Source organism: Burkholderia sp. A9, assembly GCF_000801975.1.
The window spans coordinates 1-98,536 of sequence record NZ_JSZN01000018.1 but is presented as its reverse complement, the minus strand read 5'-3'; the positions used below and the strand labels follow the sequence as shown (position 1 = coordinate 98,536).

The window sequence follows — 98,536 nt, the reverse complement described above, 5'->3', positions numbered from 1 at the left end:
GTTCTGCCCGGAACCGGCCGTCAGCACCTGGCCCATGATCACTTCGCTGACCTGCTCGGGCTTCACGCCCGCACGCTCCAGCACTGCGCGGATCACCGTCGCGCCCAGCTCCGGTGCTGCAACCTTCGCGAGCGAGCCGCCGAATTTGCCAACCGCGGTCCGCGCGGCCGATACGATCACTACGTCCGTCATGTTCAGTTCCTGCATTGAAATCAGTGGGTCGATCCGTATTGCGTTCCGGTGCCGGCACGGCGCGGCGGCCGACGGTGGCGCTCATGGGTCACGCGGCCCCGAATGCGGCTGCACGTTCGCGCGCTCAGGCGCGCCGTGCATCCGCACGGTCCAGCCAGGCACCGGCACGGTGCGGCAAACCGGAGGTTCGCCGGCCGCCACGCGGCACACGCGGCGGCCGGCGCCATCCGGCGCCGGTCAATCGTGTCGCGCCGACGCGCGACACGCGGTCATGCTGCCGATTCGCGCGACGCGGCTTCCTTGCGTGCTGCGGCGGCCGTCTGCTTGGCACCGCGCGTCGCCGTTTCGGTGACTGCGTCGAAACCGCTTTGTGCGGCTTCGATCGCCTGCCCCGCCGCTGCGCGCACGGAGTCGGCCGCGGCAGTTGCCGCGGACAGCGCCGAATTCAGCGCGGCGACCACGGGGGCCGAACCAGCCGGCGCATGCTTCGTCAGCTCGCCGAACACGTCCTTCACGCGCTTGTCGGTCTGCTCGTACTGAGCCTGCGCGACCTTCGCCCACTCGGCCTGCGTCGACACCGCGATGTCGAACAGATGGCGGCCGTACGCGACCGCCTTGCCGGCTGCTTCCTGCGGTGCGGCGACCTGCTGCGCGAAACCCGCGGCCGGGTTGCTGGCGTTGAACGCGTTCTTCAGCTTGTCTTCGTACTCTTCGAGCGCCGTCTTGGTCGCTTGCAGGTTGAGTTCGACGACGGCCTCGAAACCGCTGATCGCCGGACGGGCGATCGCGAACCAGGCGGCAATACCGGACTGATAATCGGCAGCGAATTTTTCGGGGGCAAATACGGACATCGGACACGCTCCTGTTAGCAATGCGAGAGACGACGTAAAGAGAATGGGAGCCAGATTGACGGCCTGCCCCCTAATTCACAACCCGCAAACGCCATTGAATGCGAGAAGTTGAGAGTGGCCATTCTAGAGGCATTAATTGTCAATTAAGTTGCATTAATGCTAGGTGAAAACCCTTAGCAGTCAGGTTGACCGTGTGACCCGGGACAGGCTTGCACCGTGGGGCCATGTTGCAACACCTTGTCCGATAATGATTTTTACATTTTTACAGCATAGCGCATCGTGCCTGACCGCAACATTTACCCCGTCATTATTCCCGTTATTAGAAAAGAGGTCCCCATTGAAAACGGATCGGCTACCGATGTAATCGTTTTTGCAGATTTATTTTGAAATCGTTTTCGGGATTATTAATGACGACTTCAACGATCGCGCGTACCACCGCACGCGACGGCGACGACCTCAGCCGACCAGCTCGCGATGCAGCGCGAGAAACTCCTGCGCGAGCTTGTGGGTCGGTTCGAGATGGATCACCGGCGTCGACTGCTGATGCGACTCGCGGATCTTCACCGACGCCGACAGCTTCGACGCCAGCACCGGCAGCCCTTCGCCGACGAGTTCGTCGACCAGCCGCTGCGGCAGGCTCGCGCGTGGCTGGAACTGGTTGATGACGATTCCCTCGACCTCGAGCGCCGCGTTATGGTCCTGCTGGATTTCCTTCACGTTCTCGAGCAGCGTGTACAGCGCGCGGCGCGAGAAGTCGTCGCAGTCGAACGGGATCAGGCAGCGCTCGACCGCGATCAGCGCCGAGCGCGTGTAGAAATTCAGCGCGGGCGGCGTGTCGATGTAGACGGCATCGTAGGTGTCGAGCTCGTTCAGCGCATCGCGCAGCTTGTAGATCTTGTAGCGCGACTCGAGCTTGCCGTGCAGCGTGTCGAGATCCGGATGCGCGGGCATCACGTCGAGCCCTTCGAACGGGGTCGGATGGATGAACGATGCGACGTCGACCGGCCGGAAGTTGAACGTCAATGCGGTCTCGAAGAATTCGGCGACGCCGGGATGGGCGTCGGTCGCGCCGTCGCCGAGCAGGTAGCGCGTCGAATTCGCCTGCGCGTCGAGGTCGATGACAAGCGTGCGCAGCCCTTCGCTCGCGCTGATCGCCGCCAGGTTGCAGACGATCGTCGACTTGCCCACGCCGCCCTTCTGGTTGAATACGACCCGCCGCATTGTGTCCCCTTCGATTGCAACGTCGAAGGAACGAGCTTAACCGGTCAATAATGGCGCGCGCGTGACATCCGTCAGATCCGCGGCAAGGGGCCCGATACATAGCGGTTGCCGGGCGCGCTCCAGCGCCAGGGCAACGCCTGGCCGACGCGAATGCCGATGCGCGGCCCACCCGCCAGATTCGCGGGCGGCGCCATGCCGTCGTCCACGATCGCGAAGCCTGCGCGCGCGGCGACCAGATCGACGCCGTCCTGCGCGCCGCCGATGCCGAGCGCCTGCGTCAGCCGCGCCGGCCCGCGACACAGATCGCGATCGCGCGTCAGCGGCGGCCGTGCGGCGCGCATCCGTTCGAGCCCGTGAAGCGGCTCCAGCGCACGGATCAGCACCCCCGTGCCGGCGCCGTCCGGGCCGCACACGCAGTTGCAGCACCAGTGCATGCCGTAGGTGAAATAGACGTACAGATGCCCAGGCGGCCCGAACATCGTCGCGTTGCGCGGCGTCTTGCCGCGGTAGGTATGCGCGGCCGGGTCGATCGCGCCGGCATACGCTTCCACTTCGACGATCCGGCCCGCTCGGCCGTCCGCTGCCGCAAGGATCTTGTTCAGCAGTTGCGGCGCGACTTCGGTGGCGGCGCGATCGAAGAACGCGCGCGGCAACGGTGCGCCCGGCCAGTCCGGCACGCGCTTATTGCGCGTCATCCGGCGCCTCGTGCCGGTGGCGGCCCGCCACGGCGCGCGCCGCGATACGAAGCTGACGGTACGCATCGACCAGTTCGTCGCTGCCGAATGCACGGTTTCTTCCGCTCGGGTTCGGCAGGACCCAGACGGCCGCGCGCTGCATGCGCGCCGGTTGCAGCCCCCACGCGATCTCGCGTTGCCCGGAGAGCGCGGCGTAAGCGGCCTTGCCGAGAAACGCGACGAAGCGTGGCGCATGACGCGCGATCTTCTGCTCGAAGACGGCCGCGGCCGCGATGAATTCCGCGTGCGACAGCTGATCGGCACTTGCGGTCGGTCGCGGCACGACCGCGGTCAGCCCGCATCCGTATTGCAGAATCGTCCGGTCGTCGTGCGGCTCGATTTCGTCCGGCGTAAAGCCTGCGAGATGCAGCACGCGCCAGAAGCGGTTGTTCCTTCCGGCGAAGTGATGGCCGGTCGCGGCCGCGGTCAGGCCGGGGTTGATTCCGCAGAACAGCACGTCGAGCTGCGGGGCGATGATGTCGGGGAGTGCGTCTGCCACGGTCGGCCTCGGGCGCGCGGGACGTAAACGAAAAAAGACCCGAAGGTCCGGGCCAGGCGACTGGCTTGACTCGGACATTCGGGCCCATTCCGGTGCGGGATGCCGGCGTTCCGTCAGAACGGAATATCGTCGTCCATCTCGTCGAAGCCGCCGCCTGCCGGCGCGCTCGGACGGCTCGGTGCGCCGCCGCCTGCACCGCCACGCGCCGCGCCGCCGGCACGACCGCCGCCACCGCCGCGTTCCATCTGCTCGCCGCCACGACCGCCGCCGCCACCACCGTAGCCGCCGCCGTAACCGCCTTCGTCACCACCACCGCCGCCGCCGCCCGCACCGCCGCGGCCGCCGAGCATCTGCATCTGGTCGGCGACAATTTCGGTCGAGTAGCGATCCTGGCCGTCCTGGCCCTGCCACTTGCGCGTGCGGATGCGGCCTTCGATATAGACCGACGAGCCCTTCTTCAGGTATTCGCTGACGATTTCGGCGAGACGGCCGAAGAACGCGACGCGGTGCCACTCGGTCATTTCCTTGAAATCGCCGCTCGCCTTGTCCTTGTAGCGATCGGTCGTCGCGAGACGGATGTTCGCAACCGCGTCGCCGCTCGGCAGGTAACGGACTTCAGGATCGGCGCCGAGATTGCCGACGAGGATGACCTTGTTGACGGATGCCATGTGTTTCTCCAGTAAATTCGATGCCGGGCCGCCCGCGAAAGTCGTCGGAGCGGCCCGCCGGGCTAGCCGGCAAGCGTCGCCGCTGCCTGCCCGGAAATTAGGTTCAGGCCTTGCGCGGCGGCGCTTTCATGCTGGCCGCGATTATAAGCCACGCTGCCACGAGCCCCGAGCACGCATAGAAGACGGTGTTCGCGCCGCCGTGCTTCAGCAGCCACCCGCCTACGATGCCGCCGAGCGCGAGCCCGATCGACTGCGTGGTGTTGTAGACGCCCGTGGCCGCGCCCTTGCGCGAACCCGGCGCGAGCTTCGACACGAGTGACGGCTGCGACGCTTCCAGGATGTTGAAACCAAGGAAGTACACGAACAGGATCGCCGCCACAATCAGAATGGTATGCGGCGCGCTGCCGAGCAACAATTGACCGATCAGGATAGCCAGAATGCCGCCGAGCAGCACCGGCTTCATCTTGCCCCGTTTTTCCGCGACGATGATCGCCGGGACCATCATCACGAACGCGAGCCCCATCACCGGCAGGTAGACCTTCCAGTGCGACGCGACCGGCAGCCCGCCGTCGACCAGCAGGCGCGGCACGACGAGGAACAGCGCCGTCTGCGTCGCATGCAGCACGAGCACGCCGAAGTTCAGGCGCAGCAGCTCGACGTTGTGCAGCACCTCGCCGAACGGCGCCGGCACGTGCACGGGCTTCGCCGCGTCGGGCACGACCCACACCACGACACCGATCGCGAGGATCGACAGCACGCCGACGATCGCGAACAGCCCGCTCATCCCGACCCAATGGAACACGATCGGCGCACCGACGATCGCGACCGCGAACGAGACGCCGATCGAGCCGCCGACCATCGCCATCGCCTTCGTGCGGTTCTGCTCGGAGGTCAGGTCGGCGATGAACGCGAGCACCGCGGACGACACCGCGCCCATCCCCTGGATCACGCGGCCGACGATGATCCACGTGATGTCGTGCGCGAACGCGGCGACGAAGCTGCCGAGCGCGAAGATCACGAGGCCCGTGGCGATCACCGGCTTGCGGCCGAACTTGTCGGATGCCCAGCCGTAGAAGATGTAGAACAGCGACTGCGTGACGCCGTAGGCCCCGAGCGCGATGCCGACGAGCAGCACGTTGTCGCCGCCCGGAATGGTTTTCGCGTAGACCGAGAACACCGGCATGATCATGAACAGGCCGAGCATGCGCAGCGCGAAGATCGCCGCGAGCGATGTGGTCGCGCGCAGTTCGGGCGCGCTCATGCGGGAAGACGTGGCGGACGGATTGGACATCGGGAATGAATTTCGAATGATCGGAATGTCCGCCCGGCGGCGGGCGGCGGAAGATCAGGGCCACTGGCCCGGCAGGCCTGGCTGGCGTATTCCGGGGCCGCTTTCCGGGACGTCGTGCAGGCAGTCCGCGGGCCGCCCGAAGCCGTGCGGCGCGGCCGCTTTTCCGGCGTGGGCACCGCCTTGCTGCCAGTTGCTGCAATGGCTGGGTGCCCCCAACGACGGCCTCGAAAAGCCGTTATAGTAGCAGGTTTGGTTCCCTCCATTTTGGCCAGGTTCATGGAACAGATCCGTATCCGTGGGGCACGCACCCACAACCTGAAAAACGTCAATCTCGACCTGCCGCGCCACAAGCTGGTCGTGATTACCGGGTTGTCCGGGTCGGGCAAGTCGTCGCTCGCGTTCGATACCCTTTATGCCGAGGGCCAGCGCCGCTACGTCGAAAGCCTGTCCGCGTATGCCCGCCAGTTCCTGCAGCTGATGGAGAAGCCCGACGTCGACCTGATCGAGGGCCTGTCGCCCGCGATCTCGATCGAGCAGAAGGCGACGTCCCACAACCCGCGTTCGACCGTCGGCACGGTCACCGAAATCCACGACTACCTGCGACTTTTGTTCGCACGTGTCGGCACGCCTTACTGCCCCGACCACGACATCCCGCTCGAGGCGCAGAGCGTGTCGCAAATGGTCGACGCGGCGCTCGCGCTGCCCGAGGAAACCAAGCTGATGATCCTCGCGCCGGTCGTCGCGAACCGCAAGGGCGAGCACGCCGAGCTGTTCGAGGACATGCAGGCGCAGGGCTTCGTGCGCTTTCGCGTGCGCTCGGGCGGCGGCACCGCCAACGAAGGCGTCGCGAAGATCTACGAGGTCGAGTCGCTGCCGAAGCTCAAGAAGAACGACAAGCACACGATCGACGTCGTCGTCGATCGCCTGAAGGTGCGCCCGGACATGAAGCAGCGCCTCGCGGAATCGTTCGAGACCGCGCTGCGCCTCGCCGACGGCCGCGCGATCGCGCTCGAGATGGATACCGACCACGAGCACCTGTTCAGCTCGAAGTTCGCGTGCCCGATCTGCTCGTACTCGCTGCAGGAACTCGAGCCGCGCCTGTTCTCGTTCAACAACCCGATGGGCGCGTGCCCGGAATGCGACGGCCTCGGCCAGATCACGTTCTTCGACCCGAAGCGGGTCGTCGCTCACCCGTCACTGTCGCTCGCCGCCGGCGCCGTGAAGGGCTGGGACCGGCGCAACCAGTTCTACTTCCAGATGCTGCAGAGCCTCGCGGCGTTCTACGAGTTCGACATCGACGCCGCGTTCGAGGACCTGCCGGAAAAGATCCGCAAGGTGCTGCTGTTCGGTTCCGGCAAGCAGACGATCCCGTTCTCGTACATCAACGAACGCGGCCGCACGACGATCCGCGAGCACGTGTTCGAGGGGATCATCCCGAACCTGGAGCGCCGCTACCGCGAGACCGATTCGGTCGCGGTGCGCGAAGAGCTGTCGAAATACCAGAACAACCAGCCGTGCCCGTCGTGCGACGGCACGCGGCTGCGCCGCGAAGCGCGCCACGTGCGGGTCGGCAGCGGCGATTACGCGCGCGGCATCTATGAAATCAGCGGCTGGCCGCTGCGCGACGCGCTCGGCTATTTCGACGGCCTGTCGCTCGACGGCGCGAAGCGCGAGATCGCCGACAAGGTGATCAAGGAAATCGTCGCGCGCCTGACCTTCCTGAACAACGTCGGCCTCGACTACCTGTCGCTCGAGCGCAGCGCCGAGACCTTGTCCGGCGGCGAGGCGCAGCGCATCCGGCTCGCGTCACAGATCGGCTCGGGCCTGACCGGCGTGATGTACGTGCTCGACGAGCCGTCGATCGGCCTGCACCAGCGCGACAACGACCGCCTGATCTCGACGCTCAAGCACCTGCGCGACCTCGGTAATTCGGTGATCGTCGTCGAGCACGACGAGGACATGATCCGCACCGCCGACTACGTCGTCGACATGGGCCCCGGCGCCGGCGAGCACGGCGGCGTGGTGGTCGCCGAAGGCACGCCGAAGCAGGTGCAGTCGAATCCGCAGTCGCTGACGGGCCAGTATCTCGTCGGCAAGCGCACGATCGAGTATCCGGACGAGCGGCTCGCGCCCGATCCCGAACGCATGCTGCGCATCGTCGACGCGCACGGCAACAACCTGAAGCACGTCGATCTCGAGTTGCCGGTCGGCCTGCTGACCTGCATCACCGGCGTGTCGGGTTCCGGCAAGTCGACGCTGATCAACGACACGCTGTATCACGCGGTCGCGCGCCACCTGTACGGCTCGTCGGCCGAACCGGCGCCGCATGAGGCAATCGAAGGGCTCGAGCACTTCGACAAGGTGATCAACGTCGACCAGTCGCCGATCGGCCGCACGCCGCGTTCGAACCCGGCCACGTACACGGGCCTGTTCACGCCGATCCGCGAACTGTTCTCGGGCGTGCCGACCGCGAAGGAGCGCGGCTACGATCCGGGCCGCTTCTCGTTCAACGTGAAGGGCGGCCGCTGCGAGTCGTGCCAGGGCGACGGCGTGCTGAAGGTCGAGATGCACTTCCTGCCGGACGTCTACGTGCCGTGCGACGTGTGCCACGGCAAGCGCTACAACCGCGAAACGCTCGAGGTGCAGTACAAGGGCAAGAACATCAGCGAAGTGCTCGACATGACGGTCGAACACGCGTACGAATTCTTCAGCGCGGTGCCGGTCATCGCCCGCAAGCTGAAGACGCTGCTCGACGTCGGCCTTGGCTACATCCGCCTCGGCCAGTCGGCCACGACGCTGTCAGGCGGCGAGGCGCAGCGCGTGAAGCTGTCGTTGGAGCTGTCGAAGCGCGACACCGGCCGCACGCTGTACATCCTCGACGAGCCGACCACCGGCCTGCACTTCCACGACATCGCACTGCTGCTGGAGGTGATCCACCGGTTGCGCGACCAGGGCAACACGGTCGTGATCATCGAGCACAACCTCGACGTGATCAAGACGGCCGACTGGGTGATCGACCTCGGCCCCGAAGGCGGCGCCGGCGGCGGCCAGATCATCGCGCAGGGCACGCCCGAGCAGGTCGCGAAGACCAAGGCGAGCTTCACCGGCAAGTACCTCGCGCCGCTGCTCAAGCGCCCGACCCGCAAGGTGGCGGCCGGCTGACGGCCGCCGTTCCCGCGCGCGGCCACCCGGCCGCGCGTGCCGGGCGCCCGCGGCGGCGCCCGCCTCCTCGTTTGCCCTTCCGCGGTTTTTCCCCTCTGCGTTTACACCACGAGCCAAACTGCCCCGTTGCGGCCCATAATGGCAGCTATACTTTACGGTCGTAAGGTTCGCCATCCGCACCAATCCGGCGCGGCGCCGCGGCGACCGCCGTCCTGCCGCCCACCGCGCGGCGCGACACACGAACGACAGGAATCCACGATGGAGAAGCAACAAGAGTCGCGCGACGCGCAGAACCGCGAGCCGCACCTGCGCAGCGTGCGGCTGACGAGCGACTTCAGCCTGCCGAAGCTGTCGGCGATCGAGACCGGCAGCTACCTGTTCGCCCTCGTCGCGATGGTGCTCGTCATCGAACTCAAGCTGCTCGGCGGGCTGCTGGCCGGCCTGTTGGTCTATCAGCTGATCCACACGATCGCCCCCGTGATCGAGCGCCACACGACCAGCATGCGCGCGCGCTGGGTCGCCGTCGTGCTGCTGTCGATCGCGATCGTCGGCGGACTCACCGGCCTGACGATCGGCATCATCGAGCACTTCGAGCGCACGGTGCCGAACCTGCAGAGCCTGCTCGACCAGCTGATGCAGATCGTCGAGCAAACGCGCGCGCGCACGCCGGCCTGGATCGCGAACCTGCTGCCGGTCGACGTCGAACAGATGAAGACCAAGGCGGCGCTGCTGATGCACTCGCACATGGACCAGCTCCAGCAAGGCGGCAAGAGCGTCGCGCGCGGCTTCGGCCACGTGCTGTTCGGGATGATCATCGGCGCGATGATCGCGATCGGGGTCGAGCACGGCAAGGTGCGCCGGCCGCTGTCGACCGCGCTCGTCACGCGCGTGTCGCGCTTCGCCGAATCGTTCCGCCGGATCGTGTTCGCACAGATCAAGATCTCGGCAATCAACGCGGTCTTCACCGGCATCTACCTGCTCGTCGCGCTGCCGATCTTCCACCAGCGGCTGCCGCTGTCGAAAACGCTGGTGCTCGTCACGTTCATCGTCGGGCTGCTGCCGGTAATCGGCAACCTGATCTCGAACACGCTGATCGTCGCGGTGTCGCTGTCGGTCAGCATGGGCACCGCGATCGCGTCGCTCGCGTTCCTCGTCGTGATCCACAAGCTCGAATACTTCCTGAACGCGAAGATCATCGGCGGCCAGATCGAGTCGCGCGCGTGGGAGCTGCTGCTCGCGATGCTGATCATGGAGGCCGCGTTCGGGCTGCCGGGCGTGATCGCCGCGCCGATCTTCTATGCGTACCTGAAGCGCGAGCTGTACATGCTGCGCCTGATCTGACGCCCTGCCCGTCACGCGATAAAAAAACGCCGCGCCCCGTAAAGGGCGCGGCGTTTTCATTAGCGGGCCGGCGGCCGACCGCCGGCAGGCGCGAACCGCCGATCAGCGGAACACGACCGTCTTCGTCCCGTTCAGCACGATCCGGTGCTCGACGTGCCACTTCACCGCACGCGCGAGCGTCACGCACTCGACGTCGCGACCGATCGCGGTGAGCTGGTCGGGCGTCATGCTGTGGTCGACGCGCTCGACTTCCTGCTCGATGATCGGGCCTTCGTCGAGATCGGTCGTCACGTAGTGCGCGGTCGCGCCGATCAGCTTCACGCCGCGGTCGAACGCCTGGTAGTACGGCTTCGCGCCCTTGAAGCTCGGCAGGAACGAATGGTGGATGTTGATCGCGCGGCCGGCGAGCTGCTGGCACATGTTCGGCGACAGGATCTGCATGTAGCGCGCGAGCACGACGAGATCGGCCTGGTGTTCGTCGATCACCTCCAGCACGCGCGCTTCCTGCGCGGCCTTCGCCGCATCGGACGAACCGCCGATCAGCGGGAAGTGATGGAACGGGATGTTGTAGCTCGCGGCGAGCTGGTAGAACTCCTTGTGGTTCGACACGATCGCCGGGATCTCGATCGGCAGCTGGCCGGTGCGATAGCGGAACAGCAGGTCGTTCAGGCAATGGCCGATCTTCGACACCATGATCACGACACGCGGCTTCACGGCCGCGTCGTGCAGTTCCCAGCGCATCGCGAACTGCTCGGCGAGCGGCGCGAATTCGTTGCGAAGCGTGTCGAGCGCCGACGCGGCATCCGCGCCGTCGGCATCCTGCTCGAAGTGCACGCGCATGAAGAACTCGCCGGTGCGGCTGTCGCCGAACTGCGCCGAGTCGAGGATGTTGTTGCTGCGCTCGAACAGGAAGCCCGAGACCGCGTGAACGATGCCGTGCCGGTCGGGGCACGACAGTTTCAAGATAAAGCTGTGATCGGTCGACATGACCGCTACTCCCTTCGTTTCCGTATTCGTCAAATGGGCCGTTCGTGCGACCTCGACCGCGCCGGGACCGGCGCGCGCATTACGCGGCCGGCGCGAACAGCGCGTCGATGCCCGCCGCGTCGGCCGCCGCGAGCCAGCGGTGGCGCAGCAGCGTGTCGAGCATCGCGAGGCTCGCATCCATCGTCGCACGGCCCTCGCGCAGCCAGCCGATCACCTCGGGCACGCCGGCCAGCAGGTGCTCGGCCACTTCGCCGTCCTGGTTGTGCGGCGCGAAGTCGCGCGGCAGCGGCAGGTCGTACACGAAGATCAGTTCGGACTGAGTGCCTTCGGGCAGCGAGCACAGCACCTGCACTGCGCGGCCCGCGATCGCGCGCGACGCGAGTTCGGCCGGCATGCCGGCCTCTTCCCAGCATTCCTTCGTGAGCGTCTCGTGAACACCCAGCCCCCAGCCGATACCGCCCGCGACGACGTTGTCGAGCATGCCGGGGTCGGTGGCCTTGGTCTCGCTGCGGCGGCCGAGCCACATCTGCGGCACGGCCGGCGAACCCGGTGCAGCCGCATATTCTACGATGCCGTTCAGGTGCACCGCATAGGTCTGCGTGCCGAAAAAGCGCGACGCCGCGCGCTCGATATACGCGAGCGGCGGATCGTCGAAGCGGTTGCGGACCGCATAGATCTCGTCGCGCCAGCCGGGAATCGCACCTTCCGCCGCGAGCGCGCCGATCGCGCTCGCGAGCGCCATGCTGCGCGCGTCGACCGAGTCGTAACGCGCCGACAGCACGACGCGCGCGTCCGTCAGCTCGAACACGTCGGGCCAGCGGGCAAGCTTCGCGACGTCCTGGCGGCGCACCCAGCCGACCTGCTCGCCGGCGATCTCGAAGCGCAGGTGCGCGGCCGGATCGAAGCGGCGCGCGGCCGCAATGCACGGAAACGTCATCGGGCTCAGTCCTTCAGCGCGACGCGAATGCCGATCGCGATGAAGGTCGCGCCGGCAATCCGGTCGAGCCACACGCCGGCCTTCGGGCGGCGCTTCAGCCATGTGCCGATCGCGCCCGCGCCGACGCCGAACAGCGAGAAGATCGCGGCCGTCTGCAGCATGAACAGCGCGCCGAGCTCGAACATCTGCAGCGTCACGCTCTGCACGCCGTGCGGATCGACGAACTGCGGCAGGAACACGACGAAGAACAGCGTGACCTTCGGGTTCATCAGGTTGCCGATCACGCTCTGCCGGAAGATCGCGCGCAGCGGCTGCGGCGCACGCTCATGCGCATTCGCGAGGCCCTGGCTGCGCAGCGCCTTGATGCCGATCCACACGAGGTACGCGGCGCCCGCGAGCTTCAGTGCCTGGAACGCGACCGGCGACGAACGCAGCACGGCCGCGACGCCGAGCGCCGCGAGCGTCGTATGGAACAGGATCCCGGCCGTGAAGCCGAGCGCCGCGACGAAGCCGGCCGCGCGGCCCTGCGAGATGCCGCGCGCAAGCACCTGCAGGTTGTCGGGACCCGGCGCGAACGTGATCGCGATCGACGTGGCGAGAAACAGCATGAAGTTGGGCATCGTGACCTCGCGGCGTGGGCCGGCGTTCAGGGGTTCAGTGGCCGGCGAATTCGGTGACGGTGTAGACGGGCAGGCCCGCGTTGCGCAGCAGCGTCGAGCCGCCGAGATCGGGCAGGTCGATGATCGCCGCGCCCTCGACCACGACCGCGCCGAGCCGCTGCAGCAGGTTGCGCCCCGCCATCATCGTGCCGCCGGTCGCAATCAGGTCGTCCATGATGATCACGCGATCGCCGGGGCGGCACGCGTCTTCATGGATCTCGACCGTCGCGCTGCCGTATTCGAGGTCGTACGATTCCGAGCACGTCTTGTACGGCAGCTTGCCGACCTTGCGGATCGGCACGAAGCCGACGCTCAGCTCGTACGCGACGATCGGCGCGATGATGAAGCCGCGCGCATCGAGCCCCGCGACGTAGTCGAGCTTCGCATCGACATAGCGTTCGACGAACAGGTCGACGAGGATGCGCAGCGCCTTCGGGCTCTGCAGCAGCGTCGTTATGTCGCGGAACATCACGCCCGGCTGGGGCCAGTCGGGGACCGTGCGGATCTGGCTGTGAATGAAGGCGACCGGATCGAGCGGTGCGCCCGACGACGAATGCGGCATGAAACTCTCCGAAAAAAACGGTGCTCGAAGATCGGGCACCGTTTTGAATAAATACGGGTCAGGTTATCGAATCGCGACTCAGGCGACCGCGGTCGGCGGCTCGCGCCGATGGCGCGACAGCCGCTCCTCCGCGAGTGCAAGCGCCTCGGGCAGCCCGCGCAGCACGACGATGTCGCTGGCGCGCAGCTTGGTCTGCGGATCGGGTTCGACGCCGCGGATCCCGTGCCGGCGGATCGCCGTGACTTCCAGCCCGAGCGCATACAGCCCGAGCTCTTCCAGCGAGCGCCCGACCGCGTCCGCGCGCGTATCGACCGGCACCGATTGTAGCCGCACCTGCTCGCGCGCGTCGTCGTCCGCGTCGTCCGCGCCGTGGAAATAGCCGCGCAGCAGGCTGTAGCGCTCGTCGCGCATCTCCTCGACGCGCCGCACGACCTTGCGCATCGGCACGCCGACCAGCACCAGCGTGTGCGACGCGAGCATCAGGCTGCCCTCGACGATCTCCGGAATCACCTCGGTCGCGCCGGCCGCGAGCAGTTTCTCGAGATCGGCGTCATCTACCGTGCGCACGATCGCCGGCAGCGTCGGCTCGAGTTCGTGCACATGGTGCAGCACGCGCAGCGCGGACGGCGTGTTCGCATACGTGATCGCGACCGCCGCCGCGCGATGGATACCGGCCGCGAGCAGCGACTCGCGGCGCGCCGCGTCGCCGAACACGACCGATTCGCCGGCCGTCGCGGCCGCGCTCACGCGATCGGGATCGAGGTCGAGCGCGACGTACGAAATGCCTTCCTGCTCGAGCATCCGCGCCAGGTTCTGGCCCGCGCGGCCGTAGCCGCAGATGATCACGTGGCCGCGCTGCTTGAGGCTTTGCGTCGCGATCCGCGTCATCTGCAGCGACTGCTGCATCCATTCGGTCGACGACAGCCGCATCACGATCCGGTCGGCATTCTGGATCAGGAACGGCGCGGCCAGCATCGACAGCAGCATCGATGCGAGGATCGCCTGCAGCAGCGTCGAATCGACGAGATGCCGGTCGAGGATCAGGTTCAGCAGCACGAAGCCGAATTCGCCGGCTTGCGCGAGACCGATGCCGGTGCGCATCGCGACGCCCGGCGTCGCGCCGAACAGGCGCGCGAGCCCCGCGATCATGGTCGCCTTGAACAGGATCTGCCCGACGAAGAAGCCGAGCACGAGGAGCGGGTGCTCCCAGATCACGCGCGGATCGAGCAGCATCCCGGTCGTCACGAAGAACAGGCCGAGCAGCACGTCGCGGAACGGCTTGATGTCCTCTTCCACCTGATGGCGGAACGGCGTCTCGGAGATCAGCATCCCCGCGATGAACGCGCCGAGCGCGAGCGACAGGCCGAAGCGGTCGGTGATGAACGCGGCGCCGAGCGTGACGAGCAGCAGGTTCAGCACGAACAGTTCCTGCGAGCGACGACGCGCGACGACGTTGAGCCAGCGCGTCATGAAGCGCTGGCCGACGATCAGCAGCAGCGCGAGCGCGATCACGATCTTCACCGCCGCGAAGCCGAGCGTGAGCGCGAGATCCTTCGACGACTCGGCGCCGAACGCGGCGATCACGATCAGCAGCGGCACCACCGCGAGATCCTGGAACAGCAGCACGCCGAAGATGTTGCGGCCGTGCGCGGTCTCGATCTCGAGCCGCTCGGCGAGCATCTTCGACACGATCGCCGTCGACGACATCGCGAGCGCGCCGCCGAGCGCGACGCTGCCCTGCCACGTGATGTGCACCCAGTGCTCGAACAGCGCGCCGAGCACGACCGCGAGCACGAGGGTCGCGACGACCTGCAGCAGCCCGAGCCCGAACACGAGCCGCTGCATCGCCCTCAGCTTCGCGAGCGAGAATTCGAGGCCGATCGAGAACATCAGGAACACCACGCCGAACTCCGCGAGGTGCTCGGCCCGTTCGAGGTCCGCGGCGATGCCGAACGCGTGCGGGCCGACCAGGATGCCGACGGTCAGGTAGCCGAGCATCGGCGGCAGGTTCAACGAGCGAAATACGACGACGCCCACCACCGAGGCCAGCAGCAACAGCAGGGTCATTTCGAGCGGGGAAATCACGGGCAAAGCGTCCTCGTTCGTCGGGGCCACGGCAATGCGGGCGCGGGTGGTGGCGGTGGGCTGGCGACATCGGACGAGTCCGAAGGCGCGGCGCGGCGAACAAACGCCTTTGCTATACTCCGCGCATGATAGCGAAAATCAATGATGATCGGGCGCTCGCGCTCGCCCGCGACGTGCTCGACATCGAGGCGGACGCCGTACGCGCGCTGCGCGACCAGCTTGACGGCGACTTCGTCCAGGCCGTCGCGTTGCTGCTCGGCTGCCGCGGCCGCGTCGTGGTGTCCGGCATCGGCAAATCGGGGCACATCGCCCGCAAGATCGCGGCAACGCTGGCGAGCACCGGCACGCCGGCCTTCTTCGTCCATCCGGCCGAGGCCAGCCACGGCGACCTCGGCATGGTCACGTCGGACGACGTCTTCATCGGCATCTCCTATTCAGGCGAGTCGGAAGAACTCGTCGCGATCCTGCCGCTCGTCAAGCGGATCGGCGCGAAGCTGATCGCGATCACGGGCCGTGCGGAATCGAGCCTCGGCACGCTCGCCGACGTGAACCTGAACGCCGCGGTCTCGAAGGAAGCGTGCCCGCTGAACCTCGCGCCCACCGCGAGCACGACCGCCGCGCTCGCGCTCGGCGATGCGCTCGCCGTCGCGGTGCTCGACGCGCGCGGCTTCGGCTCCGAGGATTTCGCGCGCTCGCATCCGGGCGGCGCGCTCGGCCGGCGCCTGCTCACCCATGTGCGCGACGTGATGCGCTCGGGCGACGACGTGCCGCGCGTCGGGCTCGACGCGACGCTGTCGGACGCGCTGTTCCAGATCACCGCGAAGCGCTTGGGCATGACGGCCGTGGTCGACGCCAATGGCCATGTCGCCGGCATCTTCACGGACGGCGACCTGCGTCGCGTACTGGCGCGCGACGGCGATTTCCGCACCTTGCCGATCGTCGAAGTGATGACGCGCGAGCCGCGCACGATCGGCCCCGAACATCTCGCGGTCGAGGCCGTGGAACTGATGGAGCGCCACCGGATCAACCAGATGCTGGTGGTCGATGCCGACGGCGCGCTGATCGGCGCGCTGAACATGCACGACCTGTTTTCGAAGAAGGTGATCTGATGAGCGCAGCGCTGACTGCGGCCGAACGCGCGAGCCGCGTGAAGCTGATGATTTTCGACGTCGACGGCGTGCTGACCGACGGCGGCCTGCTGTTTACCGCGGCCGGCGACGCGATGAAGTCGTTCAATTCGCTCGACGGCCACGGCGTGAAACTGCTTGGCGAAGCCGGCATCGCAACCGCGATCATCACCGGCCGCCGCTCGGAGATCGTCGCGGCGCGCGCGAAGGAAATGAAGATCGCGCACCTGTTCCAGGGCGTCGAGAACAAGCTCACCGTGTTCGCCGACCTGATCGCGTCGCTCGGCATCACCGCCGACGCGTGCGGCTACATGGGCGACGACTGGCCCGACCTGCCGGTGCTGCTGCGCTGCGGCTTCGCGACCGCGCCGGCCAATGCGCACCCCGAGGTGATCGCCCGCGCGCACTGGGTCGCCGAGGCCCGCGGCGGCCAGGGCGCGGTGCGCGAAGTCTGCGACGCGATCCTGCGCGCGCAGCGCCGCTACGACGCGCTGCTCGCGGCCGCCTGCGGAGCCTGACGGATGAACACGCATTTCCGCTGGACCCAGTTGCTGCCGCTCGTCGCGGTGGCCGCGCTCGCGGGCATCACGTGGTGGCTGCTGCAGGCGACGCTGCCGCCGCCCGGCGAGGGCACCGTGCAGCCGAAGCGCCATACGCCCGACTATTTCGCGGACAACTTCTCGGTCACCGAGCTCGACCAGTCCGGCTCGACCCAGTACCGGCTGACGGCCGCGAAGCTGATCCATTACGAAGACACCGAAACCAGCGACCTGACCGATCCGGCCATGCGCGCATTCCAGCCCGGCAAGCCGGTCGTGACGACCACCGCGAAGCGCGGCACCGTCAATGGCGACGTGTCGATCGTCGATTTGTACGACGACGCGCGCATCCTGCGCGTGGCCGGCGGCGGCGATCCGCAGATGCAGGCCGATTCCCAGCATTTCCGGATCTTCGTCAATGACGATGTGATCCAGACCGAAAAGCCGGTTAAACTTCAGCGCGGCCTGTCGCTCGTCAACGCGACCGACGGCATGAAGTACAACAACGTCACCCGGGTCATCGAGCTTTACGGCAACGTGCGCGGCACGATCGCCGCCGCGGACACGTCCGGCGGCTCGAAAGGTCAATCCAGGTGACGCATCCCTCACGTGACTGCATGAACGAACCGTTCCCTCGACAGAATTCCGGCGGCGCTGCGCGCGCCGTCCGCGCCGCGCTCGCCGCGACGCTCGTGGCGCTCCCGCTCATCGGGCTGGCGCCGCTCGCCCATGCCGAGAAGGCTGACCAGAACAAGCCGATCAACGTCGAGGCGGACAACCTGACCTATGACGACCTGAAGCAGGTCACGGTCGCGACCGGCAACGTCGTGATCACGAAGGGCACGATCATCATCAAGGGCGATCGCGTCGAAGTGCGCCAGGATCCGGAAGGCTATCAGTACGCCACGTCGTTCGGCAGCGGCAAGAAGCACGCGACGTTCCGCCAGAAGCGCGAAGGTCTCGACGAGTACATCGACGGCGACGCCGAGCGCATCGACTACGACGGCAAGCAGGACCTGACGACGCTGACGACCGCCGCGACCGTGCGCCGCCTGCAGGGCACGTCGACGATCGCCGACACCGTGCACGGCAGCGTGATCACGTACGACGGCCAGCGCGACTTCTACACCGCGAAGGGCGGCAAGGACGTCGCGGCGCCGGGCAACCCGAACGGCCGCGTGCGCGCGATGCTGTCGCCGAAGAACGGCGGCCCCGGGCCGCTGAACGGCGCGCCGGCGAAGCTGTCGCCGTCGACCACGATCCAGGGAGCGCCGGGCCAATGAACGCACTCCCGAACCGCCAGCCGGCCGGCACCACGAGTTCGCTCGTCGTCCGGAACCTGAAGAAGCGCTATGGCTCGCGCACGGTCGTCAAGGACGTGTCGCTCGACGTGAAGAGCGGCGAGGTCGTCGGCCTGCTCGGCCCGAACGGCGCCGGCAAGACCACATCGTTCTACATGATCGTCGGCCTGGTGCCGCTCGACGCGGGCGAGATCTCGCTGAACGGCAGCTCGATCAGCCTGCTGCCGATCCACAAGCGCGCATCGCTCGGCCTGTCGTACCTGCCGCAGGAAGCGTCGGTGTTCCGCAAGCTGACCGTCGAGGAGAACATCCGCGCGGTGCTCGAGCTGCAGCACGGCGAAGACGGCAAGCGGCTGTCGAAGGACGCGATCGCGTCGCGCACCGAGGCGCTGCTCGACGAGTTGCAGATCGGCCACCTGCGCGAGAACCCGGCGCTGTCGCTGTCGGGCGGCGAACGCCGTCGCGTCGAGATCGCGCGTGCGCTCGCGACCAATCCGAACTTCATCCTGCTCGACGAGCCGTTCGCCGGCGTCGATCCGATCGCGGTGCTCGAGATCCAGAAGATCGTCAAGTTCCTGAAGCAGCGCAACATCGGCGTGCTGATTACCGATCACAACGTCCGCGAAACGCTCGGCATCTGCGACCACGCTTACATCATCAGCGACGGTTCGGTGCTCGCCGCCGGCGCGCCGAGCGACATCATCGAAAACGAAAGCGTGCGCCGCGTGTACCTCGGCGAACACTTCCGCATGTAAATCCCCCCGTGGCTGGCTGCACCCCGCCCGGCGTCGCCGCGCGGGGCCGCTCCCCGCTTTGCGGCCATGCCTGCGGCCGGGCGGCGCGCCGCGCGTAATCGCGGATGGCTCAAGGCGCCTGGGTCGTGGCAAACTGCCGGTATGACTCCCTCTCTGCCATGAAAGCCAGCCTTCAACTCCGCCTGTCGCAACACCTGGCGCTGACGCCGCAACTGCAGCAGTCGATCCGGCTTCTGCAGCTGTCGACGCTCGAACTGCAGCAGGAAGTCGCGATGGCCGTCGCGCAGAATCCGCTGCTCGAGAACGACGACGAATGGATCGCGAGTCCGCTGCGTGTCGCGGCAGACGGATCGCTGATCGCGCAGACGCCTCCCGCACAGAACACCGAATCGTCCGTCGGGAACAGCAGCAGCCAGTCGAGCGATCGCGCCGAGCGCGACGAACCGGCCGCCGCCGACGAATACGACGGATACGCATCGAGCGATGCCGGCGACGGCCCGCAGTGGAATCTCGACGAATTCGGCCGCTCGAGCGGCGCGTCGGACGACGACGACCTCCCGCCGCTGCAGGTGCAGGAAGCCGCGACGTCGCTGCGCGACCACCTGTCCGCGCAACTGCGCGTCACGCAGGCCAGCCCGCGCGATCGCGCGCTCGTGATGTTCCTGATCGAATCGCTCGACGACGACGGCTACCTGACCGCCACGCTCGACGAAGTGCTCGCCGATTTGCCGTCGGAACTGGAAATCGACTGCGACGAGATGAACGCGGCGCTCGCGCTGCTGCACAGTTTCGATCCGGCCGGGGTCGGGGCCCGCTCGGCATCCGAATGCCTGAAGCTGCAGTTGCTGCGCCTCGATCCGTCCCCCACCCGCACGCTCGCGCTCGAGATCGTGTCGCAGCATCTCGAACTGCTCGCCGCGCGGGACTTCACGCGGCTGCGCAAGCAGCTGAAGGCGAGCGACGACGCGCTGCGCGACGCGCATGCGCTGATCCGCTCGCTGGAGCCGTTCCCCGGCGCCGCCTACGGCAAGGCCGAGGCCGACTACGTCGTGCCCGACATCATCGTGAAGAAAGCCGGCCAGGGCTGGCTCGCGGAACTCAATCCGGAAGTCATGCCGCGCCTGCGGATCAACAACCTGTACGCGAACATCCTGCGCAACAGCCGCGGCGATCCGGCGGCCGGATCGTTGAAACAGCAGCTCCAGGAAGCACGCTGGCTGATCAAGAACATCCAGCAGCGATTCGACACGATCCTGCGCGTCGCGCAGGCTATTGTCGAACGTCAGAAGAATTTCTTTGCGCACGGTGAAATTGCCATGCGCCCCTTGGTTTTGCGGGAAATAGCTGATACGCTGGGCCTACACGAGTCAACTGTCAGCCGTGTGACAACTGGCAAGTACATGCTGACCCCGTTCGGGACGCTTGAATTTAAGTACTTCTTCGGATCACACGTTTCGACCGACACCGGAGGCGCCGCATCGTCGACCGCCATCCGAGCCCTGATCAAGCAACTGATAGGAGCTGAAGACCCAAAATCGCCACTTTCGGACAGCCGCATTGCCGAGCTGCTGGCAGAACAGGGATTCGTGGTTGCGCGCCGCACGGTTGCCAAGTATCGCGAAGCCCTCAAGATCCCGGCAGTGAATCTGCGCAAGTCTCTTTAAGCCTGCTGCCTGCCCGGCGGCAGGCGTGTTCCGGCCACCGCGCATACGGGGAACAGGCCGGGCGACCTGTCCGCAATTCGGCCGCCTCGTGCGGCTGGGGCAAGTCGACCGGAGCGCCGCCTCGATGCGGCCGGGTGGTCACTCGCTTGGAGAAGCACTATGAACCTGAAGATCAGTGGACATCATCTCGAAGTCACGCCTGCAATTCGCGAATACGTGATCACCAAGCTGGACCGGGTGCTACGCCATAGCGATCAGGTAATCGATGGCACTGTGATCCTCTCGGTCGACAACCACAAAGAAAAGGACAAGCAGCAGCGCGCGGAAATCAACCTGCACCTGAAGGGCAAGGACATCTTCGTCGAAAGCGCGAACGGCAACCTCTACGCAGCGATCGATCTGCTGATCGACAAGCTGGATCGCCAGGTCGTCAAGCACATGGAGCGTCTGCAGACGCATGCGCACGACCCGATCAAGCTTCAGCCGTCGATCGACCAGATCGAACTGCCGCCGCAATAACGGTCACCGCAACACGCACGCCGCCCGGTTCGCCGGGCGTTTTTTTTGTGACTCCGCGGCAGCGGTGCGACCGGTCCGTCCATCCCGCGCCACGCGCGCGGCTGTGCTCTATAATGTTCCGGTTATCGCCGGGGGGCGTTGGGTGCGGTAGCTGCCTTGAGGGTGCCGATGCCGAACGCCTTGATATCGCCGAACATGGAAGATCAGTCTGCCGCAGCAAGGAGACCCCAGGCCGCCCAATCGCCTGCCAACATGAATCGCCTAGCCAAAATCCTGCCCATAGAGAACGTCGTCATCGACCTCTCCGTCACCAGCAAGAAACGCGTCTTCGAACAAGCCGGGCTGATCTTCGAGAATCAGAACGGCATCGCCCGCAGCACCGTCACGGACAACCTGTTCGCGCGCGAGCGCCTCGGCTCGACCGGGCTCGGCGAAGGCGTCGCGATTCCGCACGGGCGCATCAAGGGGCTCAAGCACCCGCTCGCCGCGTTCGTGCGACTCGCCGACGCGATCCCGTTCGAAGCGCCCGACGGCCAGCCGGTCGGCCTCCTGATTTTCCTGCTCGTGCCCGAGCAAGCCACCCAGCAACACCTCGAGATCCTGTCGGAAATCGCGCAACTGCTGTCCGACCGCGACGCGCGTGAGCGTCTGCACAACGAAACGGATATCGCCGAGTTGCATCGCCTGCTCACTCAGTGGCAACCTTGAGTTGATCCGGGCGGAATATTTTCCCGAACGAAGCGGCACGCGCCGCTGTCCCGGGCTGCCCGGCGCCGGTCCGGCATGGCGACGCCCGTCGCCGCGCGCATGCACCGGCTCATTGGAGTGACGAGAGTCATGGATACGTCCAGCATCAACGCCCAGAGCATCTTCGACGACAACGCAGCCATGCTGAAGCTGAGCTGGCTGACGGGGCATGAAGGCTGGGAGCGCGGCTTTTCGGCCGACACCGTCGGCAATGCGACGTCCAGCGCCGACCTCGTCGGCCACCTGAACCTGATCCACCCGAACCGGATCCAGGTGCTCGGCGAAGCCGAAATCGACTACTACCAGCGGCAGACCGACGAAGACCGCTCGCGCCACATGGCCGAACTGATCGCGCTCGAGCCGCCGTTCCTCGTCGTCGCCGGCGGCGCCGCCGCACCGCCCGAACTCGTACTGCGCTGCACGCGCTCGTCCACGCCGCTGTTCACGACGCCGATGTCGGCCGCCGCGGTGATCGACAGCCTGCGACTCTACATGTCGCGCATCCTCGCGCCGCGTGCGACGCTGCACGGCGTGTTCCTCGACATCCTCGGGATGGGCGTGCTGCTCACCGGCGACTCCGGGCTCGGCAAGAGCGAACTCGGCCTCGAACTCATCAGCCGCGGCCACGGCCTCGTCGCCGACGACGCGGTCGACTTCGTCCGACTTGGCCCCGATTTCGTCGAAGGCCGCTGCCCGCCGCTGCTGCAGAACCTGCTCGAAGTGCGCGGCCTCGGCCTGCTCGACATCAAGACGATCTTCGGTGAAACCGCCGTGCGCCGGAAAATGAAGCTGAAGCTGATCGTCCAGCTGGTGCGTCGGCCGGACGGCGAATTCCAGCGGCTGCCGCTGGAAAGCCAGACCGTCGACGTGCTCGGCTTGCCGATCAGCAAGGTCACGATCCAGGTGGCGGCCGGCCGCAACCTCGCGGTGCTCGTCGAGGCGGCCGTGCGCAACACGATCCTGCAGTTGCGCGGAATCGACACGTTGCGCGACTTCATGGATCGGCAACGACTCGCCATGCAGGATCCCGACAGTCAGTTCCCCGGCAAGCTCGTGTAACTCCGCCGCGCCGGCCGCGCAGCGCCGACGACGCGTCGAGCCGGTGCTATGATGAAATGTCCGGATTCTCTGCTTCCCATGCGCATCGTCCTCATCACCGGCATCTCCGGCTCAGGCAAGTCCGTCGCGCTGAACGCGCTTGAAGACGCAGGCTATTACTGCGTCGACAACCTGCCGCCGCATGTGCTCCCCGAACTCGCCCGCTACCTCGCCGAGGGCGGCCAACACCGGCTCGCGGTTGCGATCGATGCGCGCTCCAGCGCATCGCTCGACGAAATGCCCGGCCTGATCCGCGCACTGTCGCTCAAGCACGACGTTCGCGTGCTGTTCCTCAACGCGAGCACGCAGGCGCTGATCCAGCGCTTCTCCGAAACGCGCCGGCGCCACCCGCTGTCCGGCTCGCCGTCGCACGACGCGAACGTCGGGCTGCTGTCGTCGCTCGAGGAAGCGATCGAACGCGAGCGCGAGCTCGTCGCGCCGCTCGCCGAATTCGGCCACCAGATCGATACCAGCACGCTGCGCGCGAACGCGCTGCGCACGTGGGTCAAGCGCTTCATCGAGCAGAAGAACAATGACCTGATGGTGATGTTCGAATCGTTCGGCTTCAAGCGCGGCGTGCCGCTCGACGCCGACCTGATGTTCGACGTGCGCGCGCTGCCGAATCCGTACTACGACCATGAGTTGCGCCCGCTCACTGGGCTCGACCAGCCGGTCATCGCCTTTCTCGACGCACTGCCGATCGTCCACCAGATGATCGACGACATCCATGCGTTCCTGATGAAATGGCTGCCGCACTTTCGCGAAGACAACCGCAGCTACCTGACCGTCGCCATCGGCTGCACGGGCGGCCAGCATCGCTCGGTGTTCATCGCGGAAACGCTCGCCGCGCGCCTCGCGCACGATGCGAACGTGATCGTGCGGCATCGTGACGCGCCCGTGGATGTCGACGCGTCGTCGCGGCTCGTCACCGAGGTCGCCCGACCTTAGCGACACCGCCCTCTCACCGACGCGCCATGTCCACTCTATCGACCACCCTGATCGACCTGCCGCTGTTTCCGCTGCACACGGTGCTGTTCCCCGGTGGCTGGCTGCCGCTCAAGGTGTTCGAGGCGCGCTATCTCGACATGTGTCGCGCCTGCCTGCGCGACGACGCGCCGTTCGGCGTGTGCCTGCTGAAGAGCGGCCCCGAAGTTGCGCAGGACGGTGCCGTGTCGGTGCCGGAGACCATCGGCTGCATGGCGCGCATCACCGAGTGCGATACCGGCGACTTCGGGATGCTGTACCTGCAGGCAGTCGGCACGCAGCGTTTCGAGCTGCTGTCGTATCGCGTCGAAGGCAACGGGCTGCTGGTCGGCATCGCGGAGCCGCTGCCCGACGACATCCCGCTCGAAGGCGAGCAGGCGCTCGCGCAATTCGGCTCGTGCGCGGAGGTGCTCGAGCGCATCATCGAAGCGCTGAAGAAATCGGAACAGGGCAAGCTGCCGTTCGGCGAACCGTTCCGCCTCGACGATCCGAGCTGGGTAGCGAACCGCCTCGCGGAACTGCTGCCGCTCGACCTGCGCGCGCGGCAAAAGCTGATGGAGTTCCCGGACGTCGGCGCGCGCATCGACGCCGTTCACCACGTGCTCGACCGGCACGGGTGGCTGTAAGCGCGGCCGTGCCTGTCGCTGCACACCGGCTCCCGACCGGACTTCCCGCGAAACGGAAAACCCGCCGGTAGCCAGGCGCTTTCCCGAGCGCGTGCCCTTCCCCTTTCGTTACAGCAGCGGCCCGCTCAGCGCATCGAGCAGCTTGCGCACGGGCGCCGGCACGCCGTACGCATCGAGCCCGCTCAGCGGCACCCACGCCGTCTCGGCATCCTGCGCGTGCGCGAGCGCTGGCCCGCCGTTCGTCATGTCACTCAGCCGCGGCTCGATCTCGAGCCGGAAATGCGTGAACGTGTGCGTAAATGCCGCGAGCGGCATCGGGACATCACCGCCGAAGCCGTGTGCGAGTTCCGCCAGCGCGGCATCGCCGTCGGCCTGCGGCAGGCACCACAGGCCGCCCCAGATGCCGGCCGGAGGACGCCGCTCGAGCAGCACGGCGTCGCCGTCGCGCAGCACGAGCATCCAGGTCTTGCGCGTCGGCACCGCCTTCTTCGGTCGCGCGGCCGGCAGTTCGCGCTGCCGGCCCGTCGATTGCGCGACGCAGTCGCCTGCGAACGGGCAACGCTCACAGTCCGGCTTGCCGCGCACGCACAGCGTCGCGCCGAGATCCATCAGCCCCTGCGTATATGCGCTGACGTCGGCCGCGTTCGCGGCGTCCGGCAGCAGCGATTCGGCGAGCGCCCACATGTCGTTCTCGACACGCTTCTCGCCCGGAAAACCTTCGACGCCGAACACCCGCGCGAGCACGCGCTTCACGTTTCCGTCGAGGATCGTCGCGCGCGCACCGTATGCGAACGATGCAATCGCCGCCGCCGTCGAGCGGCCGATGCCCGGCAGTTCGGCCAGCGCGTCGGGCGTCGACGGAAATGCGCCGCCATGTTCGGCGACGACGACCTGCGCGCAGCGGTGCAGGTTGCGCGCGCGCGAGTAGTAGCCCAGGCCGGCCCACAACGCCATCACGTCGTCGGCCGGCGCGGCCGCGAGCGCGGCGACATCGGGGAAGCGTTCGAGAAAGCGTGCGTAATACGGGACGACGGTCGAGACCTGCGTCTGCTGCAACATGATTTCCGACAGCCAGATCCGGTACGGATCGCGGGTGTTCTGCCACGGCAGGTCGTGGCGGCCGTGCACGCGCTGCCAGGCGACCAGGCGCGTGGCGAAGGTGCGGTGCAGCGGCGTGACGGGGAACGGAGCGGGAGCGGTGCGAGGCGGCTTCAAGTGTTCGAATCAGTGGAAAAAGGTTTCAACGCGCGGTTCAACGCTGGCAGGTCGGGCAGAAATAGGTCGAGCGCTGGCCCTGCACGATCTGCCGGATCGGCGTGCCGCATACGCGGCAAGGCAAACCCGCACGGTCGTAGACGAAGCAGTCGAGCTGGAAATAGCCGCTTTCGCCGTTGCTGCCGACAAAATCCCGCAGCGTGCTGCCGCCGCGCTCGATCGCGTCGGCGAGCGTGGCGCGCACTGCGTCGGCGAGCCGCTCGTAGCGCGGCAGCGACACCTTGCCGGCCGCGGTCGTCGGCCGGATACCGGCGCGAAACAGGCTCTCCGACGCATAGATGTTGCCGACGCCGACGACCATGTCGCCCGCGAGCAGCGCCTGCTTGACCGAGACCGTGCGACCGCGCGTGCGCGCATGCAGCAGCGCGCCGGTAAAGGCCGGCGAGAACGGCTCGACGCCGAGGCTTGCGAGCAGCGGATGCGCATGCACGTCACCCGCTTCGCGCGGGTGCCACAGTACGGCGCCGAAACGGCGCGGATCGCGGAACCGCAGCACGAACTCGTCGAAGATCCAGTCGATGTGATCGTGTTTCGCGGCGACTGGCACGTCGGCCGCGGGCAGCACGCGCAGCGTGCCCGTCATCCCGAGATGGACGATGAACCAGCCCGCGTCGACCTCGAACAGCAGGTACTTGCCGCGCCGCTCGACGGCGATCACCTCGCGCGCGCACAATTGCTCGGCGAGCCCCGCCGGCACGGGCCAGCGCAGCATCGCGGTACGGACGTCGACACGCTCGACGCGGCGGCCCGCGACAAAGGGCTCGATGCCCCGGCGCGTGACTTCGACTTCTGGCAACTCTGGCATGTTTGGCGGGTCTGAGACTGGATTCACGATCGTGCGTGTATTGTAGCGAGCGCGTTACAATCGGTTGAAACGTGCGACACGACACTCTTCGTGTAGAGGCGGAGCCGGACTCTTAACAAGCCGGCAACAGTTGTAAATACAAGGCTCTCGGGCAACTCTGACCGGATGTTTCGGGGGATTTTTGCCTGAGTTGCCAAGTGCCAAATACGTGCCGGTTCGGCTGCAAATGAACCACACGGGCACCCGCATGAACCGGAAAAGCGTTGTATTTCTGCGACATTTCGCATGTCAGAGATGTTAGCAGCAGTACGCGCCGAAGAACTACAACAGCGCATCCCTGCCACCGATCTCTCTCGGGAGAATGGTGCTCGGCCACGCGCATAAATCCGTGAATGCACCGCCTCAATGAAGAAACTCCAACTGCCATTGTTCCACCGCAGATCGATCGCGGTAGGGAACCGTTTGTACGGCCAAATGTAGCCTAGGAAGATGTGCGTCGCTGGTAACGGCGGGGTTCAAAGCTCTTCTGACAAAGTAACCCCCGCAGTAAGGGCGGACTGACATCGCGAGGTGTTCGTTCGGAGGTCCCTAGCAGCATGGGATCGAGGTGCAAGGCTGGCTGGCATGGTCAACACACGTGAATCGCTGATAAACCCCGTGACGATTGAAGAGCCAAACGCTGCTGGGCTCTAACCAAAAAGGTATGTGGCCGGTTGATCCGCTGTTTTATCGGGTCACGCCGTCGTACGGCCATCGGGGAATAGGCGGGACCTAAACCAGTCGTGTGGCAGTTGGGGAACGTGGTAAGCCCGTATCTCCGCCAGCGGAAGCTTGCTGGCAGGTGAACCGCAAGGGGATCTGACGGGGGTGCGGGTATGGGAACGAGGAAAAAGCGAACGTCGTCCTGTAATGGGACGGATAGGAGTTGAGACATTACTCCACGCGAAAGCGGGCAGACTTCCTCATGGTCTACCGTCGCAAGACGGCTGTGGGACCCTTGTAACTGGTTGCGGCACGGCCTTGTCCGTGTCGCGCTGAAACCTTCCCCGCGGGGGGCGCTATCGCTCCCCGTCGGGGGAAAGATGCGCCTCCTCGTCCGGGAAATTTCTATCACCGGAAAGGAGAGCAGCATGAGAGAACTTGTCCGAAAGGACGAGTCTGCGCTTTCCCATGCTCCGGACGACTGGCACGCTATTGACTGGCGCCGGGTCGAACGGAACGTGAGGGGGATGCAGATTCGAATTGCGAAGGCGACGCGGGAAAATGACTGGCGTAGGGTGAAAGCCCTGCAACGGATGCTGACCCGCACGTTGTCCGCGAAGCTGTATGCGGTACGACGTGTTACGCAAAACACTGGCGCGCGAACGGCGGGAGTCGATCGTGAACTGTGGGAAACGCCTGCAAGCCGGCTGGCAGCAGCCGGCGGGTTGAAGCGGCGCGGATATAGGCCCCTGCCACTACGGAGGGTTTACATCCCGAAGGCCAATGGAACGAAGCGCCCTCTGGGTATTCCGACCATGCGAGACAGGGCGATGCAAGCCCTGTATCTGCTGGCTCTCGAGCCCGTGGCAGAAACCATCAGCGACCCGAACTCGTATGGGTTCAGGCAAAACCGCTCGACGGCCGACGCCATGTCCCAGATTTTCGTCACCATGTCCAAACGGGCCTCAGCTCAATGGGTGCTGGAGGCGGACATCAAGGGATGCTTCGACCACATCAGTCATGACTGGCTGATTGCCAATGTCCCGATGGACAGGGGCATTCTCCGGAAATGGCTGAAGTCCGGCCTGCTGTATCGGGGCCGGTATGAGGCAACAGAAGCCGGTACGCCGCAGGGGGGCATCATTTCCCCGACCTTGGCGAACGTTGCACTGAACGGGCTGGAACGGGATCTGGAAAAGTATCTGGCTGCAAAGTTCCGGACGCGGGAAAACCGGAAGCTGAAAGTGAACGTGGTGCGGTACGCGGATGACTTCGTGATCACCGGTGTCTCGAAAGAGGTGCTGGAAGAAGTGATCAAACCTTGGGTAGAAGCATTCCTTGCCGTACGAGGTCTGCGACTGTCGGAGGAGAAAACGCGGATCACCCACATCGAGGACGGCTTCGATTTCCTAGGGTGGAATTTCCGGAAGTACTCGGGAAAACTGCTCATCAAACCAAGCAAGAAAAACGCGCAAGCGTTCTATCGCAAGGTGGCGGAAACGATCAGTCGCAACAAAACGGCAAAGCAGGAGAGCCTGATCCAACTGCTGAACCCGATGCTGCGTGGCTGGGCGCAATACCATCAGCCCGTGGTAGCCAAGGAAGCGTACAGCCGCATGGGGTCTCTGATTTTCCGGAGGCTCTGGTGGTGGTCGAAGCGGCGGCATCCGAACAAGAACGCCGAATGGGTGCGGACGAAATACTTCCACACAGTCGGTGAACGGAATTGGGTGTTCGCCACTCCCATAGTGCATGACGACGGTAGCAAGGAGTTGTCTGCTCTGTATCACCTCAGTGGTACGGTAATCAGGCGACATAAAAAGATCGAGGGAAAGTACAACCCCTTTAATCTGAGTATGGAGCAATACGGTGAAGAACTGCGGCAGAAGCGCATGGAGCAATCCAGAGGCTATCTGAGGACGTGGTTCCAGCTGTATTCATCGCAGGGCGGGCTGTGTGCGCACTGCGGATGTGCCCTGACGGAGGAAACGGGCTGGCACGATCATCATCTGGTGTATCGGATGAATGGCGGGTCAGACGCGCTCTCCAACCGGGTACTCCTCCATCCTGTCTGCCACCGAAAGGTGCACGCTGGTAACATTGACGTAGCGAAGCCGGTCCGGCCTACAGGTCGGGCTTCGAAATAGCTGTATATGTAGGCTTGAGCCGTATGCGGGGAAACTCGCACGTACGGTTCTTAGGGGGCTCCTTTTCCGCAAGGGAAAGGGGCTACCCTCCATCGAACGGATTTCCATGACCCTGCCCTCGAAGCTGCTTCTGAAGCGCCCCGCCGCCGAGCGCGGCGCGCGTGCCTTCCCGGTCCGCCGTGCGCTCGGCGCCGCGCTGTTCGCCGCCTGGACCCTCACCGCCCTCCCGGCTCACGCGCAGGATCCGGCATCGGACGACGCGGAGCCGCAGGGCGCGTTCGAGCACGTGATGCCGGACGAGCAAAAGAATCTCCCGGGCGTCCCGCTGACGAGCCAGATCGTCTATCAGGTACTGGCTGCCGAGGTCGCGCTCCAGCGCAACCAGCCCGCGCCGGCCTACCAGACCTACCTCGCGCTCGCCCGCGACACGCGCGATCCGCGCATGGCGCAGCGTGCGACCGAGATCGCGCTCGGCGCGCAAAGCCCGGCCGACGCCCTGTCCGCGGCCAACCTGTGGCTCCAGTACGCACCCGACTCGAACCGCGCGTCGCAAGTCGACGCAGCGTTGCTCGTGCTCGCCGGCAAGCCGGCCGACGCGCAGCCGATGCTCGCGCGCGAGCTGGCCCGCGCGAACGGCGAGACGCGCGGCCCCGCGATCCTCGCGCTGCAGGCGCTGCTGGTGCGCGGCGCCGATCGCGTCGGCGGCCTCGCGGTGCTGAAGGACATGCTGAAGAACGACATGAACCGTCCGGAGGCGCAGCTCGCGATCGCGCGGCAACAGCTCGCGGTCGACGACAAGGACGGTGCAGCGCAATCGCTGAAGCAGGCGCTGCAGATCCGCCCCGACTACCTGCCGGCGGCGCTGATGCTGTCGCAGATGGGCCCCGCGGAACGCGCAGCCGGCATCGCGTCGTTCGAGAAATATGTTCAGCAGAATCCCAAGTCGCGCGACGCGCGGCTCGCGCTGTCGCAGCTGTATCTCGCCGACGATCGCATCGAAGACGCGCAGAAGCAGTTCGAGACGATGCGCAAGCTCGACTCGAAGGATCCGACACCGCTGATGGCGCTCGCGCTGATCAAAATCCAGCAGAAGAAGCTCGACGACGCGAGCGCGTACCTGAAACAGTACGTTCAGCTCGGCGTCAAGCAGCCGAACCTCGACGTCGGCCAGGGCTACATCTACCTCGCGCAAATCTCGATCGAGCAGGGCAACGACGCGCAGGCGTCGCAATGGCTCGACAAGGTCGACCAGACGAGCCAGCACTACCTCCCCGCGCAGATCACCCGCGCGCAGCTGCTGCAGAAACAGGGCAAGACCGACGAGGCGCGCAAGGTGCTCGACGACCTGCCGATCAGCGATCCGCGCGATGCGGCCGTGGTTGCGCGCACCGATGCGTCGATCCTGTTCACCGCGAAGCGCTATCCGGAAGCCGAGGCACGGCTCGGGCAGGCGGTCCAGGACTTCCCGGACGATCCCGACCTGCGCTACGACTACGCGATGGCGGCCGAGAAGACCGGCCACTACACGACGATGGAAAAGCAGCTGCGCGAGCTGATCCGCACACAGCCCGACAACCCGCAGGCGTACAACGCGCTCGGCTATTCGCTGGCCGATCGCAACCAGCGCCTGCCCGAGGCCAGCAAGCTGATCGACAAGGCACTGTCGCTCGCGCCGAACGACGCGTACATCATGGACAGCCTCGGCTGGGTGAAGTACCGGATGGGCGACACGGCCGGCGCGGCGAAGGTGCTGCAGCACGCGTACGAACTGCAGCCGAACGCCGAGATCGGCGCGCACCTCGGCGAAGTGCTGTGGAAAAGCGGCGCGCAGGACGACGCGCGTTCCGCGTGGCGTGCCGCGCAGAAGCTCGAGCCGGACAACGAAACGCTCGTGCAGACGTTGAAGCGCCTCCAGATCAACGGCCTCTGATGCAGATGTTTCCGATGCTTTCCCGGTCTTCCCGCGCGCTGCGCACGCTGGCCGCGGCCGGCGCGGCGCTCGCGCTCGCCGGCTGCGCGAGCACGCCGCCGTCCGCAAATGCGCCGGCGGGTGCCGTGCTGCAAACGGCCGCAACGCATGAATACCACGGCCGCTTCGCGGTGCAGTACAACGACCGCCTCGGCAGGCAGCAAAACGTGTACGGCAACTTCGACTGGCAGGAACACGGCGACGACGTGTCGCTCGAACTGCGCAGCCCGCTCGGCCAGACCCTCGCGGTCGTGAAATCGACGCCGCAGGCTGCCTCGCTCGAGCTGCCGAACCGCCAGCCGCAATACGCGACCGACGTCGGCGAGCTGATGCAGAACACGCTCGGCTTCGCGCTGCCGCTCGCCGGCCTGCGCTACTGGCTGCTGCCGACGCCCGCGCCGGCGACACCCGCGCAAACCGTGCGCGACCCGGCCGACGGCACGCGCGTCAAGCAGATCCGCCAGGACGGCTGGACGATCGACTACCTCGCCTACGCGGACGCACCGGCCACCGGCGTCAAACGCGTCAACCTCGTGCGCGCGACGCCGCCGCTCGACATCAAGCTCGTGCTCGACCAGTAACCTAGCCCCGACATACGCATGACCGATTCGACCCGCTCGCTGCGCAACTGCCTTGCGCCCGCGAAACTCAACCTGTTCCTGCACATCACCGGCCGCCGCCCGAACGGCTATCACGATCTGCAGAGCGTGTTCCAGCTGCTGAACTGGGGCGATACGCTGCACTTCACGCTGCGCGACGACGGTCGCGTCGCACGCGTCACCGACGTGCCGGGCGTGCCCGAGGAAAGCGATCTCGTCGTGCGCGCGGCCAACCTGCTGAAGACGCACACCGGCACCGCGGCCGGCGTCGACATCGAGATCGACAAGTGCCTGCCGATGGGCGCGGGCCTCGGCGGCGGCAGCTCCGACGCGGCGACGACGCTGCTCGCGCTGAACCGCCTGTGGCAACTCGACCTGCCGCGTGCGGAACTGCAATCGCTCGCGGTGAAACTCGGCGCAGACGTCCCGTTTTTTGTTTTTGGAAAAAATGCGTTCGCAGAGGGTATCGGAGAAGAATTAGCTGAGGTACAATTGCCGACTCGCTGGTTCTTGGTTGTAACGCCGCGAGTTCATGTCCCAACCGCTGAAATTTTTTCAGATAAGTTGTTGACAAGAGATACGAAGCGAGTCACAATTACAGACTTTCTTGCACAGCAAAACAGCGATGCGGGATGGCCAGACAGCTTCGGCCGGAACGATATGCAGCAAGTTGTGACAAGTAAGTACGCGGAAGTTGCGCAGGTGGTCAAATGGTTGTATGATGTGACCCCCGCGAGGATGACCGGCTCCGGAGCAAGCGTGTTTGCAGCGTTTCATAGCAAGCACGAGGCAGAAGCGGCGAAAGCCAAGCTGCCCATCGGTTGGAACGGTGCAGTTGCCGAGAGCTTGAACGAGCATCCGCTCTTCACTTTCGCGTCATGAAGTTTTGCTTTGCCGGATGGCCTACAAGTCCGGTGAAGTTATCAGTTGAGTGTAGGGGAGTCGCCAAGTTGGTCAAGGCACCGGATTTTGATTCCGGCATGCGAGGGTTCGAGTCCTTCCTCCCCTGCCAAAAATTTTCCCGCATTTCCCGCCTAAGCCTGAAGCAGGTGCACGATGAGCAGCCACAGCCATGATGGCTTGATGGTCTTTACTGGCAACGCGAATCCCGCGCTCGCCCAGGAAGTCGTCAATATCCTTGGAATCCCCCTCGGCAAAGCAATGGTCAGCCGTTTCTCCGACGGCGAGATCCAGGTCGAGATCCAGGAAAACGTGCGCGGCAAGGACGTCTTCGTCCTGCAATCCACGTGCGCGCCGACGAACGACAACCTGATGGAACTGATGATCATGGTCGACGCGCTCAAGCGTGCGTCTGCCGGCCGGATCACTGCAGCCATCCCCTACTTCGGCTATGCCCGCCAGGACCGTCGCCCGCGCTCGGCGCGTGTCGCGATCTCGGCGAAGGTCATCGCGAACATGCTGGAAATCGCCGGCGTCGAGCGGATCATCACGATGGATCTGCACGCCGACCAGATTCAAGGCTTCTTCGACATTCCGGTCGACAACATCTACGCAACGCCGATCCTGCTGGGTGACCTGCGCAAGCAGAACTACTCGGATCTGCTCGTCGTGTCGCCGGACGTCGGCGGCGTGGTGCGTGCCCGGGCACTCGCCAAGCAGCTCAACTGCGATCTCGCGATCATCGACAAGCGTCGCCCGAAGGCGAACGTCGCCGAAGTGATGAACATCATCGGTGAAGTCGAAGGTCGCACCTGCGTGATCATGGACGACATGGTCGATACGGCCGGCACGCTCTGCAAGGCCGCGCAAGTGCTGAAGGATCGCGGTGCGAAGCAGGTGTTCGCGTACGCGACGCACCCGGTGCTGTCCGGTGGCGCCGCCGAGCGTATCGCCGCATCGTCACTCGACGAGCTGGTCGTCACCGATACGATCCCGCTGTCGGCCGAATCGCTGTCCTGCTCGAAGATCCGCTCGCTGACCAGCGCAAGCCTGCTGGCCGAAACGTTCTCGCGAATCCGTCGCGGCGACTCGGTGATGTCGCTGTTCGCGGAATCCTGATCGCGTCACGACACGACAAAGCATGCGCAGAAAGCGAAGCGGCAACGCTTCGCTTTTTGCACAATCGGACGGGATAGACGAAACCCCGTCCGTTTCATCAGGGGCCGCCATTTCGCCGGCCCCGTTTTACTGCCTGGTCGCGGGCAGCTATTGGAGAATTACATGAAAGTCGTCGCTTTCGAGCGCCAAGAGCAAGGTACGGGTGCGAGCCGCCGCCTGCGCAACGCTGGTAAGACCACGGGTATCGTTTACGGTGGCGAAGCAGCCCCGCAAAAGATCGAACTCGATCACAACGCGCTGTGGCACGCCCTGAAGAAGGAAGCTTTCCACTCGTCGATCCTCGACCTCGAAGTGGCTGGCCAGTCGCAACAGGTCCTGCTGCGCGACGTGCAATACCACCCGTTCAAGCAACTGGTGCTGCACGTGGACTTCCAGCGCGTTGACGCGAAGAAGAAGCTGCACACGAAGGCACCGCTGCACTTCCTGAACGCTGAAGTCAGCCCGGCCGTGAAGCTGTCGAGCGCGATCGTTTCGCACGTCGCGACGGAAATCGAAATCGAGTGCCTGCCGGCTGACCTGCCGGAGTTCCTCGAAGTCGACCTGTCGAAGCTCGAAGCTGGTCAATCGCTGCACGCGAAGGACATCGCGCTGCCGAAGGGCGTCGCGCTGGTCGCGCACGTCGACGCGGAAAACCCGGTTGTCGCATCGGCGACGGTCCCGGCTGGCGCCGTGTCGGACGCAGCAGAAGGCGAAACGCCGGCTGCCTAAGCGGGCTGCCCACGCGCCCGTTCGATCCGTTTCGCGAAACGGTCGACGCAACCCGCCGCGGCTTGCCCGGCGGGTTTTTCTTTTTCTGCGCCCAGGCGGCCGCTGCCGCCTACGAAACGTCATGATCAAACTGATCGTCGGCCTCGGCAATCCCGGGGCGGAATACACCGCGACGCGCCACAACGCCGGCTTCTGGCTGATCGACCAGCTCGCCCGCGAAGCAGGCACGACGCTGCGCGACGAGCGCCGCTTCCACGGCTTCTATGCGAAAGCGCGCCTGCACGGCGAGGAAGTCCACCTGCTCGAGCCGCAAACCTACATGAACCGCTCCGGCCAGTCGGTCGTCGCGCTCGCGAGTTTCTTCAAGATCCTGCCGGACCAGATCCTCGTCGCACACGACGAGCTCGACCTGCCGCCCGGCACCGTCAAGCTGAAGCTCGGCGGCGGCAGCGGCGGCCACAACGGCCTGAAGGACATCTCCGCGCACCTGTCGTCGCAACAGTACTGGCGCCTGCGGATCGGCATCGGCCATCCGCGCGACCTGATTCCGGAGGGGGCACGCGCCGGCGCGAAGCCCGACGTCGCGAACTTCGTGCTGAAGCCGCCGCGCCGCGAAGAGCAGGAAGTGATCGATGTATCGATCGAACGCGCGCTCGCCGTGATGCCGATGGTCGTCAAGGGCGAACTCGACCGCGCGACGATGCAACTGCATCGCAACTAAGCGCACACCGCACCCACACCGCACCGGTAGGGTGCATCGTGCTGTCCGGCTGCGCCGGGCGGCATCTCCCTCCTTCGCAATTGCGCACCGCGACGCCCACATGCGGTAATCTGGTCGTTTTGCCCGTCAGGAGCCAAGCGGTGAGCCGTTACTGGAGCGACGTCGTTCAGCAACTCGTGCCTTACGTGCCGGGCGAACAGCCCGCACTCGCACACCCCGTCAAGCTGAACACCAACGAGAATCCCTATCCGCCTTCGCCGCGCGTCGTCGCGGCGATCGCACGCGAACTCGGCGAAACCGGCGACACGCTGCGCCGCTATCCCGACCCGCTCGCGCGCGCGCTACGCGAGACGGTCGCGGCCCATCACCGCATCAAGCCCGAGCAGGTCTTCGTCGGCAACGGCTCCGACGAGGTGCTCGCGCACGCGTTCCAGGCGCTGCTCAAGCACGACCGGCCGCTGCGCTTTCCCGACATCTCGTACAGCTTCTACCCGACCTACGCACGCCTGTACGGCGTGGAAACCACGGTCGTGCCGCTCGCGGACGACTTCTCGATCCGCGTCGACGACTATCTCGACGACGCCGGTGGCGTGCTGTTTCCGAACCCGAATGCGCCGACCGGGCGCGCGCTGCCGCTCGCGGACATCGAACGGATCGCAGCCGCGAATCCGTCATCGGTCGTGCTGATCGACGAGGCGTATGTCGATTTCGGCGCGCAGTCCGCGATCACGCTGATCGACCGCCATCCGAACCTGCTCGTCGTGCACACGACCTCGAAGGCGCGCTCGCTCGCGGGCATGCGCGTCGGCTTCGCATTCGGCGATGCGGCATTGATCGACGCGCTGAATCGCGTGAAGGACAGCTTCAACTCCTATCCGCTCGACCGGCTCGCGCAGGTCGCCGCGCAGGCAGCCTACGAAGACACCGACTATTTCGACGCGACCTGCCGGCGTGTGATCGACAGCCGTGCGCGGCTCACGCACGGGCTCGCCGCACTCGGCTTCGACGTCGTGCCGTCGGCCGCGAATTTCGTGTTCGCGCGCCATCCCGCGCACGATGCGGGCGCGATCGCGGCCAAGCTGAAGGATCGGGAAATTTTCGTGCGGCACTTCCGCTCGCCGCGCATCGACCAGCACCTGCGCATCACCGTCGGCACCGACGCCGAATGCGACGCGCTCGTCGCGGCATTGCGCGACTTGCTCGGCTGAAACGTAAGCGGAAGCGGATCCGGCGCCAGGCGGCGCCGGCCGGAACACGTGACACGTGACACGTGCGCGGCAACGCCGGCGCGCGCGTCACCGCATGATCACTGCGCGTCGTCGCCCTTCGCGGCGATCAGCGCGTGGTACTTCTCCATCAATTGCGCGTGCGATTCGTCATGCTGCGGATCGCGCGGAATGCATTCGACCGGACACACCTGCTGGCACTGCGGTTCGTCGAAATGGCCGACGCACTCGGTGCACTTGTTCGGGTCGATCACGTAGATGTCCGGGCCCATCGAAATCGCACCGTTCGGGCACTCGGGCTCGCACACGTCGCAATTGATGCACTCGTCGGTAATCATCAAAGACATACTGATCTCACTTCTTCAGGCCAACGGCCGGCTTCGCGATGAAACCGGCCGGCGCCGCGTCACGCGGCCGGGCCTCCCATCGCAGCGACTTTCTCGGTCAGCCACTTCTCGACGGACGGAAACACGAACTTGCTGACATCGCCGCCCAACTGCGCGATTTCGCGCACGATCGTCCCCGAGATGAACTGGTACTGATCGGACGGCGTCATGAACATCGTCTCGACGTCAGGCAGCAGATAGCGGTTCATCCCTGCCATCTGGAACTCATATTCGAAATCGGACACGGCACGCAGGCCGCGCACGATCACGCGCGCGTTGTTGACGCGGACGAAGTCCTTCAGCAGGCCGGTGAAACTCATCACCTTCACGTTCGGATAATGACCGAGCACCTCGTTCGCAATCGTCAGACGTTCTTCCAGCGAGAAGAACGGCTTCTTCGCGCGGCTGTCGGCCACACCGACCACCAGCGTATCAAAAATACTCGACGCACGCCGCACGAGGTCTTCGTGCCCGCGCGTCAGCGGATCGAACGTACCGGGATACACGGCGACTACCATGTCGCTCCTCCTGTCATCACGCAAACGGGGGGGCAGCCGTGCCACGCGCACGCCACTGCCGAGATGGGCAATGCGTCGCCTTTACGGCGCGCCGCCTCGTATGGAACGCGCATTATTCATCATTTTCGCGCCGCAGCAAATGATAGTGAACTGCACCGGCCTGGCCGCGCTTCACCACCTGCCAGCCGGCGAGCGCTTCGTGCGCGGCCGGGTCGAGCTCCGCCCCCGTCTCGACGTACAGCGCGCCGTCCTGCGCGACGAGCGGCACCGCCAGCGCGATCGAGCGATCGAGCACGGCCGGCTCGCCGAACGGCGGATCGAGGAACACGACGTCGAACGCGCCGGGCGTAAGCCCGGCTGCGAGCCGCAGCGCGTCGGCTTCCGCGACCTCGACCGAGCGTGCGCCGAGCTTGTCCTTGATTGCGCGCAGCTGCTGCGCCGCGCGCGGGTGGCGCTCGACCATCACGACGCTCGTCGCGCCGCGCGACGCGGCCTCGAAACCGAGCGCGCCGGTACCCGCGAACAGGTCGAGGCAGCGCCGGCCTTCGAGATCCTGGCCGAGCCAGTTGAACAGCGTCTCGCGCACGCGATCGGGGGTCGGCCGCAGGCCGTCGAGATCGAGCACGGCGAGCGGCGTGCGTTTCCAGTCGCCGCCGATGATGCGGATCGTGTGCGGCTTGCCGCGGCCAGGGGTGGCCGCCGGGCGGCCGGAAGAGGAACGGGACATACGGAATATCGACAACGGAGGGACCGGGCGCGCACGAGGGCGCACCGCCAAACAGGCGCACGTTACCACAGCAGCGGCACCGGCTGACGCGAGTGACCCGCCGCACTGATAAAATGCACGGTTTCGGCCGCCGGGCGCACGCGCGACGGCCCCTCCGGCGCTCCGCCCTGGCGGCACCCGCCCTCTTCCCGACGTCAGACCATGTTCAGCTTCTTCAAACGATTCAAGAAAACGCAGGAGCCCGACTCCGCGGAATCGCAATCGGCCGACGCGCCGCTCCAGGACGAGCCGTCCGACGCGCCCGCCCCCGCCGCGCGCCAGGCGATCGAAGCGCCGCGAGCGCCCGCGCAACCGGCCGCGCCGGCCGTCGTGATGACCGTCACGCCGACCAACGACGGCAGCGACGAAGTCGTCGAAACGGTCGAGATCGTGCCGCCGCCGACGCAGGACGCATCCGCGAAGAAATCGTGGCTCGCGCGCCTGAAAACGGGGCTCGCGAAGACGGGCTCGAGCATCACCGGCGTGTTCGTCAATACGAAGATCGACGAGGATCTGTATGAAGAGCTCGAAGCTGCGCTGCTGATGTCGGACGCCGGCGTCGACGCGACCGAGTACCTGCTCGGCGCGCTGCGCGAGAAGGTGCGCGCAGGCCGGCTGACCGACCCACAGCAGGTGAAGGGCGCGCTGCACGACCTGCTCGTCGAACTGCTGAAGCCGCTCGAGAAATCGCTGATGCTCGGCCGCGCGCAGCCGCTCGTGATGATGATCACGGGCGTGAACGGCGCGGGCAAGACGACCAGCATCGGCAAGCTCGCGAAGCATCTGCAGAGCTTCGACCAGTCGGTGCTGCTGGCCGCGGGCGACACGTTCCGCGCGGCCGCGCGCGAACAGCTGGCGGTCTGGGGTGAGCGCAACAACGTGACGGTCGTGCAGCAGGAAAGCGGCGACCCGGCCGCGGTGATCTTCGACGCGGTCAGCGCCGCACGCGCGCGCAAGATCGACGTGATGATGGCAGACACGGCCGGCCGCCTGCCGACGCAGCTCCACCTGATGGAAGAGCTGAAGAAGGTGAAGCGCGTGATCTCGAAGGCGCACGACGGCGCCCCTCACGAGGTGCTGCTCGTGATCGACGCGAACACGGGCCAGAACGGGCTCACGCAGGTGAAGGCATTCGACGACGCGCTCGGTCTCACGGGCCTGATCGTCACGAAGCTCGACGGCACCGCGAAGGGCGGGATTCTCGCCGCGATCGCGCGGCAGCGCCCGGTGCCGGTCTACTTCATCGGCGTCGGCGAGAAGGTCGAGGACCTGCAGCCGTTCAGCGCGGTGGAATTCGCGGACGCGCTGCTCGGCTGAACGCCGCCGGCCCGCACCGCACAGGGCGCCTTCGGGCGCCCTTTTTCATGCGCGACCTGAATCCGGCGGCCGCTGCGTCATTCCGCGTCGGGTTGCACGCCGGGTTCGGCGGCCTTGAACGCGTCGAGCGTCGATGCATGGTCGGCGATCCGCTGGATCGTCGGGAAGCGCGTCGTGTCGATCGAGAAACGGTTCGCGTTGAACACCTGCGGCACGATGCAGATATCGGCGAGCGTCGGCGTGTCGCCGAAGCACAGCTTGCCGGTGCGCGGATCGTTCGCGAGGCGCGCCTCGAGCGACGCGAAACCCGCCTCGATCCAGTGCCGGTACCACGCGTTCTTCGCGTCCTCGGGCACCTTCAGCGTGTGCTTCAGGTACTTCAGCACGCGCAGGTTGTTGAGCGGATGGATCTCGCACGCGACCTGCAGTGCGATCGCCCGCACATACGCGCGGTCGACCGGCTGCTTCGGCAGCAGCGCGGGTTCGGGATGCGTTTCCTCGAGGTATTCGATGATCGCGAGCGATTGCTGCAGCGTCGCATCGCCGTCGACCAGCGTCGGCACGACCGCATCCGGATTCACTGCCCGGTATGCGTCCTTCAGTTGCTCGCCGCCGTCGCGCAGCATGTGAACGGGGACGGTGTCGTACGGCAGCTGCTTCAGGTTCAGGGCGATCCGCACGCGGTACGACGCGGAACTGCGGAAATAGCTGTAGAGCTTCATGGGATGTCTCTCGTAGTCGTATGCGGCCGGCAACGAGGCACGCCGCGCACGCGCGGCACCGCCGGGAACCAGAGTTTAGCGCGCCACGTGGCGTCGACGCGCACCGCCGCGCGCTTTGGCGGGCCGCGCCCGTGCGATACTCGGGGCATTCCTTACCGCTCACCGCGCGGCCCGATGCGGGCCGCCCGCCCCACGCCCCGATGACCGCACCCCACGACTCCGCAGCCTCGCCGTTCCCTTGCGCCCGCTTCATCAAGGAAATCGGCCGCGGCCCGCACGGCGCGCGCGCGCTGTCCGCCGAAGACACGTTCGAGCTCTATCGCGCGATGCTCGATGCGCGCGTGTCGGACGTCGAACTCGGCGCGATCCTGATCGCCTATCGCCTGAAGGGTGAAAGCGCCGACGAGCTGGCCGCGATGCTCGCCGCCGCGCAGGCGTCGTTCGAGCCCGTGCACGTGCAGGATGCCGCGTTCCGCCCGGTGTCGATCCCGAGCTACAACGGCGCGCGCAAGCAGCCGAACCTGGTGCCGCTGCTCGCGCTGCTGCTCGCGCGCGAAGGCGTGCCGGTGCTCGTGCACGGCGTCGAGCGCGATCCGGGCCGGGTGACCAGCGCGGAGATCTTCTCGGCGCTGTCGATCGCGCCGTCGACGTCGCACGATGCGATCGAAGACACGCTCGCCGAGCGCCGCGTCGCGTTCGCACCGATCGACGCGCTGGCGCCGCGCATCGCGCGCCTGCTGTCGCTGCGCCGCGTGCTCGGCGTGCGCAATTCGACGCACACGCTCGTGAAGATCCTGCAACCGTTCGCGCCGGCCGGCCTGCGGCTCGTGAACTACACGCATCCGCCGTACCGCGACAGCCTCGCGCAGCTGTTCCGTGATCATCCGGACGCCGCGCTCGGCGGCGCGCTGCTCGCGCGCGGCACCGAAGGCGAGGCCGTCGCCGATACGCGGCGCCAGGTGCAGGTCGACTGGCTGCACGACGGTGTGTGCGATACGCTGATCGAGCCCGAACGCTCGTCGACCGACGCGCCGCCCGTCGAACTGCCCGAATCGCGCGACGCGGCGACGACGGCCACGTGGACGGACGCCGTGCTGCGCGGCGAGATTCCGGTGCCCGACACGCTCGCGCGGCAGGTCGAGACGATCGTACAGATCACCCGGATCGCGCCGTGATCGCCCCCTGGCCGGCCCCCTGTAGTGCCGGTCTTTCCACCGACCATTTGACACGCGCACGCATCCTGGCATAGAGTTGCCCTCATGCGTTCCTTTCCGAACACCCTCCGAATTACCTCCGGCCGCCTAGCGCGGCCGCTATCGCTACGACTAGCCTAAGGCTTTCGTAGCGCCGTGTGCTGTCCGCACGGTCCCTCCCAGCAGTTCCTCGCAGCACCCTTCTCGCAGTTTTTACAACCCGAAGTCGTCAGCATTCGTCCGTCTATCCGTCGGTCGATTCGCGAAGATCATCCGCATCCGCAGCGCGATCCGGCGCCACGGTGCGAGGCAGCGCCAACCGTCGCCCATGCCGCCCGTCTTCGCTCGCGACTTGAGACCCGAGGTCCAGAAGATGAAGCGCAATCCGCAAGACAAGTACCGTCCGTTCGAGCCCGTCCGCATCAATGGCCGCCGCTGGCCGACCCGCACCATCGAGCGTGCGCCGGTCTGGATGAGCACCGACCTGCGCGACGGCAACCAGTCGCTGATCGAGCCGATGAGCATCGAACAGAAGCTCGAGTTCTTCGAGATGCTGGTCGCGATCGGTTTCAAGGAGATCGAAGTCGGTTTTCCGTCGGCGTCGCAAACCGACTTCGATTTCGTCCGCAAGCTGATCGACGAGCAGCGCATCCCCGACGACGTGACGATCGAAGTGCTCGTGCAGTCGCGCGAAGACCTGATCGCCCGCACCTTCGACGCGCTCGACGGCGTGCCGCGCGCGATCGTGCACCTGTACAACGCGGTCTGCCCGTCGTTCCGGCGCATCGTGTTCGGGATGTCGAAGGACGACGTGAAGGCGCTCGCGGTCGAGGGCACGCGACTCATCAAGGAACACGCCGCCGCGCGCCCCGGCACGCACTGGACCTACCAGTACTCGCCGGAAACCTTCAGCATGACCGAGTTGACGTTCGCGCGCGAGATCTGCGACGCAGTCGCGCAGGCCTGGCGGCCGACCCGCGATCACAAGATGATCGTCAACCTGCCGGCGACCGTCGAGGCGGCGAGCCCGAACGTGTTCGCCGACCAGATCGAGTGGATGGACCGCAACCTCGCGTATCGCGACAGCATCGTGCTGTCCGTGCATCCGCACAACGACCGCGGCACCGCCGTTGCGGCCGCCGAGCTCGCGCTGCTTGCGGGCGCCGACCGCATCGAAGGCTGCCTGTTCGGCAACGGCGAGCGTACGGGCAACGTCGATCTCGTCACGCTCGCGCTGAACCTTTATACGCAGGGCATCGACCCGGGCCTCGACTTTTCCGACATCGACGCGGTGCGCCGCGTGGTCGAGCGCTGCAACCAGATTCCGGTGCATCCGCGCCATCCGTACGCGGGCGACCTCGTGTTCACCGCATTCTCGGGCTCGCACCAGGACGCGATCCGCAAGGGCTTCGCGCAGCAGCGCCCCGACGCGGTGTGGGAAGTGCCGTACCTGCCGATCGACCCGGCCGACCTCGGCCGCAGCTACGACGCGGTGATCCGTGTGAACAGCCAGTCCGGCAAGGGCGGCGCGACGTTCCTGCTCGAACGCGGGATGGGCTTCACGCCGACGCGCCGCGTGCAGATCGAATTCAGCCACGCGGTGCAGACGCTCGCCGACGCATCCGGCGAGGAAGTGACCGGCGACGCGATCTGCGCGCTGTTCGCCCGCGAATTCTTCGAGACCGACGGCCCGGCCACGCGCCATGGCGACGGCGCGCGCTGGCAGAACCGCGAGATCGCCGGTGCGCAGCCGGCCGACGCGACGCCCGAGGACGCGGTGCAACGCGCGGCGGCAGCCTTCGCGACGGTGGCCGGCGCGACGATCGACGTCGCGTCGTGCGAACACGCGCGCACGACGGACGGACGGATCGCGGTATCGGTCGGCTGCCGGGTCGGCGATGCGCCGCTGCGGCATGGCGTCGGGCTGCACGCCGATACGGCGAGCGCCGCGCTCGACGCGGTCGTCAGCGCGATCAACCGCTCGGCCTGGCACTGCGCCGACCGCCGCGCGGCGGCCTGAGCGTCGGGCTTCGATTCAGGGTTTGAACGTCAGCGAGCGGAGCGTGACCGCCCGTGCGCCGCGCGATCCGCGCGGCACGGGCCAACAAAAAGCGGCCCAGAAGGCCGCTTCGGTCGGGACATGAAAAGGAGCGCCACGCGCGCTCATGTCTCGGTTGCGCACCGCGTCGCCTGCCATGCCAGCAGGCGCCAGCGGCCCTGCTCATGGGTATGGACCGCGGTATAGGCGATCGGGAAGACCAGCCCGCCGTTGTTCGTTTCCATCTCGATCAACGCGCGCCCGGTGACGACGCAGGTTGCGTCGCCGACCGGCAGCAGATCCTGCGACTGGATCTCGATCTGGCGATAGCGCCGGCGACCGGCGACGATGGCGTCGATGAACTGCTGCTTGGATTCGCGTTTGCCGTTGGTGTGCACGAAGAACACCTTGTCCGACAATTGCGCGTCGAGCGCCTCGCCGTCCCCGTCCACCATCGCCCGGAACCGATCGCGCTCGAGCGCGCGGATCGCATCGATCACCTTCGCCATCGCCTGACTCCTCGGCAACGCGCCCGCCGTGCGCGGGCGTGCGGATCAGAAGTTGTACTGCACGTAGAACTGGTGGAAATTTATACCAGGATTCGGCTCTTTGATACCCGCGTTAGACACATGTTCAAAACGGTAGCCGACCTGATACTGTTGCCGTTGGCCGAACTGCACGCCCACGCCCGCAGTAGGCGCGAACTGGAATGCGGTCGACAGCGAGAAGTTGTCCGAGATCGTCGGATGCGTCAGAACCCGGACGCCGCCGCCGGCCTCGATGAACGGGCGAATCTGCCCCGCGCTCTTGATGAAGCGGAACATCGGCGTCACCCCGAATTCGCCGATGCTGCTGTGAACGTTGCCGCTCGTGTGCCAGTAGCCTGCGTGCCCTTCCACCACGAACGCAAAGTGCCAGCCGCCGATTTCCCACCAGTTCCAGCCCGGATCCCACACCACGCCGAGATCGCCCTTGTCGATCCCGTGCCGATCGGAAAACCCGCCGCCCGCCTGGATCCCCCACCGATCCGCGAACGCGGCACCCGATCCGCCCAGCAGCGACGCCGCCAGCATCGCGTGCAACGCAAACCGGCTACGAGGCCGGCGATTCTTCTTATTGTTCATCTGACACTCCAACTTTGTGGGTTGAATGGAGCCTGCCGCAGCGGCCTGGCCCGAGCGAACTGAATGGTATGGTAAAGGACTTTTCGGATCGGCATCACGAAACGAAATTGTTTGCTTCCAAAACTACAAAAATCGAAATCGTCTACTGATTACTATCAGAAACAATAACTTACGGAACTTCATCACGCCATCCCGGTCGCAAATTAGACTATCGACTCGACAAGTTCGATAGAAAATCGGGAACTCCGATGCCCCCGCACCCTCTAAGGAATTAGCACTCGGATTGCGGGAGTGCTAAGATGGCCCTCGGAATCTCATCCGAGACCAAGGGTTTGTCCCTGATTCCAAAGGAGTTTTTTAGTGAGCCACGCTCTGACCCTTCCGAACACCCTGAGCCCGACGCCGGCCAAGGCCGAATCGGCAGGCTCGCTGGCGCTCGCAACTCAATCGATGTTGCCGGGCCAGCTTGGCAACATCGACGCGTATATCCAGGCCGTCAACCGGATTCCCCTGCTGACCGCCGAAGAGGAACGCCAGTACGCGACCGAATTCCGCGACGACAACAACCTCGACTCGGCACGCCGTCTCGTGCTGTCGCACCTGCGGCTCGTCGTGTCGATCGCGCGCAACTATCTCGGCTACGGCCTGCCGCACGGCGACCTGATCCAGGAAGGCAACATCGGCCTGATGAAGGCCGTGAAGCGCTTCGATCCGGCGCAGAACGTGCGTCTCGTGTCGTACGCGATCCACTGGATCAAGGCCGAGATCCACGAGTACATCCTGCGCAACTGGCGGATGGTGAAGGTCGCGACGACGAAGGCGCAGCGCAAGCTGTTCTTCAACCTGCGCAGCCACAAGAAGAGCATGCAGGCGATGACGCCCGAGGAAATCGACGGCCTCGCGCAGGAGCTCAACGTCAAGCGCGAAGACGTGACCGAGATGGAAACGCGCCTGTCGGGCGGCGACATCGCGCTCGAAGGGCAGGTCGAGGACGGCGAGGAGTCGTATGCGCCGATCGCCTACCTGGCCGATTCGCACAACGAGCCGACCGCCGTGCTGGCCGCGCGTCAGCGCGACATGCTGCAGACGGACGGTATCGCACAGGCGCTGGAAGCGCTCGACGCACGCAGCCGCCGGATCATCGAGGCGCGCTGGCTGCACGTCGACGACGACGGCTCGGGCGGCTCGACGCTGCACGATCTCGCCGCCGAATTCGGCGTGTCGGCGGAACGCATCCGCCAGATCGAAGCGAGCGCAATGAAAAAGATGCGCACCGCCCTCGCCGAATACGCGTAAATCCCTGGCGATTTAGAGCGCCTCATCGAAAACCGCTGCCCGACCGGCAGCGGTTTTTTTTCGCCCGTCTGTTTCGCTGCTTTCACGCGCTTCTGCACGCGCTTCTCCGCCCGTTTCTCTACCGATTAATTGACCTGATTCATCAGGTATTAGGCCGTTTGCGCGCCCCTTCCGCATAACCTTGATCTGCCTCAACTTTTGCCCCCCGTTTCGCGACGGTCTGCCGCAGCGCAGCACTCGGCATCGGAAAGCCGTCCTTTTAAAATTGGCATGTAAGGCGCAAAAGGATTAACACAGCTTCACGGCCGTCATAAATCCGACGTAAAGTCGCCCCAAATCCGACGTAAATCGATTCAGGATAATCGCCTTGATCTCGATCAATAAAGAGCCTGCGCCGCCTCCCCCGCGGCCGGCCGGCACGATCGGCTGGCGCGCGCGCGTCGCCGCGTGGGCACGCGGCCCAACCCTCGCCCGCGACATCACCCTGGTGCTGATCGTCAAGCTGATCCTCCTGATGTCGCTCAAATACGCATTCTTCAATCATCCGCAGGCCGAGCACATGTCGCTGCCGCCTGCCGCCGTCGCCGAGAAGCTGCTCTCGGTGCCGGCGCCAGCATCTACCGAGGGAGACCACCATGATAAGTAGTGAAGTCGTCGATCTGTCGCGTCTGCAGTTCGGCATCACGGCGCTCTACCACTTCCTGTTCGTGCCGTTGACGCTCGGCCTGTCCTGGCTGCTCGTCATCATGGAAGCCGTCTACGTGATGACCGGCAAGCAGGTCTACAAGGACATGACCCAGTTCTGGGGCAAGCTGTTCGGGATCAACTTCGCGATGGGCGTGACGACCGGCATCACGCTCGAATTCCAGTTCGGCACGAACTGGTCGTATTACTCGCACTACGTCGGCGACATCTTCGGCGTACCGCTCGCGGTCGAAGGCCTGATGGCGTTCTTCCTCGAATCGACCTTCGTCGGCCTGTTCTTCTTCGGCTGGAACCGCCTGTCGAAGGTCAAGCACCTGATGGTCACGTTCCTCGTCGCGCTGGGCTCGAACCTGTCCGCGCTGTGGATCCTCGTCGCGAACGGCTGGATGAACAACCCGGTCGGCGCCGAGTTCAACTACCAGACGATGCGCATGGAGATGACGAGCCTGTTCGACGTGCTGTTCAACCCCGTCGCGCAGGTGAAGTTCGTGCATACGGTGTCGGCCGGCTACGTGTCGGCGGCGATGTTCGTGCTCGGCGTGTCGTCGTGGTACCTGCTGAAGAAGCGCGACGTCGACTTCGCGCTGCGCTCGTTCGCGGTCGCGGCCGGCTTCGGCCTCGCGGCGACGCTCTGCGTGATCGTGCTCGGCGACGAATCGGGCTATACGACCGGCGAAGTGCAGAAGATGAAGCTCGCCGCGATCGAATCCGAATGGGAAACGCAGTCGGCACCCGCGTCGTTCACGCTGATCGGGATTCCGAACCAGGAAGAACAGCGCACCGACTACGCGATCAAGATCCCGTACGCGCTCGGCCTGATCGCGACGCGCTCGATCGACGAACCGGTGATCGGCCTGCGCGAGCTCGCGAAGCACAGCGAGGAGCACATCCAGAGCGGGATGATTGCGTACGGCGCGCTGCAGAAGATCAAGCAGGGCGACACGAGCGACGCGACCCGCGCGCTGTTCGACCAGCACAAGCAGTACCTCGGCTACGGGCTGATGCTCAAGCAGTTCACGCCGAACGTGGTCGATGCGACGCCCGAGCAGATCAAGGCCGCCGCGAAGAAGACGATCCCGCCAGTCGCGCCCGTGTTCTTCTCGTTCCGGATCATGGTGGCTCTCGGCTTCCTGTTCGTCGCGACGTTCATTGCCGCGTTCTGGTTCTGCGCGCGCCGCGAACTGCTGCAGGACAACCGCCGCTGGTTCCTGCGCTATGCGGTGTGGGCGATCCCGCTGCCGTGGATCGCGATCGAATTCGGCTGGATCGTCGCCGAGCTCGGCCGCCAGCCGTGGACGATCGCCGGCGTGCTGCCGACGCACCTGTCCGCGTCCAGCCTGAAGCCGAGCGACCTGTACCTGAGTCTCGCGGGCTTTGTCCTGTTCTATACCGTGCTGTTCGTCATCGAGATCAAGCTGATGTTCAAGTACGCGCGTCTCGGCCCGTCGTCGCTGCACACCGGCCGCTATCACCACGAACTCGCCGCTGCCGGCGAGCGCGCCGCGGTTTGAGCACGCCCCTGCAACGGAACAAGGAATCGCTATGGACTATGCAACTCTCAAGCTGATCTGGTGGCTGCTCGTCGGCGTACTGCTGATCGGCTTCGCCGTCACCGACGGCTTCGACATGGGCGCGACCGCGCTGCTGCCGTTCCTCGGCAAGACCGACGACGAGCGGCGCATCATCGTCAACACCGTCGGCGCGACGTGGGAAGGCAACCAGGTGTGGCTGATCACGGCCGGCGGCGCGATGTTCGCCGCGTGGCCGCTCGTCTACGCCGCGTCGTTCTCCGGCTTCTACTTCGCGATGCTGCTCGTGCTGTTCGCGCTGTTCTTCCGGCCGGTCGGCTTCGACTACCGCAGCAAGCGGCCTGACCCGCGCTGGCGCGCGGGTTGGGACTGGGGCCTGTTCGTCGGCGGCTTCGTGCCGGCGCTGGTGTTCGGCGTCGCGTTCGGCAACCTGCTGCAGGGCGTGCCGTTCCAGTTCGACAGCGACCTGCGCGTGACCTACTACGGCAGCTTCTGGGCGCTGCTGAACCCGTTCGCGCTGCTCTGCGGGCTCGTCAGCCTCACGATGCTCGTCGCGCACGGCGCCGCGTTCATCAAGATGAAGACCGACGGCGTGATCGCGCGCCGCGCGTCGATCGCGCTGCGCGTGTCGGCGTTCCTCGCGGTCGTGCTGTTCGTACTGGCCGGCGTGCTGGTCGCATCGTATATCGGCGGCTTCCACATCACGCATGCCGCGCCCACCAACACGGTCGCGAACCCGCTGCTGAAGGACGTCGCCGCCGGCTCGGGCCTGTGGCTCGCGAACTACAGCGAATTCCCGTGGATGATCGCGGCGCCCGTCGTCGGCATCGCGGGCGGCCTGCTCGCGATGCTGCTCGCCGGCTCGAAGCAGGAGAAGACGGCCTTCTTCTGCACCGGGCTGATGATCGCCGGCGTGATCCTGACCGCGGGCTTCTCGATGTTCCCGTTCATCATGCCGTCGTCGCTCGACCCACGCAGCAGCCTGACCGTATGGGATTCGACGTCGAGCCACATGACGCTGCAGGTCATGCTGTTCGCGGTGATCGTGTTCCTGCCGATCGTGCTGCTCTACACGAGCTGGGTGTATCGCGTGATGCGCGGCAAGGTCACGCGCCAGACACTCGAAGAGAACACGCACTCGATGTATTGAACCCGGCCGGGGCGCGCACGCGCCCTTGCCCACCGTTTCAAAAGGAGTCGGACCATGTGGTATTTCAGCTGGATTCTCGGTATCGGCGTCGCGCTTTCGTTCGGCATCGTCAACGCGATGTGGCTCGAAGCGCGGCAGAAGTCGCCGGAAGCGCCGGTGCGCGCACGCCGCGACTGATACTTGACGCATGCGCGGCGGGCGAATGATCGCCCCGCCGCCCGCCGTCGGGAACGAACCTCGCTACATGCGAGGTTTTTTTTCGTCCGGGCAGTCCGGGGCAACCGATTGCCGTGTCGACACGGCATCCCCCGAGCCGGATCGCCGCCCCAAAGATGAAAACGGCTTGCGACACACGCAAGCCGTTTTCGCTTTACCGACCGGCGGTCCGGATCCGCTGCGCGGATCGGACCGGCCTCATCGGATCAGGCCGGTTGTACGGCCGCGTCGCCGCCCGTCGGCGGCAGCCTCGTGCCGAGCTGTTCCGCATAACGTGCCGCCACGTTGCCGCAGACGATGTGGAACGTGTCCGGCGACACCCATGCAACGTCGAGCGCGCCAAGGCGATCGCGATCGACCGCCGAGGCGTCGCGCACGACGACGCGCAGTCGCGTGGTCGCGATCGCGTCGAGCGATGCGACGTTGGTCGCCCCGCCGAACACCGCGAGCCAGCGCAGCGGATCGGGATCGAGCGGGCCGGCTACCGCGCCCGCGACCGGCTGCGCAGCCGCGGCCGTGGCCGTCTGCGCGGCGCCGGTCGCGCCGCTGCCGATGGCCGAACGCATCTCGTCGGCAATGATGTCGGCCTCGGGCCCGATGATCACCTGCACGCTGTTGCCGCCGCGCTTGAGCACGCCGCGCGCGCCGATCGACTTCAGCTCCGGCTCCGACACCTTCGCCGCATCGACGACGGTCAGGCGCAGGCGCGTCGTACACGCGTCGACGACCGTCAGGTTGCCCGCACCGCCGAGCGCGGCGATGTAGCGCTGCGCGCGCGGAGCGGCCGCAGCGACACCGCCAGCCGGCGCGACGAAGCCGCCCGATGCGTACGAATCGGTCGCCGCATCGGCCGACGCCGGTTCGCGGCCCGGCGTCGCCATGTTGAACTTGCGGATGAAGAAGCGGAACAGCCCGTAGTACGCGGCGCCGTACGCGATGCCGAGCGGAATCGCGAGCCAGCCCTTCGTCGACAGGCCGTAGTTCAGCCCGTAGTCGATCGCGCCGGCCGAGAACGTGAAGCCGAGCTTCAAGCCGAGCATCTGGCAGATCGCGAGCGACAGCCCGGTGAGCACCGCGTGGATCACGTACAGCACCGGCGCGAGGAACATGAAGCTGAATTCGATCGGCTCGGTCACGCCGGTCAGGAACGACGTGAGCGCCATCGAGAACAGCAGGCCGCCGACCATCGCGCGGCGCTCCTTCGGCGCTTCGTGCAGCATTGCGAGACACGCGGCCGGCAGGCCGAACATCATGATCGGGAAGAAGCCGGCCATGAAGGTGCCCGCAGTCGGATCGCCCGCGAAGAAGCGGTGCAGGTCGCCGTGCACGATCTCGCCGCCGGCCGGCGGCGTGAAGTTGCCGAACACGAACCACGCGAGCGAGTTGATGATGTGGTGCAGGCCCGTGACGAGCAGCAGGCGGTTCAGGAAGCCGAACACGAACGCACCGATCGCGCCTGCCGTCGTCAGCCACTGGCCGGCCGCGTCGATCGCATGCTGGACCGGCTGCCACACGTAGCCGAATACGATGCCGAGTATCACGCACACCAGCCCGGTGATGATCGGCACGAACCGCTTGCCGCCGAAGAACGCGAGGTAGTCGGGCAGCTTGATGTCCTTGTAGCGGTTGTACAGCAAGCCCGCGACCACGCCCGCAATGATCCCGGACAGCACGCCCATGTTCAGCTTGGGATCGATGTCCTTCATGATCGCGGTTTCGATCAGGTAGCCGATCGCGCCCGCGAGTGCCGCCACGCCGTTATTGTCCTTCGCGAAACCGACTGCCACGCCGATCGCGAACAGCAGCGGCAGGTTGTCGAAGATCGCCCCGCCGGCGTCGGCAATCATCTTGATGTTGAATACATCCGCCTGCCCGAGTCGCAGCAGGATGCCGGCAACCGGCAACACCGCGATCGGCAGCATCAGCGCCCGGCCCAGGCCCTGTATCTTCAGAAACGGATTCCCGTCCATTCAGTCCTCCAATCCATGTCTCGTCATTAAGCGTCGTTGACCTAATTGCTTTCGTAGTGAAACGAGTCGCGCGCCCGCCGTCGACGTTCAGTCGAGCGGCCAGACCTCGCGGCTTGCTGCCCTTACCGCCTGTGCCGAGTCGAGTGCGAGCAGATCCTGCGCACGCTGGCGACACAGCTGGTAATCGAGACGGCGCACGCGCGCCTTGATGCCCGGCACCGAGACCGGGTCGACCGACAGTTCGGTCACGCCGAGGCCGACGAGGATCGGCACCGCGAGCGGATCGCCGCCCAGCGCGCCGCACACGCCGACCCACTTGCCGTGTCTTGCCGCGCCGCGCACCGCGATGTCGATCAGGCGCAGCACGGCCGGATGCAGTCCGTCGGACTGCGCTGCCAGGTCGGCCTGGCAGCGGTCCATCGCCAGCGTGTACTGCGTCAGGTCGTTGGTGCCGATCGACAGGAAATCCGCGTGCTGCGCGAGCTGGTCGGCCAGCAGCGCCGCGGACGGCACCTCGATCATCGCGCCGACCTCGATCGGCTCGGTGCGCCCCTGCGCGCGCGCGAATTCGTCGATGCGCTTGCGCAGCCGCACGAGCTCGCCCGCATCGGTCACCATCGGCAGCAGGATGCGCACGGCGCCGAACGGCTTCACCGCGAGCAGGCCCTGCAACTGATCGTCGAGCAGGTCCGGGCGCACCTGCGCGAGGCGGATGCCGCGCAGGCCGAGCGCCGGGTTCGGTTCGGGCGGCAGCGTCAAGTAGTCGACTTCCTTGTCGGCGCCGACGTCGAGCGTGCGGATGATCGCGGTGCGGCCCTGCAGCGCGTCGATGATCGACTGGTAGCTTTGCTGGTGTTCGACGACAGTCGGCGCGGCCTGGCGATGGATGAACATCAGCTCGGTGCGCAGCAGGCCGATCGCGTCCGCGCCGTTGTCGACCGCGGTGTGCGCGTCGTCGAGCGTCGCGATGTTCGCGGCGATCTCGATCGCGCGGCCGTCGGTGGTCGCGGCGGCGGCGCCGGCCGTCTGCCGGTTCGCTTCGCGCACGCCATCGAGGCGCTCGCGTTCGTGGCGCGCGCGTTCGACGTCGAGTGCGCTCGGCGCGTGTTCGAGACGGCCCGCGCTCGCATCGACGACGACCTGCGTGCCGTCCGGAATCGCGTACAGCGCATCGCCGACCGCAACGAGCGCCGGAATGCCGAGCTGGCGCGCGATGATCGCCGCGTGCGACGTCGCGCCGCCGCGCGCCATCACGAGCGCGGTCACGCGCTGGCGATCGAGCGACGACAGGTCCGACGGCGTGAATTCCTCGGCGGCGAGCACGGCCTCGTCGGGCAGCGCGCGCGTCGCGCCGCTCGTGTGGCCGAGCGCGCGCAGCACGCGCTTCTCGATGTCGCGCAGGTCGGCCGCGCGCTCGGCGAGCAGCGCGTCGTCGAGCTTCGACAGCGTGTCGATCTGCGCGCGGATCGTCGCGCGCCATGCGAAGCCCGCGCTCTTGCCGAGGCTGATCTGGTCGCGCGCCGCGTCGACCAGCGTCGGATCTTCGAGCAGCACGCGATGCACCGCGAAGATGCCCGCCTCGCCGACCGCGCCGCGCGCCGACGCGTTGCGCACCGTTTCGTCGAGTTCGGCGTCGACGGCCTTCAGCGCCTGGTCGAGGTGGCGGCTTTCCGATGCGGGCGTGCCGGTCGCCTGTTCGGGCGGCACGAGGTCCGCATCGTCGAGCCGCACCAGCGTGCCGACCGCGATGCCGGGCGCCGCGCACACGCCTGCGAGCGTGTTCGGGTCGAGGGATGCGCCGGTGTGGTGCACGGCCGCCTGCGGCGCAGGCGAATGCAGCCGCGCCGGCTTCTCCTCGACTTCGCCGTGCGCTTCGCGCAGCAGCTCGTGCTCGACCGCGTCGACGGCTTGCTGCGCGTGCGCGCCGCGGCCGACCAGTTCGATCGTCGCACCCTCGCCCGCGCCGAGGCCGAGCAGGCCCACGACGCTCGCGATCGACGCCTTGCGGCCGTCGAACTGCACGTCGACCGTCGCGTCGAAGCCGCGCACGGATTCACGCGCCCGTGCGGCGGGGCGTGCATGCAGGCCGCCCGGCTGCGTCAGCACGATCTCGCGGCGCACTTCGTTCATCGCCGCGGCGCCGGCCTGCGCCGCCTGCACGGCGGCTTCGCCCTTGCCGCGCAGCGTCAGGAGCGGTGTCTCGCCGGCCGTCGCGAATCCGCTCGCGCGCTCGACGACGTCGAACGCGTCGGAGTTCGCGATCGCGATCACCGACACCAGCGAATGCGCGCTGCGCGCGACCGCGTCCTGGTCGAACTCGATCAGCAGATCGCCCGCCTCGATACGCGCGCCGGCTTCGACGTGCGCGGTGAAGCCCTGCCCGTTCAGCTCGACGGTGTCGATGCCGATATGCAGCAACACTTCGGCACCGTGCGGCGTCGTGATCGTCACCGCGTGGCCGGTGCGCGCGAGATGCGACACGACGCCGGCGCACGGCGCGACGAGCTTGCCCGCGAGCGGGTCGATGCCGATGCCGTCGCCGAACATCCCGCCGGAGAACACCGGATCGGGCACATCGGCCAGCGCGACGATCGGCCCGGTCAACGGGGCAAGCAGGACGATCTGATCATGGGTGGAACTCTTCAACTGGGACTCCTCGGCGCGTCTCATCGGCTGTCTCGGCTATCAGTGCGTTTCGGTGACTTTGTTCAGATGGCGCGGCGTGTCGGGATTGCGGCCGCGCGCGACGGCGAGATCCGCCGCCATCACGTAGAACGAAAGAATGGCGGCGATCGGGTCGAGCGCCGAATGGGCGGACTGCGCGAGCGGCAAGGTCGCGCCGGGCGTGCCGGCGGGCGCTGCGAGCAGCACCGCTGCGCCACGTGCGCGCATGTCCTGCGCGAGCTGCAGCAGCCCGGCCTGCTCGGGCCCCGGCGGCGCGAACACGAGCAGCGGATAGTCGCGGTCGATCAGCTCCATCGGGCCGTGACGGACTTCGGCACTCGAGAACGCCTCGGCCTGGATGCCGGAGGTTTCCTTCAGTTTCAGCGCGGCTTCCTGCGCAATCGCGAGGCCGAGGCCACGACCGATCACGATCATCCGCTCGACGCCGGCGAGCGCGGCGACGGCTGGCGACCAGTCGAGCCGGCCGGCCTGCGCGAGCGTGTCGGGCAACCCGCGCAACGCGGTCATCAGCGCGGCGTCGCGCTGCCAGTACGCGACGATTTGCGCGGACAGCGACAGCATCGCGATATAGCTCTTGGTCGCGGCGACCGACAGTTCGGGGCCGGCCAGCAGCGGCAGCTGGTGCTCGCACGCGTCGGCGAGCGGCGACGGCAGCACGTTCACGGCGGCAACGGTGCGCGCGCCGGCTTCGCGCAGCGCGGCCATCGTGTTGACGAGGTCGGGACTCTTGCCCGACTGGGAGAATGCGATCGCGAGCTGGTCCTGCACCTTCAGCGGTGCCTGCTGCAGTGTCGCGACCGACATCGGCAGCGACGCGACGGGCACGCCGAGGCGGCTCATCGTCAGGCTCGCGAAATAGCTGGCGGCGTGATCCGAACTGCCGCGCGCGACCGTCAGCGCGACGGCCGGCGGGTGATCGAGCAGCTGGCCGGCGAGCGCTTCGACGCGCGTGGTGTCGGCGAGTTGCGCGGCGACGACCTGGGCGGACTCGCGCGCTTCCTTAAGCATATTCGACAATCGATTCTCCTTCGACGTAGGTCGCAGTGAGGTTCAGGTCGCGATCGAACACGACGAGGTCGGCCCATGCGCCGCGCACGAGGCGGCCGCGATCAGTGACGCCGAGGTAGTCGGCCGCGTAGCGCGACATCCGGTTCGACACGTCGGCGATCGGCAAACCGAGCGATACGAGGTTGCGCAGCGCCTGGTCCATCGTCAGCGTGCTGCCGGCGAGCGTGCCGTCGGCGAGCCGCACGCCGCCGAGGCACTTGGTCACGTGCTGGCTGCCGAGCCGGTATTCGCCGTCGGGCATGCCGGTGGCGGACGTGCTGTCGGTCACGACGTACAGGCGCGGGATCGCGCGCAGCGCAGCACGAATCGCGCCCGGGTGTACGTGCAGCAGATCCGGAATGATTTCCGCGTATTCGGCATGAGCAAGCGCCGCGCCCACCAGGCCCGGGTTGCGGTGATGCAGCGGCGACATCGCGTTGAACAGGTGCGTGAAGCCGCACGCGCCGTGCTTGAGCGCGGCAACGGCGTCGTCGTAGGTCGCGAGCGAGTGGCCGAGCTGCACGCGCACGCCGCGCGCGGCCATCTCGCCGATGATCTCGATGTGGCCGGCGATTTCCGGCGCAAGCGTGACCACGCGGATCGGCGCGATCGACAGGTACTCCAGCACTTCGTCGAGCACGGCCGACACGGCCGCGTCGGGCTGCGCGCCGAGCTTGCCGGGATTGATGTACGGCCCTTCGAGGTGCACGCCGAGCACGCGCGCGCCGCCCGCCGTGCGGGTGCGGGCGACGGTGCCGAGGTTCGCGACGACCTGCATCAGTTCGTCGCGCGGCGCGGTCATCGTCGTCGCGAGCAGGCTCGTCGTGCCGAACTGCGCGTGCGTGCGGGCGATCGTCTCGATCGCGTCGCCGCCTTCCATCACGTCGGCGCCGCCGCCGCCATGCACGTGCAGGTCGATGAAGCCGGGCAGGATGTACGGCGCGTCGTTCTTCGCCGGATCAGCGGGCGTGCCGTCGAGGGTGGTGATGCGGCCGTTCGCGCTATCGAGCGAACCGTGAATCCAGCCGTCGGGGGTCAGGATGTTGCCAGTCAGCATGACGTTTCTCTTGATGATCTGGTGACGCGAGCATCCGCGTCGTGATTTGCAAAATCCGTTGCGTTTCGTTGCGCGTGGCGCGCGGGCAGTCTCGCGCGTCAGCGTTTCAGTTCGGCGACGAAGTCGTAATAGTCGTCGCGGCAATACGTTTCGGTCACTTCGATCGCGCGCTGGTCGGCACCGTAGCCGATGCGCGTGATCACGAGCAGTGCCGAGCCCGGCGTCACCGCCATCCATTTCGCGATCTCGTGCGTCGCGTTCGCCGCGCGAAAGTGCTGCAGCGCGCGCACGACGGTCATCCCGCGCGCGTCGAGGTATTCGTACAGCGACGCACCGAGCGCCTGCGGATCCGGCACCACCGCGGCCGGCAGCGTCGAATGCTCGACGGCCATCACGATGCCGTCCGCCCGGCGCAGCCGTTCGAGCCGCGCGACCGTCGCGCCCGGCGCGAGGCCGAGACGCGTGATCTCGTCGCGGCGCGCGGCGCGCAGCTTGCGCGACAGCCACACCGAATCGGGCATGAAGCCGCGCTGCTGCATCTTCGCGGTGAAGCCGACGAGACGCGACAGCGGATCGGCGACCCGCGGCGTGATGAAGCCGCCCGCGCCACGCGCCCGCTTGATCAGCCCCTGCTCGACCAGCAGCGCGAGCGCACGGCGGGCCGTGATCCGCGACACACCGACCGACCCCGACAGCAGCCGCTCCGACGGCAACGCCTCCCCGGCCCGCCATGCGCCGGCGTGAATCGCGCTCGCCAGGTTGCGGGCGAGCTGCAGATACAACGGCGTGTCGTCGAGGGGATCGGGCGCCAGTTCGGACCAGCCGGTTTCCATGTGCCTCCGGGTGTCGGACGACGATCGCGGACCGTCGAAAGTGAACGCATTATATAACCACCATAATACCAGTCAACGAACTGGTATTAGCGGTGCAAAAATCGCCGGAAGCCTTGCCCGGCAAGCGTTTTAGTAACGGGAAATCCTTTGTTTACAACGCGATGCGGGATAGGGATTTACCCGAGGTGGGTTGCAGGGGGACAGTTCCGGCGCCGGATTTGCCGGGCTTTGGGTGTCGAAAATGAGCCCAGGATAGAACCAGTTAGGCCGACTGGTATGCATCCGATGGCAGCCGATGGGCTGCGTCAGTGGAATTCGCGGCTCGATGTGCGCAGGCCGCCGAGCAGCGGCGTCAGATCCTCGAAATGCTGCGCGACGAGGTGCCTCACGTCGCTCACGACCTGCCACACGCCCGACGCCGCGAGCAGCCGCGAGTCGAGGGTTTCGCGGCGCTGCCGCGCGAGCAGCTCGGGCCGCACGATCACGTTCACGCAACCCGTTTCGTCCTCGAGCGTCATGAACATCACGCCTTTCGCGGTGCCCGGCATCTGCCGCGCGGTCACGAGCCCGCACGCGCGCGCGAGCCTGCCGTCGGGACGGTCGCGCAGTTCGGCCGCGGACGACAGCCGCCGTGCGCGCAGCACGGGCCGCAGCAGCGCGACCGGGTGACGGTTCAGCGTGAGGCCGGTGGTGTGATAGTCGGCGAGGATGTCGTCGGCTTCCGACGGCGCGCCGAGCGCGGGCTGCTCCACTTCGTCGATCGGCGCGGCGGCGAGCAGGTCGCGCTCCGGCGCCGCGGCGACGGCCTGCCACAGCGCGTCGCGGCGATGGCCGGCGAGCGTCGCGAGCGCGTTCGCGGCGGCGAGCGCTTCGAGGTCGCGGCGTTCGAGCTGCGCGCGGCGTGCGAGGGTGTCGACGTTGTCGAACGGGCCGGCGGTGCGCGCGGTTTCGATGCGGCGCGCGGCGGCTTCGCCGAGGCCGCGGACGAGCGACAGGCCAAGTCGCACCGCAGGCTGGCCGTGGGGAGGCGGCTGGTCGGGCAGTGCTTCGAGGGATGCTTCCCAGTTGCTTTGCGTCACGTCGATCGGCAGGACCTGCACGCCGTGACGCTTGGCGTCCTGCACGAGTTGCGACGGCGGGTAGAAACCCATCGGCTGGCTGTTCAGCAGCGCCGCGACGAAGATCGCGGGCTCGTGGCATTTGAGCCAGCTGCTCGCATAGGCCAGTTTCGCGAAGCTGGCCGCGTGGCTCTCGGGGAAGCCGTATTCGCCGAAGCCCTTGATCTGCTCGAAGATCTGCTCGGCGAACTCGCGCGTGTAGTCGCGTTCGAGCATGCCGCCGACGATCTTGTCGTGATACTTCTCGAGATTGCCCTTGCGCTTCCACGCGGCCATCGCGCGGCGCAGCTCGTCGGCCTCACCGGGCGTGAAGCCCGCCGCGACGATCGCGATCTGCATCACCTGCTCCTGGAAGATCGGCACCCCGAGCGTGCGAACGAGCACTTCCTTGAGCGCCTCGCTCGGATACGTGACTTCGCCCTCCTCTTCACCGGCCACGATCCTGCGCCGCTTCAGATACGGATGCACGGCACCGCCCTGGATCGGCCCGGGCCGCACGATCGAGACCTGGACGACGAGGTCGTAGTAGTTGCGCGGCCTCAGGCGCGGCAGCATCGACATCTGCGCGCGCGACTCGATCTGGAACACGCCGACCGTATCGGCGCGACAGATCATGTCGTAGGTTGCTTCGTCATCCTGCGGAATGTGCTTCAGCGTGAACGGCTGGCCGTCCTCCGGCGGCCCGCGCCACGCGGTGCGCAGGTCGAAGGCGCGATGCAGCGCCGACAGCATGCCGAGCGCGAGCACGTCGACCTTCATCAGCTTGAGCGATTCAAGATCGTCCTTGTCCCACTGGATCACGCGCCGCCCGTCCATCGCCGCGTTCTCGACCGGCACGAGCCGCGTGAGCTTGCCGCGGCTGATCACGAAGCCGCCCGAGTGCTGCGACAGGTGACGCGGAAAGTTGAGCAAGCGCCCTGCCAGTTCGGCCCACGCGCGAATCAGCGGCGTGTCGGGATCGAGTCCGGTCGTCGCGAATTGCTGCAGCAGGTCGCGGCTGCCGTCGAACCAGCGATGCCCCTTCGCGACGCGATCGACCAGCATCGGATCGACGCCGAGCGCCTTGCCGGTTTCGCGCAGCACGCCGCGCGGGCGGTATGTCGATACGGCCGCTGCGAGGGCGGCGCGATCCTTGCCGTATTTTTCGTAGATATGCTGGATCACCTCTTCCCGGCGCTGATGCTCGAAGTCAACGTCGATGTCCGGCGGCTCGCCACGCTCCTCGCTGATGAAGCGCTCGAACAGCATCGTGCTCTGTTCGGGATTCACCTCGGTGATGCCGAGGCAATAGCAGACGACCGAGTTCGCGGCCGAGCCGCGGCCCTGGCACAGGATGTTCCGGCTGCGCGCGTATTTGACGATGTCGTAGACAGTCAGGAAGAACGGTTCGTAGCTGAGCTTCGCGATCAGCTCGAGTTCATACTTGATCTGCTTCTCGACCTTTTCCGGAATGCCGTGCGGATAACGCCCGGCCGCCCCGGCGAAGGTTTCCTGTTCCAGATAGCGGGTCGGCGTCAGCCCCTGCGGCACGATCTCGTCGGGATACTCGTAGCGCAGCGAGCTCAGTTCGAAATCGCATGCGTCGAGAATCGCGCACGTCTCCGCGATCTCGTCCGACGCGTACAACTGCCCGATACGCTGCCGCGAACGCAGGTGCTGCTCCGCATTCGGCGCCAGCGCATACCCGCACTCTGCAACCGGCATGCCGACCCGGATCGCCGTCATCACGTCCTGCAATGCCTTGCACGAGCGCCGGTGCATCGTCACGTCGCCGAGCGCGACGATGCGCACACCGCGCCGCTCGCCGGCCGCGCGAATCTCCTCGCGCTGCGCGCCATCGAGCGCGCGCTGCAACTGCACGAGCCCGAGCCGCGCACGCTCGCCGAAGGTCGTGCGAAACCATGCGACCTGCGCATCGAGCACGTCCGCACGCACCGGATACGCGGGTACGAGAATCGCGAAGCAGTCGGGCATGCCGCGCAGATGCGCAAACGCCGCGGGCGGTGCCGACAGCATCCGCGACGTCAACGTGTAGGTGCCCTTCGGCGCTGCCATCCGCCGCCACGAAATCAGCTCGGAAAGATTGCCGTAACCCTCGCGGTTCTGCGCGAGCAGCACGAGCCCGAACGCACCGGGGCCCGGATCGTGGCCCGGTGCGACTTCATCCGGCGTGACGTCGAAATACGAACCGATGACGAGCGGCAGCCCTTTCGCCTTCGCCGCGACATGCATCCGCGGTGCGCCTGCGAGCGAGCATTCGTCGGTGATCGCGATCCCGCGATAGCCGAGTTCCACCGCACGCTCGACCAGCTCTTCCGCATGCGACGCGCCATGCAGAAACGAAAAGTTCGAACGGCAGAACAACTCCGCGTAATCGGGCAGCCAGCTGAATTCCGCAACCATCTCCGCTCACCCGAACAAGCCGTGCAGGAACCAGCGCGGCGCGGCCTGGCTTCCCGACCGCTCCAGGAACACCCAGTAGCACGCACCGACCTCGTCCTGGGCGACGTAGTAATCGCGTGCGGCCAGTTGCCCGTCGAACCACCCGGCTTCGATCCGCTCGGCCGACGACATCATCCTGAGCGGCGTATGGAACACCGGCCGGTTCTCGCGCATCAGGAGCGGCTGCGGCTCGGCCAGCAGCCATGCGGGACGCGGCGGCACGGCGGGCGGCCCGCCGGCCGGCTTGCCCGCTTGCGCAGCGAGCGGCAGCCAGCGGTTCGCGGCCTCGGGACGGTGATCGGCGACGGGCGCCGCGCGCAATACGTTCTCCGCGCCGAGCCGCGCGACCAGCAGTTCGAACAGCCGCGCGCGCGTCTCGCGCGTACCGCCCGGCTCGGGGAACAGATCGTCGGCCGGCGGCGCGACCGATTCGACGCGCGTGGCCTTCAGCCGCACCGCGATCACCGCAGCCGGCAGCTCGACGCGTGCGAGCCGCTCGCCGAGCAGCCGCATGAAGTGCGTCTCGTCGCGCACCGGCGTGGCGAACGCGAGTTCGAGCGGCGTCGGCGGCACAGCCTGGCGGCCACGTTCGTGCTCGAGATCGAACGTCATCGCGGCCAGCGACAACTGCCGCGCAGCCAGCCACCCGCACAACTGCACGACGAGCCGCCGCGCGGCGAACAGCACGGCTTCCGCGTATTCGACGCGCTCCGGCAATTCGAGCCGCACGTCGAACACGGGCGGTACCGCCATCCACGCGAGCGGCTCGACCGCGTCGCCATACGCGCGATCGAGCGCGGCGAGCAGCGCCGGACCGCAGCGGCGCTGCAGCCCCGCGCGCGGCAGGCCGCGCAGATCGGCGAGCGTGCGGCAGCCGAGGCCGTCGAACCAGCCCGCATACGGGCGCGCATCGGGCAGCAGCACGCACGGCAAACGATCGAGCGCACGAACGAGCGAGGCCGGCCTGGCCACGCGGCGCCGGATCCGGGCACGCGCCGACGTGCGCGCGAGCAGCCACGCGCCGCGCCCGGTCGGCGCGGCCGACAGGCGCGCCGCATAGCCGAGCGCCGCGAGCGTCGCGCGCACCTGGCGGCACAGAGACGGCAGGCCGCCGAACAGGCGCAGGCTCGGACCGACGTCGACGATCAGCGTGGCTTCGTCGTCGAGCACGACGCACGGCGAGAAGCGCAGCAATGCGAGCGCGACCGCGCGCAGCGCATCGGCCTCGCGGGCGGGATCGCGTTCGACCAGCCGGGTGTCGGGTGCGAGCGTCAGCACGCCGCCGCGCTTCATGCCCGCGCGCACGCCCTGCCGGCGCGCGGGCGCGTCGGCAATCAGCACGACGCCCTGCTCGAGCACCGCGCAGCCTGCGTCGTCTGCGTCGTCCGCCGCGCCGTCAGACGGCGGCGGGGCGCACACGTCGAGCGGCAGGCGCGGCAGATGGATGCCGAGCAAGACGCGCATAGCGGCTCTCCACGATGGGCGACGGCAAATCGAGCGCGAGCGGCTCGCTGCGCGCGGGCCCGCGACGCTTGACGATATCGAGCGACACACCGCCCGGCACCGGATGCAGCGCGATGCGCAGCACGGCCGGCGACGGCTGCCGCACGGCCGACAGCGGGCGCAGCATCACGAACAGCGTGTCGCCGGTGCGCGCGGCCGCGAGATGCAGGCGCCGCAGCGCATCGGGCCGCGCGTCCTGCCAGAGCAGCAGCGCACTGCAGCAGCCCGTCCTGAGCGCCTGCTCGGCGGCCCACAACGCGTCGGTGCGGCTGCCGGCGCGCAGCCACAGCAGCGCGTCGGACGGCACGCCGAGACCGGCCAGCGCGGTCGCATGCGGCGACTGCGGCGGCGCGACGAGCGCGAGCGGACGCCGCACGCTGACGGTACGCGCGAGCGCGGGCGCGAGCAGCCGCATCTCGCCGCAGCCCGGCTGCGCGGCCAGCAGTTCGACGAGCCCGCCGACCGGCCAGCCGCCGCCCGGCAGCTCGGCGGACAGCGGCGCAAAGCCCGTGTCGATCGTGCGTGGACCGCCGCGTGCGAGCTGCGAGCCGCGCCAGAGCGATGGATGAAGGGATTCGGGAGAAATGGAGGATGCGAGCATGACGCCACCCACAACTGTATGGATATACAGTATATGGCAATGCGCTCGCGTCGCACAGTACTGGTACGAAACCGGTATTTTCGTCAGAGGAAAAACAAGGGGAAAGCCGGCGCACCCGTCATGTTACGGCGCGCCGCCCCGGGGCGTGGCCGGCTCACACCGTCCGAACGCCCGAACGCCCGAACGCCCGCCGCAACCATCCGGCTCCGAGGCGACGCCGGCGAACCGGATCGCGCGGCCGGACCGGCAAGCAAGCCGGCACGATGCCACGCACCGCACCCCGCGCCGGTCCGCCCGCCGCGCGTCAGCCGAGCAGCAACGCGTCGTCGTCGAGCTGCTCGTGCCGCACCTTCTCGAACATCTGCAGCAGATCCGGCACGTCGAGCCCCTTGCGCTGGTCGCCCGACACGTCGAGCACGACCTGCCCCTGGTGCAGCATCACCGTGCGGTCGCCATAGTCGAGCGCCTGTCGCATGCTGTGCGTGACCATCATCGTCGTCAGCTTGCTCTCGGCGACGATGCGCGCGGTCAGTTCCAGCACGAACGCGGCCGTCTTCGGGTCGAGCGCGGCCGTGTGCTCGTCGAGCAGCAGGATCCGCGACGGCCGCAGCGACGCCATCAGCAGGCTCACCGCCTGCCGCTGGCCGCCCGACAGCAGCCCGATCCGGTCAGTCAGCCGGTTTTCCAGGCCGAGGTTCAGGAGCCGCAGCTTGTCGCGAAACAGCTCGCGCGACGGCCGGTCGAGCGCGGCCCTGAAGCCGCGCCGCCCGCCGCGCGCCATCGCGAGCGCCATGTTCTCCTCGATCGTCAGCGCCTCGCAGGTGCCGGCCATCGGGTCCTGGAACACGCGCGCGACGAGGTGCGCGCGGTCCCACGCGGGCTGGCGCGTGACATCCGTGCCGTCGATCGCGATGCGCCCGGCATCGACGCGCTGGTCGCCGCTGACCGCATTCAGGAAAGTCGACTTGCCGGCGCCGTTCGAGCCGATCACCGCGACGAACTGGCCGTCGGGAATCTCGAGCGACAGCCCGCGCAGCGCGCGCGTCTCGATCGGCGTGCCGGGGTTGAACGTGAGTTTCAGGTCTTGTGCGGACAGCATGTCATGCCCCTCCGTTCTTGCGCGCGAACAGCTTCTTGCGCGTCGCCGGCAGCACCAGCGCGATCGTGACGAGCGCGGCCGTCACGAGGTTCAGGTCCTGCGCCTTCAGGCCGATGAATTCGCTGTTCAGCGCGAGCGCGATGAAGAAGCGGTAGACGATCGCGCCGAGCACGACGGCGAGCGTCGTCAGCACCAGCCGGCGCGCGGGCAGCAGCGTCTCGCCGATGATCACGGCGGCCAGCCCGATCACGATCGTGCCGATCCCCATCGAGATGTCGGCGCCGCCCTGCGTCTGCGCGAACAGCGCACCGGCAAGCGCGACGAGCGCGTTCGACAAGGCCATCCCGGCGAGCGTCGCGCGGCCCGTCGCGATGCCCTGCGCGCGCGCCATCCGCGGGTTCGCGCCGGTCGCGCGCATCGCGAGGCCGAGCTGCGACGAGAAGAACCAGTCGAGGCCGAGCTTCGCGACCACCACGACGATCGCGAGCAGCGCCGGGCGCAGCACGTAGTCGGGCATCCAGTCGGGCTGCAGCACGGTGAAGATCGTCGGCTCGGTGATCAGCGGCACGTTCGGCCGTCCCATGATCCGCAGGTTCACCGAGTAGAGCGCGATCATCATCAGGATACTGGCGAGCAGATCCATGATCTTCAGGCGCACGTTGAGCCAGCCCGTGATGAAGCCGGCCAGCGCGCCCGCGACGATCGCGAACACGGTCGACGTGAACGGGTCATGGCCGGCGGAGATCAGCGTCGCGGCGACGGCGCCGCCGAGCGGAAAGCTGCCGTCGACGGTGAGGTCGGGGAAGTTGAGGATGCGAAACGAAATCAGCACCCCGAGGGCGACGAGGCTGAAGATCAGGCCGATCTCCAGCGCGCCCAGAAACGAGAACAAAGACATGATGGGGAAATCCTGTTGCTTCCCGGCCGGACGTGTACGGCCGGGCGAAGCGAACGGGCGGCCCCGGGTCGGAGCCGCCCGTCCGGCGGTTTCGTTCAGGCCCGGATCGGGCCTGCCAGCGCGGCGGTGGCCCGCCGCGGCTTACTTGATGACCGTCTTCGCTTCCTTCACGAGATCCGGCGCCAGCGTCACGCCCTGCTTCGCCGCCGCACCCGTGTTCGCGAACAGTTCGAGGTTGCTGCTCGTCTCGGACGCGATCGCGCCCGGCTTCTCGCCCTTCAGGATGCGCGCGACGACCTTGCCGGTCTGCCGGCCGAGGTCGCCGTAGTTGATGCCGAGCGCCGCGATGCCGCCGCGCTTCACGCTGTCGGTGTCGCCGGCGACGAGCGGGATCTTCGCTTCGTTCGCGACCTTCACGAGCGCTTCGTACGCGGACACGACGTTGTTGTCGGTGTTCGTGTAGATCACGTCGACCTTGCCGATCAGGCTCTTCGCGGCCGGGCCGATGTCGACGGTGCGCGGTGCGGCCGCTTCCTTCAGCGTCATCCCCTGCTTCGCGAGGATTTCCTTGAGTTCCTTCACGACCACGACCGAGTTCGCCTCGCCCGGGTTGTAGACCATGCCGACCGTCTTCGCCTTCGGCACGACGCGCTTGATCAGCGCGACCTGGCGATCGAGCGGCAGCTTGTCGGAGACGCCCGTCACGTTGGTGCCCGACGGGCCCCAGCCCTTCACGAGCTGTGCGGCGACCGGATCGGTCACGCCCGAGTAGACGACCGGCACGTTCTTGGTCGCCGCGACGACCGCCTGCGCGGCCGGCGTCGCGATCGCGACGATCACGTCGGGCTGGTCGCCGACGAACTTGCGCGCAATCTGCGCGGCCGTACCCGTGTTGCCCTGCGCGCTCTGGTATTCCCACTTGAGCTTGTCGTCGCCGTAGCCTTCCGCCTTCAGTTCGGCGCGCACGCCGTCGCGGATCGCGTCGAGTGCCGGGTGGTCGACGATCGACAGCACCTTGACTGTCTGTGCGTGCGCGGCGCCTGCCAGCGCGAGTGCGGCGACGCCGGCCGTGATCGAACGGATCGCGAAAGTCCTGTAACGCTTCATGGGTGAGTCTCCCCCGTATATTTGTGTCGGTTCTGGATGATGGATTCCCGCCGCCGTCATGCAGGTGCCGAGGCGCGCGCAACCGGGCGGCAACGGCCCCGCGCGGCCCCGGGAAGGCGCGCGGCGGCGAACGCACGAGGATACCATTTCCGCAGACCACCGCCTGACTCAACGCTTTCACCCTGAGCGCCCACAGCCCGCCCGGCGCGCGGCCACGAAGCGCGCGCGAGGCCCGGCCGGTGGCGCTCCGCGCCGATCCCGGCGCAACGCGTCAGCCACCCTTGCCGCTTTACGTTATGCTGTCCGCCGACCCAATCCACATCATCGGAGGGTGCATGAAACGAGGGATCCGTGCGATCGCGTGCGCGGCCATCGCGCTGGCGCTGCCGGGCGCGGCATTCGCGCTGACCGACGGCAGCGCGCAATACGACGACTGCATGCTCAATGCGCTGCGCGAGAGCCGCAACGGCGCGGCCGCCCAGTTGATCCAGCGCTCGTGCGACGCGCTGTACCGCAACAACGCGATGCTGCTGCCGCGCGAGCGGCGCGTTCACGAGTGCATCGTGCAGTCGCTGCCGGGCGTGCGCGACAACTACGCGATCCAGCAGATCATGGCGATCTGCTCGCGGCGCGGCGAGATGTGAGCCGGCGGCGCGGGCCAGGCGCCGCGCGGCCGGCTGCCCCCAAACGGCCCGCGCGACGCAGCCGTCAGGACGCAAACAAACACGACCCGGTGATCAGTCAGCTGTAGAGCCAGCGCCCTGCCTTGGCCGATTCGATCAACATTCGGACGTTCAGGTCCGGAACGTGATGAACGACTCTTTTCCTGAACGGATTGATCAGGTCAAGAAGCGAAATATCGTCTTCCGGGTAGTATTTTTTAATGTCGAACCCGCTCACATCGACATTAAACTCTTCCGAATACTCCCTCATTACCTCTTCGACTTCAGCCGCATCGAATCCCAGGTCGACATTCTCGCGCGCGATTTTTAAAGCTACCTTTTCAGTCTAACGAAGATATACGACTGCCACGCAGACGAATTCTTGCCGATCCGTTGGCTGTTCGCTCCGTAACGATAGTGGAATATCCCGCAACCTTTTGTTATTTGGCTCAGCGTGAACAATGACGGGGCACAACGGGATGCCGGAGAGAAAACGCGCATACCGATTCTGCATTCGAGCGGCGGCGCGCAGGCTCGATGCACCGTAACGAACCGTTGCCAAACGGTGTTTATCGGTGAACACAAATGCAATTGCGATGTGTGATCTTCGCGTCGCGCCCGGATCTCGAAAGCACGTCAAAGCGGGCAGGCAACGCATGCGCAGCGGCAACGGGACGCCGCCCATCGCACATAAAAAAGGCCTGCACACGTGCAGGCCTTCGTTCGGTCAACCGATCGCGTTCAGAACGACGCGACCATCGAGCCCTTGAACTGCTTCTTGATGAATTCCTTCACTTCCGGCGACTGGTACGCCTTGACCAGCTTCTTCACCCACGGCTGATCCTTGTCCTTCGCACGCACGGCGATCAGGTTCGCGTACGGGCTCGTCAGCGATTCGAGCGCGATCGCGTCCTTGGTCGGCTGGAGGTTCGCGGCCAGCGCATAGTTCGTGTTGATCACGGCTGCGTCGACGTCCGACAGCACGCGCGGCAGTTGCGCGGCGTCGAGTTCGGAGATCTTCAGCTTCTTCGGGTTCTCGGCGATGTCGAGCACCGTCGCGTTGTTGCCGCCCGTGCCGGCGCCCGCCTTCAGCTTGATCACGCCCTGCGTCTGCAGCAGCAGCAGCGCGCGGTTCTCGTTCGACGGATCGTTCGGCACCGCCAGCTTCGCGCCTTGCGGCAGGTCCTTCAGCGCCTTGAACTTCTTCGAGTACACGCCGATCGGCGAGATGTAGGTCAGGCCCGCGCTGACGATCTTGTAGCCGCGCTGCTTCACCTGGCTGTCGAGGTAGGGCTGGTGCTGGAAGCTGTTCGCGTCGAGGTCGCCCGAGTCGAGCGCCGCGTTCGGCTGCACGTAGTCGTTGAACTCGATGACCTTCACGGTCAGGCCTTCCTTCTCCTTCGCGACCTTCTGCACGACCTGCCACACTTCCGAATCCGGGCCGGCCACCGTGCCGACCTTGATCACCTTGTCTTCGGCGTGCGCGCCCGCCGACAGCGTCAGCGCGGCACCGGTGGCCAGCACGGAAAATACCTTCAGGAGACTGCGACGCTTCATCTGTTTCTCGCTTTCTTGCAAACTGAAAATGGGGCGCGATACGGGTATGCCCCGACTCGCAGGAAGGGGCAAATGGTGTCACAGGATCGGCCGGAAGTGAAATACATCCCACTCATATGGGTATGCCCCGCGAGCGTGCTGGCGGAACGCGCGCGGCTCGGCCGTTAGTTGCATTTCAATGAACGCGACCGCCGACCCGGAACGCGCCGACCGCATCGCGCAACCGCCCGGCCTGCTCCTGCAGCGACGCGGCCGCCGCGGTGGCCTCCTCGACGAGCGCCGCGTTCTGCTGCGTGACCTGGTCCATTTGCGTGACCGCGCGCCCGACCTGCGTGATGCCGCTCGCCTGCTCTTCGGACGCGGCCGCAATCTCGCCCATGATGTCGGTCACGCGCGCCACCGCCTGCAGGATCTCGCCCATCGTCGTGCCGGCCTGGCCGACCAGCGTCGAGCCGTTGCGCACGCGCTCGACCGAATCGACGATCAGCTCGCGGATCTCCTTCGCGGCCGTCGCGCTGCGCTGTGCGAGCGAACGCACCTCGCCCGCGACCACCGCGAAGCCGCGCCCCTGCTCGCCGGCGCGCGCGGCCTCGACTGCCGCGTTCAGCGCGAGGATGTTGGTCTGGAACGCAATGCCCTCGATCACGCCGATGATGTCGGCGATCTTGTGTGAGCTGTCGTCGATCTCGCCCATCGTGCCGATCACGCGGTTCACGACGTCGTTGCCCGCCCGCGCGATCTCCGACGCGTTGTTCGCCAGCCCGCTCGCCTGCCGCGCGTTGTCCGCGTTCTGCTTCACCGTCGCGGTCAGCTGCTCCATGCTCGCGGCCGTTTCTTCCAGCGATGCGGCCTGCTCCTCGGTGCGCTGCGACAGGTCGCTGTTGCCGGACGCGATCTCGCGGCTCGCCGACGCGATCGACTCCGCCGACTGGCGGATCCCGCCGATCGTCGCCTGCAGGCGTGCCTGCATGTCGCGCATCGCAGCCATCATGCTCGTGCTGTCGCTCGCGCGCACGGGCACCGGCTGCGTCAGGTCGCCCTGCGCGATGCGGGCCGCCAGCGCGGCCGCCTCGTCCGGCTCGCCGCCGAGGCTGCCGCGCACGTTGCGGATGATCACGAGCATGGCCGCGCTGATCATGAAGCCGATCACGAACACGACCGCGAGGTGACCGAACAGCGTCCGGTAGTAGACGGTATCGATGTCCTTCAGGAACACGCCGCTCGAGATGTTCCAGTCCCACGGTGCGAAGCGCGTGACGTAACTGATCTTCGGCGCCGCGGTTTCGCTGTGGGGCAGCCGCCCGCGATACTCGGCGAAGCCACTGCCGGTCGCCTTCGCGGCGTTCAGGATCGTGACGAACAGCGGCTTGCCGTCCGGATCGAGATAGTCGCCAACCTGCGTGCCGACCAGCTTCGGCAGCGTCGGGTGCATCAGCACGACGGGCTTCGAATCCATCACGAACACATAGCCCGAATCGCCGTAGCGCATCGCGGCCAGGCTCGCGAGCGCGTCGCGCTTCGCGTCGGCCTCGGGCAGCGCACCGCTCTGCGCGAGCGCGTGATAGGCACGCACGATGCCGGCCGCCGAATCGACGAGGTTCGCGATGCCTTCCTTGCGTTCGGCGAGCATCGTCGCGCGCGTCTCGTATGCGCTCCATGCGCCGACGCCGAGTAGACCGATCCATACCAGCGCAAGCGCGAGCCATAGCTTGCGGTTCAACGTCATTCTGCTCATCTGCGTGCCTTGTTGTCGAAGTCGATGCCCGTGATGCGCGCGAACGGCCGGTCGCGCGCAAACGGTTGCTCTCGTATTTACGGCAGTGAGACTTACAACTTGAATACACGCAGCCGGCGCACGCCGCACGGCACGACACGCAACGGGCGCTGTGCTACAAAGACCGGCTGACCGGCGCGCAAGGCGTCGGCGACATTCCGGGGCCATCCATGTACGTCATCGACATCCACTACACCGCGTCGCTCGAGCGCATCGACGACGCGCTCGAACGCCATCGCGCGTATCTGCAGCCGCTGCTCGAGCGCGGCATCTTCATCGCGGCGGGGCCGAAGGTGCCGCGCGAAGGCGGCGTGATCCTCGCGGCCCGCATCGACCGCGACGAACTGGATGCGATCCTGAAGACCGATCCGTTCGTGACCGAAGGGCTCGCGACCTATCGCGTGACGGAATTCCGGATCACGCGCGCCGCGCAGGGCTTCAACGTGCCCGCGCTGCCATGACGCACGCAATCGCGCATGTGCGCACGCACGCCGCCCGGTGAGGCGGAGCATGTCAATCGAGGGGAACCGGGAGGAATGCGTGACGGCGCGTTGCGGCCGTCACGCGTTTCGCCGGGCAGAACGCCCGGGCGATCATGCGGCGCGCGCCGCTCAGTCGACCAGCAGTTTCAGGTCGTGAACCCACGGGCCGGGGCCCTGGCCGTCGCGCACGAACAGGCGCAGCTTGCCGTCGCGATCGAACACGTAGCTCGCGGCGGTGTGATCCATCGTGTAGCTGCCGGGCGTCTTGCCGGGCACCTTCGCGTAGTACACACGGAAATCCTTCGTGACCTTCTTCAGCGCCGCTTCGTCGGCCGGCCGCAGCCCGATGAACGACGAATCGAACGCGGGCACGTACTGGCCGAGCAGCGCGGGCGTGTCACGCTCCGGATCGACGGTGACGAACAGCACCTGCACGCGCTTCGCGGCGTCGGGGCCGAGCTGCTTCAGCGCTTCCGACAATTCGGCCATCGTCGTCGGGCATACGTCCGGGCAATGCGTATAGCCGAAGAACATCACGACAGCCTTGCCCTTGAAGTCGCCGAGCGTGCGTACCTTGCCGGCCGTGTCGGGCAGCGAGAAATCGCTGCCGAACTGCGTGTTGCCGGTGATGTCGAGATTCTGGAATTTCGGCGCGTTGTCGCAGCCCGCGAGCAGCGTGGCTGCCGCGAATGCGCATGCGAGCATCCAGCCTTGGCGCGCGCGGCGCCCGAACCGTGAATGGAGCATTGCGTTCAAACCGTGCGGTTACACGCCGAGCAGCGGGCGTGCGTAGTGATCGACGAGCAGCGCGGCGAACAGCAGCGACAGGTAGACGATCGAATAGCGGAAGGCCTTGCGGGCGAGTTCGTCCGAATAGTCGCGGTAGATCTTCCATGCATACGCGAGGAACACCGCACCGAGCAGCACCGCGCTCGTCAGGTAGACGGCCCCGCTCATCCCGGAGATGAACGGCATCAGCGTGACCGCGAACAGGATCACCGTGTACAGCAGGATGTGCAGCCGCGTGAACTTCTCGCCGTGCGTGACGGGCAGCATCGGCAGCCCCGCGCTCTCGTAATCCTTGCGGCGGTAAAGCGCGAGCACCCAGAAATGCGGCGGCGTCCACACGAAGATGATCAGCACGAGGATCCACGCGTCGCCGGGCACCGCGCCGGTGACGGCGGCCCAGCCGAGCGCCGGCGGCATCGCGCCCGACGCGCCGCCGATCACGATGTTCTGCGGCGTCATCGGCTTGAGCAGCAGCGTGTAGATCACCGCGTAGCCGACGAACGTCGCGATCGTCAGCCACATCGTCAGCGGGTTCGTGAACGTATAGAGCGTCCATGCGCCGACGCTGCCGAGCACGGCCGAGAACAGCAGGATCTGCGGGGTCGTGATCTCGCCGCGCGCGGACGGGCGCCACGCGGTGCGGCGCATCATCGCGTCGATCTTCTGTTCGACGAGGCAGTTGATCGCGAACGCGGCGCCGGCCAGCAGCCAGATGCCGACCGTGCCGCCGATCAGCACATGCCACGGCACCATGCCCGGCGTCGCGAGAAACATGCCGATCACCGCGCAGAACACCGCGAGCTGCGTGACACGCGGCTTCGTCAGCGCCATGTACTGCGAAAACCGGCTACCGGGCGATTGGGAAAGGGTGCTTTGCATGGGGACGGTCACGCCGGGGCGGCGTCGCGCGCAGGCTGCACGACACGGCCGGGGCGGCTTGAAAGGATGCGAAAGTTTAACATGACGACGAGCAGCAGCAGGATCGCGGCGCCGCCGTTGTGCGCGACGGCGACCGGCAGCGGCCACTGCAGCACGATGTTGGTCAGGCCCGTCACGAACTGCAGCAGGACGACCAGCAGCACGCCGTCCGCGGGCCGCCGCAGCGACTCGAAGCGGCGCATCTTCAGCGCGAACGCGACCAGATATGCGACGACGACGAACGCGAACGTGCGGTGGGTCCAGTGGATCGCGACCAGCGCGTCCTGCGTGATCGCCTCGCCGTCCTTCGTCATCCCGAGCGCGCGCCACAGATGGAAGCCCTGGCCGAAGTTCATCGGCGGAATCCACTGGCCGTTGCAGGTCGGGAAATCGGTACACGCGAGCACCGCGTAGTTGGTGCTCACCCAGCCGCCGAGCGCGATCTGCACGACCAGCAGCACCAGCGCGGCGAGCGCGGCCGCGCGGTAGCGGCCCGCCTCCGGGTCATGCGACGGCAGCGGCGTCTGCCGCGCCGCGAGCCAGCCGAGCGTGCCGAGCAGCGTGAGGCCGAGCAGCAGGTGGGTCGTGACGATCACCGGCTGCAGCTTCATGGTGACCGTCCATGCGCCGAACACGCCCTGCACGACGATCAGCAGCAGCAGGCTCGTCGGCCACCACGGCGACACGTGCAGCGGGCGGCGGCGCAGCCGCGCAGCCCATGCGATCACGACCTGCGCGATGATCAGCACGCCGATCGCCATCGCGAAATAGCGGTGGATCATCTCGATCCACGCCTTCGTCATGCTGACGGGGCCGGTCGGCATCGCCTGGTGCGCGGCCGTGATCGCGGCATGCGCGATGAACGGCGACGAGGTGCCGTAGCAGCCGGGCCAGTCCGGGCAGCCGAGGCCCGAATCGGTCAGCCGCGTGAAGCCGCCGAACATCACCAGATCGAGCGTCAGGAACGTGGTGAGCCACACCAGCTTGCGGAACTTGTTGTCGTCGGCCTTCACCCACACGTACGACAGCGGCAGCAGCGCGATGCAGAAGCCGATCAGGCCGAGTTGCAGTAGATACGACATCGAATGGTTGCCTCGTAGTCTCGCCTTAGCCGATGCTCGACCACTTCAGCAGCTTCGTGACGTCCGCCTTGATCTTGCTGGGGTTCGGGTCCTTCGGGAAACGCATCATCAGGTTGCCGTTCGGATCGACCATGTAGATGTGGTCGCGGTCCTGCGTGCCGGTGTCGGCCGGCAGCCACGCGGCGACCGCGGCCGGATCGGCGACCAGCCGGCGCGTGTCGGGATAGGCTTCCAGCACCTTCGGCGGCACCGCGCCCGCATCGCTGCGCAGCCACACCATCGTGATCCGGTGCCGCTCGCCCGCCTGCGTGACGCGGATCTGGCGCATGAAATAGAGCTTTTGCGCACATGCGTCGTCGCATGCGCTGCGGTCGGTCATCACGAACAGCCACACACCGCGCAGCGACGCCAGCGGCACGGTCTTGCCGGTTTCGTCGGTGACCTGCAGATCGGCCGGGATCGGGCGCTGCGGCTCGATCAGCGTGCCGTAGTTGGTCGAGCCGCCCTTCGGCTTGATCACGTAATAGGTGAAGTACGACGCGATCATCGGTGCTGCGCACACGAGACCCAGCAGCACGAGCATCCAGCGGCCGCGCTTGCGGGCCGCCGGCGAGATCGGCGCAGCGGCCGGACCCTGACGGGAAGATTGCATGGACAAATCAGACCTCTCGAAACGAACCCGCGGCGCTGCCGCCGCGTCCGGGCATGGCGCTCACGCGCCGGCCGACTTCTTCGCCGCACGCCGCGCGGCGTACAGGCCGAAACCGAGCGCGGCCGCAGCCATGCCCCACCACTGAAACATGTAACCGTAATTGCGCTCCACGCCGGTCGTCGCCGCCGGCCAGTCGCGCACGAGCTTGTCGCCGTCGTCGCTCGTCTGCTGGATCACGAACGGCTGCAGCGGCAACCCCGTTTCCTTCGCATACGCAGCGACGTCCAGGTTCTGCCGGATCTTCTGGTGCGCAGCCGAGCCACCTTCGCCGAGCTCGAATGCGCGCGACGCGTCGGCACGCGCGATGCCCTCGATCTCGATGTCGCCGTCGGGCGTCGGGAACGGCTCGATCGCCGTGCGATCGGCGATGTTGCGCGGCAGCCAGCCGCGGTTCACCAGCACGACGCCGCCGCCCGTGAGTTTAAACGGCATCACGACGTAAAAACCCGGCTGGTCGTTATACGGCCGATTGTCGAGGAACACCACTTGCTCCGGTATGAAGCGACCCTTGGCCCGCACGCGGTGAAACTCGATCGACGCAAGCGGCATCGGCTGCGCGCCGACGTCGACGGGCGCCGCATGCTCGTAGCGCACGACGCTCGCCTGCAGCGCTTCCTTCTGATGCGCGCGGTCGCGCTGCCAGAAACCGAGGCGTATCGTGACCGCGACCACGACGAGAATCAGCAGCGCAGGCAACCAGCGGATCTTCATCGCGCCACCCGCGAGGCGCATGCGCGAAAGCGAAGTGCGATAATTATCCTCTTCCTTTCGAATTGCCGTCGTCCGGTTCGTGTCATGCACATCCTCGTTCCCATCGCCTTCGTCCTCATCATCGCCAGCATGGGCTCGGCGCTCTACTTCATGATGCACGACCGCGGTCATACGAAACGCATGGTGTGGTCGCTTGCCACCCGCGTCGGGCTGTCGGTCACGCTGTTCCTGTTCATCCTGTTCGCGAACTGGATGGGCTGGATCCATTCGACCGGCCTGCCGATCGGACGTTGATGCATTCGCGGCAGCCGTCGCCGCGGCAGCCGCTGTGACATATCGCCGCACTGCGGCGCCACCAAGCAAAAGCGCCGCCTGACTGAGTCGCGGCGGCGCCGAGGTGGCGTTGACCGCAAGCAGCACGCTGCTGCCCCGTCCCCGCCAATGAAAACGGCCCGCGCATCGCTGCGCGGGCCGTTGTTCCATTTACAGCCAGTAGACGACGACGTACAGGCCGAGCCAGACGACGTCGACGAAGTGCCAGTACCACGCGGCGCCTTCGAATGCGAAGTGGTGATCGGGCTTGAAGTGGCCGCGGATCATCCGCACCAGCACCACCGCGAGCATCGTGCCGCCGAGGAACACGTGGAAACCGTGGAAGCCCGTCAGCAGGAAGAACGTCGAGCCGTACACGCCGGAGTTCAGCGTCAGGTTCAGTTCGTTGTACGCGTGGTAGTACTCGAAGCCCTGCAGGAACAGGAAGCAGATACCGAACAAGAGCGTCGCGGCCAGCCAGGCGATTGCCTTCTTGCGATGATCGTCGCGCAGTGCGTGGTGCGAGATCGTCAGCGTCACGCCCGAGGACAGCAGGAATGCCGTGTTCAGCGTCGGAATCGGCCACGGGCCCATCGTCTTGAAGTGACCGGCAAGCGCGGCGGGGCCTTCGTTCGGCCACACGGCGGAGAAATCCGGCCAGATCAGCTTGTAGTCGAGGCTGCCGAGCTGGTGCAGCGCGATTTCACGCGCATAGAACAGCGCGCCGAAGAACGCACCGAAGAACATGACTTCCGAGAAGATGAACCAGCTCATGCTCCAGCGGTACGACTTGTCGACGTTCTTGCCGTAATGACCGCCTTCCGACTCGGCGATCGCGTCGCCGAACCAGTGATACAGCGTGAAGAGCAACCACAGCAGGCCAAGCAGCGCCGTGTACGGAGCCCAGTCGTGACCGTTGATCCACAGCGCCACCGATCCGAGCATGACCAGCAGGCCGACGGCCGCGCTGATCGGATGCTGCGACGGATGCGGCACGAAATAGTACGGGGTCTGGTTTTGACCGCTCATGCTTGATTCTCCACTTCAGTCCAATTTGTGTACCGGAAACCGCTCCGGCTTTATTTCTTGCGCGGCGCGACCGCCGCCGCTCTTTCCCGCACGCAGCGCCGGGGCGCTACGCACTGCATTCTTTCCAGCCGCGGGCCTCGGCCCTCAGCCCACCACCGCACGCACGATCAGGATCAGCACGCCGATGAACACGCCGGCCGCGATCAGCGCGACGATCAGCACGTGCAGCGGATTGAGCTGCGTCGCATCGGCCTCCAGGTCGCGTCGCTTGCGCACGCCGAAGAACGACCACAACACCGCTCGCAACGCCTGGCCGAACGACCCGCTCCGCTTCGTCTCCGTCATCGCCCCGTCTCCGTCGTCATGCGTCCGGCTTCGCCGCGCCCTGCGCCGCCGTACTGCGCGGTGCCGGCGCCGGCGTGGCCGGCGTATTCAGCTCGAAGAACGTGTACGACAGCGTGATCGTCTTCACGTCCTTCGGCAGTTTCGGATCGATCACGAACACCACCGGCATCTTGCGCGACTCGTGCGCGGCCAGCGTCTGCTGCGTGAAGCAAAAACACTCGATCTTCTTGAAGAACTCCGTCGCCTGCTTCGGCGCGTAGCTTGGAATCGCCTGCGCCACCACCGGCCGGCCCTGCCCGTTCGTCACGTCGTACACGATCGTCGTCAGTTCGCCCGGATGCACGTCGAGGCTGTTGTGCTCCGGCTTGAAACCGAGCGGCCCGCGCGCGTTCGCATCGAACTCGACCGACACCGTCCGACTGGTGTCGACCTGCGAGTTCTTCACCTCGCGTTCGCTGACATCGCGCTGCACCAGGTTGTTGATGCCGGTGATCTGGCAGATCGCGCGATACATCGGAATCAGCGCGAAGCCGAAGCCGAACATCAATCCGGCCACGACGAAGAGCTTCACCAGCATCGAACGATTGAACGCGCGATCGACGGCGCCCTCTTCCGGCTTCGACATACGACTACTTCCTCGCTACTGCGTCAGTTACTGCATCAGTGAGTGGACAGCCACCACTGCTTGATCACGACACCCACAAAAAAAACGGCGGCGATGACGAGCAGGATGAGGCCGAGCCGCTTGTTGCCCGCGCGGATCTGCTCGGGCGTTCGTCTTTCTTGTGGATTCCGGTTCATCTGAAACTTCGCTGAAATTTCAATTCGGCGCCCGCCGCGCCTGCCTGCACGGCAGGCAGCGGCGGAACGCGCGGTGAAACTTATTCGACGTGCGGCGGTTGCTCGAACGTGTGGAAGGGAGCCGGGCTCGGCACCGTCCACTCGAGGCCCGTCGCGCCATCCCACGGCTTGTCCGACGCCTTTTCCAGCTCGCCGCCGCCACGGTAGGCCGGCAGCGCGACCGCGAACAGGAAGTACACCTGCGCGAGGCCGAAGCCGAATGCGCCGATCGTCGCCACCTGGTTGAAGTCCGTGAACTGCGCCGGGTAGTCCGCATAGCGGCGCGGCATGCCCGCGAGACCAACGAAGTGCATCGGGAAGAACGTCAGGTTGAAGAAGATCATCGACGACCAGAAGTGGATCTTGCCGCGCGTCTCGTTGTACATCCAGCCCGTCCACTTCGGCGCCCAGTAGTACCAGCCCGAGAACAGCGCGAACAGCGACCCGGCCACCAGCACGTAGTGGAAGTGCGCCACCACGAAGTAAGTGCCGTGGTACTGGATGTCGAGCGGCGCCATGGCCAGCATCAGGCCCGTCAGACCGCCGAACGTGAACACGAACAGGAAGCCGATCGCGAACAGCATCGGGGTTTCGAACGTCATCGAACCGCGCCACATCGTCGCGAGCCAGTTGAACACCTTCACGCCCGTCGGCACTGCGATCAGCATCGTCGCGTACATGAAGAACAGCTGACCGGTGACCGGCATGCCCGTTGCGAACATGTGGTGCGCCCAGACCATGAACGACAGGATCGCGATCGAAGCCGTCGCGTACACCATCGAGCTATAGCCGAACAGCGTCTTGCGTGCGAACGCCGGGATCACCTGCGACACGATCCCGAACGCCGGCAGAATCATGATGTACACCTCGGGGTGCCCGAAGAACCAGAAGATGTGCTGGTACATCACCGGGTCGCCGCCGCCTGCCGCGTTGAAGAACGACGTGCCGAAGTGGCGGTCGAACAGCACCATCGTGATCGCTCCTGCCAGAACCGGCATCACGGCGATCAGCAGGTACGCGGTGATCAGCCAGGTCCATGCGAACATCGGCATCTTCATCAGCGTCATGCCCGGTGCGCGCATGTTCAGGATCGTCACGACGATGTTGATCCCGCCCATGATCGACGACGCGCCCATGATGTGCACCGCGAAGATCGCGAAGTCCATGCCCGGGCCCATCTGCGTCGACAGCGGTGCGTACAGCGTCCAGCCGGCGGCCGTCGCGCCGCCCGGCGCGAAGAACGAACCGACCAGCAGCACGGCCGCGACCGGCAGCAGCCAGAAGCTGAAGTTGTTCATCCGCGCGAACGCCATGTCGGACGCGCCGATCTGCAGCGGAATCATCCAGTTCGCGAAGCCGACGAAGGCCGGCATGATCGCGCCGAACACCATGATCAGGCCGTGCATCGTCGTGAGTTCGTTGAAGAACTCCGGACGCATGATCTGCAGGCCCGGCTCGAACAGCTCGGCACGGATGCCGAGTGCCATCACGCCGCCCGACAGGAACATGATGAACGAGAACAGCAGGTACAGCGTACCGATGTCCTTGTGGTTGGTTGCGAACAGCCAGCGACGCCAGCCGTGCGGCATTTCGTGCGCGTGGTCGTCGTGCGCGTGGTCCGCGGCTACGTCGTGCCCGATGCTAGACATGAGAATCTCCTAATGCGAATACGTCGACTAACTCAGCGACACGTCAAGCCGCCGGCCCGATCTCGACCCGCCGGGCTTCCTTCGCGTCAGCCCCGCCCGTGATCGTTTCCGGCTTTTTCATGATGATGTGGTCTTCCGCCACGCCTGCTGCCTTCAGCGCGTCGCGCACGGCTTGTGCACGATGCTTGGCCAGTTCGGCGTTCGCGTCGGCCGAGCCCGTCTTGTCGGTGAAACCCGACAGCGCGAGCTTCGCGTCCGGATGTGCCTTCGCATAGTCGGCTGCTGCGGCGATCGCTGCCTTCGCGTCGGCCGGCAGCACGCTCTTGCCCGTCTCGAAGTAGATCGTCGACAGTGCAGCCGCGGCCGATGCCGACGCTGCCGCCGGCTGCTCGGCTGCGCCCGACGCGGCTTGCGCCGGAGCCGCTTCTGCCGGCGCCGCTGCGCCTGCCGTGTCTTCCGGCATCTTGCCGTTGCGCGCGTCAGCCACTTGCTTCGGCTGCAGCAGATCGTTCTTGTGGTTGCCCCACGAGTTGCGCTCGTAAGTGATGACCGATGCGATGTCGAGGTCCGACAGCGACGCCCACGACGGCATGGCACCCTTGCCGTGCAGCACGCGCTCGACGTGGCCGGCGATCGGGCCGTTCACGATCGGGCTGCCGTCCATCGCCGGGAAGGCGCCGAGGCCCTTGCCGCTCACCTGGTGGCAGGCCGCGCAGTTCGCCTTGTAGACTTCCTCGCCGTGCGCGACGAGTTCGGCCATCGTGTAAACCTTGTTCGGATCGACCGCTGCGCTGGCCAGCTTGGCCTTCTGCGCGGTCACCCACTTCGCGTAGTCGTCTTCCGACAGTACAACGACCACGACCGGCATGAACGCGTGTTCCTTGCCGCACAGCTCGGTACAGAAGCCGCGGAACGTGCCGACCTTGTCGGCCTTGAACCACGTATCGCGCACGAAGCCGGGGATCGCATCCTGCTTCACGCCGAACGCGGGCACGTACCACGAGTGAACGACGTCGTTCGCGGTCGTGATGATGCGGATCTTCTTGTTGACCGGCACGACGAGCGGGTTGTCGACTTCCTGCAGGTACGTCTCGGTGATCGGCTTCTTGCCCATCACTTCGTCACGCGGGGTGCTGAGCGTCGACAGGAAACCGATGCCCTCGCCCGGGCCCTTCACGTAGTCGTAGCCCCACTTCCACTGGTAGCCGGTGACCTTGATCGTGAGATCGGCGTTGGTCGTGTCCTTCATCGCGACGACGGCCTTCGTGGCCGGCAGCGCCATCAGCACGACGATGATGAACGGCACGATCGTCCAGATGATTTCGACGGTCGTGCTTTCATGGAAATTGGCGGCCTTGTGGCCTTTGGATTTGCGGTGCGCGAAGATCGAATAGAACATCACGCCGAACACGCCGACGAAGATCACCGTACACAGGATCAGCATCATCGTGTGGAGATCGTAGAGCTCCTCGGCGATCTTCGTGACCGGCGGCTGAAAGTTGATCTCGTTGACGCGGGGGCCGCCCGGGCTATCACCGACCGCCAGGGCAGCGCCGGCAAAGAGCAATCCGCTGCATGCCAGCACGCCCGTGAGGGCTCGCTTGATTGTTTTCATAGCATCCTTACCCAAAATTTCCATTCAAACCCTCCCCCGTCGCAAGCCGCCAGCCCGTTTCGGCCGGTGCCCGCGCCTCGTCAGCCGCAGCGCCTGAGCGACACGCGCAGTTCGTCGGCGAACTGCGCACGCTTGTGCTGCGCGAGATGCTGCCCGATTACGACGGTCTGCCCGCGCGATACCAGTCGAATCGGATCGCGTGGCGTCGCCCCCGGCTCGACCCGCACCCAGCGCGGGTTGAATTCGATCTGCGTGAACCGCTCCGCATCCATCCGCTCGATCACGAGCCGATGCGGAAACAGCCTGATGCGCTCGTAATCGACCGCATGACGGGCATAGATCGCAAACGCGACGCCCACCGCCAGCACTTCGATTCCGGTGAAGGGCATGACGAGCCAAGCCCCCCGCCACATCAGCAATGCCGCGATCACCAGCGAGAAGCTCGCGAGCGACGCGTAAAACAGCACGAACTGGCGCGGCGACACCGAACAATTGCGTTTCATCAGCCAGTCCGCAAGAACCGGTTCGCCGTTCGTCGTCTCCGCCGAACCCCTCGCTGCTCCCATCGCCGCCTCACGCGAATGGCATGCGATGCATGCCTGCATCGGACTCGCCGCCCCGTATTGCGGGGACCCCAGGACGACAAGCTGACGCATTATAGGCGGGTTCAATGGCATCCACAAGCAAGCGGCTATCGGCCGGTGAGCCAAGCGTGACAAGCTTCCCGGCCGTTTTTCGCGCTAATTCGACCCCGCTTTGCACCGCTAATTTCAGACATAACAAAACCCCTCTTTACCGCTTTACCGATTCTTCGGACGTCCCTTTCCGATATCTTCGATGCGCACGATCCCGTGCCCCTCGGCAGTCGTGCGCGGCACGGCCTTCCACGCGTGGCCGTAGATCACCTCGAAGGTCAGCGGAATCGTTCCGTCCGCGCGCCGGCGCGCTTCCAGCGCGTCGTCGAGCGCCGCGCGAAAACGCCGCGTCGCGCGCTCCGGTGCCGCGCGGTCGAACGGATACGCGCCCCAGCGGCGCACGTCGGCCAGCAGGGAATCGGGGGTCTTGTAGGTGACGGTGAGCACTTCCTGGTCCATCACCGGAATCTCGAAGCCGCTCTCGACGAGCATGTCGCCGAGGTCGTGCATGTCGACGAAATCGATCACGCGCGCGGCGGGCGGCGCAATGCCGAGCGCCGCTTCGGCGTCCGCGCAGGCCGCGCGCAGCTCGCGCAGCGTGTCGGGGCCGAGCGTGCTGAACATCAGCAGGCCGTTGACGCGCAACACGCGCTGCCATTCCGGCAGCACCGCGTCGGGGCGCGAATGCCAGTGCAGCGCGAGGTTCGACCAGATCAGGTCGAACGCGCCGGCCGCGAACGGCAACGCCGAGAAGTCGGCCTGCGCGACGCGCGGGCCGCGTTGGCCCAACGCACGCCCGAGCGACGCGGGCAGCCAGCGGCGCCAGCTCGCCTGCTCGACCTCGCGCTGCCCTGCCCGCGCGAGCATCGCGCCGGACAGGTCGACGCCGAACACCGGGGCTTCGGGAAAGCGCGCACGCAGCGCCGGCAGGTCGTCGCCCGGGCCGCAGCCCGCATCGAGCACGGCCGTGGGGCTCACCTTGATGTATTCGAGGCGCTCGTTCATCCGCTGCGCGATCTCGCGCGGCAGGAACGCGACCGCGTCGAACGCGGCGGCACGGCGATCGAAGATCCGCCGCAAACGCCGGGCGTCATTGGCCGGACGGCCGGTTGAAGTCGAAGCTGGGGACATGTCGGGCACACTGGCGAAGAGCCCGAAGTATACTCGCTCGCCTCGGAGCCTTCATCGAGGCGGGGTCGCCAGGAGTGTTCGCGATGGATCGCAGTTCCACCCCGCGCCCGATGCGCGTCGTTTTGTCGCAGGTTCGCGCGCTGGCCGCGCACGTCGCCGCGCTCGCGCTACCGAATCGATGCGCGCTGTGCGGCAATTTGTCACATGAGGTGATGTGCGGCGCTTGCGACGCCGCGTACTGGAATGAAGCGCGGCTGCGCTGCGATGTCTGCGCGGTGCCGCTGGGTGTCGGGCGGCAGCGTCGGCGCGGCACCGATGGCCGACACGCCAGCGCCGGACCAGCATGCGCATACCAGTGCGACACGTGCCGCGCGACACCGCCGCCGTTCGACGCGACGCTCGCGCTCGCCGATTACCGTGCTCCGCTCGACGGCCTCGCGCGCGGCCTGAAGTTTCATGCGCGGCTCGCGCTCGGCGCGGAATTCGCGGCCCGGCTCGCGCAGCGGGTCGACGACACGGCCGAGATCCGCGGCGCAGGCGGCTTCGACGTGATCGCGCCGGTGCCGCTGTCGCAAGGACGGCTCGTCGCACGCGGCTACAACCAGGCGTGGGCGATCGCGCGTCCGCTCGCGCGCCGGCTCGGCGTCCGTGCTGACGCCGCGCTGCTCGCGCGCGTGGCCGAAACCGCGCCGCAGTCGCGGCTCGACCGGCGCGCGCGACGCGACAACGTCATGGCGGCGTTCGCAGTCGCGGGCGACGTCGTCGGCCGCCACGTGGCGCTCGTCGACGACGTGATGACGTCCGGCGCGACGCTCGCGGCGGCCGCGCATGCATTGAAGACGGCGGGTGCCGCGCGCGTGACGAATCTGGTTGCGCTGCGCACCGCCAGGGATTAATTAGATAGAGAGGCCGGCCGCCCGAACGCGGCCCCGGCCATCACGAACCGGCCGGCCGGGACGGAATGCAGGTTGCTCCGCCCCGGCCGGCCCAGCCAGACCCAACCATGTTCAACGTCGTCCTCGTCGCCCCCGAAATTCCGCCGAACACCGGCAACGTGATCCGCCTGTGCGCCAACACCGGCGCGCGCCTGCACCTGATCGAACCGCTCGGCTTTCCGCTCGACGACGCGAAGATGCGCCGCGCGGGCCTCGACTATCACGAATACGCGGAAATGCGCGTGCACCGCGACTGGGACGCGTTCGTCGCGGCCGAAGCGCCCGATCCCGCGCGGATGTTCGCGTTCACGACCCGCGGCTCGGGCCGCTTCCACGACCACGCGTTCGTGCCGGGCGACTGGTTCGTGTTCGGCTCGGAGACGCGCGGCCTGCCGGCCGAACTGCTCGAGGGCTTCCCGAACGAACAGCGCGTGCGCCTGCCGATGCAGCCGGGCAACCGCAGCCTGAACCTGTCGAACACGGTCGCCGTGGTCGTGTTCGAGGCCTGGCGCCAGGCCGGCTTCGAAGGCGGCGCATGACGCGCGGCCGACTCCACTTCCACTAGATGATGATGCGCGCGAGCCGCGCGCGATACAGGTCGTACATGTCGGACGAAAAGCACGCGAACACCACGCGCGCGAGGTTCGGCGCCTGCGGCAGCATTTCGGCGACCGTACCGACCGCGATGTCGACGGCCTCGTCGGCCGGATAGCGGTACACGCCGCAGCTGATCGCGGGGAACGCGATCGACGTCGCCGCCACCTCCTCGGCCAGCTCGATCGCGCGCCGGTAGCACGACGCGAGCAGCTCGGACTCGCCGCGCCCGCCGCCGTACCACACCGGGCCGACCGCATGAATCACGTATCGCGCCGGCAGCCCGTGGCCGCGCGTGAGTTTCGCGTCGCCGGTCTCGCAGCCGCCGAGCGTGCGGCACTCGGCCAGGAGGCCCGGGCCGGCCGCGCGATGGATTGCGCCGTCGACCCCGCCGCCGCCGAGCAGCGAACCGTTCGCGGCGTTGACGATCGCGTCGACGTCGAGCGTCGTGATGTCGACGACTTGCGCGTCGAACGTGGTGGAACCGATCTGCAGCATGACACCCTCCCGAAACGCCGGAGACTGTTCAAGCGTAGTGCGCTTTCGCGTCGCCCGCTTTGCGCGAGCGCGCCCGGTCGCGAGAACCGGTGCGATTCGCCGGTGTCATTCGGCGCGCGCGTCGCGCCGCAACAGGCCGCTGACCGCATCGCGCGGCGCAACGCCGTCGAACAGCACGCCGCACACGGCTTCGGTAATCGGCATTTCGATCGATTGCGCGCGCGCGATCGCGAGCACGGCCTGCGCACAGCGCACGCCTTCGGCCACGTGACCGAGCGCGCCGAGGATGTCGTTCAGCGAGCGGCCTGCCGCCAGTTGCAGACCGACCGTGCGATTGCGCGACAGGTCGCCCGTCGCGGTAAGGATCAGGTCGCCGAGGCCCGTGAGCCCCGTGAAGGTTTCCGCGCGGCCGCCGAGCGCGACGCCCAGCCGCGACATTTCGGCGAGTCCGCGCGTGACCAGCGCGGCACGCGCGTTCAGCCCGAGCCCGAGCCCGTCGGCGATGCCGGTCGCGATCGCCAGCACGTTCTTCACCGCGCCGCCGACCTCGACGCCGACCACGTCGTCACCGGTATAGATCCGCATCGCGCCGTGATGGAACGCGGCGAGCGTGCGCTCGCGGCATTCGGCGGACGCGCTCGCGACCGTCAGCGCGACGGGCAGCGCGAGCCCGACCTCGCGGGCGAAGCTCGGCCCCGACAGCACGCCGTTACTGTGCTGCCCGGGCAGCTCGGTCGCGATCACCTGGTGCGGCAACAGATGGGTGTCGGCCTCGAAGCCCTTGCAGACCCACACGACATGCGCGGGCACGCAGCCCGCGTCGCGCATCGCGCCGAACAGCGTGCGCAGCCCGGCCACCGGCGCGGCGATCACGCACAGTGCGTCGTCCGCGGCGCCGTGCGCGAGCGCGGCGCCGAGATCGGCGTCGTAGCGCAGCGCATCGGGCAGCGCGATGCCGTCCAGATAGCGAGCGTTTTCGTGCCGGGCCTGCAGCCCGGCGATCAGCGCGGCGTCACGCGCCCATAGAAGCGTATCGTGCCGCGCGGCCAGATGGCCCGCGAGCGCGGTGCCCCAGGCACCGGCGCCGAGAACGGCTACTTTCATACCCAGCACCGGTCCGGAGTGAAACGTCAGTTCAGCGTCGTGCCGTTCGGCGCGCCTGCTGCGCCGGCCTGCTGCTGCTGAAGCTGCGCGAGACGCTGCTCGTACAGCGCCTGGAAGTTGATTTCCGCCAGGTGGATCGGCGGGAAGCCCGCACGCGTGATCGCGTCGGCGATGTTCGAGCGCAGGTACGGGAACAGGATCGTCGGGCAGGCGATGCCGACGAGCGGGTCGAGCTGTTCGTCGGGAATGTTGCGAATGTCAAAAATGCCGGCCTGCTTCGCTTCGATCAGGAACGCAACCTTGTCCTTCACCTTCGCGGTGACGGTACCCGACACGACGACCTCGAACACGCTCTCCGCGAGGCGCTCGGCCTTGACGTCGACTTCGACCTCAACCGACGGCATGTCCTGCTCGAGGAAGATCGCCGGCGAATTCGGCTGCTCGAGCGACATATCCTTCAGGTAGACGCGCTGGATGTTGAAGAACGGTTGGTTTTCGACGTCGGACATGGTGTTTCCCTAAATGTGGTAACGCGGCGGCCCGGCTTCACGCCGGCCGCCTCGGTTGAATCCTGCGCGCTCAAGCCGCGGCGCGGCCGGCGGCCATTCTGCCCTAATCAGGCTGCTTGCAGAAGCGGCGCGAGGCCGCCTTCGCGGTCGAGCTTCGACAGATCGTCGTAGCCGCCGACGTGCGTGTCGCCGATGTAGATCTGCGGCACCGTGCGACGGCCCGTGCGCGCCATCATTTCCTCACGGCGGGCCGGATCGCGGTCGATCAGCACCTTTTCGATCTGCTCGACACCGCGCAGCTTCAACAGGCGCTCGGCCTGGATGCAATACGGACACACCTGCGTGCTGTACATCAAAACCTTGCTCACTTCGCTGCTCCTTGTTTGACGACCGGCATCCCGGCCTGCTGCCAGGCGGCCACGCCGCCCTCGAGCACATGTACCTCGGCATAGCCTGCCGCCTCGACCTCGCGCGCCGCCTTCTGCGACTGCTGGCCATTCTGGCAGACGAGCAGCACGGGCGTGCTCTTGTTCTTCGCGACCTGCGCGATTTTCGCGCCGATCTCGCCGGCGGCGACCTGGCGTGCCGACGGCAGGTGGCCGGCGGCGAAGTCGGACGCGGCACGCACGTCGATCACGATCGCGTTGCGGCGGTTGATGAGTTGTGTCGCCTCTGCGGCCGACAGGCCGCCACGGCCGCGGCGCAGGGCGGGCCATGCGAGCAGGCCGCCGGAAACCAGCAGGATCGCGATAAGGGCCAGGTTCGTGTAATCGGTAAAGAACTTCACGGAATTCCGCCGGAAAAAGAGAAATCGGAAAAGGACAATCCCGCCATTATAAAATAACCGTCTTGCGCGATGGCGGACCCGGACCGGGTACCGCGCGACGCGCCCCGCTTCCCTCACTACCGACCGCAAGATCCATGTACAAACTCGTTCTCATCCGCCACGGCGAATCGACGTGGAACAAGGAAAACCGCTTCACCGGCTGGGTCGACGTCGACCTGACCGAACAGGGTCGCAACGAGGCCTACCAGGCCGGCGAATTGCTCAAGGAGGCCGGCTACACGTTCGACATCGCGTACACGTCGGTGCTCAAGCGCGCGATCCGCACGCTGTGGCACGTGCAGGACCGGATGGACCAGATGTACCTGCCGGTCGTCCACTCGTGGCGCCTGAACGAGCGCCACTACGGCGCGCTGTCGGGCCTGAACAAGGCGGAAACGGCCGCCAAGTTCGGCGACGACCAGGTGCTCGTGTGGCGCCGCAGCTACGACACGCCGCCGCCGGCGCTCGAGCCGACCGACGAACGCGCGCCGTTCAACGACCCGCGCTACGCGAAGGTGCCGCGCGAGCAGCTGCCGCTCACCGAGTGCCTGAAGGACACGGTCGCGCGCGTGCTGCCGCTGTGGAACGAATCGATCGCGCCGGCCGTCCGCGCCGGCAAGCAGGTGCTGATCGCCGCGCACGGCAACTCGCTGCGCGCGCTGATCAAGTACCTCGACGGCATCTCGGACAGCGACATCGTCGGCCTGAACATCCCGAACGGCGTGCCGCTCGTGTATGAACTCGACGAGGACCTGAAGCCGATCAAGCACTACTACCTGGGCGACCAGGACGCGATCGCGCAGGCGCAGGCCGCCGTCGCGAAGCAGGGCAAGGCGGGCTGACGCCCGTCACGCCGGGCGGGCCGCCGTCAGCGCGGCATGCCCGGCCCGCCCCGCGCGCGGCATGCGGTGCGAACCTTCGCGGCCCCGGTGCTGTCGAATCCGCTTTCGAATCCGCTGCGCGTCCGGCGGCACCCCGCCGGAACCCCGGGCCCCGGGGCCATTTCGCACCGTTCCACTGAGTAATCGGGCGAACAGTTATACTTGTCCGCTACATCCCCGCTACCGCCACGCGCTTCCCGACCGCACCAGACTCTCTATGCGAATGAAATTGAAGAACATCGGCCTGATTGCCGCGGGCCTCGCCACGGGCGTATTCGCCACGCTGCAAATTTCGGCGTCGGCCGAGCAGACCGCCACGGCGCCGCTTCCCCTCGACCAGCTCCGCCTGTTCGCGGAAGTGTTCGGCCAGATCAAGCGCGAGTACGTCGAACCGGTCGACGACAAGAAGCTGCTGACGGCGGCGATCAAGGGCATGGTGTCGAGCCTCGACCCGCACTCGTCGTTCCTCGACAAGACCGACTATGACGAGCTGCAGGAGCAGACGAAGGGCCGCTTCGCGGGTCTCGGCATCGAAATCTCGCAGGAAGACGGCCTCGTCAAGGTGATTTCGCCGATCGAGGACACCCCTGCGTTCCGCGCCGGCATCCGTCCGGGCGACCTGATCACCCGCATCAACGACAAGCCGGTGCGCGGCATGACGCTCGACAAGGCCGTCAAGCAGATGCGCGGCGAGCCGGGCACCAAAGTCACGCTGACGATCTTCCGCAAGAGCGACGATCGCACGTTCCCGGTCACGGTCACGCGCGCGATCATCAAGGTCCAGAGCGTGAAGATGAAGCTGCTCGACCCAGGCTACGCGTACATCCGGATCACAAGCTTCCAGGAGCGCACGACGCCCGATCTCGCCGCGAAGCTGCAGGACATCGCACGCCAGCAGCCGAACCTGAAGGGCCTGATCGTCGACCTGCGCAACAACGGCGGCGGCCTGCTGCAGAGCGCGGTCGGCGTCGCCGGCGCGTTCCTGCCGCCCGACTCCGTCGTTGTCTCGACCAACGGCCAGATCCCGGATTCGAAGCAGGTCTACCGCGACACCTACGACAACTACCGCCTGCCGTCCTTCGACGGCGATCCGCTGAAGGGCCTGCCGCCGGTCTTCAAGACCGTGCCGATGATCGTGCTGACGAACGCGTATTCGGCGTCCGCGTCGGAAATCGTCGCTGGCGCACTGCAGGATTCGAAGCGCGCGCAGATCATGGGCAAGACGACGTTCGGCAAGGGCTCGGTGCAGACGGTCCGTCCGATGACGGCCGACACCGCGCTGCGCCTGACGACCGCGTACTACTACACGCCGAGCGGCCGTTCGATCCAGAACAAGGGCATCACGCCCGACGTGCCGGTCGATCAGTACGCGGACGGCGATCCGGACGACGTGCTCGTGACGCGCGAGGTCGACTACACGAACCACCTCGCGAACACGCAGGACCCGAACGAGAAGAAGGAACAGGAAGATCGCGAGCAGCGCCGGATGGATCAGCTGCGCATCCTCGAAGAGCAGAACGACAAGAAGACGCCGGAGCAACGCCAGAAGGACCGCGATCGCAAGCCGATCGAGTTCGGCAGCGCCGACGACTTCATGATGCAGCAGGCGCTCAACAAGCTCGAAGGCAAGCCGGTGCAGGAATCGAAGTCGCTGCTCGCCGAGAGCACGGCGAAGACCCCGGCCAGCAAGGCCACGTCCGGCGCGAAAGCGTCGAAGCCGGCCGCACCGAAGGCCGCGTCGGCGCCGCAGTAAGCGCCGGCCGGCATCCGACGGGCCATCGCGGGAAGACCGCGATGGCCCGTTTTTCATGCGGGCCTAGAATAAACCGATACGCAGGCTCGTTCGCCTCGCCCGAGACTTCCCCATGAACGACGATCAACTCCTTCGCTACTCCCGCCACATCCTCGTCGACGAAATCGGCATCGAGGCGCAGCAGCGCTTCCTCGACGCGCATGCGATCGTCGTCGGCGCCGGCGGTCTCGGCTCGCCGGCCGCGATGTATCTCGCGGCGTCCGGGGTCGGCACGATCACGCTCGTCGACGCCGACACGGTCGACCTCACGAACCTGCAGCGGCAGATCCTGCACGTGACGGCATCGGTCGGCCGCAGCAAGGTCGAATCGGGGCGCGACACGCTCGCGCAGCTGAACCCAGAAGTGACGGTGCATGCGGTCGCGGCGCGCGTCGACGATGCATGGCTCGACGAACACGTGCCGCGCGCGAGCGTCGTGCTCGACTGCACCGACAACTTCGCGACGCGCCATGCGATCAACCGCGCGTGCGTCGCGCACGGCGTGCCGCTCGTATCGGGTGCCGCCTTGCGCTTCGACGGCCAGATCAGCACGTTCGACTTCCGCGACCCGGCTGCGCCCTGCTACGCGTGCGTGTTCCCGGAAGACCAGCCGTTCGAGGAAGTCGCGTGCGCGACGATGGGCGTGTTCGCGCCGACGGTCGGGATCATCGGCGCGATGCAGGCCGCCGAGGCGCTGCGCGTGATCGGCGCGATCGGCACGACGCTCAACGGGCGGCTGATGATGCTCGATTCGCTGCGGATGGAATGGACGACGATGAAGATCGCGCGCCAGGCCGACTGCCCCGTGTGCGCGGGCCGGCACTGACGCGCTGGATGCATGCGCCGAGCGGCGCATGCGTGACATTTCGCTACGTTCGCGAGCGTTTCTGGACGCGGCCGCCTAGGCCGCGGCGTCCGCGCGCGGCTCCGCGACCGACAGGCGCTTGAGCGCCGCCTGCACTTCCTCCGGCTCGAACGCGGCGAGCACGTCGGCCGTCGGCTTCTCGAGCGCCTTCAGGTGCGCGCGCAAGATCTCCTGCTTCACGACCAGCAACTGGCTCGGGTGCATCGAGAACTCGGTGAGCCCCATCCCGAGCAAGAGGCGCGTGAGCGCCGGATCGCCCGCCATCTCCCCGCACACCGATACCGACACGCCCGCGCGCTTCGCCTCGCGCAGCGTGTACGAGATCAGGTGCAGCACCGCCGGATGCAGCGGGTCGTACAGGTGCGCGACCGCGTTGTCCGCGCGGTCGATCGCGAGCGTGTACTGGATCAGGTCGTTCGTGCCGATCGACAGGAAATCGAAACGCTTCAGGAACAGCGGCAGCGCGATCGCCGCGGCCGGAATCTCGATCATCGCGCCGATGCGGACATTCGGGTCGTACGCGAGCCCCGCGTCGTCGAGCTGGCGCTTCGCCTCGCGAATCAGGTCGAGCGTCTGGTCGATCTCCTGCGCGTGCGCGAGCATCGGGATCAGGATCTTCACCTGCCCGAACGCGGACGCGCGCAGGATCGCACGCAACTGCGTGAGGAACATCTGCGGCTCGGACAGGCTCCAGCGAATCGCACGCAGGCCGAGCGCCGGGTTCGGCGCCGTCTCGTAGCCCTCGTCGAGTGCCTCGAGCGGCTTGTCCGCGCCGACGTCGATCGTGCGGATCGTCACCGGCATGCCCTTCATCCATTCGACCGCGCGCTTGTACGCGGCGAACTGCTCCTCCTCCTCCGGCATCTCCTTCTGATGCATGAACAGGAACTCGGAGCGGAACAGCCCGACGCCGACCGCGCCGGCCTCGACCGCCGCCTTCGCGTCGTCGGGCAGCTCGATGTTCGCGTACAGCTCGATCTTGGTGCCGCACATCGTTTGCGTCGGCGAGAACTTCAGGCGCTGCAGCTTGCGTTGCTCGAGCAGTTTCTCGGACTGGCGGTACGAATATTCCTCGAGGACGATCGGCGCCGGATCGACGATCACGATCCCCTGGTCACCGTCGACGATGATCAGGTCGTCCTGGCGGATCAGCGCGCTCGCATGCTGAACGCCGACCGCGGCCGGAATGCCGAGGCTGCGCGCGACGATCGCCGTGTGCGATGTGCGTCCGCCGAGATCGGTGACGAACGCCTGGAACGACTGCGACTTGAACTGCATCATGTCGGCCGGCGCGATGTCGTGCGCGACGACGATCATCTCGTTCTGGCCGTGCGCGGCCGCGCGACCGAGCGCCTGCGACGCGGACGGCGCGCCGGCAAGCGCCTTCAGCACGCGCTCGACCACCTGTTCGATGTCGGCCTTGCGCTCGCGCAGGTATTCATCCTCGATGTCGTCGAAATGGCGCGTGAGCAGTTCGAGCTGCTCGGTCAGCGCCCATTCGACGTTGTAGCGCCGCGTGCGGACCAGGTCGATGGTTTCCTGCACGAGCATCGCGTCGCTCAGGATCATTGCGTGCACGTCGATGAACGCACCCACTTCGGTCGGGGTGTCGTCGGTCAGGTCGGCGCGCAGCGCCTCGAGTTCGCGATGCACGACCTCGCGCGCCGTACTGAAACGCTCGATCTCGGCGTCGATCTGGTCCGCCTCGACCAGGTAATGGGCGACGTCGAGCGCCGCCGGCGCGATCAGGTACGCTCGCCCGATCGCGATACCACGTGAGACGGGAATACCATGCAGCGTGAAGGACACGCGCACCTCCTCTGTACATGTAAAGCCGCGGCACACTGCTGCGATGCGCTTATGACCCCGGTTAGCGATTATAAATTCCGCGACTCCCTGCTGACTGCGTGCAGCGCAGCATTGCGCTTTTCGCATCAATGCTTCAGACGAAAAAAATGCCGCGAAAAACGCGGCATTCTGCTTCGAAACGGCAACGATCCCGCTCGGGGATCACTGACCTTCGCCGAACTTGTCCGCGATCAGCTTGAGCAGCGCGTCCATCGCTTCGTGTTCGTCGGGACCTTCGGTCTCGATCGTCACGCTACTGCCGATGCCCGCCGCGAGCATCATCACACCCATGATGCTCTTCGCGTTGATCTTGCGCCCGTTGCGCGTCATCCAGACTTCCGACTGGAAGTTGCCGGCCAGTTGCGTAAGCTTGGCCGATGCGCGTGCATGGAGCCCCAATTTGTTGACGATGGTGGTTTCTTGTTGAAGCATGGTTCTCGGTCGGGTCGGTCGAGGCCGTCGGCGACGTGCGTCGGCGGGTCGGTCTAAAACGGAAAGCGGGACGGTCAGTGCGATTCGGTGCGCGGTTGCGGCTCGGGCGGAATCGGCGCGCATTGGCCGCAGCCGGTTTCCGTCGGCGGCGGCGGCGTACCGGCCGACACCTCATGGACGCCCTTCGCGCCGCCGGACAGCGCCTTGTCGACGAGTTTGTCGAGCGGCACGGTACGGTAGCAGACGGCCCGCACCAGCATCGGCAGGTTCACGCCGGCCAGCACGCGCACGTTCTCGAGCTTCGCGAGCTGGCCCGCGATGTTCGCGGGGGTTGCGCCGTACATGTCGGTCAGCACGACGACACCGTTTTCTTCCCTGAGCCGCGCGAGTTCCGCGTGCGCGAACGCCATCACCTGGGTAGGGTCGCTGTCCGCCAGCACGTCGATACAGCCGATGCGCGCGGGCACGCCGCCGTAGATGTGCGCGATGCAGTCCCGCAGCGCAGTGGCGAGCGGGGCGTGCGCGATGATCAGAATCCCGGCCATGTCAGATCGCTCCCGGCCGCCCTTGGCGGGCCGACGCCCCGCGGCGGAGCAACGAGCATAGCGAGTGAGGGAAGCGTTTCATGTTCAGCCTTGCAACGGTTTCGGCCCGACCGCCGGGCCTTCGGCGCGCTGGTCGCGGCACCGGGCAAGCGGGCATTGTAGCAGGCCGGTCGAACCGCTCCGGCGACGGGGGACCTGCGCGGCCGCCGCCGGGGTTGCGCGGGAAGCGGGCTACGCGGCCGCCCGCTCCAGCGCGTCGATGAACATCGCGGCGACATCGAAGCCGGTCTGCTCCATGATTTCGCGGAAGCACGTCGGGCTCGTCACGTTCACCTCGGTCAGCCAGTCGCCGATCGCGTCGAGCCCGACCAGCAGCAGCCCGCGCGCGGCGAGCACCGGCCCGAGCGTCTCGGCGATCTCGCGGTCGCGCGGCGTCAGCGGCTGTGCGACGCCGAGCCCGCCCGCGGCGAGATTGCCGCGCACCTCGCTGCCTTGCGGAATCCGCGCGAGCGAATACGGCACCGGCTCGCCGCCGATCAGCAGGATGCGCTTGTCGCCGGCCTTGATCTCGGGAATGAATTTCTGCGCCATCACCGAGCGCGTGCCGTCGTGGCTCAGCATCTCGACGATCGAGCCGAGGTTCATCCCGTCCGGCTTCACGCGGAACACGCCCATCCCGCCCATTCCGTCGAGCGGCTTCAGGATCACGTCGCCGTGCTCGGCGTGAAATGCGCGCAGCCGTTTCGCATCGCGCGTGACGAGCGTCGGCGCGACGAACTGCGGAAACTCGCCGATCGCGAGCTTCTCCGAATGATCGCGGATCGCCTGCGCCTTGTTGAACACGCGCGCGCCGGCGCGCTCGGCCAGCTCGAGCAGCCAGGTCGACGTCACGTACTCCATGTCGAACGGCGGATCCTTGCGCATCAGCACCGCGTCGAACGATTCGAGGCGGCGCGCGTCGACCGAACCGGCGTCGAACCAGGTCTCGCGATGCAGGTCGTCCAGCTCGCCGACGATCGTGATACGGCGCACATCGGCCTCGACGGCAGAACCCGTCCACGCGAGGTGGCGCGGCTCGCACGCGTACACCGCATGCCCGCGCCGCGCGGCCTCCGCCATCATCGCGTAGGTCGAATCCTTGTAGATCTTGAAGCGCTCGAGCGGGTCGGCGATAAAGAGAATGTCCATGCGGGTCCTGTACGTAGCGAAGCCGTTACACCTGGATGGCTTCGGGATCGGTCTTTTCCAGTTCGATCGACGACGCGATCAGCGACAGGCGCGCGACGACGCCATACATGTAGAAACGGTTCGGCGGCGCGGCGCCCGGCTTGGCGCCGGCATCCGGCAGCGCCGTGTGTTCGAAGCCGAGCGGCACGTAGTGCATGCCGGGCGCGTTCAGGTTCTGGTCGCGCTCGCGGCCGCCGTGCGTGCGGTAGAAGCCGCCGACCACGTAGCGGTCGATCATGTACACGACCGGCTCCGCGACTTCGTCGCCGACCCGCTCGAACGTATAGACGCCTTCCTGCACGATCACGTCGCGCACCGCGAGGCCGGCCTTCGACTCGGCCATCTGCGCGCGCTCGGCCTTCGACATGCGGCCGATCTCGGCCGCGTCGTGCACGGTCATCACGCCGCGCCCGGCGGTGCCGGCGTCAGCCTTCACGACGACGTACGGCTTTTCGCTGATCCCGTATTCGCGGTACTTGCGCGCGATCTTCTTCAGCACGCCGTCGATCGCGTCGGCGAGCGCCTGCTCGCCTTCATGCCCCTGCCAGTCGACGCCTTCGACATGCGCGAAATACGGATTCACCATCCACGGATCGACGCCGACCATCTTCGCGAACTTCTTCGCGACGTCGTCGTAGCACGAGAAGTGCGTCGACTTGCGGCGCACGGCCCAGCCCGCGTGCAGCGGCGGCAGCAGGTACTGCTCGTGCAGGTTTTCCAGCACGCCGGGAATCCCGGCCGACAGGTCGTTGTTCAGCAGGATCGAGCACGGATCGAAATTCTTCAGGCCGAGGCGGCGCTGCGAACGCTCGAGCGGTTCGAGCACGATCTTCTGGCCATCGGCCAGCGTGATCGGCGTCATGTCGGTGATGCTCGGGTCGAGCGAGCCGAAGCGCACGTTCAGGCCGGCCTGGCGCATGATCGTCGCGAGCCGCGCGACGTTTTCCAGGTAGAACGCGTTGCGGGTCGGCAGCTCGGGAATCACGAGCAGGTTCTTCGCGTCCGGGCAGATCTTCTCGATCGCGGCCATCGCGGCCTGGACGGCGAGCGGCAGCACTTCGGACGGCAGATTATTGAACGCGCCGGGGAACAGGTTCGCGTCGACGGGCGCCAGCTTGAAGCCGGCGTTGCGCAGGTCCACCGAACAATAGAACGGCGGGGTGTGTTCCTGCCATTCGAGCCTGAACCAGCGTTCGATCGCAGGCGTCGCGTCGAGGATCTTCTGCTCGAGTTCGAGCAGCGGACCGTTCAACGCGGTAACGAGGTGGGGAACCATGAATCACTCGCGAGCGGGAGAATGAAGATTGTAGAGCAATTGCCTTGCCCATTTGGGGATTGTTCCCGGCTTCACAAGGATTTGGAGGAAGTTTTCGGCTATTGACCCGATAGAGCGAAGGGTTATGCGCTACGGCAGCAGGAGACAGGAGAAAAAAAAGCCCGTGGGTGGACGGGCTGAAATCGCTGCGCTCATTCCAGGCGGGCGCCGTCTGCGCGGCAGCCCGCCGTCATCCGTACGACTTATTCGACGTGCTCGCCGTGCAGCACCACGTCGAGGCCTTCGCGCTCTTCTTCTTCGGTCACGCGCAGGCCGATCGTCAGGTCGATCAGCTTCAGCAGCACGAAGCTCAGCACGCCGCTGTACACCAGCGTGATCAGCACGCCCTTCGCCTGCAGCAGCAGGCTGCCGTCGGCGCCGCCGATGTCCTTGACCGCGAACACGCCCGTCAGCAACGCGCCGAGAATCCCGCCCACGCCGTGCACGCCGAACGCGTCCAGCGAGTCGTCGTAGCCGAGCTTCGACTTGAGCCACGTCGCCGACCAGAAGCACACGACGCCGGCCGCGATGCCGATCACGAGTGCACCGGTCACGCCGACGAAGCCGGCGGCCGGCGTGATCGCGACGAGGCCCGCGACCGCGCCCGACACGATGCCGAGCACCGACGGCTTGCCGTGCGAGAGCCACTCGGCGAACATCCAGCCGAGCGCCGCGCACGCCGTCGCGACTTGCGTCGTCAGCATCGCGAAACCGGCACGGCCGTCGGCCGCGACTGCGGAGCCCGCGTTGAAGCCGAACCAGCCGACCCACAGCATCGAGCCGCCGATCATCGTCAGCACGAGGTTGTGCGGCGCCATCGATTCACGGCCGAAGCCGACGCGCTTGCCGAGCATCAGGCACGACACGAGGCCCGCGATACCGGCGTTGATGTGCACGACGGTGCCGCCCGCGAAGTCGAGCACGCCGTCCGTCGACAGCCAACCGGTCGGCTCCCACACCATGTGCGCGATCGGCACATAGACGATCAGCGACCAGAGCGTCATGAACACGAGCATCGCCGAGAACTTCATCCGGTCGGCAAACGCGCCGCAGATCAGCGCCGGCGTGATGATCGCGAACGTCATCTGGTAGACGAAGTAGACCGACTCCGGAATCGTCGTCGCCAGATGGCTGACGGTCAGCGTGGTCGCCTTGTCGCCCTTCACGTAGGTCATGCCGTGCAGGAACGCGCGCGACAGCCCGCCGATGAAGCCGTTGCCCGGCGTGAACGCGAGGCTGTAGCCGACCACCGTCCACAGCACCGTGATCACTGCGGTGATCGCGAAGCTCTGCATCACGGTCGCGAGCACGTTCTTCTTGCGGACCATGCCCGCGTAGAACAGCGCGAGGCCGGGGATCGTCATGAACAGCACCAGCGCGGTGGAGGTCAGCATCCACGCGGTGTCGCCGGCGCTGATCTTCGACGAATCGACGGAGAACGGCTCGGTCGGCGCGGCGGGTGCGGCCGGCGCCGAGGCGGCGGCGGCAGCTGATGCGTCGGAGGCGGCGCCCGAAGCGGGTGCGGCGGCAGCGGCAGGTGCCGATGCGTCGGTGGCGGCCGGCGCCGAAGCGGCGGGAGCCGCGGCTGCCGATGCATCGGACGCCGTGGCGGCGGGCGCGGACGCTGCCGCGGCGGAGGCCGCGTCGTCGGCGAGCGCGGGACCGACGCCAGCCGCGATCAGCGAGCCAGCCATCAGCAGGGACATCAGAAGTTTGCGCATCTCGGGTTTCCTCTTGTCGCTTGTCTTGGTCTGTTACAGCGCGTCTGCGCCGGTCTCCCCGGTCCGGATCCGGATCACCTGCTCGATCGGCGTGACGAAGATCTTCCCGTCGCCGATCTTGCCGGTGCGTGCGGCCCGCTCGATCGCCTCGACCGCCTGGTCGACGAGATCGTCGGACACGGCCGCCTCGATCTTCATCTTCGGCAGGAAATCGACCACGTATTCGGCGCCCCGGTACAGTTCGGTGTGCCCCTTCTGCCGCCCGAACCCTTTCACTTCCGTCACCGTGATGCCCGAGACGCCGAGCGCGGAGAGCGCCTCGCGCGTCTCATCGAGCTTGAACGGCTTGATGATTGCGGTAATGAGTTTCATGAAGTCCTCTCGCTGGGTGGTCCCGTCGAATTGGTTGGAATGTTGTAACGGACTCTCCTCAGCAACTCGCATGCCATGTTCGCTCGAGCGCCGCGTCGAACGGCTCGGAAGCGGGGTCGCATGATGCGCTGAAAGGTAGGGAAACCCGGCCGAATGGCCAACGTGGGCCAGGTTTGCTGGCGCACCGAAAGGATCGTTGCTAGAGTGCACGCACGTCCCGGCTCACCGGGCCATTCACCCATGCGGGCGCCATGCCCGGATTTCGCGCCACGGGCGCACCATTTCCGGTCATGCGTGCATCATGGGCACGTACGCAACTGAAGATGCACATTTTTTGTGCAAAGAAGGGGAATCACATGAAGCAACCCAGCGATGTTTTCAACGACCTGCAGTCGCGCGTCAGCGACCTGCTGAAAAACTCGCCGGCGAAGGATGTCGAGCGCAACGTGAAGGCCATGCTGTCGCAAGGCTTCTCGAAACTCGATCTCGTCACGCGCGAGGAGTTCGACACGCAGGCGCAGGTGCTCGCCCGCACCCGCGTGCGTCTCGAGGAACTCGAGAAGCGCGTCGCGGAACTCGAGCAGAAGCTCGCAGCGTCCCAGGCCTGACGCCCCACCCGACCGACAGGTCCGGGCGCGGGCCGCCTCGTGCGGCCCGCGCCTGTCACCCCGAAGCCGGCCAGCCGTTCCGTCGTCCCGCGCAGTCCCCCCGCTCTTCGCCGTTCCTCGC

Annotated in this window: 96 protein-coding genes, 1 tRNA gene and 1 pseudogene; 39 read left to right on the top strand and 59 right to left on the bottom strand. The window is 66.6% G+C overall.

Features of this window, described 5'->3' with window-relative positions; genetic code table 11:
• The 7 genes and pseudogenes from PI86_RS10590 to PI86_RS10560 all read right to left on the bottom strand — a co-directional run.
• Positions 1–192, bottom strand: a pseudogene (locus tag PI86_RS10590) (acetyl-CoA C-acetyltransferase); the annotation flags it as partial.
• Between the two features lie 269 nt (positions 193–461).
• The gene (gene phaP / locus PI86_RS10585) at positions 462–1,043 is read right to left on the bottom strand and encodes a TIGR01841 family phasin (RefSeq protein WP_039321713.1); all 582 of its coding nucleotides are present in this window, start codon (positions 1,041–1,043) and stop codon (positions 462–464) included.
• Positions 1,044–1,499: 456 nt separating this feature from the next.
• Positions 1,500–2,264: a ParA family protein gene (locus tag PI86_RS10580; RefSeq protein WP_039321710.1), complete on the bottom strand. Its 765-nt coding sequence runs from the start codon at positions 2,262–2,264 to the stop codon at positions 1,500–1,502.
• Between the two features lie 71 nt (positions 2,265–2,335).
• The gene (locus PI86_RS10575) at positions 2,336–2,959 is read right to left on the bottom strand and encodes a DNA-3-methyladenine glycosylase (RefSeq protein ID WP_039321707.1); all 624 of its coding nucleotides are present in this window, start codon (positions 2,957–2,959) and stop codon (positions 2,336–2,338) included.
• Positions 2,946–3,497: a G/U mismatch-specific DNA glycosylase gene (mug, locus tag PI86_RS10570; protein WP_039321703.1), complete on the bottom strand. Its 552-nt coding sequence runs from the start codon at positions 3,495–3,497 to the stop codon at positions 2,946–2,948. Before mug ends, PI86_RS10575 begins: the two co-directional genes overlap by 14 nt.
• Positions 3,498–3,610: 113 nt before the next feature.
• Positions 3,611–4,165: a single-stranded DNA-binding protein gene (locus PI86_RS10565; RefSeq protein ID WP_014896029.1), complete on the bottom strand. Its 555-nt coding sequence runs from the start codon at positions 4,163–4,165 to the stop codon at positions 3,611–3,613.
• 103 nt (positions 4,166–4,268) lie between these two features.
• Positions 4,269–5,456, bottom strand: coding sequence for an MFS transporter (locus tag PI86_RS10560; protein WP_039321700.1), 1,188 nt, complete (start codon positions 5,454–5,456; stop codon positions 4,269–4,271).
• A gap of 276 nt (positions 5,457–5,732) precedes the next feature.
• Here PI86_RS10560 and uvrA point away from each other — a divergent pair, with 276 nt between their 5' ends.
• Positions 5,733–8,618 (top strand): excinuclease ABC subunit UvrA, encoded by a 2,886-nt coding sequence (gene uvrA, locus PI86_RS10555; RefSeq protein WP_039321697.1) that lies wholly within the window; start codon positions 5,733–5,735, stop codon positions 8,616–8,618.
• Positions 8,619–8,876: 258 nt separating this feature from the next.
• Positions 8,877–9,959, top strand: coding sequence for an AI-2E family transporter (locus PI86_RS10550; protein WP_039321695.1), 1,083 nt, complete (start codon positions 8,877–8,879; stop codon positions 9,957–9,959).
• A gap of 102 nt (positions 9,960–10,061) precedes the next feature.
• On the opposite strand, the gene purU is transcribed toward PI86_RS10550, so the two are convergent.
• The 5 genes from purU to PI86_RS10525 all read right to left on the bottom strand — a co-directional run bounded on the left by purU (position 10,062) and on the right by PI86_RS10525 (position 15,189).
• Positions 10,062–10,946, bottom strand: a complete 885-nt coding sequence (purU, locus tag PI86_RS10545) for a formyltetrahydrofolate deformylase (protein ID WP_014896025.1) — start codon at positions 10,944–10,946, stop codon at positions 10,062–10,064.
• A 79-nt stretch (positions 10,947–11,025) separates the two neighbouring features.
• On the bottom strand, positions 11,026–11,883 hold the full coding sequence (locus tag PI86_RS10540) for an NUDIX hydrolase (protein ID WP_014896024.1): 858 nt from the start codon (positions 11,881–11,883) through the stop codon (positions 11,026–11,028).
• Between the two features lie 5 nt (positions 11,884–11,888).
• Positions 11,889–12,503: a LysE family translocator gene (locus PI86_RS10535; RefSeq protein ID WP_039321693.1), complete on the bottom strand. Its 615-nt coding sequence runs from the start codon at positions 12,501–12,503 to the stop codon at positions 11,889–11,891.
• A gap of 34 nt (positions 12,504–12,537) precedes the next feature.
• Complete coding sequence (locus PI86_RS10530; protein WP_014896022.1) at positions 12,538–13,104, bottom strand: adenine phosphoribosyltransferase; 567 nt, start codon at positions 13,102–13,104, stop codon at positions 12,538–12,540.
• Positions 13,105–13,182: 78 nt separating this feature from the next.
• Complete coding sequence (locus PI86_RS10525; protein ID WP_039321728.1) at positions 13,183–15,189, bottom strand: monovalent cation:proton antiporter family protein; 2,007 nt, start codon at positions 15,187–15,189, stop codon at positions 13,183–13,185.
• A 125-nt stretch (positions 15,190–15,314) separates the two neighbouring features.
• Between PI86_RS10525 and kdsD the strand changes: the two genes are divergently transcribed.
• From kdsD to PI86_RS10470, 11 genes are all read left to right on the top strand, one after another.
• Positions 15,315–16,298 carry an arabinose 5-phosphate isomerase KdsD gene (kdsD, locus tag PI86_RS10520; protein WP_014896020.1) on the top strand — a complete coding sequence of 328 codons (984 nt, stop codon included), beginning with the start codon at positions 15,315–15,317 and terminating at the stop codon, positions 16,296–16,298.
• Positions 16,298–16,834, top strand: coding sequence for a KdsC family phosphatase (locus tag PI86_RS10515; RefSeq protein WP_014896019.1), 537 nt, complete (start codon positions 16,298–16,300; stop codon positions 16,832–16,834). Before kdsD ends, PI86_RS10515 begins: the two co-directional genes overlap by 1 nt.
• A 3-nt stretch (positions 16,835–16,837) precedes the next feature.
• Positions 16,838–17,452, top strand: coding sequence for an LPS export ABC transporter periplasmic protein LptC (gene lptC, locus PI86_RS10510; protein WP_014896018.1), 615 nt, complete (start codon positions 16,838–16,840; stop codon positions 17,450–17,452).
• 20 nt (positions 17,453–17,472) lie between these two features.
• A complete protein-coding gene (gene lptA, locus PI86_RS10505; RefSeq protein ID WP_039321691.1) occupies positions 17,473–18,138 on the top strand; it encodes a lipopolysaccharide transport periplasmic protein LptA in 666 nt (221 codons plus the stop codon).
• Positions 18,135–18,911 (top strand): LPS export ABC transporter ATP-binding protein, encoded by a 777-nt coding sequence (gene lptB, locus PI86_RS10500; protein ID WP_039321689.1) that lies wholly within the window; start codon positions 18,135–18,137, stop codon positions 18,909–18,911. The genes lptA and lptB overlap by 4 nt, the downstream gene beginning before the upstream one ends.
• A 158-nt stretch (positions 18,912–19,069) precedes the next feature.
• The gene (locus PI86_RS10495; RefSeq protein ID WP_039321687.1) at positions 19,070–20,575 is read left to right on the top strand and encodes an RNA polymerase factor sigma-54; all 1,506 of its coding nucleotides are present in this window, start codon (positions 19,070–19,072) and stop codon (positions 20,573–20,575) included.
• 159 nt (positions 20,576–20,734) lie between these two features.
• Positions 20,735–21,094, top strand: a complete 360-nt coding sequence (gene hpf / locus PI86_RS10490) for a ribosome hibernation-promoting factor, HPF/YfiA family (protein ID WP_006477786.1) — start codon at positions 20,735–20,737, stop codon at positions 21,092–21,094.
• Between the two features lie 168 nt (positions 21,095–21,262).
• On the top strand, positions 21,263–21,802 hold the full coding sequence (locus PI86_RS10485; RefSeq protein WP_082012206.1) for a PTS sugar transporter subunit IIA: 540 nt from the start codon (positions 21,263–21,265) through the stop codon (positions 21,800–21,802).
• Between the two features lie 129 nt (positions 21,803–21,931).
• Positions 21,932–22,900, top strand: coding sequence for an HPr(Ser) kinase/phosphatase (gene hprK / locus PI86_RS10480; protein ID WP_014896013.1), 969 nt, complete (start codon positions 21,932–21,934; stop codon positions 22,898–22,900).
• A gap of 78 nt (positions 22,901–22,978) precedes the next feature.
• Positions 22,979–23,887, top strand: a complete 909-nt coding sequence (gene rapZ, locus PI86_RS10475) for an RNase adapter RapZ (protein ID WP_014896012.1) — start codon at positions 22,979–22,981, stop codon at positions 23,885–23,887.
• Between the two features lie 26 nt (positions 23,888–23,913).
• Positions 23,914–24,549, top strand: coding sequence for an LON peptidase substrate-binding domain-containing protein (locus PI86_RS10470; protein ID WP_014896011.1), 636 nt, complete (start codon positions 23,914–23,916; stop codon positions 24,547–24,549).
• Between the two features lie 108 nt (positions 24,550–24,657).
• Here the strand turns inward: PI86_RS10470 and mutY are convergent, their stop codons facing one another.
• Positions 24,658–25,764, bottom strand: coding sequence for an A/G-specific adenine glycosylase (gene mutY / locus PI86_RS10465; protein WP_039321681.1), 1,107 nt, complete (start codon positions 25,762–25,764; stop codon positions 24,658–24,660).
• Positions 25,765–25,801: 37 nt separating this feature from the next.
• Positions 25,802–26,629 carry a bifunctional DNA-formamidopyrimidine glycosylase/DNA-(apurinic or apyrimidinic site) lyase gene (mutM, locus tag PI86_RS10460; RefSeq protein ID WP_014896009.1) on the bottom strand — a complete coding sequence of 276 codons (828 nt, stop codon included), beginning with the start codon at positions 26,627–26,629 and terminating at the stop codon, positions 25,802–25,804.
• Between the two features lie 1,130 nt (positions 26,630–27,759).
• Here mutM and ltrA point away from each other — a divergent pair.
• The 9 genes from ltrA to hisC all read left to right on the top strand — a co-directional run bounded on the left by ltrA (position 27,760) and on the right by hisC (position 36,762).
• Positions 27,760–29,478, top strand: a complete 1,719-nt coding sequence (gene ltrA, locus PI86_RS10455) for a group II intron reverse transcriptase/maturase (RefSeq protein WP_039321722.1) — start codon at positions 27,760–27,762, stop codon at positions 29,476–29,478.
• Positions 29,479–29,584: 106 nt separating this feature from the next.
• Positions 29,585–31,408 carry a tetratricopeptide repeat protein gene (locus tag PI86_RS10450; RefSeq protein ID WP_014896007.1) on the top strand — a complete coding sequence of 608 codons (1,824 nt, stop codon included), beginning with the start codon at positions 29,585–29,587 and terminating at the stop codon, positions 31,406–31,408.
• Positions 31,408–32,028: a lipoprotein insertase outer membrane protein LolB gene (lolB, locus tag PI86_RS10445; RefSeq protein WP_039321679.1), complete on the top strand. Its 621-nt coding sequence runs from the start codon at positions 31,408–31,410 to the stop codon at positions 32,026–32,028. Before PI86_RS10450 ends, lolB begins: the two co-directional genes overlap by 1 nt.
• Positions 32,029–32,046: 18 nt before the next feature.
• Positions 32,047–32,928 carry a 4-(cytidine 5'-diphospho)-2-C-methyl-D-erythritol kinase gene (gene ispE / locus PI86_RS10440; protein WP_039321676.1) on the top strand — a complete coding sequence of 294 codons (882 nt, stop codon included), beginning with the start codon at positions 32,047–32,049 and terminating at the stop codon, positions 32,926–32,928.
• A 53-nt stretch (positions 32,929–32,981) separates the two neighbouring features.
• A tRNA-Gln gene (locus PI86_RS10435) sits at positions 32,982–33,058 on the top strand.
• A 44-nt stretch (positions 33,059–33,102) separates the two neighbouring features.
• On the top strand, positions 33,103–34,065 hold the full coding sequence (locus PI86_RS10430) for a ribose-phosphate pyrophosphokinase (RefSeq protein WP_014896004.1): 963 nt from the start codon (positions 33,103–33,105) through the stop codon (positions 34,063–34,065).
• A gap of 162 nt (positions 34,066–34,227) precedes the next feature.
• Positions 34,228–34,833, top strand: a complete 606-nt coding sequence (locus PI86_RS10425; RefSeq protein ID WP_039321674.1) for a 50S ribosomal protein L25/general stress protein Ctc — start codon at positions 34,228–34,230, stop codon at positions 34,831–34,833.
• Positions 34,834–34,954: 121 nt separating this feature from the next.
• Positions 34,955–35,554 carry an aminoacyl-tRNA hydrolase gene (gene pth, locus PI86_RS10420; RefSeq protein ID WP_014896002.1) on the top strand — a complete coding sequence of 200 codons (600 nt, stop codon included), beginning with the start codon at positions 34,955–34,957 and terminating at the stop codon, positions 35,552–35,554.
• A 140-nt stretch (positions 35,555–35,694) separates the two neighbouring features.
• Positions 35,695–36,762 carry a histidinol-phosphate transaminase gene (gene hisC, locus PI86_RS10415; RefSeq protein WP_039321672.1) on the top strand — a complete coding sequence of 356 codons (1,068 nt, stop codon included), beginning with the start codon at positions 35,695–35,697 and terminating at the stop codon, positions 36,760–36,762.
• A 98-nt stretch (positions 36,763–36,860) separates the two neighbouring features.
• Here hisC and PI86_RS10410 read toward each other — a convergent pair whose 3' ends face one another.
• The 3 genes from PI86_RS10410 to rsmD form a co-directional block, all read right to left on the bottom strand.
• Positions 36,861–37,127: a YfhL family 4Fe-4S dicluster ferredoxin gene (locus PI86_RS10410; protein WP_039321670.1), complete on the bottom strand. Its 267-nt coding sequence runs from the start codon at positions 37,125–37,127 to the stop codon at positions 36,861–36,863.
• 59 nt (positions 37,128–37,186) lie between these two features.
• On the bottom strand, positions 37,187–37,684 hold the full coding sequence (gene coaD, locus PI86_RS10405) for a pantetheine-phosphate adenylyltransferase (protein WP_014895999.1): 498 nt from the start codon (positions 37,682–37,684) through the stop codon (positions 37,187–37,189).
• Positions 37,685–37,796: 112 nt separating this feature from the next.
• Positions 37,797–38,411 (bottom strand): 16S rRNA (guanine(966)-N(2))-methyltransferase RsmD, encoded by a 615-nt coding sequence (gene rsmD / locus PI86_RS10400; RefSeq protein ID WP_039321667.1) that lies wholly within the window; start codon positions 38,409–38,411, stop codon positions 37,797–37,799.
• Positions 38,412–38,612: 201 nt separating this feature from the next.
• Between rsmD and ftsY the strand changes: the two genes are divergently transcribed.
• On the top strand, positions 38,613–39,767 hold the full coding sequence (gene ftsY, locus PI86_RS10395) for a signal recognition particle-docking protein FtsY (protein WP_039321663.1): 1,155 nt from the start codon (positions 38,613–38,615) through the stop codon (positions 39,765–39,767).
• Positions 39,768–39,844: 77 nt separating this feature from the next.
• Here ftsY and maiA read toward each other — a convergent pair whose 3' ends face one another.
• The gene (gene maiA / locus PI86_RS10390) at positions 39,845–40,489 is read right to left on the bottom strand and encodes a maleylacetoacetate isomerase (RefSeq protein ID WP_039321660.1); all 645 of its coding nucleotides are present in this window, start codon (positions 40,487–40,489) and stop codon (positions 39,845–39,847) included.
• A 200-nt stretch (positions 40,490–40,689) separates the two neighbouring features.
• Here maiA and ybiB point away from each other — a divergent pair, with 200 nt between their 5' ends.
• The gene (gene ybiB / locus PI86_RS10385) at positions 40,690–41,664 is read left to right on the top strand and encodes a DNA-binding protein YbiB (protein WP_039321657.1); all 975 of its coding nucleotides are present in this window, start codon (positions 40,690–40,692) and stop codon (positions 41,662–41,664) included.
• A gap of 391 nt (positions 41,665–42,055) precedes the next feature.
• Entirely contained in the window at positions 42,056–43,702 is a 1,647-nt protein-coding gene (gene leuA / locus PI86_RS10380; RefSeq protein ID WP_039321654.1) for a 2-isopropylmalate synthase, read from the top strand.
• Positions 43,703–43,845: 143 nt separating this feature from the next.
• On the opposite strand, the gene PI86_RS10375 is transcribed toward leuA, so the two are convergent.
• Positions 43,846–44,229, bottom strand: coding sequence for a nuclear transport factor 2 family protein (locus PI86_RS10375; protein WP_014895993.1), 384 nt, complete (start codon positions 44,227–44,229; stop codon positions 43,846–43,848).
• A gap of 45 nt (positions 44,230–44,274) precedes the next feature.
• The gene (pagL, locus tag PI86_RS10370) at positions 44,275–44,844 is read right to left on the bottom strand and encodes a lipid A 3-O-deacylase PagL (RefSeq protein WP_039321651.1); all 570 of its coding nucleotides are present in this window, start codon (positions 44,842–44,844) and stop codon (positions 44,275–44,277) included.
• Positions 44,845–45,204: 360 nt separating this feature from the next.
• Between pagL and rpoH the strand changes: the two genes are divergently transcribed.
• From rpoH to cydX, 5 genes are all read left to right on the top strand, one after another.
• Complete coding sequence (gene rpoH / locus PI86_RS10365) at positions 45,205–46,140, top strand: RNA polymerase sigma factor RpoH (protein WP_014895991.1); 936 nt, start codon at positions 45,205–45,207, stop codon at positions 46,138–46,140.
• 367 nt (positions 46,141–46,507) lie between these two features.
• Positions 46,508–46,786, top strand: a complete 279-nt coding sequence (gene cydP, locus PI86_RS10360) for a cytochrome oxidase putative small subunit CydP (RefSeq protein WP_039321648.1) — start codon at positions 46,508–46,510, stop codon at positions 46,784–46,786.
• Positions 46,776–48,356 (top strand): cytochrome ubiquinol oxidase subunit I, encoded by a 1,581-nt coding sequence (locus tag PI86_RS10355; protein WP_039321646.1) that lies wholly within the window; start codon positions 46,776–46,778, stop codon positions 48,354–48,356. Before cydP ends, PI86_RS10355 begins: the two co-directional genes overlap by 11 nt.
• A gap of 31 nt (positions 48,357–48,387) precedes the next feature.
• Positions 48,388–49,524 carry a cytochrome d ubiquinol oxidase subunit II gene (gene cydB / locus PI86_RS10350; RefSeq protein WP_039321644.1) on the top strand — a complete coding sequence of 379 codons (1,137 nt, stop codon included), beginning with the start codon at positions 48,388–48,390 and terminating at the stop codon, positions 49,522–49,524.
• A gap of 54 nt (positions 49,525–49,578) precedes the next feature.
• Positions 49,579–49,701 (top strand): cytochrome bd-I oxidase subunit CydX, encoded by a 123-nt coding sequence (gene cydX, locus PI86_RS16390; RefSeq protein WP_014895987.1) that lies wholly within the window; start codon positions 49,579–49,581, stop codon positions 49,699–49,701.
• 245 nt (positions 49,702–49,946) lie between these two features.
• On the opposite strand, the gene nagE is transcribed toward cydX, so the two are convergent.
• The 11 genes from nagE to PI86_RS10290 form a co-directional block, all read right to left on the bottom strand.
• A complete protein-coding gene (gene nagE, locus PI86_RS10340) occupies positions 49,947–51,710 on the bottom strand; it encodes an N-acetylglucosamine-specific PTS transporter subunit IIBC (RefSeq protein WP_039321641.1) in 1,764 nt (587 codons plus the stop codon).
• Between the two features lie 87 nt (positions 51,711–51,797).
• Positions 51,798–54,380, bottom strand: a complete 2,583-nt coding sequence (gene ptsP, locus PI86_RS10335; RefSeq protein ID WP_039321639.1) for a phosphoenolpyruvate--protein phosphotransferase — start codon at positions 54,378–54,380, stop codon at positions 51,798–51,800.
• A 15-nt stretch (positions 54,381–54,395) separates the two neighbouring features.
• Positions 54,396–55,403 (bottom strand): SIS domain-containing protein, encoded by a 1,008-nt coding sequence (locus PI86_RS10330; RefSeq protein ID WP_039321637.1) that lies wholly within the window; start codon positions 55,401–55,403, stop codon positions 54,396–54,398.
• Positions 55,396–56,499 carry an N-acetylglucosamine-6-phosphate deacetylase gene (nagA, locus tag PI86_RS10325; RefSeq protein ID WP_039321634.1) on the bottom strand — a complete coding sequence of 368 codons (1,104 nt, stop codon included), beginning with the start codon at positions 56,497–56,499 and terminating at the stop codon, positions 55,396–55,398. Before nagA ends, PI86_RS10330 begins: the two co-directional genes overlap by 8 nt.
• A gap of 98 nt (positions 56,500–56,597) precedes the next feature.
• Positions 56,598–57,332, bottom strand: a complete 735-nt coding sequence (locus PI86_RS10320; RefSeq protein ID WP_039321632.1) for a GntR family transcriptional regulator — start codon at positions 57,330–57,332, stop codon at positions 56,598–56,600.
• A 305-nt stretch (positions 57,333–57,637) separates the two neighbouring features.
• Complete coding sequence (locus PI86_RS10315) at positions 57,638–60,853, bottom strand: error-prone DNA polymerase (RefSeq protein WP_039321630.1); 3,216 nt, start codon at positions 60,851–60,853, stop codon at positions 57,638–57,640.
• 6 nt (positions 60,854–60,859) lie between these two features.
• A complete protein-coding gene (locus tag PI86_RS10310; RefSeq protein WP_039321628.1) occupies positions 60,860–62,356 on the bottom strand; it encodes a Y-family DNA polymerase in 1,497 nt (498 codons plus the stop codon).
• Positions 62,289–62,996 (bottom strand): translesion DNA synthesis-associated protein ImuA, encoded by a 708-nt coding sequence (gene imuA / locus PI86_RS10305; RefSeq protein ID WP_039321626.1) that lies wholly within the window; start codon positions 62,994–62,996, stop codon positions 62,289–62,291. The genes PI86_RS10310 and imuA overlap by 68 nt, the downstream gene beginning before the upstream one ends.
• A 304-nt stretch (positions 62,997–63,300) precedes the next feature.
• Positions 63,301–64,095 carry an ABC transporter ATP-binding protein gene (locus PI86_RS10300; protein ID WP_014895978.1) on the bottom strand — a complete coding sequence of 265 codons (795 nt, stop codon included), beginning with the start codon at positions 64,093–64,095 and terminating at the stop codon, positions 63,301–63,303.
• 1 nt (position 64,096) lies between these two features.
• Positions 64,097–64,993: an ABC transporter permease gene (locus PI86_RS10295; protein WP_014895977.1), complete on the bottom strand. Its 897-nt coding sequence runs from the start codon at positions 64,991–64,993 to the stop codon at positions 64,097–64,099.
• A 141-nt stretch (positions 64,994–65,134) separates the two neighbouring features.
• Positions 65,135–66,100 carry an ABC transporter substrate-binding protein gene (locus PI86_RS10290; protein WP_039321624.1) on the bottom strand — a complete coding sequence of 322 codons (966 nt, stop codon included), beginning with the start codon at positions 66,098–66,100 and terminating at the stop codon, positions 65,135–65,137.
• A gap of 335 nt (positions 66,101–66,435) precedes the next feature.
• On the opposite strand from PI86_RS10290, the gene PI86_RS10285 reads away from it, so the two are divergent.
• Entirely contained in the window at positions 66,436–66,744 is a 309-nt protein-coding gene (locus PI86_RS10285; RefSeq protein WP_039321622.1) for a VF_A0006 family four-cysteine protein, read from the top strand.
• A 97-nt stretch (positions 66,745–66,841) separates the two neighbouring features.
• On the opposite strand, the gene PI86_RS10280 is transcribed toward PI86_RS10285, so the two are convergent.
• The 3 genes from PI86_RS10280 to PI86_RS10270 all read right to left on the bottom strand — a co-directional run bounded on the left by PI86_RS10280 (position 66,842) and on the right by PI86_RS10270 (position 70,054).
• Complete coding sequence (locus PI86_RS10280; RefSeq protein ID WP_268745907.1) at positions 66,842–67,066, bottom strand: DUF1493 family protein; 225 nt, start codon at positions 67,064–67,066, stop codon at positions 66,842–66,844.
• 437 nt (positions 67,067–67,503) lie between these two features.
• The gene (locus tag PI86_RS10275; RefSeq protein ID WP_039321620.1) at positions 67,504–68,319 is read right to left on the bottom strand and encodes a MetQ/NlpA family ABC transporter substrate-binding protein; all 816 of its coding nucleotides are present in this window, start codon (positions 68,317–68,319) and stop codon (positions 67,504–67,506) included.
• A 175-nt stretch (positions 68,320–68,494) separates the two neighbouring features.
• Positions 68,495–70,054 carry a methyl-accepting chemotaxis protein gene (locus tag PI86_RS10270; RefSeq protein ID WP_039321618.1) on the bottom strand — a complete coding sequence of 520 codons (1,560 nt, stop codon included), beginning with the start codon at positions 70,052–70,054 and terminating at the stop codon, positions 68,495–68,497.
• Positions 70,055–70,263: 209 nt separating this feature from the next.
• On the opposite strand from PI86_RS10270, the gene PI86_RS10265 reads away from it, so the two are divergent.
• Positions 70,264–70,554: a YciI family protein gene (locus PI86_RS10265; RefSeq protein WP_039321616.1), complete on the top strand. Its 291-nt coding sequence runs from the start codon at positions 70,264–70,266 to the stop codon at positions 70,552–70,554.
• A gap of 150 nt (positions 70,555–70,704) precedes the next feature.
• Here the strand turns inward: PI86_RS10265 and PI86_RS10260 are convergent, their stop codons facing one another.
• From PI86_RS10260 to PI86_RS10240, 5 genes are read right to left on the bottom strand one after another with little or no spacing between them, the layout of a single operon-like run.
• Complete coding sequence (locus tag PI86_RS10260; protein WP_014895970.1) at positions 70,705–71,322, bottom strand: SCO family protein; 618 nt, start codon at positions 71,320–71,322, stop codon at positions 70,705–70,707.
• 18 nt (positions 71,323–71,340) lie between these two features.
• The gene (cyoE, locus tag PI86_RS10255; protein WP_014895969.1) at positions 71,341–72,243 is read right to left on the bottom strand and encodes a heme o synthase; all 903 of its coding nucleotides are present in this window, start codon (positions 72,241–72,243) and stop codon (positions 71,341–71,343) included.
• A gap of 8 nt (positions 72,244–72,251) precedes the next feature.
• Positions 72,252–73,364 (bottom strand): COX15/CtaA family protein, encoded by a 1,113-nt coding sequence (locus PI86_RS10250; RefSeq protein WP_014895968.1) that lies wholly within the window; start codon positions 73,362–73,364, stop codon positions 72,252–72,254.
• Between the two features lie 25 nt (positions 73,365–73,389).
• Complete coding sequence (locus tag PI86_RS10245) at positions 73,390–74,016, bottom strand: SCO family protein (protein WP_014895967.1); 627 nt, start codon at positions 74,014–74,016, stop codon at positions 73,390–73,392.
• Between the two features lie 60 nt (positions 74,017–74,076).
• On the bottom strand, positions 74,077–74,787 hold the full coding sequence (locus tag PI86_RS10240; protein WP_039321719.1) for an SURF1 family protein: 711 nt from the start codon (positions 74,785–74,787) through the stop codon (positions 74,077–74,079).
• Positions 74,788–74,871: 84 nt separating this feature from the next.
• Between PI86_RS10240 and PI86_RS10235 the strand changes: the two genes are divergently transcribed.
• Positions 74,872–75,081 carry a twin transmembrane helix small protein gene (locus PI86_RS10235; protein WP_014895965.1) on the top strand — a complete coding sequence of 70 codons (210 nt, stop codon included), beginning with the start codon at positions 74,872–74,874 and terminating at the stop codon, positions 75,079–75,081.
• A 189-nt stretch (positions 75,082–75,270) separates the two neighbouring features.
• On the opposite strand, the gene PI86_RS10230 is transcribed toward PI86_RS10235, so the two are convergent.
• From PI86_RS10230 to PI86_RS10195, 8 genes are all read right to left on the bottom strand, one after another.
• Complete coding sequence (locus tag PI86_RS10230) at positions 75,271–76,128, bottom strand: cytochrome c oxidase subunit 3 (RefSeq protein WP_014895964.1); 858 nt, start codon at positions 76,126–76,128, stop codon at positions 75,271–75,273.
• Positions 76,129–76,272: 144 nt separating this feature from the next.
• Positions 76,273–76,473: a DUF2970 domain-containing protein gene (locus tag PI86_RS10225; RefSeq protein ID WP_006760730.1), complete on the bottom strand. Its 201-nt coding sequence runs from the start codon at positions 76,471–76,473 to the stop codon at positions 76,273–76,275.
• 16 nt (positions 76,474–76,489) lie between these two features.
• Positions 76,490–77,098, bottom strand: coding sequence for a cytochrome c oxidase assembly protein (locus PI86_RS10220; RefSeq protein WP_014895963.1), 609 nt, complete (start codon positions 77,096–77,098; stop codon positions 76,490–76,492).
• 35 nt (positions 77,099–77,133) lie between these two features.
• Positions 77,134–77,274, bottom strand: coding sequence for a cytochrome oxidase small assembly protein (locus PI86_RS17465; protein WP_006760728.1), 141 nt, complete (start codon positions 77,272–77,274; stop codon positions 77,134–77,136).
• Between the two features lie 80 nt (positions 77,275–77,354).
• Positions 77,355–78,962, bottom strand: coding sequence for a cytochrome c oxidase subunit I (gene ctaD / locus PI86_RS10210; RefSeq protein ID WP_014895962.1), 1,608 nt, complete (start codon positions 78,960–78,962; stop codon positions 77,355–77,357).
• A gap of 43 nt (positions 78,963–79,005) precedes the next feature.
• Positions 79,006–80,601 (bottom strand): cytochrome c oxidase subunit II, encoded by a 1,596-nt coding sequence (gene coxB, locus PI86_RS10205; RefSeq protein WP_039321613.1) that lies wholly within the window; start codon positions 80,599–80,601, stop codon positions 79,006–79,008.
• A 56-nt stretch (positions 80,602–80,657) separates the two neighbouring features.
• The gene (locus PI86_RS10200) at positions 80,658–81,182 is read right to left on the bottom strand and encodes a DUF2244 domain-containing protein (protein ID WP_051137960.1); all 525 of its coding nucleotides are present in this window, start codon (positions 81,180–81,182) and stop codon (positions 80,658–80,660) included.
• Positions 81,183–81,377: 195 nt separating this feature from the next.
• A complete protein-coding gene (locus tag PI86_RS10195) occupies positions 81,378–82,343 on the bottom strand; it encodes a methyltransferase domain-containing protein (RefSeq protein ID WP_039321611.1) in 966 nt (321 codons plus the stop codon).
• An 83-nt stretch (positions 82,344–82,426) separates the two neighbouring features.
• Here PI86_RS10195 and PI86_RS10190 point away from each other — a divergent pair, with 83 nt between their 5' ends.
• On the top strand, positions 82,427–83,239 hold the full coding sequence (locus tag PI86_RS10190) for a ComF family protein (protein WP_039321609.1): 813 nt from the start codon (positions 82,427–82,429) through the stop codon (positions 83,237–83,239).
• Positions 83,240–83,346: 107 nt separating this feature from the next.
• Complete coding sequence (trmL, locus tag PI86_RS10185) at positions 83,347–83,817, top strand: tRNA (uridine(34)/cytosine(34)/5-carboxymethylaminomethyluridine(34)-2'-O)-methyltransferase TrmL (RefSeq protein WP_014895957.1); 471 nt, start codon at positions 83,347–83,349, stop codon at positions 83,815–83,817.
• 22 nt (positions 83,818–83,839) lie between these two features.
• Here trmL and PI86_RS10180 read toward each other — a convergent pair whose 3' ends face one another.
• The 5 genes from PI86_RS10180 to PI86_RS10160 form a co-directional block, all read right to left on the bottom strand.
• Positions 83,840–84,370, bottom strand: a complete 531-nt coding sequence (locus PI86_RS10180; protein WP_039321607.1) for an O-acetyl-ADP-ribose deacetylase — start codon at positions 84,368–84,370, stop codon at positions 83,840–83,842.
• A gap of 105 nt (positions 84,371–84,475) precedes the next feature.
• On the bottom strand, positions 84,476–85,474 hold the full coding sequence (locus tag PI86_RS10175; protein WP_039321605.1) for an NAD(P)H-dependent glycerol-3-phosphate dehydrogenase: 999 nt from the start codon (positions 85,472–85,474) through the stop codon (positions 84,476–84,478).
• A 26-nt stretch (positions 85,475–85,500) separates the two neighbouring features.
• Positions 85,501–85,983 (bottom strand): protein-export chaperone SecB, encoded by a 483-nt coding sequence (gene secB / locus PI86_RS10170; protein WP_014895954.1) that lies wholly within the window; start codon positions 85,981–85,983, stop codon positions 85,501–85,503.
• 107 nt (positions 85,984–86,090) lie between these two features.
• Positions 86,091–86,351: a glutaredoxin 3 gene (gene grxC / locus PI86_RS10165; protein WP_014895953.1), complete on the bottom strand. Its 261-nt coding sequence runs from the start codon at positions 86,349–86,351 to the stop codon at positions 86,091–86,093.
• On the bottom strand, positions 86,348–86,770 hold the full coding sequence (locus PI86_RS10160; protein WP_039321602.1) for a rhodanese-like domain-containing protein: 423 nt from the start codon (positions 86,768–86,770) through the stop codon (positions 86,348–86,350). Before PI86_RS10160 ends, grxC begins: the two co-directional genes overlap by 4 nt.
• Positions 86,771–86,904: 134 nt before the next feature.
• Here PI86_RS10160 and gpmA point away from each other — a divergent pair, with 134 nt between their 5' ends.
• From gpmA to PI86_RS10145, 3 genes are all read left to right on the top strand, one after another.
• The gene (gene gpmA / locus PI86_RS10155; protein WP_039321600.1) at positions 86,905–87,651 is read left to right on the top strand and encodes a 2,3-diphosphoglycerate-dependent phosphoglycerate mutase; all 747 of its coding nucleotides are present in this window, start codon (positions 86,905–86,907) and stop codon (positions 87,649–87,651) included.
• Between the two features lie 256 nt (positions 87,652–87,907).
• Positions 87,908–89,443, top strand: coding sequence for a S41 family peptidase (locus tag PI86_RS10150; RefSeq protein ID WP_039321598.1), 1,536 nt, complete (start codon positions 87,908–87,910; stop codon positions 89,441–89,443).
• A gap of 112 nt (positions 89,444–89,555) precedes the next feature.
• Positions 89,556–90,308 (top strand): HesA/MoeB/ThiF family protein, encoded by a 753-nt coding sequence (locus PI86_RS10145; protein ID WP_014895949.1) that lies wholly within the window; start codon positions 89,556–89,558, stop codon positions 90,306–90,308.
• A gap of 75 nt (positions 90,309–90,383) precedes the next feature.
• On the opposite strand, the gene ptsP (PI86_RS10140) is transcribed toward PI86_RS10145, so the two are convergent.
• From ptsP (PI86_RS10140) to PI86_RS10110, 7 genes are all read right to left on the bottom strand, one after another.
• The gene (gene ptsP, locus PI86_RS10140) at positions 90,384–92,156 is read right to left on the bottom strand and encodes a phosphoenolpyruvate--protein phosphotransferase (RefSeq protein WP_014895948.1); all 1,773 of its coding nucleotides are present in this window, start codon (positions 92,154–92,156) and stop codon (positions 90,384–90,386) included.
• Between the two features lie 201 nt (positions 92,157–92,357).
• Positions 92,358–92,627 carry an HPr family phosphocarrier protein gene (locus PI86_RS10135; RefSeq protein WP_014895947.1) on the bottom strand — a complete coding sequence of 90 codons (270 nt, stop codon included), beginning with the start codon at positions 92,625–92,627 and terminating at the stop codon, positions 92,358–92,360.
• A 74-nt stretch (positions 92,628–92,701) separates the two neighbouring features.
• Positions 92,702–93,172 (bottom strand): PTS sugar transporter subunit IIA, encoded by a 471-nt coding sequence (locus PI86_RS10130; RefSeq protein ID WP_014895946.1) that lies wholly within the window; start codon positions 93,170–93,172, stop codon positions 92,702–92,704.
• Between the two features lie 231 nt (positions 93,173–93,403).
• Entirely contained in the window at positions 93,404–94,360 is a 957-nt protein-coding gene (gene gshB / locus PI86_RS10125) for a glutathione synthase (RefSeq protein WP_039321596.1), read from the bottom strand.
• A gap of 25 nt (positions 94,361–94,385) precedes the next feature.
• A complete protein-coding gene (gshA, locus tag PI86_RS10120; protein WP_039321594.1) occupies positions 94,386–95,675 on the bottom strand; it encodes a glutamate--cysteine ligase in 1,290 nt (429 codons plus the stop codon).
• Between the two features lie 242 nt (positions 95,676–95,917).
• On the bottom strand, positions 95,918–97,435 hold the full coding sequence (locus tag PI86_RS10115) for an ammonium transporter (RefSeq protein ID WP_039321592.1): 1,518 nt from the start codon (positions 97,433–97,435) through the stop codon (positions 95,918–95,920).
• A gap of 33 nt (positions 97,436–97,468) precedes the next feature.
• Complete coding sequence (locus tag PI86_RS10110) at positions 97,469–97,807, bottom strand: P-II family nitrogen regulator (protein ID WP_006398175.1); 339 nt, start codon at positions 97,805–97,807, stop codon at positions 97,469–97,471.
• A 356-nt stretch (positions 97,808–98,163) separates the two neighbouring features.
• Between PI86_RS10110 and PI86_RS10105 the strand changes: the two genes are divergently transcribed.
• Positions 98,164–98,415: an accessory factor UbiK family protein gene (locus tag PI86_RS10105; RefSeq protein ID WP_006398174.1), complete on the top strand. Its 252-nt coding sequence runs from the start codon at positions 98,164–98,166 to the stop codon at positions 98,413–98,415.
• Positions 98,416–98,536 lie beyond the last annotated feature (121 nt).

Excerpts from the sequence above, each read along its gene's own strand:
- phaP (WP_039321713.1), bottom strand. The coding sequence starts at position 1,043 with ATGTCCGTATTTGCCCCCGAAAAATTCGCTGCCGATTATCAGTCCGGT.
- PI86_RS10580 (WP_039321710.1), bottom strand. The coding sequence starts at position 2,264 with ATGCGGCGGGTCGTATTCAACCAGAAGGGCGGCGTGGGCAAGTCGACG.
- PI86_RS10575 (WP_039321707.1), bottom strand. The coding sequence starts at position 2,959 with ATGACGCGCAATAAGCGCGTGCCGGACTGGCCGGGCGCACCGTTGCCG.
- PI86_RS10565 (WP_014896029.1), bottom strand. The coding sequence starts at position 4,165 with ATGGCATCCGTCAACAAGGTCATCCTCGTCGGCAATCTCGGCGCCGAT.
- PI86_RS10560 (WP_039321700.1), bottom strand. The coding sequence starts at position 5,456 with ATGTCCAATCCGTCCGCCACGTCTTCCCGCATGAGCGCGCCCGAACTG.
- uvrA (WP_039321697.1), top strand. The coding sequence starts at position 5,733 with ATGGAACAGATCCGTATCCGTGGGGCACGCACCCACAACCTGAAAAAC.
- PI86_RS10550 (WP_039321695.1), top strand. The coding sequence starts at position 8,877 with ATGGAGAAGCAACAAGAGTCGCGCGACGCGCAGAACCGCGAGCCGCAC.
- purU (WP_014896025.1), bottom strand. The coding sequence starts at position 10,946 with ATGTCGACCGATCACAGCTTTATCTTGAAACTGTCGTGCCCCGACCGG.
- PI86_RS10540 (WP_014896024.1), bottom strand. The coding sequence starts at position 11,883 with ATGACGTTTCCGTGCATTGCGGCCGCGCGCCGCTTCGATCCGGCCGCG.
- PI86_RS10535 (WP_039321693.1), bottom strand. The coding sequence starts at position 12,503 with ATGCCCAACTTCATGCTGTTTCTCGCCACGTCGATCGCGATCACGTTC.
- PI86_RS10530 (WP_014896022.1), bottom strand. The coding sequence starts at position 13,104 with ATGCCGCATTCGTCGTCGGGCGCACCGCTCGATCCGGTCGCCTTCATT.
- kdsD (WP_014896020.1), top strand. The coding sequence starts at position 15,315 with ATGATAGCGAAAATCAATGATGATCGGGCGCTCGCGCTCGCCCGCGAC.
- PI86_RS10515 (WP_014896019.1), top strand. The coding sequence starts at position 16,298 with ATGAGCGCAGCGCTGACTGCGGCCGAACGCGCGAGCCGCGTGAAGCTG.
- lptC (WP_014896018.1), top strand. The coding sequence starts at position 16,838 with ATGAACACGCATTTCCGCTGGACCCAGTTGCTGCCGCTCGTCGCGGTG.
- lptA (WP_039321691.1), top strand. The coding sequence starts at position 17,473 with ATGAACGAACCGTTCCCTCGACAGAATTCCGGCGGCGCTGCGCGCGCC.
- lptB (WP_039321689.1), top strand. The coding sequence starts at position 18,135 with ATGAACGCACTCCCGAACCGCCAGCCGGCCGGCACCACGAGTTCGCTC.
- PI86_RS10495 (WP_039321687.1), top strand. The coding sequence starts at position 19,070 with ATGAAAGCCAGCCTTCAACTCCGCCTGTCGCAACACCTGGCGCTGACG.
- hpf (WP_006477786.1), top strand. The coding sequence starts at position 20,735 with ATGAACCTGAAGATCAGTGGACATCATCTCGAAGTCACGCCTGCAATT.
- PI86_RS10485 (WP_082012206.1), top strand. The coding sequence starts at position 21,263 with ATGCCGAACGCCTTGATATCGCCGAACATGGAAGATCAGTCTGCCGCA.
- hprK (WP_014896013.1), top strand. The coding sequence starts at position 21,932 with ATGGATACGTCCAGCATCAACGCCCAGAGCATCTTCGACGACAACGCA.
- rapZ (WP_014896012.1), top strand. The coding sequence starts at position 22,979 with ATGCGCATCGTCCTCATCACCGGCATCTCCGGCTCAGGCAAGTCCGTC.
- PI86_RS10470 (WP_014896011.1), top strand. The coding sequence starts at position 23,914 with ATGTCCACTCTATCGACCACCCTGATCGACCTGCCGCTGTTTCCGCTG.
- mutM (WP_014896009.1), bottom strand. The coding sequence starts at position 26,629 with ATGCCAGAGTTGCCAGAAGTCGAAGTCACGCGCCGGGGCATCGAGCCC.
- ltrA (WP_039321722.1), top strand. The coding sequence starts at position 27,760 with ATGAGAGAACTTGTCCGAAAGGACGAGTCTGCGCTTTCCCATGCTCCG.
- PI86_RS10450 (WP_014896007.1), top strand. The coding sequence starts at position 29,585 with ATGACCCTGCCCTCGAAGCTGCTTCTGAAGCGCCCCGCCGCCGAGCGC.
- lolB (WP_039321679.1), top strand. The coding sequence starts at position 31,408 with ATGCAGATGTTTCCGATGCTTTCCCGGTCTTCCCGCGCGCTGCGCACG.
- ispE (WP_039321676.1), top strand. The coding sequence starts at position 32,047 with ATGACCGATTCGACCCGCTCGCTGCGCAACTGCCTTGCGCCCGCGAAA.
- PI86_RS10430 (WP_014896004.1), top strand. The coding sequence starts at position 33,103 with ATGAGCAGCCACAGCCATGATGGCTTGATGGTCTTTACTGGCAACGCG.
- PI86_RS10425 (WP_039321674.1), top strand. The coding sequence starts at position 34,228 with ATGAAAGTCGTCGCTTTCGAGCGCCAAGAGCAAGGTACGGGTGCGAGC.
- pth (WP_014896002.1), top strand. The coding sequence starts at position 34,955 with ATGATCAAACTGATCGTCGGCCTCGGCAATCCCGGGGCGGAATACACC.
- PI86_RS10410 (WP_039321670.1), bottom strand. The coding sequence starts at position 37,127 with ATGTCTTTGATGATTACCGACGAGTGCATCAATTGCGACGTGTGCGAG.
- coaD (WP_014895999.1), bottom strand. The coding sequence starts at position 37,684 with ATGGTAGTCGCCGTGTATCCCGGTACGTTCGATCCGCTGACGCGCGGG.
- rsmD (WP_039321667.1), bottom strand. The coding sequence starts at position 38,411 with ATGTCCCGTTCCTCTTCCGGCCGCCCGGCGGCCACCCCTGGCCGCGGC.
- ftsY (WP_039321663.1), top strand. The coding sequence starts at position 38,613 with ATGTTCAGCTTCTTCAAACGATTCAAGAAAACGCAGGAGCCCGACTCC.
- maiA (WP_039321660.1), bottom strand. The coding sequence starts at position 40,489 with ATGAAGCTCTACAGCTATTTCCGCAGTTCCGCGTCGTACCGCGTGCGG.
- ybiB (WP_039321657.1), top strand. The coding sequence starts at position 40,690 with ATGACCGCACCCCACGACTCCGCAGCCTCGCCGTTCCCTTGCGCCCGC.
- leuA (WP_039321654.1), top strand. The coding sequence starts at position 42,056 with ATGAAGCGCAATCCGCAAGACAAGTACCGTCCGTTCGAGCCCGTCCGC.
- PI86_RS10375 (WP_014895993.1), bottom strand. The coding sequence starts at position 44,229 with ATGGCGAAGGTGATCGATGCGATCCGCGCGCTCGAGCGCGATCGGTTC.
- pagL (WP_039321651.1), bottom strand. The coding sequence starts at position 44,844 with ATGAACAATAAGAAGAATCGCCGGCCTCGTAGCCGGTTTGCGTTGCAC.
- PI86_RS10355 (WP_039321646.1), top strand. The coding sequence starts at position 46,776 with ATGATAAGTAGTGAAGTCGTCGATCTGTCGCGTCTGCAGTTCGGCATC.
- cydB (WP_039321644.1), top strand. The coding sequence starts at position 48,388 with ATGGACTATGCAACTCTCAAGCTGATCTGGTGGCTGCTCGTCGGCGTA.
- cydX (WP_014895987.1), top strand. The coding sequence starts at position 49,579 with ATGTGGTATTTCAGCTGGATTCTCGGTATCGGCGTCGCGCTTTCGTTC.
- nagE (WP_039321641.1), bottom strand. The coding sequence starts at position 51,710 with ATGGACGGGAATCCGTTTCTGAAGATACAGGGCCTGGGCCGGGCGCTG.
- ptsP (WP_039321639.1), bottom strand. The coding sequence starts at position 54,380 with ATGAGACGCGCCGAGGAGTCCCAGTTGAAGAGTTCCACCCATGATCAG.
- PI86_RS10330 (WP_039321637.1), bottom strand. The coding sequence starts at position 55,403 with ATGCTTAAGGAAGCGCGCGAGTCCGCCCAGGTCGTCGCCGCGCAACTC.
- nagA (WP_039321634.1), bottom strand. The coding sequence starts at position 56,499 with ATGCTGACTGGCAACATCCTGACCCCCGACGGCTGGATTCACGGTTCG.
- PI86_RS10320 (WP_039321632.1), bottom strand. The coding sequence starts at position 57,332 with ATGGAAACCGGCTGGTCCGAACTGGCGCCCGATCCCCTCGACGACACG.
- PI86_RS10315 (WP_039321630.1), bottom strand. The coding sequence starts at position 60,853 with ATGGTTGCGGAATTCAGCTGGCTGCCCGATTACGCGGAGTTGTTCTGC.
- PI86_RS10310 (WP_039321628.1), bottom strand. The coding sequence starts at position 62,356 with ATGCGCGTCTTGCTCGGCATCCATCTGCCGCGCCTGCCGCTCGACGTG.
- imuA (WP_039321626.1), bottom strand. The coding sequence starts at position 62,996 with ATGCTCGCATCCTCCATTTCTCCCGAATCCCTTCATCCATCGCTCTGG.
- PI86_RS10300 (WP_014895978.1), bottom strand. The coding sequence starts at position 64,095 with ATGCTGTCCGCACAAGACCTGAAACTCACGTTCAACCCCGGCACGCCG.
- PI86_RS10295 (WP_014895977.1), bottom strand. The coding sequence starts at position 64,993 with ATGTCTTTGTTCTCGTTTCTGGGCGCGCTGGAGATCGGCCTGATCTTC.
- PI86_RS10290 (WP_039321624.1), bottom strand. The coding sequence starts at position 66,100 with ATGAAGCGTTACAGGACTTTCGCGATCCGTTCGATCACGGCCGGCGTC.
- PI86_RS10285 (WP_039321622.1), top strand. The coding sequence starts at position 66,436 with ATGAAACGAGGGATCCGTGCGATCGCGTGCGCGGCCATCGCGCTGGCG.
- PI86_RS10275 (WP_039321620.1), bottom strand. The coding sequence starts at position 68,319 with ATGAAGCGTCGCAGTCTCCTGAAGGTATTTTCCGTGCTGGCCACCGGT.
- PI86_RS10270 (WP_039321618.1), bottom strand. The coding sequence starts at position 70,054 with ATGAGCAGAATGACGTTGAACCGCAAGCTATGGCTCGCGCTTGCGCTG.
- PI86_RS10265 (WP_039321616.1), top strand. The coding sequence starts at position 70,264 with ATGTACGTCATCGACATCCACTACACCGCGTCGCTCGAGCGCATCGAC.
- PI86_RS10260 (WP_014895970.1), bottom strand. The coding sequence starts at position 71,322 with ATGCTCCATTCACGGTTCGGGCGCCGCGCGCGCCAAGGCTGGATGCTC.
- cyoE (WP_014895969.1), bottom strand. The coding sequence starts at position 72,243 with ATGCAAAGCACCCTTTCCCAATCGCCCGGTAGCCGGTTTTCGCAGTAC.
- PI86_RS10250 (WP_014895968.1), bottom strand. The coding sequence starts at position 73,364 with ATGTCGTATCTACTGCAACTCGGCCTGATCGGCTTCTGCATCGCGCTG.
- PI86_RS10245 (WP_014895967.1), bottom strand. The coding sequence starts at position 74,016 with ATGCAATCTTCCCGTCAGGGTCCGGCCGCTGCGCCGATCTCGCCGGCG.
- PI86_RS10240 (WP_039321719.1), bottom strand. The coding sequence starts at position 74,787 with ATGAAGATCCGCTGGTTGCCTGCGCTGCTGATTCTCGTCGTGGTCGCG.
- PI86_RS10235 (WP_014895965.1), top strand. The coding sequence starts at position 74,872 with ATGCACATCCTCGTTCCCATCGCCTTCGTCCTCATCATCGCCAGCATG.
- PI86_RS10230 (WP_014895964.1), bottom strand. The coding sequence starts at position 76,128 with ATGAGCGGTCAAAACCAGACCCCGTACTATTTCGTGCCGCATCCGTCG.
- PI86_RS10225 (WP_006760730.1), bottom strand. The coding sequence starts at position 76,473 with ATGACGGAGACGAAGCGGAGCGGGTCGTTCGGCCAGGCGTTGCGAGCG.
- PI86_RS10220 (WP_014895963.1), bottom strand. The coding sequence starts at position 77,098 with ATGTCGAAGCCGGAAGAGGGCGCCGTCGATCGCGCGTTCAATCGTTCG.
- PI86_RS17465 (WP_006760728.1), bottom strand. The coding sequence starts at position 77,274 with ATGAACCGGAATCCACAAGAAAGACGAACGCCCGAGCAGATCCGCGCG.
- ctaD (WP_014895962.1), bottom strand. The coding sequence starts at position 78,962 with ATGTCTAGCATCGGGCACGACGTAGCCGCGGACCACGCGCACGACGAC.
- coxB (WP_039321613.1), bottom strand. The coding sequence starts at position 80,601 with ATGGAAATTTTGGGTAAGGATGCTATGAAAACAATCAAGCGAGCCCTC.
- PI86_RS10200 (WP_051137960.1), bottom strand. The coding sequence starts at position 81,182 with ATGCAGGCATGCATCGCATGCCATTCGCGTGAGGCGGCGATGGGAGCA.
- PI86_RS10195 (WP_039321611.1), bottom strand. The coding sequence starts at position 82,343 with ATGTCCCCAGCTTCGACTTCAACCGGCCGTCCGGCCAATGACGCCCGG.
- PI86_RS10190 (WP_039321609.1), top strand. The coding sequence starts at position 82,427 with ATGGATCGCAGTTCCACCCCGCGCCCGATGCGCGTCGTTTTGTCGCAG.
- trmL (WP_014895957.1), top strand. The coding sequence starts at position 83,347 with ATGTTCAACGTCGTCCTCGTCGCCCCCGAAATTCCGCCGAACACCGGC.
- PI86_RS10180 (WP_039321607.1), bottom strand. The coding sequence starts at position 84,370 with ATGCTGCAGATCGGTTCCACCACGTTCGACGCGCAAGTCGTCGACATC.
- PI86_RS10175 (WP_039321605.1), bottom strand. The coding sequence starts at position 85,474 with ATGAAAGTAGCCGTTCTCGGCGCCGGTGCCTGGGGCACCGCGCTCGCG.
- secB (WP_014895954.1), bottom strand. The coding sequence starts at position 85,983 with ATGTCCGACGTCGAAAACCAACCGTTCTTCAACATCCAGCGCGTCTAC.
- gpmA (WP_039321600.1), top strand. The coding sequence starts at position 86,905 with ATGTACAAACTCGTTCTCATCCGCCACGGCGAATCGACGTGGAACAAG.
- PI86_RS10150 (WP_039321598.1), top strand. The coding sequence starts at position 87,908 with ATGCGAATGAAATTGAAGAACATCGGCCTGATTGCCGCGGGCCTCGCC.
- PI86_RS10145 (WP_014895949.1), top strand. The coding sequence starts at position 89,556 with ATGAACGACGATCAACTCCTTCGCTACTCCCGCCACATCCTCGTCGAC.
- PI86_RS10135 (WP_014895947.1), bottom strand. The coding sequence starts at position 92,627 with ATGCTTCAACAAGAAACCACCATCGTCAACAAATTGGGGCTCCATGCA.
- PI86_RS10130 (WP_014895946.1), bottom strand. The coding sequence starts at position 93,172 with ATGGCCGGGATTCTGATCATCGCGCACGCCCCGCTCGCCACTGCGCTG.
- gshB (WP_039321596.1), bottom strand. The coding sequence starts at position 94,360 with ATGGACATTCTCTTTATCGCCGACCCGCTCGAGCGCTTCAAGATCTAC.
- gshA (WP_039321594.1), bottom strand. The coding sequence starts at position 95,675 with ATGGTTCCCCACCTCGTTACCGCGTTGAACGGTCCGCTGCTCGAACTC.
- PI86_RS10115 (WP_039321592.1), bottom strand. The coding sequence starts at position 97,435 with ATGCGCAAACTTCTGATGTCCCTGCTGATGGCTGGCTCGCTGATCGCG.
- PI86_RS10110 (WP_006398175.1), bottom strand. The coding sequence starts at position 97,807 with ATGAAACTCATTACCGCAATCATCAAGCCGTTCAAGCTCGATGAGACG.
- PI86_RS10105 (WP_006398174.1), top strand. The coding sequence starts at position 98,164 with ATGAAGCAACCCAGCGATGTTTTCAACGACCTGCAGTCGCGCGTCAGC.